Source organism: Rhizobium sp. 22-785-1 (assembly GCF_053521965.1).
In genome coordinates, this window is record NZ_JBNWDI010000001.1 from 914,056 (window position 1) to 1,007,702 (window position 93,647).

99 protein-coding genes, 1 tRNA gene, 1 other RNA gene and 1 pseudogene (1 of these 102 running past the window's edge) are annotated in these 93,647 nt (G+C 58.6%); 42 read left to right on the forward strand and 60 right to left on the reverse strand.

Annotation, left to right across the window (positions count from 1 at the left end):
• From ACQZ5M_RS04295 to ACQZ5M_RS04305, 3 genes are all read left to right on the forward strand, one after another.
• Positions 1–64 carry the end of a hybrid sensor histidine kinase/response regulator gene (locus ACQZ5M_RS04295; protein ID WP_449079145.1) on the forward strand. Its footprint begins 3,332 nt before the window's first position, so the window shows 64 of its 3,396 coding nt (coding positions 3,333–3,396); its start codon lies beyond the left edge, outside the window; its stop codon occupies positions 62–64.
• On the forward strand, positions 61–972 hold the full coding sequence (locus ACQZ5M_RS04300) for a response regulator (RefSeq protein ID WP_296020129.1): 912 nt from the start codon (positions 61–63) through the stop codon (positions 970–972). Before ACQZ5M_RS04295 ends, ACQZ5M_RS04300 begins: the two co-directional genes overlap by 4 nt.
• Positions 973–1,126: 154 nt before the next feature.
• Positions 1,127–1,651, forward strand: a complete 525-nt coding sequence (locus ACQZ5M_RS04305; RefSeq protein WP_449079146.1) for an AAA family ATPase — start codon at positions 1,127–1,129, stop codon at positions 1,649–1,651.
• Between the two features lie 180 nt (positions 1,652–1,831).
• On the opposite strand, the gene ACQZ5M_RS04310 is transcribed toward ACQZ5M_RS04305, so the two are convergent.
• The 7 genes from ACQZ5M_RS04310 to ACQZ5M_RS04340 all read right to left on the reverse strand — a co-directional run bounded on the left by ACQZ5M_RS04310 (position 1,832) and on the right by ACQZ5M_RS04340 (position 8,069).
• Positions 1,832–2,068 (reverse strand): hypothetical protein, encoded by a 237-nt coding sequence (locus ACQZ5M_RS04310; RefSeq protein ID WP_449079147.1) that lies wholly within the window; start codon positions 2,066–2,068, stop codon positions 1,832–1,834.
• 263 nt (positions 2,069–2,331) lie between these two features.
• Positions 2,332–3,453 (reverse strand): branched-chain amino acid ABC transporter substrate-binding protein, encoded by a 1,122-nt coding sequence (locus ACQZ5M_RS04315; protein WP_449079148.1) that lies wholly within the window; start codon positions 3,451–3,453, stop codon positions 2,332–2,334.
• A gap of 116 nt (positions 3,454–3,569) precedes the next feature.
• Positions 3,570–3,923 carry a DUF6867 family protein gene (locus ACQZ5M_RS04320; RefSeq protein ID WP_296096765.1) on the reverse strand — a complete coding sequence of 118 codons (354 nt, stop codon included), beginning with the start codon at positions 3,921–3,923 and terminating at the stop codon, positions 3,570–3,572.
• A gap of 253 nt (positions 3,924–4,176) precedes the next feature.
• Positions 4,177–4,902, reverse strand: a complete 726-nt coding sequence (locus ACQZ5M_RS04325; protein ID WP_296020142.1) for an ABC transporter ATP-binding protein — start codon at positions 4,900–4,902, stop codon at positions 4,177–4,179.
• Positions 4,902–5,768: an ABC transporter ATP-binding protein gene (locus ACQZ5M_RS04330; RefSeq protein ID WP_449079149.1), complete on the reverse strand. Its 867-nt coding sequence runs from the start codon at positions 5,766–5,768 to the stop codon at positions 4,902–4,904. Before ACQZ5M_RS04330 ends, ACQZ5M_RS04325 begins: the two co-directional genes overlap by 1 nt.
• Positions 5,768–7,120, reverse strand: coding sequence for a high-affinity branched-chain amino acid ABC transporter permease LivM (gene livM / locus ACQZ5M_RS04335; RefSeq protein WP_449079190.1), 1,353 nt, complete (start codon positions 7,118–7,120; stop codon positions 5,768–5,770). Before livM ends, ACQZ5M_RS04330 begins: the two co-directional genes overlap by 1 nt.
• Before the next feature lie 46 nt (positions 7,121–7,166).
• Positions 7,167–8,069, reverse strand: a complete 903-nt coding sequence (locus ACQZ5M_RS04340; protein ID WP_296020151.1) for a branched-chain amino acid ABC transporter permease — start codon at positions 8,067–8,069, stop codon at positions 7,167–7,169.
• 397 nt (positions 8,070–8,466) lie between these two features.
• On the opposite strand from ACQZ5M_RS04340, the gene cysQ reads away from it, so the two are divergent.
• Both cysQ and sciP read left to right on the forward strand, forming a co-directional pair.
• Complete coding sequence (gene cysQ / locus ACQZ5M_RS04345) at positions 8,467–9,243, forward strand: 3'(2'),5'-bisphosphate nucleotidase CysQ (RefSeq protein WP_296036349.1); 777 nt, start codon at positions 8,467–8,469, stop codon at positions 9,241–9,243.
• 239 nt (positions 9,244–9,482) lie between these two features.
• Positions 9,483–9,758, forward strand: a complete 276-nt coding sequence (gene sciP / locus ACQZ5M_RS04350; protein ID WP_062426213.1) for a CtrA inhibitor SciP — start codon at positions 9,483–9,485, stop codon at positions 9,756–9,758.
• A 453-nt stretch (positions 9,759–10,211) separates the two neighbouring features.
• On the opposite strand, the gene ACQZ5M_RS04355 is transcribed toward sciP, so the two are convergent.
• Positions 10,212–10,562: a flagellar export protein FliJ gene (locus ACQZ5M_RS04355; RefSeq protein ID WP_296020159.1), complete on the reverse strand. Its 351-nt coding sequence runs from the start codon at positions 10,560–10,562 to the stop codon at positions 10,212–10,214.
• Between the two features lie 447 nt (positions 10,563–11,009).
• Here ACQZ5M_RS04355 and ctrA point away from each other — a divergent pair, with 447 nt between their 5' ends.
• Together ctrA and ACQZ5M_RS04365 are read left to right on the forward strand one after the other, a co-directional pair.
• Entirely contained in the window at positions 11,010–11,714 is a 705-nt protein-coding gene (gene ctrA, locus ACQZ5M_RS04360) for a response regulator transcription factor CtrA (protein ID WP_113267004.1), read from the forward strand.
• A 214-nt stretch (positions 11,715–11,928) separates the two neighbouring features.
• Positions 11,929–12,435 (forward strand): N-acetyltransferase family protein, encoded by a 507-nt coding sequence (locus ACQZ5M_RS04365; RefSeq protein WP_449079150.1) that lies wholly within the window; start codon positions 11,929–11,931, stop codon positions 12,433–12,435.
• A 116-nt stretch (positions 12,436–12,551) separates the two neighbouring features.
• On the opposite strand, the gene chpT is transcribed toward ACQZ5M_RS04365, so the two are convergent.
• Complete coding sequence (chpT, locus tag ACQZ5M_RS04370; protein ID WP_296020165.1) at positions 12,552–13,211, reverse strand: histidine phosphotransferase ChpT; 660 nt, start codon at positions 13,209–13,211, stop codon at positions 12,552–12,554.
• A gap of 147 nt (positions 13,212–13,358) precedes the next feature.
• On the opposite strand from chpT, the gene ACQZ5M_RS04375 reads away from it, so the two are divergent.
• The 3 genes from ACQZ5M_RS04375 (at position 13,359) to ACQZ5M_RS04385 (ending at position 15,662) form a co-directional block, all read left to right on the forward strand.
• Positions 13,359–13,955, forward strand: a complete 597-nt coding sequence (locus ACQZ5M_RS04375) for a DUF1134 domain-containing protein (RefSeq protein ID WP_296036379.1) — start codon at positions 13,359–13,361, stop codon at positions 13,953–13,955.
• Between the two features lie 163 nt (positions 13,956–14,118).
• On the forward strand, positions 14,119–15,231 hold the full coding sequence (locus ACQZ5M_RS04380; protein WP_296020168.1) for a coiled-coil domain-containing protein: 1,113 nt from the start codon (positions 14,119–14,121) through the stop codon (positions 15,229–15,231).
• A 191-nt stretch (positions 15,232–15,422) separates the two neighbouring features.
• The gene (locus ACQZ5M_RS04385; protein ID WP_296077120.1) at positions 15,423–15,662 is read left to right on the forward strand and encodes a hypothetical protein; all 240 of its coding nucleotides are present in this window, start codon (positions 15,423–15,425) and stop codon (positions 15,660–15,662) included.
• Between the two features lie 54 nt (positions 15,663–15,716).
• Here ACQZ5M_RS04385 and ACQZ5M_RS04390 read toward each other — a convergent pair whose 3' ends face one another.
• Positions 15,717–16,604: a DMT family transporter gene (locus ACQZ5M_RS04390; RefSeq protein ID WP_296077128.1), complete on the reverse strand. Its 888-nt coding sequence runs from the start codon at positions 16,602–16,604 to the stop codon at positions 15,717–15,719.
• A 219-nt stretch (positions 16,605–16,823) separates the two neighbouring features.
• On the opposite strand from ACQZ5M_RS04390, the gene ACQZ5M_RS04395 reads away from it, so the two are divergent.
• Both ACQZ5M_RS04395 and ACQZ5M_RS04400 read left to right on the forward strand, forming a co-directional pair.
• On the forward strand, positions 16,824–18,122 hold the full coding sequence (locus tag ACQZ5M_RS04395; RefSeq protein ID WP_296020174.1) for an adenylosuccinate synthase: 1,299 nt from the start codon (positions 16,824–16,826) through the stop codon (positions 18,120–18,122).
• Between the two features lie 70 nt (positions 18,123–18,192).
• The gene (locus ACQZ5M_RS04400; RefSeq protein ID WP_449079151.1) at positions 18,193–20,649 is read left to right on the forward strand and encodes a hypothetical protein; all 2,457 of its coding nucleotides are present in this window, start codon (positions 18,193–18,195) and stop codon (positions 20,647–20,649) included.
• A 92-nt stretch (positions 20,650–20,741) separates the two neighbouring features.
• Here ACQZ5M_RS04400 and rpoH read toward each other — a convergent pair whose 3' ends face one another.
• Positions 20,742–21,644 (reverse strand): RNA polymerase sigma factor RpoH, encoded by a 903-nt coding sequence (gene rpoH / locus ACQZ5M_RS04405; protein WP_296020180.1) that lies wholly within the window; start codon positions 21,642–21,644, stop codon positions 20,742–20,744.
• A gap of 253 nt (positions 21,645–21,897) precedes the next feature.
• Positions 21,898–22,920: an RluA family pseudouridine synthase gene (locus ACQZ5M_RS04410; protein WP_449079152.1), complete on the reverse strand. Its 1,023-nt coding sequence runs from the start codon at positions 22,918–22,920 to the stop codon at positions 21,898–21,900.
• Between the two features lie 38 nt (positions 22,921–22,958).
• Between ACQZ5M_RS04410 and ACQZ5M_RS04415 the strand changes: the two genes are divergently transcribed.
• From ACQZ5M_RS04415 to ACQZ5M_RS04425, 3 genes are all read left to right on the forward strand, one after another.
• Positions 22,959–23,345, forward strand: a complete 387-nt coding sequence (locus ACQZ5M_RS04415; RefSeq protein ID WP_296020185.1) for a hypothetical protein — start codon at positions 22,959–22,961, stop codon at positions 23,343–23,345.
• Positions 23,335–24,189, forward strand: a complete 855-nt coding sequence (locus tag ACQZ5M_RS04420; RefSeq protein ID WP_449079153.1) for a TrmH family RNA methyltransferase — start codon at positions 23,335–23,337, stop codon at positions 24,187–24,189. The genes ACQZ5M_RS04415 and ACQZ5M_RS04420 overlap by 11 nt, the downstream gene beginning before the upstream one ends.
• A 104-nt stretch (positions 24,190–24,293) precedes the next feature.
• Positions 24,294–24,875: a transglycosylase SLT domain-containing protein gene (locus ACQZ5M_RS04425; RefSeq protein ID WP_296020191.1), complete on the forward strand. Its 582-nt coding sequence runs from the start codon at positions 24,294–24,296 to the stop codon at positions 24,873–24,875.
• Between the two features lie 41 nt (positions 24,876–24,916).
• On the opposite strand, the gene ACQZ5M_RS04430 is transcribed toward ACQZ5M_RS04425, so the two are convergent.
• From ACQZ5M_RS04430 to ACQZ5M_RS04445, 4 genes are all read right to left on the reverse strand, one after another.
• The gene (locus tag ACQZ5M_RS04430; RefSeq protein WP_296096780.1) at positions 24,917–25,528 is read right to left on the reverse strand and encodes an alpha/beta hydrolase; all 612 of its coding nucleotides are present in this window, start codon (positions 25,526–25,528) and stop codon (positions 24,917–24,919) included.
• Positions 25,529–25,596: 68 nt separating this feature from the next.
• A complete protein-coding gene (locus ACQZ5M_RS04435; protein WP_449079154.1) occupies positions 25,597–26,541 on the reverse strand; it encodes a VOC family protein in 945 nt (314 codons plus the stop codon).
• A gap of 144 nt (positions 26,542–26,685) precedes the next feature.
• Entirely contained in the window at positions 26,686–27,378 is a 693-nt protein-coding gene (ung, locus tag ACQZ5M_RS04440) for a uracil-DNA glycosylase (protein ID WP_449079155.1), read from the reverse strand.
• Positions 27,379–27,402: 24 nt separating this feature from the next.
• Positions 27,403–27,798 (reverse strand): VOC family protein, encoded by a 396-nt coding sequence (locus ACQZ5M_RS04445; protein ID WP_296020200.1) that lies wholly within the window; start codon positions 27,796–27,798, stop codon positions 27,403–27,405.
• Between the two features lie 252 nt (positions 27,799–28,050).
• On the opposite strand from ACQZ5M_RS04445, the gene ACQZ5M_RS04450 reads away from it, so the two are divergent.
• A complete protein-coding gene (locus tag ACQZ5M_RS04450; RefSeq protein ID WP_449079156.1) occupies positions 28,051–28,416 on the forward strand; it encodes a YbaN family protein in 366 nt (121 codons plus the stop codon).
• A 9-nt stretch (positions 28,417–28,425) separates the two neighbouring features.
• Here ACQZ5M_RS04450 and ACQZ5M_RS04455 read toward each other — a convergent pair whose 3' ends face one another.
• From ACQZ5M_RS04455 to ACQZ5M_RS04465, 3 genes are read right to left on the reverse strand one after another with little or no spacing between them, the layout of a single operon-like run.
• Positions 28,426–29,208 carry a heme ABC transporter ATP-binding protein gene (locus ACQZ5M_RS04455; RefSeq protein WP_296078324.1) on the reverse strand — a complete coding sequence of 261 codons (783 nt, stop codon included), beginning with the start codon at positions 29,206–29,208 and terminating at the stop codon, positions 28,426–28,428.
• Entirely contained in the window at positions 29,205–30,293 is a 1,089-nt protein-coding gene (locus ACQZ5M_RS04460) for a FecCD family ABC transporter permease (RefSeq protein ID WP_449079157.1), read from the reverse strand. Before ACQZ5M_RS04460 ends, ACQZ5M_RS04455 begins: the two co-directional genes overlap by 4 nt.
• Positions 30,290–31,177, reverse strand: coding sequence for a heme/hemin ABC transporter substrate-binding protein (locus tag ACQZ5M_RS04465; RefSeq protein ID WP_449079158.1), 888 nt, complete (start codon positions 31,175–31,177; stop codon positions 30,290–30,292). The genes ACQZ5M_RS04460 and ACQZ5M_RS04465 overlap by 4 nt, the downstream gene beginning before the upstream one ends.
• 184 nt (positions 31,178–31,361) lie before the next feature.
• Between ACQZ5M_RS04465 and ACQZ5M_RS04470 the strand changes: the two genes are divergently transcribed.
• From ACQZ5M_RS04470 to ACQZ5M_RS04485, 4 genes are all read left to right on the forward strand, one after another.
• Positions 31,362–31,709: an antibiotic biosynthesis monooxygenase family protein gene (locus ACQZ5M_RS04470; protein ID WP_296036309.1), complete on the forward strand. Its 348-nt coding sequence runs from the start codon at positions 31,362–31,364 to the stop codon at positions 31,707–31,709.
• A gap of 14 nt (positions 31,710–31,723) precedes the next feature.
• Positions 31,724–32,239, forward strand: a complete 516-nt coding sequence (gene hutX, locus ACQZ5M_RS04475) for a heme utilization cystosolic carrier protein HutX (protein ID WP_449079159.1) — start codon at positions 31,724–31,726, stop codon at positions 32,237–32,239.
• Positions 32,240–32,484: 245 nt separating this feature from the next.
• A complete protein-coding gene (gene purU, locus ACQZ5M_RS04480; protein ID WP_296020221.1) occupies positions 32,485–33,369 on the forward strand; it encodes a formyltetrahydrofolate deformylase in 885 nt (294 codons plus the stop codon).
• A gap of 99 nt (positions 33,370–33,468) precedes the next feature.
• Positions 33,469–33,828, forward strand: coding sequence for a hypothetical protein (locus ACQZ5M_RS04485; protein WP_296020224.1), 360 nt, complete (start codon positions 33,469–33,471; stop codon positions 33,826–33,828).
• A 57-nt stretch (positions 33,829–33,885) separates the two neighbouring features.
• Here the strand turns inward: ACQZ5M_RS04485 and ACQZ5M_RS04490 are convergent, their stop codons facing one another.
• Complete coding sequence (locus ACQZ5M_RS04490) at positions 33,886–35,259, reverse strand: sensor histidine kinase (protein ID WP_449079160.1); 1,374 nt, start codon at positions 35,257–35,259, stop codon at positions 33,886–33,888.
• On the reverse strand, positions 35,256–35,936 hold the full coding sequence (locus tag ACQZ5M_RS04495) for a response regulator (RefSeq protein ID WP_112358502.1): 681 nt from the start codon (positions 35,934–35,936) through the stop codon (positions 35,256–35,258). Before ACQZ5M_RS04495 ends, ACQZ5M_RS04490 begins: the two co-directional genes overlap by 4 nt.
• A 128-nt stretch (positions 35,937–36,064) precedes the next feature.
• Here ACQZ5M_RS04495 and ACQZ5M_RS04500 point away from each other — a divergent pair, with 128 nt between their 5' ends.
• The 7 genes from ACQZ5M_RS04500 to ACQZ5M_RS04530 all read left to right on the forward strand — a co-directional run bounded on the left by ACQZ5M_RS04500 (position 36,065) and on the right by ACQZ5M_RS04530 (position 42,296).
• A complete protein-coding gene (locus tag ACQZ5M_RS04500) occupies positions 36,065–37,132 on the forward strand; it encodes an ABC transporter substrate-binding protein (protein WP_296016684.1) in 1,068 nt (355 codons plus the stop codon).
• Between the two features lie 322 nt (positions 37,133–37,454).
• Positions 37,455–38,399 carry a Bug family tripartite tricarboxylate transporter substrate binding protein gene (locus ACQZ5M_RS04505; protein ID WP_296016682.1) on the forward strand — a complete coding sequence of 315 codons (945 nt, stop codon included), beginning with the start codon at positions 37,455–37,457 and terminating at the stop codon, positions 38,397–38,399.
• Positions 38,396–38,890 (forward strand): tripartite tricarboxylate transporter TctB family protein, encoded by a 495-nt coding sequence (locus ACQZ5M_RS04510; RefSeq protein WP_296016680.1) that lies wholly within the window; start codon positions 38,396–38,398, stop codon positions 38,888–38,890. The genes ACQZ5M_RS04505 and ACQZ5M_RS04510 overlap by 4 nt, the downstream gene beginning before the upstream one ends.
• 95 nt (positions 38,891–38,985) lie before the next feature.
• Positions 38,986–40,503, forward strand: a complete 1,518-nt coding sequence (locus ACQZ5M_RS04515) for a tripartite tricarboxylate transporter permease (RefSeq protein ID WP_296016679.1) — start codon at positions 38,986–38,988, stop codon at positions 40,501–40,503.
• 170 nt (positions 40,504–40,673) lie between these two features.
• Positions 40,674–40,934 (forward strand): hypothetical protein, encoded by a 261-nt coding sequence (locus tag ACQZ5M_RS04520; RefSeq protein WP_296016677.1) that lies wholly within the window; start codon positions 40,674–40,676, stop codon positions 40,932–40,934.
• A gap of 122 nt (positions 40,935–41,056) precedes the next feature.
• The gene (gene dps, locus ACQZ5M_RS04525; RefSeq protein ID WP_296016686.1) at positions 41,057–41,551 is read left to right on the forward strand and encodes a DNA starvation/stationary phase protection protein Dps; all 495 of its coding nucleotides are present in this window, start codon (positions 41,057–41,059) and stop codon (positions 41,549–41,551) included.
• A 541-nt stretch (positions 41,552–42,092) separates the two neighbouring features.
• Positions 42,093–42,296, forward strand: coding sequence for a CsbD family protein (locus tag ACQZ5M_RS04530; RefSeq protein ID WP_296016676.1), 204 nt, complete (start codon positions 42,093–42,095; stop codon positions 42,294–42,296).
• A 72-nt stretch (positions 42,297–42,368) separates the two neighbouring features.
• Here ACQZ5M_RS04530 and ACQZ5M_RS04535 read toward each other — a convergent pair whose 3' ends face one another.
• Together ACQZ5M_RS04535 and ACQZ5M_RS04540 are read right to left on the reverse strand one after the other, a co-directional pair.
• Positions 42,369–42,758, reverse strand: a complete 390-nt coding sequence (locus tag ACQZ5M_RS04535; RefSeq protein WP_296016675.1) for a PAS domain-containing protein — start codon at positions 42,756–42,758, stop codon at positions 42,369–42,371.
• A 401-nt stretch (positions 42,759–43,159) separates the two neighbouring features.
• Entirely contained in the window at positions 43,160–43,549 is a 390-nt protein-coding gene (locus ACQZ5M_RS04540) for a hypothetical protein (protein ID WP_296016672.1), read from the reverse strand.
• A 207-nt stretch (positions 43,550–43,756) separates the two neighbouring features.
• On the opposite strand from ACQZ5M_RS04540, the gene ACQZ5M_RS04545 reads away from it, so the two are divergent.
• Together ACQZ5M_RS04545 and ACQZ5M_RS04550 are read left to right on the forward strand one after the other, a co-directional pair.
• Positions 43,757–43,990, forward strand: coding sequence for a hypothetical protein (locus ACQZ5M_RS04545; RefSeq protein WP_296016670.1), 234 nt, complete (start codon positions 43,757–43,759; stop codon positions 43,988–43,990).
• A gap of 138 nt (positions 43,991–44,128) precedes the next feature.
• Positions 44,129–44,458 (forward strand): GCG_CRPN prefix-to-repeats domain-containing protein, encoded by a 330-nt coding sequence (locus ACQZ5M_RS04550; RefSeq protein WP_449079161.1) that lies wholly within the window; start codon positions 44,129–44,131, stop codon positions 44,456–44,458.
• A 324-nt stretch (positions 44,459–44,782) separates the two neighbouring features.
• On the opposite strand, the gene ACQZ5M_RS04555 is transcribed toward ACQZ5M_RS04550, so the two are convergent.
• The 7 genes from ACQZ5M_RS04555 to ACQZ5M_RS04585 all read right to left on the reverse strand — a co-directional run bounded on the left by ACQZ5M_RS04555 (position 44,783) and on the right by ACQZ5M_RS04585 (position 53,069).
• Positions 44,783–44,859: transfer RNA gene (locus ACQZ5M_RS04555), tRNA-Met, on the reverse strand.
• Positions 44,860–44,993: 134 nt separating this feature from the next.
• Positions 44,994–46,190 (reverse strand): tRNA 2-thiouridine(34) synthase MnmA, encoded by a 1,197-nt coding sequence (mnmA, locus tag ACQZ5M_RS04560; RefSeq protein ID WP_449079162.1) that lies wholly within the window; start codon positions 46,188–46,190, stop codon positions 44,994–44,996.
• Positions 46,191–46,379: 189 nt separating this feature from the next.
• Positions 46,380–47,567: an OpgC family protein gene (locus ACQZ5M_RS04565; RefSeq protein ID WP_296020556.1), complete on the reverse strand. Its 1,188-nt coding sequence runs from the start codon at positions 47,565–47,567 to the stop codon at positions 46,380–46,382.
• Positions 47,568–47,930: 363 nt separating this feature from the next.
• Positions 47,931–49,004, reverse strand: a complete 1,074-nt coding sequence (locus ACQZ5M_RS04570; RefSeq protein WP_449079163.1) for a Tim44 domain-containing protein — start codon at positions 49,002–49,004, stop codon at positions 47,931–47,933.
• A gap of 206 nt (positions 49,005–49,210) precedes the next feature.
• Complete coding sequence (serA, locus tag ACQZ5M_RS04575; protein WP_296020559.1) at positions 49,211–50,806, reverse strand: phosphoglycerate dehydrogenase; 1,596 nt, start codon at positions 50,804–50,806, stop codon at positions 49,211–49,213.
• Positions 50,807–50,887: 81 nt separating this feature from the next.
• Positions 50,888–52,066 carry a phosphoserine transaminase gene (locus ACQZ5M_RS04580; RefSeq protein ID WP_449079164.1) on the reverse strand — a complete coding sequence of 393 codons (1,179 nt, stop codon included), beginning with the start codon at positions 52,064–52,066 and terminating at the stop codon, positions 50,888–50,890.
• 208 nt (positions 52,067–52,274) lie between these two features.
• Entirely contained in the window at positions 52,275–53,069 is a 795-nt protein-coding gene (locus tag ACQZ5M_RS04585) for an outer membrane protein (RefSeq protein ID WP_296036278.1), read from the reverse strand.
• A gap of 433 nt (positions 53,070–53,502) precedes the next feature.
• Between ACQZ5M_RS04585 and ACQZ5M_RS04590 the strand changes: the two genes are divergently transcribed.
• The gene (locus tag ACQZ5M_RS04590) at positions 53,503–55,449 is read left to right on the forward strand and encodes a putative bifunctional diguanylate cyclase/phosphodiesterase (protein WP_449079165.1); all 1,947 of its coding nucleotides are present in this window, start codon (positions 53,503–53,505) and stop codon (positions 55,447–55,449) included.
• Between the two features lie 142 nt (positions 55,450–55,591).
• Here the strand turns inward: ACQZ5M_RS04590 and glmM are convergent, their stop codons facing one another.
• The 20 genes from glmM to ruvC all read right to left on the reverse strand — a co-directional run bounded on the left by glmM (position 55,592) and on the right by ruvC (position 73,240).
• On the reverse strand, positions 55,592–56,944 hold the full coding sequence (gene glmM, locus ACQZ5M_RS04595; protein WP_296020568.1) for a phosphoglucosamine mutase: 1,353 nt from the start codon (positions 56,942–56,944) through the stop codon (positions 55,592–55,594).
• Positions 56,945–57,393: 449 nt separating this feature from the next.
• The gene (gene ftsH, locus ACQZ5M_RS04600; RefSeq protein WP_449079166.1) at positions 57,394–59,340 is read right to left on the reverse strand and encodes an ATP-dependent zinc metalloprotease FtsH; all 1,947 of its coding nucleotides are present in this window, start codon (positions 59,338–59,340) and stop codon (positions 57,394–57,396) included.
• A 160-nt stretch (positions 59,341–59,500) separates the two neighbouring features.
• On the reverse strand, positions 59,501–60,853 hold the full coding sequence (gene tilS, locus ACQZ5M_RS04605; RefSeq protein ID WP_449079167.1) for a tRNA lysidine(34) synthetase TilS: 1,353 nt from the start codon (positions 60,851–60,853) through the stop codon (positions 59,501–59,503).
• 20 nt (positions 60,854–60,873) lie between these two features.
• Positions 60,874–61,893, reverse strand: a complete 1,020-nt coding sequence (gene ybgF, locus ACQZ5M_RS04610) for a tol-pal system protein YbgF (RefSeq protein WP_296020575.1) — start codon at positions 61,891–61,893, stop codon at positions 60,874–60,876.
• 157 nt (positions 61,894–62,050) lie between these two features.
• Positions 62,051–62,587, reverse strand: a complete 537-nt coding sequence (pal, locus tag ACQZ5M_RS04615) for a peptidoglycan-associated lipoprotein Pal (RefSeq protein ID WP_296020577.1) — start codon at positions 62,585–62,587, stop codon at positions 62,051–62,053.
• A gap of 307 nt (positions 62,588–62,894) precedes the next feature.
• Positions 62,895–64,208, reverse strand: coding sequence for a Tol-Pal system beta propeller repeat protein TolB (gene tolB, locus ACQZ5M_RS04620; protein ID WP_296020579.1), 1,314 nt, complete (start codon positions 64,206–64,208; stop codon positions 62,895–62,897).
• Between the two features lie 74 nt (positions 64,209–64,282).
• Positions 64,283–65,467, reverse strand: a complete 1,185-nt coding sequence (locus ACQZ5M_RS04625) for a hypothetical protein (RefSeq protein WP_296020611.1) — start codon at positions 65,465–65,467, stop codon at positions 64,283–64,285.
• A gap of 8 nt (positions 65,468–65,475) precedes the next feature.
• Positions 65,476–65,937 (reverse strand): protein TolR, encoded by a 462-nt coding sequence (gene tolR / locus ACQZ5M_RS04630; RefSeq protein WP_062427953.1) that lies wholly within the window; start codon positions 65,935–65,937, stop codon positions 65,476–65,478.
• A gap of 35 nt (positions 65,938–65,972) precedes the next feature.
• Entirely contained in the window at positions 65,973–66,692 is a 720-nt protein-coding gene (tolQ, locus tag ACQZ5M_RS04635) for a protein TolQ (RefSeq protein WP_296020583.1), read from the reverse strand.
• 264 nt (positions 66,693–66,956) lie between these two features.
• Positions 66,957–67,397, reverse strand: a complete 441-nt coding sequence (ybgC, locus tag ACQZ5M_RS04640) for a tol-pal system-associated acyl-CoA thioesterase (protein WP_296083019.1) — start codon at positions 67,395–67,397, stop codon at positions 66,957–66,959.
• Positions 67,394–67,918 (reverse strand): NUDIX hydrolase, encoded by a 525-nt coding sequence (locus tag ACQZ5M_RS04645; RefSeq protein ID WP_296020587.1) that lies wholly within the window; start codon positions 67,916–67,918, stop codon positions 67,394–67,396. The genes ybgC and ACQZ5M_RS04645 overlap by 4 nt, the downstream gene beginning before the upstream one ends.
• Positions 67,915–68,427, reverse strand: coding sequence for an NUDIX hydrolase (locus ACQZ5M_RS04650; RefSeq protein WP_296078583.1), 513 nt, complete (start codon positions 68,425–68,427; stop codon positions 67,915–67,917). Before ACQZ5M_RS04650 ends, ACQZ5M_RS04645 begins: the two co-directional genes overlap by 4 nt.
• Positions 68,428–68,442: 15 nt before the next feature.
• The gene (locus ACQZ5M_RS04655; RefSeq protein ID WP_296078584.1) at positions 68,443–69,009 is read right to left on the reverse strand and encodes a DinB family protein; all 567 of its coding nucleotides are present in this window, start codon (positions 69,007–69,009) and stop codon (positions 68,443–68,445) included.
• An 86-nt stretch (positions 69,010–69,095) separates the two neighbouring features.
• Positions 69,096–69,314 carry a hypervirulence associated TUDOR domain-containing protein gene (locus tag ACQZ5M_RS04660; RefSeq protein WP_296020594.1) on the reverse strand — a complete coding sequence of 73 codons (219 nt, stop codon included), beginning with the start codon at positions 69,312–69,314 and terminating at the stop codon, positions 69,096–69,098.
• 54 nt (positions 69,315–69,368) lie between these two features.
• Positions 69,369–70,262 carry a metallophosphoesterase gene (locus ACQZ5M_RS04665; protein ID WP_449079168.1) on the reverse strand — a complete coding sequence of 298 codons (894 nt, stop codon included), beginning with the start codon at positions 70,260–70,262 and terminating at the stop codon, positions 69,369–69,371.
• 2 nt (positions 70,263–70,264) lie between these two features.
• Positions 70,265–71,305: a Holliday junction branch migration DNA helicase RuvB gene (ruvB, locus tag ACQZ5M_RS04670; protein ID WP_296078586.1), complete on the reverse strand. Its 1,041-nt coding sequence runs from the start codon at positions 71,303–71,305 to the stop codon at positions 70,265–70,267.
• Entirely contained in the window at positions 71,302–71,706 is a 405-nt protein-coding gene (locus ACQZ5M_RS04675) for a PIN domain-containing protein (protein WP_296078587.1), read from the reverse strand. The genes ruvB and ACQZ5M_RS04675 overlap by 4 nt, the downstream gene beginning before the upstream one ends.
• Entirely contained in the window at positions 71,703–71,984 is a 282-nt protein-coding gene (locus ACQZ5M_RS04680) for an AbrB/MazE/SpoVT family DNA-binding domain-containing protein (RefSeq protein ID WP_296078588.1), read from the reverse strand. Before ACQZ5M_RS04680 ends, ACQZ5M_RS04675 begins: the two co-directional genes overlap by 4 nt.
• Before the next feature lie 75 nt (positions 71,985–72,059).
• Complete coding sequence (gene ruvA, locus ACQZ5M_RS04685; protein ID WP_111849624.1) at positions 72,060–72,677, reverse strand: Holliday junction branch migration protein RuvA; 618 nt, start codon at positions 72,675–72,677, stop codon at positions 72,060–72,062.
• 50 nt (positions 72,678–72,727) lie between these two features.
• On the reverse strand, positions 72,728–73,240 hold the full coding sequence (ruvC, locus tag ACQZ5M_RS04690) for a crossover junction endodeoxyribonuclease RuvC (protein ID WP_296020606.1): 513 nt from the start codon (positions 73,238–73,240) through the stop codon (positions 72,728–72,730).
• A gap of 212 nt (positions 73,241–73,452) precedes the next feature.
• Between ruvC and ACQZ5M_RS04695 the strand changes: the two genes are divergently transcribed.
• Complete coding sequence (locus ACQZ5M_RS04695; RefSeq protein ID WP_449079169.1) at positions 73,453–74,454, forward strand: LLM class flavin-dependent oxidoreductase; 1,002 nt, start codon at positions 73,453–73,455, stop codon at positions 74,452–74,454.
• Positions 74,455–74,586: 132 nt separating this feature from the next.
• On the opposite strand, the gene ACQZ5M_RS04700 is transcribed toward ACQZ5M_RS04695, so the two are convergent.
• Positions 74,587–75,333: a YebC/PmpR family DNA-binding transcriptional regulator gene (locus ACQZ5M_RS04700; RefSeq protein ID WP_296020613.1), complete on the reverse strand. Its 747-nt coding sequence runs from the start codon at positions 75,331–75,333 to the stop codon at positions 74,587–74,589.
• Positions 75,334–75,537: 204 nt separating this feature from the next.
• Between ACQZ5M_RS04700 and ACQZ5M_RS04705 the strand changes: the two genes are divergently transcribed.
• Positions 75,538–76,041 (forward strand): pyridoxamine 5'-phosphate oxidase family protein, encoded by a 504-nt coding sequence (locus ACQZ5M_RS04705; RefSeq protein ID WP_296016580.1) that lies wholly within the window; start codon positions 75,538–75,540, stop codon positions 76,039–76,041.
• A 102-nt stretch (positions 76,042–76,143) separates the two neighbouring features.
• On the opposite strand, the gene ACQZ5M_RS04710 is transcribed toward ACQZ5M_RS04705, so the two are convergent.
• The 7 genes from ACQZ5M_RS04710 to ACQZ5M_RS04740 form a co-directional block, all read right to left on the reverse strand.
• Positions 76,144–76,983, reverse strand: a complete 840-nt coding sequence (locus ACQZ5M_RS04710; protein ID WP_449079170.1) for an MBL fold metallo-hydrolase — start codon at positions 76,981–76,983, stop codon at positions 76,144–76,146.
• A gap of 117 nt (positions 76,984–77,100) precedes the next feature.
• A complete protein-coding gene (locus ACQZ5M_RS04715; protein WP_296016576.1) occupies positions 77,101–77,925 on the reverse strand; it encodes a TIGR00282 family metallophosphoesterase in 825 nt (274 codons plus the stop codon).
• Entirely contained in the window at positions 77,922–78,518 is a 597-nt protein-coding gene (locus ACQZ5M_RS04720) for a 5-formyltetrahydrofolate cyclo-ligase (protein WP_449079171.1), read from the reverse strand. The genes ACQZ5M_RS04715 and ACQZ5M_RS04720 overlap by 4 nt, the downstream gene beginning before the upstream one ends.
• Entirely contained in the window at positions 78,518–79,780 is a 1,263-nt protein-coding gene (locus tag ACQZ5M_RS04725) for a hemolysin family protein (protein ID WP_363315090.1), read from the reverse strand. The genes ACQZ5M_RS04720 and ACQZ5M_RS04725 overlap by 1 nt, the downstream gene beginning before the upstream one ends.
• A gap of 278 nt (positions 79,781–80,058) precedes the next feature.
• Positions 80,059–80,216: non-coding RNA, 6S RNA (gene ssrS / locus ACQZ5M_RS04730), on the reverse strand.
• A gap of 82 nt (positions 80,217–80,298) precedes the next feature.
• Positions 80,299–80,676, reverse strand: coding sequence for a cell division protein ZapA (locus ACQZ5M_RS04735; RefSeq protein ID WP_062427933.1), 378 nt, complete (start codon positions 80,674–80,676; stop codon positions 80,299–80,301).
• A 13-nt stretch (positions 80,677–80,689) separates the two neighbouring features.
• Complete coding sequence (locus tag ACQZ5M_RS04740) at positions 80,690–80,962, reverse strand: DUF4164 domain-containing protein (RefSeq protein WP_296016568.1); 273 nt, start codon at positions 80,960–80,962, stop codon at positions 80,690–80,692.
• A 365-nt stretch (positions 80,963–81,327) separates the two neighbouring features.
• On the opposite strand from ACQZ5M_RS04740, the gene tkt reads away from it, so the two are divergent.
• The 7 genes and pseudogenes from tkt (at position 81,328) to ACQZ5M_RS04775 (ending at position 89,908) form a co-directional block, all read left to right on the forward strand.
• Positions 81,328–83,310, forward strand: a complete 1,983-nt coding sequence (tkt, locus tag ACQZ5M_RS04745; RefSeq protein WP_296038409.1) for a transketolase — start codon at positions 81,328–81,330, stop codon at positions 83,308–83,310.
• Between the two features lie 139 nt (positions 83,311–83,449).
• Positions 83,450–84,460, forward strand: a complete 1,011-nt coding sequence (gene gap, locus ACQZ5M_RS04750) for a type I glyceraldehyde-3-phosphate dehydrogenase (protein ID WP_296016563.1) — start codon at positions 83,450–83,452, stop codon at positions 84,458–84,460.
• Between the two features lie 194 nt (positions 84,461–84,654).
• Positions 84,655–86,472 carry a potassium/proton antiporter gene (locus tag ACQZ5M_RS04755; protein ID WP_296096844.1) on the forward strand — a complete coding sequence of 606 codons (1,818 nt, stop codon included), beginning with the start codon at positions 84,655–84,657 and terminating at the stop codon, positions 86,470–86,472.
• Positions 86,473–86,573: 101 nt separating this feature from the next.
• The gene (locus ACQZ5M_RS04760) at positions 86,574–87,776 is read left to right on the forward strand and encodes a phosphoglycerate kinase (protein WP_296016560.1); all 1,203 of its coding nucleotides are present in this window, start codon (positions 86,574–86,576) and stop codon (positions 87,774–87,776) included.
• Positions 87,777–88,196: 420 nt separating this feature from the next.
• The gene (locus ACQZ5M_RS04765) at positions 88,197–89,222 is read left to right on the forward strand and encodes a class I fructose-bisphosphate aldolase (RefSeq protein ID WP_449079172.1); all 1,026 of its coding nucleotides are present in this window, start codon (positions 88,197–88,199) and stop codon (positions 89,220–89,222) included.
• Between the two features lie 213 nt (positions 89,223–89,435).
• On the forward strand, positions 89,436–89,564 hold the full coding sequence (locus ACQZ5M_RS04770) for a helix-turn-helix domain-containing protein (RefSeq protein WP_296016552.1): 129 nt from the start codon (positions 89,436–89,438) through the stop codon (positions 89,562–89,564).
• A 155-nt stretch (positions 89,565–89,719) separates the two neighbouring features.
• A pseudogene (locus ACQZ5M_RS04775) lies at positions 89,720–89,908 on the forward strand (2TM domain-containing protein).
• Between the two features lie 111 nt (positions 89,909–90,019).
• Here ACQZ5M_RS04775 and ACQZ5M_RS04780 read toward each other — a convergent pair.
• The gene (locus tag ACQZ5M_RS04780) at positions 90,020–90,175 is read right to left on the reverse strand and encodes a hypothetical protein (protein ID WP_165457088.1); all 156 of its coding nucleotides are present in this window, start codon (positions 90,173–90,175) and stop codon (positions 90,020–90,022) included.
• A gap of 250 nt (positions 90,176–90,425) precedes the next feature.
• Here ACQZ5M_RS04780 and ACQZ5M_RS04785 point away from each other — a divergent pair, with 250 nt between their 5' ends.
• From ACQZ5M_RS04785 to rcdA, 3 genes are all read left to right on the forward strand, one after another.
• The gene (locus tag ACQZ5M_RS04785; protein ID WP_296016549.1) at positions 90,426–91,709 is read left to right on the forward strand and encodes an MFS transporter; all 1,284 of its coding nucleotides are present in this window, start codon (positions 90,426–90,428) and stop codon (positions 91,707–91,709) included.
• Positions 91,706–91,903, forward strand: a complete 198-nt coding sequence (locus tag ACQZ5M_RS04790) for a DUF1192 domain-containing protein (RefSeq protein WP_296038401.1) — start codon at positions 91,706–91,708, stop codon at positions 91,901–91,903. The genes ACQZ5M_RS04785 and ACQZ5M_RS04790 overlap by 4 nt, the downstream gene beginning before the upstream one ends.
• A 352-nt stretch (positions 91,904–92,255) precedes the next feature.
• Entirely contained in the window at positions 92,256–92,768 is a 513-nt protein-coding gene (rcdA, locus tag ACQZ5M_RS04795; protein WP_296016545.1) for a protease adaptor protein RcdA, read from the forward strand.
• A 511-nt stretch (positions 92,769–93,279) separates the two neighbouring features.
• Here rcdA and ACQZ5M_RS04800 read toward each other — a convergent pair.
• On the reverse strand, positions 93,280–93,423 hold the full coding sequence (locus ACQZ5M_RS04800) for a hypothetical protein (RefSeq protein ID WP_296082986.1): 144 nt from the start codon (positions 93,421–93,423) through the stop codon (positions 93,280–93,282).
• Positions 93,424–93,647 lie beyond the last annotated feature (224 nt).

Genomic DNA, 93,647 nt, shown 5'->3' on the forward strand with positions numbered 1-93,647 from the left:
CTTCGATCTCGCCGGCTATGCCGATTATCTAAACAGTTTTAACGCAAGCAAGGGGCACGGATGAATAGACCATTGCAGCCCCGCGATATCGTCCTTCTGGTCGATGACAGCCCGGAAGCGCTGGGCTTCCTTACCGAGGCTCTGGAACAGTCCGGTTTCTCGGTGCTGATCGCAACCTCCGGTCAGGCGGCTCTGAACATTGTCGAGCGCGTCACGCCCGATCTCATCCTTCTCGATGCCGTCATGCCGGGGCTCGATGGTTTTGAGACCTGCCTGCGCCTGAAGGCCAACGCTGCCGTGGCGCAGGTGCCGGTCATCTTCATGACGGGCCTTACCGAAACCGAACATGTGGTGCGCGCGCTCGAATGCGGCGGTGTGGATTACCTCAGCAAGCCGATCAACATCGACGAGCTTCGCGCCAGACTGCGGGTCCACCTCTCCAACGCGAGATCTGCCCAAAGCGCCCGCGTGGCGCTGGACGCCGCCGGTCGCCACCTGCTGGCGGTGCGCGCCGATGGGACGATCCTCTGGTCGACACCGCAGGCCACCCGCCTCATCAATGCCGCAACCGGCAGCAATGATGGCCTCGACATCGTGTCGCGCACTATCGGCGACTGGATGGCCCAGACGAGCGCCCGCGACACGCCACTCGTCATCACCCATGCCGAGCGCCCCTCACTGCAATTCACCTTTTTGGGCGCAGTCGGCGCCGACGAGTATCTCTTCCGCCTGACCACCACCAACGAGAAATCCGGCGACGCTCTTCTGCGCGACCGCTTCTCGCTGACCACACGAGAGTCGGAGGTGCTGGTCTGGATCGCCAAGGGCAAATCCAACCGCGATATCGGCGAGATTCTTGGCCTCTCGGCCCGCACGGTCAACAAGCATCTGGAACAGATCTACGTCAAACTCGGCGTCGAAAATCGCGCTTCGGCAGCCGTCAAGGCGGCCCATGTGCTGCACGATAGTTGAGACTGGCCCCGGTCGGCATCTCGACTTTCTCTCGGAGTGACAGCAACTCATCTGCAAGCCTGACCGCTTCATCACAGCGTCATGCACGGCTGCGAAGCGCCGCCTATGTGGGCGTGCTTGCGTGGGGCGACACCGATTCTAAAGGAGGACTAACATGGAGAAGCTCATCATTCTCTCGGGCTGCTCTGGAGGCGGCAAATCCACACTGCTCTCACAACTTTCAAACCGTGGTTTTGCCACAGTGGAAGAGCCGGGCCGACGGGTTGTCGAAAAACAGTTGAAAGCGGGAAGCACCGCCCTCCCCTGGCTCGATCTCAAAGCGTTCCTTGAGCAGGCGATCGCGTTGGCTAAACAGGACTACGACGCAGCGTGTGAACGTTCCGGCGTCTCGATATTCGACCGCAGCCTCATCGACGCCGCTTCCGCGCTACGAACTCTCTCAGACTGGCACTGGTACGAGAGGCTACGGACCGAGTTTCGCTATCACACACAGGTGTTCCTGACGCCTCCCTGGCCCGAAATATACGTGACCGATAACGAACGTCGCCACAGGTTCGAGGAGGCACTGGAAGAGTATCAGCGGCTGTGTCGCGACTACAAGGATCTGGGATACGACGTCGTCATCTTACCCAAGACGAATATTGAGGAACGGGTAGATTTCATGCTGAGTGGGCTTTGAGATACTGCGACAAGCTGAAAGAAATTCTTCCCTGGGGAAGGAAGGCGCTCACATGCTGCTGCGTTGAGCCGAAGCATGAAATTAAAGAAGGCGGAACGATCGCCGCCTACCCTAGTATTTTTCTTAAAACGCGCCTGTTTCCCCTCCGACACGCATCGGAAGGGAGAACAGACAAAGCCATTAACGGCAGACGCGGGTCTTGCGAACGATGATCTCACCGTGGCGGCGGATGCGTTCCTTCTTGACGAAGCAATCGCGCGGCACATGGCGGTAATGGCGCGGGCGGTACTCTTCGCGGACAGGCTCGCGCATGACGCGCTGCGTCGTCGTCACGGTGACGGTTTCGGCAAAGGATGGCGCCGTAACCGAAAAGAACGTCGCAGCGGCGAGGACTGCGGAAACAAGAAGCTTTTTCATTCATGAACTCCTGAATTGAGGCTGCTGAAAACGTCGTGCGTCGCGGCCAGTTCCGCCCACTTTCACTTTTTTCTAATTTATTGTGATCGAAGATAGAGAAAGCGGGCTTTCGCTTCGCATTGTCCGTTTTCTGTCCAGAACCGACCGTCGGGACGTCCCGAGAAAGCTGGGCTTTCGGGCGGGAACCGACCTTCCGACTAGCAAGAACGTAAAAAGCCCGGCATCGCTGCCGGGCTTCATTAATCTGAAATCTGCAGAACGGCTTACATGCCCTGCTGGAAGTAGCTGTACTTGCCGTCTGGGCCCTTCTTCCATTCGTACATGACGTAACCTGGAAGCTTCGGGTCGCCCTTCTCATCAAAGGAGATGTCGCCAAGAACAGTCTTGAAAGAACCCTTCTTCAGTGCTGCAGCAATGGCTTCAGCGTCGGTGGTGGAGGCAGCAGCCTTCGCGCCTTCAGCAATCACCTGAACGGCGGCGTAGGAGTAAAGCGTGTAAGCTTCAGGATTGAAGCCAGCAGCCTTGAACTTCTCGACCAGTTCCTTGTTTTCAGGGCGCAGGGTCGGGTCAGGACCGAAGGTGTTCAGCGTGCCTTCAACAGCGTCGCCCGCAATAGAAGCCAGTTCGTTGGAGACGATACCGTCACCGGAAACGAGCTTGGCCTTGAGGCCCTGGTCCTTTGCCTGACGGATGATCAGGCCGGCTTCGGTGTGGAGGCCACCCCAATAGATGACGGAAACGCCGGCTTCCTTCATCTTGGCGATGAGGGCGGAGAAATCCTTGTCGCCAACATTGACGCCTTCATAGATGACTTCCTTCACGCCAGCGGCGTTGGCAGCCTTCTTGGTTTCATCGGCAAGGCCCTGACCGTAGGGGGTCTTGTCGTGGATGATGGCGACCTTGGCATCCTTGAAGTGGTCTGCGAGGTACTTGCCGGCAATGCCGCCCTGCTGGTCGTCACGGCCGCAGGTGCGGAAGGTGTTCCACAGGCCGCGCTCGGTGAAAACCGGGTTGGTGGCAGCAGGCGTCACTTCGAGAATGCCGTTTTCGGCATAGACTTCAGATGCCGGAATGGAAACGCCGGAGTTGAAGTGACCGACGACGAACTTCACGCCATCGGCTGCGAACTTGTTGGCAACAGAGATGCCCTGCTTGGGGTCGGACACATCGTCACCGAGAACGATCTTGATCTTCTCGCCATTGATACCGCCGGCCGCGTTGATGTCCGCTGCGGCCTGTTCTGCACCCTTCTGGAGCTGAGCGCCGAAAGCAGCGTTCGGGCCAGTCAACGGACCACCGACGCCGATGAGGACATCGGCCCATGCCGAACCGCTGAACGCGACCATTGCGGTCAGCGCAACTGCGGAAAGAAGAGACTTCTTCATTATGTTACTCCCAGTTCCTTTGATTGGGTTGATTTTCTTGACCTGTCCAGCACCCAAATTAACTGTCCAGGCTGTTCCACTCAGGAGGGAATTCTGATTTCAGAAAAACCCGTCTGTCAATGTTTCTTCTTATAGGAAAATGCCGAGGTCCGGTCATAAAGCCAGTAGTAGTTATCGACCATCTGGCGCGTGCGACGGATGCGGAAACCAGCCGTCGCGAAGGCGAGCAGAACCACGACATCGATTAGATAGTAGAAGCCGTTCAGCAAGGGACCGGCAAAGAGCGCGTAGTGCAGAAAGCGCATGACGCAGCCCAGAAGCAGTGCGTAAATCACCACCTGCCAGTAGTTGCCCCAGCCTTCCGCCACGGACTTGCCGGTGCGCCAGGCTGTCCAGAAGCCGAGAAGAACGACAAGCGCACGCAAGACATAGCGAACGCCATTATCGGTTTCGAAAAAAAGGCCCTGCATATTTTCCCCAATCAGCGCCGCCGACGAAATCGCGAACGACCCTGTTTTCCGTTTTCGCTCGACCGTTTTCCGGCAAGCTTTATTGTTTGTTTTTGCTCCGCCAAACCAGCTAGGCAGTCTGACAGGCTTTTAGCAGATTTGCGCCCAACGCCTTCGAAAGCAAGCACTTTTTCATGGGCAACGGCACAAAATCATAAAATTTTTGCGCTTTGTCAAAGCACGGGGACCGGAGATCCCCGCACAGTTTTCACCGTCAGTGACGACCGCCTTCGAGATAGGCTGCGCGCACTTCGGGGTTGGCAAGAAGCTCCTTGCCGGAACCGCTCATCGTCACCTTGCCATTGACCATGACGTAAGCGCGGTCCGAAAGCTTGAGGGCGGCAAAAGCATTCTGCTCGACGAGGAAGACGGTCAGCCCCTCTTCCTGGTTGAGCTTCTTGATCGCCTCGAAGATACCCTTGACGATCAGAGGAGCCAGACCGAGCGATGGCTCGTCCAGTAGCAGAAGCTTTGGACGCGACATCAGCGCGCGGCCGATGGACAGCATCTGCTGCTCGCCGCCCGAAAGCGTTCCGCCGCGCTGGCTTTGTCGCTCCTTGAGACGAGGGAACATCGTGAAGACCTTCTCGACGTCTTCCTTGAAGTATTTCAGGTTGTCGAGATTGGCGCCCATCTGCAGATTTTCCAGCACCGACATGCGCGGGAAAATCCGGCGTCCTTCGGGAGACTGGGCGATGCGCTTGCGCGCAATCATATGCGTCGGCACACGGGTAATGTCCTCGCCGTCGAAGATGATTTCACCATGGCGGGCCTGTGGCGCGCCGCAGATCGTCATCATCAGCGTCGACTTGCCAGCACCATTGGCGCCGATGAGAGAGACGATCTCGCCCTTCTTCACCTCGACGTCCACGCCAGCAAGAGCGCGGATATTGCCGTAATAAGTTTCAACGCCTTGAATTTTCAGGAGAGTGTCAGACATCAGACGGCTCCCCCGTTGAGTTCTTCTGCAATCACGTCTTCCACTTCATCATCCTCGACACCCAGATAGGCGGCGATGACCTTTGGATCGTTCTTCACATGATCCGGCGTACCGTCGGAAATCTTCTGCCCATATTCGAGCACCACGACGTGGTCGGAGATTTCCATGACGACCGACATGTCATGTTCGATCAGGAGCAACGAAGTTCCCTCGTCACGAATGCTGCGCAACAGGGTGTTGAGCGCCAACGATTCCTTAGGGTTGAGACCGGCGGCGGGTTCGTCGAGGCAAAGAAGTTCAGGCTCGGTACACATGGCGCGGGCAATTTCCAGACGCCGCTGCGCGCCATAGGAAAGATCGCCCGCCGGATCGTCGGCACGATCGATGAGATCGGCCTTCTCCAACCAGTATTTGGCCTTGTCGATCGATGCTTCTGCCGCATGCGTATAGGCGGGAAGACCGAGCAGGCCGAGGATGGTGTAGCCCGACGCCTTCATGAGCTTGTTGTGCTGGGCCACCAGCAGGTTTTCCAAAACCGTCAGGCCTGAAAACAGCCGGATGTTCTGGAAGGTACGAGCGACCTTGGCCTTCTTGGTGACTTCGAAGTCCGGCAACCGCTCGAGCAGGTGCTCCTCGCCATTGCTGCGCACCATGGTGATCATCCCCATCGTCGGTTTGTAGAAACCGGTGATGCAGTTGAACACGGTGGTCTTGCCAGCGCCGTTCGGGCCGATCAGCGCGGTGATATCGCCGCGCTTCACGTCGAAGGAGAGGTCGTTGATCGCCATCAGACCGCCGAAGCGCATCGACAGATGTTCGACCTTCAGGATGGTATTCTTGTTCATCGCAGTGTTTCCGGACGCCATCAGCCGTGACCTTCCTTGGTGAAGCTGCCGGAGACAGACTTGCGTTTTTTCAGGAAGGCCGTGGGTTCGCGCGAGCCGACGAAGCCGCGCGGTTTGAACAGCATGACGATGACCATCGCTAGGCCGAAGAGCAGCATGCGGTAGAGTTCAGGCGTGAAATCCGGGCCGAAGACATGCTTCAGGAATTCCATTTCACGCAGAAGCTCGGTACCGCCGACCATGACGACTGCAGCAATAGCAATACCGGTCAGCGAGCCCATGCCGCCGAGAACGACGATCGCCAGAATAACCGCCGATTCCAGGAAGACGAAGCTTTCCGGAGACACGAAGCCCTGGCGCGCAGCAAAGAAGGAGCCTGCAAAGCCGCCGAACATCGCACCCGTTGCGAATGCGGTAAGCTTGGTCTTGACCGTATCGATACCGAGCGAGCGGCAGGCGATTTCGTCCTCGCGCAGCGCTTCCCAGGCACGACCGATCGGCATGCGACGCAGCTTGATGGTGACGTAGGCCGTCAGCATGCACAGAAGCAGGATCACGTAGAAGAGGAAGATCTTGTAGTAACCCGACGACATCGGCAGGCCGAAAGCCTTGGTGAAGTTGTTCGGCGCCCCGACATCGAAAGACCAGATGCCGAACACCGATGCCTTGGCAATGCCGGAGATCCCGAAGGTGCCTCGCGTCACGTCCGTCCAGTTCAGAAGCACAAGACGGATGATTTCGCCGAAAGCAAGTGTGACGATGGCGAGATAGTCACCGCGCAGGCGCAGCACCGGAAAGCCGAGAATGACGCCCCAGAAGGCGGCAAGGATACCCGCAAGCGGCAGAAGCACCCAGAAGGACAGACCAAAATAGCTGGAGAGCAGCGCGTAGGAATAGGCACCGACTGCATAGAAGGCGACATAGCCGAGATCGAGCAGACCGGCCAGACCGACGACGATGTTCAGACCCCAGGCCAGCATCACATAGATGAGAATCTGGATGCCGAAATTGTCGACGAAGATCAGCGAGCCCTGAGCGCCTTTGAAGTAGACGGCAACGAGGGGATAGGCCAGCAGAAAAACCAGCGCGATCTTCAGGAAATGCTTGTGGAAAAAATTCTTTTCCTCGGAGATTTCCAGAATGCCAGCCTTGGACTTGGCGAGCTTGCGGCGGTCGAGATGCGGCTCGATGACACCGACCACGATGAAGCGACCGACGGCGGCAATTGCGACGAAGATCGCCAGAAGCCCCCAGCGCGTGCCCCAGACCAACTGATTGTTGATATCCTGATAGGTGACGATGCCGACATAAAGAAGGAACATGCCAAGCGAGACGAAGCCGGCAATGATGGCCTCCTTCACCGCTCTGGCCATGACGTTCTTCTCGGCGGCGTTGTCGGAAGGAATATTTGCCATATGCTTAAACCTTCTCGACTTCCGGACGGCCCAGAATGCCAGTCGGCTTGAATATCAGCACGAAGGCCAGGATGCCGAAGGCGGCAACGTCCTTGTAGGCGATGGAGAAATACGCCGACCAGAGCGACTCGATCAGACCGATCAGCAGACCGCCGAGAACGGCACCCGGAAGCGAACCGATGCCGCCCAGAACCGCGGCCGTGAAGGCCTTGACGCCGGGGATGAAGCCGTCATTGAACGAGGCGACGCCGTAATACATCAGGTACATCGTACCGGCGACGGCAGCGAGCGCGGCGCCCATAACGAAGGTGACGGAGATCGTCCGGTCGACGTCGACGCCGAGCAATGCCGCCATCTTGCGGTCCTGCTCCGTGGCGCGCTGCGCACGGCCAAGCGGTGTCTTGTTGACGATGTACCAGAAGGCGAACAGCAGAACCGATGTGATCGCCACGATCAACAACTGCTTCAGCGAAATGGTGATCGCGCCAAAATGATAGGTATCGGTCACCATAGGCGGGATCGGCTTGTTGCGCGGACCCTGCGTGACCTGGATGAAGTTGGACAGCACGATCGACATGCCGATCGCCGTGATCAGCGGCGCGAGGCGGAAAGAGCCACGCAGCGGACGATAGGCCACGCGCTCGATCGCCCAGTTCCACAGGCCCGTCACCAGCATCGCAACGACCATCATCACCAACAGAAGGAGGGCGACTGGAAGGCCTGCAATGAAGGAGGTGAGAATGAGAAAGACGATCAGCGCGGCAAAGCCGCCAAGCATGAAGATATCGCCGTGGGCGAAGTTGATCATGCCGATGATGCCGTAGACCATCGTGTAGCCAATAGCGATGAGGCCGTAGATCGATCCAAGAGTCAGCCCGTTGATGAGCTGCTGGATAAAATACTCCATATTTTTCCCCTGGACACGTTCTCGAATAGGAACGCGTCTCGTTTATGTTGCTTCATGAGGGCTCTCATTGCCGTTTTTTGTCCCTCTTGACGCAAACCCTTATCGCGTTCGTTAAAAATGTGAAGCCAAAAAGGTGGAAATATGCACAAAAAATGATGTTCACTCGTGGATTGCCACAATCGGCATCAAAAAGTTCATGAAAGCGGCAGACAGGCCCGAAAATTTAAGCGCGCAGAACGTCCTGCTTGCCCCCAAATAGATATATTTGACCATAACCGTCTTCCGGCGTAACCAACGCTTTGCAGATAATGCGTAGAGTAACGACGCTCTCGAATATCTAAGCGCAAACCAATTGCGGCCACTATAGTCTGACGGGATCGGGCTCGAAGGATTGAAGATGCTGGAAAGTCTGATCGCAGCGGCGTTAAGCGCCGGCAGGGAAATCATGGCGGTTCATGCCGCAGGTCCGCACGTTACCTATAAGAATGATTGCTCGCCCGTGACCGAGGCGGATCAGCGCGCCGAAGACATCATTCTCTCGGCTCTTGCGCGCGACTATCGCGATATCCCCGTGGTCGCGGAAGAAGCCGCAACGACCGGCCATGTGCCTGAAGTCGATAGCGATTTCTTTCTCGTCGATCCGCTGGACGGCACCAAGGAATTCATTTCCGGCAAACAAGATTTCACTGTCAACATCGCACTTATTCGAAGCGGCAAACCGGTAATCGGCGTGGTCTATGCGCCAGCGCTCGGTGTCGCCTGGACGGGTGAAGGCGAAAGAGCGCGCAAGCTGTTCATCTCGGGCGACTTCGAACCGGCATCGAACCACTCCATTCGCTGCCGCGCCAAACCTGCCCTGCCCGTTGCGGTGATCAGCCGTTCGCACTGCACCCCGAAGACGGAGGCTTTCGTCGCGGACAACGGTCTGATCGACAGCATCTCGATCGGTTCCTCGCTGAAGTTCTGCATGTTGGCGGAAGGCGCTGCCGATGTTTATCCGCGCTTCAGCCGCACCATGATGTGGGACACAGCGGCCGGTGATGCGGTGCTGCGCGCGGCAGGCGGCATCACTCTCGATATGGCGGGCCTTCCGCTGCGCTACGAGATCGACCGCAGCAATGACGATATGCTCGCCAATCCCGACTTCATCGCCTGGGGCGCCCCTCCCCGATAAGGGGATGGACGTCTCACTACGATCGGCAAGAGCAATAAAAACGCGCCCCGCGCAAAATAATTTTGGGCGTCCGGACAGCGCCAAAGCGCCCATTTTTGGGCTGATGTTTCGCAAAACACGAACAAACCCGGCGAAATCATTCAAATTGTTAAAAAATTCTCTCCAACTGCTTAGGTAATTTTTAAAGGTACCTCCCTAAAGTGCGCAGCATATGGTCTTGAGTTTGTGTAGAGTGTCCAATGACCGAAATGATACGCCCACGAGTTAAATATGTCATCGGCCCCGATGGCAGCCCCCTGACGATTGCCGATCTGCCGCCCGCCGACACACGTCGATGGGTCATCCGCCGAAAGGCCGAAGTCGTCGCCGCCGTGCGCGGGGGTCTTCTGAGCCTTGAGGAGGCCTGTGAACGTTATACGCTGACAGTGGAGGAATTCCTGTCCTGGCAGTCTTCGATTGCCGATCATGGCCTTGCTGGCCTGCGCACCACGCGGATTCAGCAGTACCGCCACTAGACGTTTCGGCACGGGCGCACTTCTTTGCGTCCTGCCAATCCGGATCAGGCGTCATCCCATCCCGTGAACACGGGACGGTGTGACGCCGTTTTCGTTTTTGGGAGTGCCGTTTACCCGCCATGCGAAAAGGTCTGCGAGCTTCACAGGCGCTTTGCCACGCCGGCGTCAGGTAACACCTCCCCCTCCCGCGCTTCCTATGCAGTCGTAACCGTCTAACGTCGCACATATGCGCTCATGAGCACCTCTTCGGGCCAAGGAGGCGCAATCAAATCATCCGCACCGGCGCAGCAATGACGACGGCATAGTTCAGGCCATAAAAAAATCCGCCAGGCATCGGCCGGCGGATCGCAATCATTAAGATTAAGAGCACAAGCGTCATTGAAAGCAGCCTCCTGATCAGCTGGCCGCCGTCAATGACGTCAGGTTAACGCGCCTTTGTTAACGCAAAGAGCGTCAGGCGCGGGCGCGAACAGCCGTATCGCGGTTTTCGAGAGCAGCAGCCTTTTCATATTCGGCCTGCACCTCTTCCAGAGAGGCTTCGGCGGCTTCCTGCTGCATCTTCAACTCGCGGATCGAAACCTGCAGGTTATCGGCACGCTGGCGTGCGGCCTTGGCAAAAGTCGGATAGGCAAAATGACTGGGGTCCGTGATCCCGGACTTGCTTTCTTCGAGAGAGATCTGATGGACCAATTCCTTGGCCATCCGTTCGAATTCGGACATCATCGACTGCAGCTGTTGCAACTGACGACGTTTTTCGTTGACCTGAAATTCCTTCAGGCGAACTAGGCTGTCACGCGACTTCATACTCAATACTCCATGGATAGCGAGACCCCGGTTCAAACAGGAACCAACCCGCCACTCCGGCATGTGCCGGAATGATTCTCAAAAGTTACCCGACATTAATAAAAAAACTGCGCTGTTAACTTTTCATTTACGGGCATCGTTAATGATAAGGCGGATCATTTAAGGGTCGGTAAATGCCAAGCCCAAAAAAACACTGGGCACGACAATGGTAGAGTCGATTGAATCACTTACGGGGTTTTCCTCATTCGTTGGTTCATGTTTGGCGATGAGGGATTCACGTTGAAAAACAGCAGAGTGCCCGAACTATTTAATGAATTCTCCACACCTTGCCAAAGGAGAGAAGAATTTGTTAACCATTTGGTGGCAGCCTGCAAATCAGGCAACGTCTGGATCCGCATCGCGCAAAAGGGATTCATTTACTGACCGCGGGCGGCAAAGGGGATAATTATGCGGGTTCTACTTATTGAAGACGACAGCGCAACGGCTCAGAGCATCGAGCTGATGTTGAAGTCGGAAAGTTTCAACGTCTACACGACCGACCTCGGCGAGGAAGGCGTAGATCTTGGAAAGCTCTACGATTACGATATTATCCTTCTCGATCTTAACCTGCCGGACATGTCCGGTTACGAGGTCTTGAGAACGCTGCGCCTGTCCAAGGTCAAGACACCGATCCTCATCCTGTCGGGCATGGCCGGTATCGAAGACAAGGTGCGCGGCCTCGGCTTCGGCGCAGACGACTACATGACCAAGCCCTTCCACAAGGACGAGCTTGTCGCCCGCATCCACGCCATCGTGCGCCGCTCCAAGGGTCACGCCCAGTCGGTCATCGCCACCGGCGAGCTGATCGTCAACCTGGATGCCAAGACGGTTGAAGTCGGCGGCCAGCGCGTTCACCTGACGGGCAAGGAATACCAGATGCTGGAGCTGCTGTCGCTCCGCAAGGGCACCACGCTCACCAAGGAAATGTTCCTCAACCACCTCTACGGCGGCATGGATGAGCCTGAACTGAAGATCATCGACGTGTTCATCTGCAAACTGCGCAAGAAGCTTGCAAACGCAGCAGGCGGCGCGAACTACATCGAAACCGTCTGGGGCCGCGGCTACGTGCTTCGCGAGCCGGATGGCAACGCCGAATTTCTTGAGACTGCCTGATTATCCCCTCAACATGCCTCCCAAGCATGATTGTCATGACAAACCCGCCGTGCAAACGGCGGGTTTTGTTTTTGTCCGCGCATAGCGCGACCATAGAGTGCCGTGCATTGCGTTGGACGCGCCATGGATGCCAGAGCTTTCTCGATAGACGTATAGCGCTTTGCCAAATTCGACGTCGATTTTTCAGGCCGATGCCGCAGGAGAAGAGGATGTGATGATGATTCGCACGGCGTCCAAAGACGACGCCTCGAGCCTTGCCGCACTGTCCATCGAGGTCTGGATCGGCACCTATCTTAAAAACGGTGTATCGAAATTCTTCGCCGATTACGCGCTGTCGGCCTTCACCACGGAAAAATTCGAAACGCTCATCGATGATAAGAACGAGATCATCCTGATATCCGAAAACAGCGAAGGCATGGACGGCTTCGTACGCGTCACGCTTCGCATCCCCGCTCCTGCCGATAACGGTCCTGAAACGGAGATCGCAACGCTCTACGTTCAGCCGAGGCATAAGGGAAAAGGCATCGGCAAGCGGCTTCTTGCTGAAGCTTTCAAGCTCTGCGGTGAGCAAGGATGCAAGGGCGTGTGGCTCGCCGTGAATAGCGAGAATAGGGACGCCATCGTCTTCTATGAGCGCCTCGGATTCACGCGGGACGGTCAGACCGCGTTTCGGATTGGCGAACAGTCTTATGCCAACGAGGTGATGGTGAAGTGGTTTTGACGAGCCCAGCAAGCGCGTCGCGATGCCAGTGAAAGGGCAATCGCTTTAAAGCCAACGCCGCTTTTACACTGCAAAGGAAATGGGCCAACTTAACGGTGGCCCACCCATTTATCCAATCAGGCCGCTTCGGCAGCCTGAGCCATGGAGGCCGTGAAGACCACGCGGTCCTCATGCACCTTATATTCGATTACCATTCCGGCCTCTTCGGCAAGCAGAAGCGTGTAGTAGGGCTGAACGGAATGCGCGTCGATCGGTTCTTCTTCCGTGCCTGCGGCAATGGAAGCGAATTTGGCAGGCACGCGCATCATCCGGCCTTTGACGGTGATTTCGAAGCGGGCATCGCCTTCCGGGTTTTCGAGAACGATATCCGCATTGCCGCCGCGCGGGATCGCGCCATAGGCAACCAGAAAGAGGTTGAGTAGCAGCTTGACGCGGTTCTTGGCGACGATGGCGCGCGGACCGGACCAAGTCACTTCAACCTTCTTTTCCGCAGCAGCGAAGTCTTTCGCGGCCTTTTCGGCCTCTCCGGTATCGATAGACGCGCCCGCAGAGCCGGATGCGCCGAAAGCAAGACGGGCGAACTTCAGGCGCACGGACGCATTCAGAGCCGAGGTACGGATCAGATCCAGCGCATCGGCATCGGTGCCACCCTCATCGAGAAGCTCCAGCCCGTTATTAATGGCGCCAACCGGCGAAATCACGTCATGGCAAACGCGGCTGCACAGAAGCGCCGCCAGATCGGGGCCGGAGAGCGAAAGATTGAGTTTGGTCGTCATAAATTTTCTCCTGCGCGAATGCGGCGCGGACCCTATCGAAATTGTTAAGCCATAATGACACCATATTTGGTAAACCGATTGTTAATATGATGGTCTCAAAATGCCAAATGTCTTAACAGGACAGTGGTAACAAACAGACGGACGGAACTGACGATGCGAATTAACCAACTCCGCACCATCGCACGCCTCGGACTGGTCAAGATTTTCGTGATCCTTGCGGGCCTTTCTATGTCGGCGGCGCAGGCATCTGCGCAAAGCAGCGATCAATACACCATTCAGGAAATCGTCGATGCCGGTCACGGCTTCTTCGGCGAGACCACGGGCGGACTTGCGAAGGTAGTGGAACGCGCATTCCAACAGTACGGTCTGCCGAATGGTTATATTCTCGGTCAGGAAGGCTCCGGCGCCTTCGTCGCGGGCCTGACCTATGGCGAAGGCACGCTCTATACGAAGAATGCCGGGCAACATCCGGTCTTCTGGCAGGGCCCCTCGCTCGGGCTTGATTACGGCGGCCAGGGCACCCGCGCCATGATGCTCGTCTATAATCTTCCCTCCGTCAATTCGCTCTATCGCCGCTATGGTGGTGTCAGTGGCTCTGCCTTCATCGTCGCAGGCGTGGGCATGACGGTTCTAAAAAACAGCGACGTCACCATTGCCCCCATCCGCACCGGCATCGGTGCGCGACTCGGCATCAATGTCGGCTATCTGAAGCTTACGCCCCAGCCCACCTGGAATCCGTTCTGATTCGTCAGACGCGCCCTTTTGCGATAAACTGCTTGAACACGACCAGCGTGTAAGGCGATGACCGCCTGGCGCAAGATTGACGTGACAGTCTGCGCCGCGACGATGAAATGAGCTGCCATAGAGGGTTTTCGAACCGTGGCGCTTCTTGTGGAGACGACCACGCGTGATTGAGTACGCCCTGATTTTCGGCCTTGGTTTTCTCTGCGCAATTCTTCTGGTTTCATTGATCGCACCTGCGATCAACCGGCGCATCGTTTCCTATACGGAAAAGCGATTGCGGGCGACCATGCCGATGAGCCCGCAGGAAGTGCGTGCGCAGAAGGATATGGCCCGCGCGCTCTATGCTGCGGAAAACGCACGCACGCGCCAGGAACTGGATGCCGAGCGCGAAAAAGCGCTTGCCCTGAAGTTCAAGAACGAGGCCGCTCAAGCCGAAACCGGTCGCCTTCTGGCCGAAACCCGCGACTTGAAACAGCAACTGGAAAACATGGCGCTGGAAGCGGGCGACCTGCGCGCAAAGGCTCGCCGCCATGAAGATGCCGTGGCGCGCTTGACTACGAAGCTGAACGATGCCGAAGAAACGGCCATTGCCCGAACCCAAGAAATCTCCAACCTGACAAAGCGCGTCGGCGCCGTGTCGCGGGAACTGGATGATCTCAAGATTGCGCTCTCGGCCCGAGATCTGGAAATCGAGCAGGCAAAGCAAAAGGCGACCTCTTGGCGCAAGGAACGCGAAGAGATGACACGTCGGTTGGAGGAAGCGGACGTCAAAGCCCGTGAAACCGCCCAGCATATGAACCGGGAAAGCCGCAAGATCGCGCGACTGGAAGATCAACTTGCCAAGGAAATGGCGCGCAATGCCGACAACGAAATGCTGCTGGAGCGTCGCGTCCAGGAAATAGCCAGACTGAAGGAAAAATCCTCCGGACTTAGCAAAATAAGCGACGCGCAGTTGCCCGCCCCGACCAACGTTCCGATCATCGAACTTGGCGGTGCATCCGAAAGCCCCGAACGACTGGCCCGAGAAATCGAGGACATCCGCAATCAGGGCACGGCGCTGACCGAACGGCTTCTGACCGTGAAAGACAGGAAGAATGATGAGGCGATCCGCAAGGAGATAGGGCAGATCGCCGCTCGCATGATCGCATTGACGGCAGCACAGGAAGGCGACGCCTCTCCCCTTCCAGCACTCATTGCCGATGCGCAGAGTGTCAGCGATCGCCAGAGCTTAGCAAGTCGCGCCAGCGACCTGATGAACCGGCAGAAAAATGCGTGAGGCGGCGAAGAACATCGATCGACCGCATTAAAAATAAAGACCGATAAAATTGTACCGATCGATTTAAACGCAGCGCAAAATTTGAGCCCTAATGTCGTCTCCAACAGGCGCCGGGCCAAGTTGAAAATCCCGGCGCGATAACCGAAGCGCAAGAAAGCCGGTGCAAAGCCGGACACGAACCGGGGTATCACATGTTGAAGAAGCTTTTCGCCGCAGCACTGTGTGGCATCGTCATCGCGTCCATCGCAGATCATGCCGACGCAGCAGGTCCCGGCGGCTTTGCCAGAGGTTTTGCATCCCTCGAAGAGAGTGTAGTCTCGGCCCCACCAGCAATCCAGCGGGGCGAGCGCGTGGATATCGAGCGGCGGAAGGCTTTGTCGGCACTCGACGATTATTTCCAGCGCTTCGACCAGACCGCGACAAAGCACTGATCATCGTTTCCAAAGCATCATGACCGACTGCCGCCCGTCGTCAGGCCTTGCGCCTCAAACGACAGGCGGCTTTTTTCGTTCGGCAACGGCAATGCCGCCAAGTGCCAGGAGCAGCGCGATGATCTGATAGAGGTGGAGCGTTTCACCGATGATCAGCACCGAGAGAAATGTTCCAAAAACGGGAATGAGGTTGATGAACAGCCCTGCCCGGTTTGGCCCGATCGCTTCCACACCCTTGATGAAAAAGATCTGCGCCACCAGCGAGGGAAAGATTGCCGTGTAAAGGACGATCGCCCAGCCTTTCGCTTCCGGCCAGATTGCCTGATCGCTCATCACTTCCCATCCCATCAGCGGCACGGAAGTGATGAGCGCAGCGGTGGCCGGAATGGCCATCAGGGTGCGCCAGTCCACGGCCGGTTTCCACCGCAGAATGACGGTATAGATCGCGTAAGCCAGCACCGCGAGCAGCATGATGGCATCCCCCGGATTGAATTGCAGCCGGATGAGCGACATCAGATCGCCACGCGATGCCAGAAGCGCAACACCGAAGATCGTCAAAACGAAGCCGATGATCTGGACGGCAAGAACCCTTGTCCGGAACAAGGCGAAGTTGAAGAGAAAGATCACCGCCGGAATGACGGCCTGGATAACCGCGGCATTGATGGCGGAGGTATATTTCAGCGCCGAGTAGAGCGCTGCGTTGAAACAGGTATAGCCCACCGTGCCGAGGATGAAGAAGTAAGGCAGACGCTTCCTGACCACCGGCCAGTCCTTTGCAAGTTGCGGCAGGGAAATGGCAACGATGATGGTAACCGCCACCACCCAACGCAAAAAGGTCAGCACCATAGGGCTGATATGGCCGACGGCAAGCTTGCCGGCGACAGCGTTTCCGCCCCAGCACAAAGCGGCGATGGTGAGAACGAGATAGGCTCTGGAGGGCAAGGCGAGAGACTTTCTTTCGGAGAGTGGGCCGATTTTCTGCACGCGCCCTTATGGCTTCGCAAGGGCAATTGCACGATTTTCAGCCATAGGATGGGCACAATTATCCTACAAAAGCAAAATTCCGCTGCATAAACAGGGTCGCTTTCCGTAAAACAACGCAGTATAGATTTGCGGGTTTGAGGTAGGGGCGCCCCGGCGCCATGAGCAGGAAAGCAAGAAATGACGAATGTAGTCGTGGTCGGCTCGCAGTGGGGCGACGAAGGCAAGGGTAAGATTGTTGACTGGCTCTCCGAGCGCGCCGACGTGGTCGTGCGCTATCAGGGTGGGCATAATGCCGGTCATACGCTTGTCATTGATGGCGTCAGCTACAAGCTGTCCTTGCTCCCTTCCGGCGTCGTTCGCCCCGGCAAGCTTGCTGTCATCGGCAATGGCGTGGTGGTCGATCCGCATGCGCTGATTGCTGAAATCGGTCGTCTGGAAGCGCAGGGCGTCAAGGTCACGCCTGAAAACCTGCGCATTGCAGACAATGCCACCCTCATCCTCTCCTTGCACCGCGAACTGGACGGCATGCGCGAAGACGCGGCCTCCAACAGCGGCACCAAGATCGGCACCACGCGCCGTGGTATCGGCCCTGCTTACGAAGACAAGGTCGGCCGTCGTGCCATCCGCGTCATGGATCTGGAAGATCGCGAGGCGCTTTCGGCCAAGGTCGATCGCATTCTGACGCACCACAACGCGCTGCGTCGCGGCTTCGGCGCTGCCGAAGTTGCGCATGAAACCATCATGGAAGAGCTGACGTCGATTGCCGATCGCATTCTTCCCTTCAGCGAAACCATTTGGCTGCTGCTCGACAAGAAGCGCCGCGCAGGAGCCCGCATTCTGTTCGAAGGCGCGCAAGGTTCGCTTCTCGATATCGACCACGGCACCTACCCTTATGTAACGTCTTCCAACACGGTTGCCGGTCAGGCTGCCGCCGGTTCAGGCATGGGCCCGGGCTCGCTCGGTTACATTCTCGGCATTACCAAGGCCTATACGACACGTGTTGGCGAAGGCCCATTCCCGACCGAACTGCATGATGAAATCGGCCAGTTCCTGGGCGAAAAGGGCCATGAATTCGGCACGGTGACGGGCCGCAAGCGCCGCTGCGGATGGTTCGATGCGGCACTGGTGCGCCAGTCGGTGGCAACCAACGGCATTACCGGTATCGCACTTACCAAGCTGGACGTTCTGGACGGCCTGGAAGAGTTGAAGATCTGCGTCGGCTACAAGCTCGACGGACAGGAAATCGATCACCTTCCGGCAAGCCAGGGCGCACAGGCTCGGGTCGAGCCGATCTACATCACGCTTGAGGGATGGAAGGAATCGACTGTCGGCGCGCGCAAGTGGGCGGATTTGCCTGCGCAGGCAATTAAATATGTGCGTCAGGTCGAGGAGTTGATCGGTGCGCCCGTGGCACTCCTGTCCACCAGCCCGGAGCGCGACGACACCATACTTGTGACTGACCCATTTGAGGACTAATGTCCTCAGCAATCAGACTTCATAACCCATTTCGGGTCGGCATACGGCCGGTCCCGACGAGAAAGTGCTTATGGCGGATTTTGTAGCAGTCATTCGCAAGGCCGTGGATGGCTTGGCGAACAATACTCCCGAAAACCGGGCCAAGGTGTACGACAAGGCACGCAGCGCTGTCGTGCGCCAGCTTGAGAACATGAAGCCGCGCCCGCCGGAAGAAATGCTCCAGCGGCAGATCATGAAGCTCGATACGGCAATTGCCGAGGTCGAGGGAGAATATTCCGAAGCACTTCCCGCTATCGAAGAAGACCACGCAGGTACGGACTATGCCGCCCCTGCCCAGGAAGATGTGTCGTCTCCCTATTATGAAGAAAGCGTGGCGCACGAGCAGCGCTATGCTGCGCAAGACCAGATTGCGGAGCCCGCGCATCGGCAAGACTATGATGACGATGTTCATCCCGACGCCCGTGCCACGCATGAAGAAACAGACCATTACGAGCGTGACGAGCCACAAGTCGCTGAAGAACCGGCGTACCAGGCAACGGAACGCGCTCACGATGCTGATGTCTACGCTCAGCACTCTTCCTACGAGGCACAGGAAAGCCATCACGACGCTGAGGCCGAGCGCAGGCTGGAAGCCTATCAGCATGAGAGCGAGCCAGAGGCACCGGCCTATGCGCCTGAGCCGGCAGACGACTTCCACCATCATGAGGCTCGCCATGAGCCCGACGTCGATCAGGAGCAGGACCACGCCCATCGCGACTGGATCGGCCAAGACAGCCACGTGGAACCCGCTCCCTGGGAGCGCGCAGACGAAAACGGAGAACATTACTCGCCCATTAGCGCGTCGCAGGACGACCATTTTCACGCGGAGCAACGCCCGGCTGACGCCATCTTCGCGAATGGGCATCACGATGACACGCTCCACTACGATGAAGCCTATACCCGCGACGAAAAGCAAGACGCAGAGCCGTTTACAACCGCACATCGGCACACGGAAACCGTGCTGCATGAAAACACGCCACTGCCCTACACGGCAGGTTTCGACGGGCAGGCCAATTACTACGGTCAGGTCAACGTAGAGCCAGAACACAGGCATTTGTCGGACGACGCGCAGCATGAGATTGCCGAGGAGCAGGATTCGCATCTGGATCGTGCGGCTGCAGTCGAAACGGGTCAGCAGGGCAAATCCACCGCCGCCACCGACGATTTCTCCTCCTATTTCCAGGATGCAGCACTCGATCTGCCAGCAAAGGCCTCACCAGCGCTGCCGCGCGCAGACGAAGACCCGTTTGCGACGAATGACGCCAAGAAGGACGACAAGGATCGCACGCCCTGGGACGACCTGGAAGAGCTGATCGGTTACGATGGCGGCGCGGCGAATAACCGTTCCGACAAGAGGGCCAACAGCAATTTCGATAGTGGCTTCACCAATGCAGGCATTCCTGCCGCTGCTTATGCCACAAAGAAGAAGCCCAAGCGCAATTACGCGGGCGTGGTTCTCGGGATCGGTATTCTGGCCGTCCTGGCAGGCGGCGGTTACGCTGTCTGGGCCAACCGCGAAACGCTGAACGATATGGTCGGCGGTCTTGTCAACCCTGCCAAGACAAGTACCTCGACCGGGTCGTCCTCCAGCGAAACCTCGCAGACCGCATCGGCGCCCGCCAATGGCGCAGCGACACCGCCAACGAACCAGCCGGCGGTCAATGGACAGGCTCAAAACCAGGCTGCGACGCCCGGCGCGGCGCGTCCCGATGACGGCTCTGTCACTGGCACCAAATTCACCCAGCGCCTTCTGGCCAATGGCACCGAGAAGGACGAAGGTCCGGGACCGAACCCGAATGGTCAGCCTGTGACAGCGGAAGGCCAGTCGGTCTACCAGCAGAACGAAGCGCCCGCGCCTCAAAATACAGCGACGGCAGCAACGCCCGCCACCCCGGCAGCGGCGCAGCAGACCGCAGCACCGGCAGCCGCAACCGGCGACCGCATGTTCCTCTATGAGGAAGTGCTCGGCCAGACTGTTCCGACTGCAATCGAAGGCACCGTGTCCTGGTCGCTGCAGAACGAGAAGGATGATGCCGGCAAACCTTCGCCGGAAGTTCAGGGCCAGATCACCATTCCCGGCCGTGGCCTGAGCGCGCTCATCACCTTCAAGCGCAACACCGATCCCTCGCTTCCTGCAAGCCATCTGGTCGAGATCGTCTTCTCGGTTTCTCCCGGCTTCGAAGGCGGCGCGATCGACAGTGTCCAGCGTATTGCGATGAAGTCTACCGAGCAGGATCGCGGCAATGCGCTGATCGCAGTTCCGGCAAAGATCACCGACGATTTCCATATGATCGCGCTGAACGACTTCCCCGAAGCACGCAAGACCAATCTGGAGCTGCTGAGAACCCGCGACTGGATCGATATCCCCGTGTCCTATCGCAATGGCAGACGTGCGCTTTTGACCCTGCAAAAGGGCGCAGACGGCAAGTCCGCTTTCGACACGGCATTGCGCGAGTGGATGGCGGCATCGCCAGCCACCGGCCAATAAGCCGGTCTGATATCGAGACTAAACGAAAAGCCCCGGTGAAGATCTTCACCGGGGCTTTTGCTTGATAGAATTCGTTATGGAGAAGTCGCCGCTTACGCGTCAACGACGCGCAGTGCCTTGGCAGCCTCTTCGGCTTCCTTCTGCACCGCATCCTGCACCTTTTCAAAGGCACGGACTTCGATCTGGCGAACACGCTCGCGGCTGATGTCGAACTCCGTCGAAAGCTCCTCCAGCGTGACCGGATCTTCCGCCAGACGGCGTGCTTCGAAGATGCGACGCTCGCGGTCGTTCAACACGCCAAGCGCCTTGGAGAGCATACGGCGGCGGGTTTCGAGTTCATCCTGCTCGATCAGCACCGCTTCCTGGCTTTCATGGTCGTCCACCAGCCAATCCTGCCACTGGCCGGATTCGCCTTCCGACGCCTTGATCGGCGCATTCAGCGACGCGTCACCAGACAGGCGACGGTTCATCGAAATGACCTCTTCCTCAGAGACCTGTAGCTTCGTCGCGATTTCCTTGACGTGCTCAGCCTTCAGATCGCCATCGTCGATTGCCTGCAGCCGTCCCTTGAGGCGGCGCAGGTTGAAGAACAGACGCTTCTGATTGGCGGTCGTACCCATTTTGACGAGCGACCAAGAGCGCAGGATATACTCCTGGATAGACGCCTTGATCCACCACATGGCATAGGTCGCGAGGCGAAAGCCGCGATCGGGGTCGAACTTCTTCACCGCCTGCATGAGGCCGACATTGCCTTCAGACACGACTTCGCCGATCGGCAGACCGTAACCACGGTAGCCCATGGCGATCTTGGCAACGAGACGAAGGTGGCTGGTAACCAGCTTGTGGGCGGCATCTCTGTCGCCATGCTCGGCGTAACGCTTGCCGAGCATATATTCTTCCTGCGGTTCCAGCATTGGGAACTTGCGAATTTCGTCGAGATATCGGTTCAGACCGGCTTCACCGGCCGTAATTGATGGCAAACTGTTGCGGGCCATAGAGCACCCCCTTTATATTTTATCAGGCACGGTTCCCTATAACGCAGGCGAACCTCTCGCGGTTCATTTCCGACCCCGCTTCAAGCCATGTCATAAATATGTATGCGCAAGTCACGTTTCAAGGAAACGCGCCACGCTCATACCAGCCAATGTTTACCTTATCACGGGACACCGGAAAAACCGCTTTCACCTGAAATCGTTCCGAAAAAATCGAGAGCGCTCGAGCGCAAATTTGTCGCAGGTACTTGCTGTCTTAAGCTCGCAGCGCATCCGCCAGTTCGGCGATGTCGTCGGGCATATCAGTTTCGAACTCCATGACCTCGCCTGTACGCGGATGCTCAAACACCAGCAAATAGGCGTGGAGTGCCTGGCGCGGGAACCGGTTGACTACCGTCTTGGCCGGTTCCGGCAGAAGGTTGGCCTTCGTACGGAAAGCCGCACCATATTCGGGATCTCCGATCAGCGGGTGGCCGATATGGGCCATATGGACGCGGATCTGGTGCGTGCGGCCGGTCTCGAGCTGGCATTCCACCATGGAGGCGAGCGACGTTGCATCCGGTTTTTCATGATAGCGCTCGACCACTTCGTAGTGGGTGATGGCTTCGCGCGCATCATCGGCATCCTCGCGCTTGACGGCGCGTTTCGTACGGTCGGTGCTGCGACCGAGCGCGGCGTCGATAGTGCCGCGCAGGCTCTTGGGTCGTCCCCAGACGATTGCCTTATAGGCGCGTTCCAGCGGGCCTGTGCGACCGTGATCGGCAAATTGTGCGGCCAGATGCCGGTGGGCATTGTCGTTCTTGGCCACCACCATCACGCCGCTGGTTTCCTTGTCCAGCCGGTGAACGATGCCTGGGCGCTTGACGCCACCAATGCCGGAAAGACTATCGCCGCAGTGCTGTATAAGCGCGTTGACAAGCGTTCCCGTCCAGTTGCCGGCGCCTGGATGCACCACCAGACCGGCGGGCTTGATCAGCACGATCAGATCGTCATCCTCATATTCTACCTCGAGCGGGATATCCTCACCCTTGGGTTCGGGATCTTCCGGCTCCGGCATGGTGATCTCGACCCGGTCGCCGGCGCGGATCTTCTTCTTCGGCTCGGTGACGGCGGCACCGTTGACGAAAACGGCTCCCTGCTCAATCAGCGCCTTGAGACGGCTGCGGGAAAGATCGCCCCCCACTTCGGCTGCAAGCCAGGAATCGAGCCGCCCTTCGGCGTCCTCACCAGCAATCAGGACTTTCCTTGCGTCTTCGCCTTGTTTAAAGGGGTCGTTCATTCTTATTTCCGATCAATCCGATACTTCCAAGGACCCAGATGACGCAGATCGAGCAAGACGAACAGGACGACAAGCCGCTAGACCCGGCCATGGAAAAAGTTCGCCGCAAGATGATCCGTTTGCAGATCGTGTCGGGCCTGGTGATGTTTATCAGCCTTATGGCCGTCTTCGGCGCGGTTGTCTACAAGGCGATGGGACCATCGAAAACCGCGACAACCGCAGCAGGTCAGTCCACGCAGGTCCCGTCCGACCAGCCGATTTCGGCAACGGCTAGCCTACCGCAAGGCTTTACCATCGAGAACGTATCCTTCGCCAATGGCGACATGCTGTTTTATGGGCGCCTGGCCAACGGCACGCGCAAGGCGCTTGTCTTTAATGTCCAGACGCGCCGCTTCATCGCGGACATCACCATCGATGCGCAATGATCTGCCTGCCCTGCCGAACGGCTCGGCTCCGATTGCGATAGAGCGAGCCGACGATCCACGGATCGCTCCTTTTCGCGATATCAAGGAGCGGGACCTGACGGGCAGGCACGGCAAGTTCATCGTCGAAGGCACGGTCGTGCTGCGCATGCTGGCGGCAGCACACAAGGCAGGCGGCGATTTCCGCGCCGAAAGCATCCTGATCCTCAAGAACCGCCTTGCCGGTGTCCTCGATATCCTTTCCGATTTTCCGGCAGACGTGCCGGTCTATGTTGCAGAGGCCGAGGTGCTGGACACCATCGTCGGCTTTCACCTGCATCGGGGCATATTGGCTCTGGGCGTGCGGGTGGGAAGCCGCGACGGAGCGCAGACGATCGCCAGCCTGCCGGAAGCCTCGCTGGTCGTCGCGGGCTGCGGACTTTCCAACCACGACAATATGGGCGCGATGTTTCGCAATGCCGCGGCTTTCATGGCCGATGCGGTGTTTCTGGATACGACCTCTTGCGACCCGCTTTATCGCAAGGCGCTGCGCGTCTCTGTCGGCTCGGTCCTCTCCGTGCCGTACCATCGCGGCGGTGACGCGCTTTCGATGCTGGAAGCACTGGCAAGCCAAGGTTTCGAAATCTGGAGCCTGTCACCCGCAGGCGAGACCGAGATCCGACAGATCCCGCCCTCCCCGCGCATGGCTCTCGTTATCGGCACCGAGGGCGATGGCCTGCCTCCCGAGCTTCTGTCGCGGTTCCATTCCGCCCGGATCGCTCAGTCGCCGCAGCTCGACAGCCTGAACGCGGGCACGGCGTCCGGTCTTGCGCTCTATCAGATGGCCTCGGTAATGGGCCGCATTTAACGGGTTAACGAGACCTTAACAGGATCGCATTTGCATTAACCTTGTCTCAAAACCGAGCATTAAGATTTACGAATTACTAATGTGCGGAACGAAAGGTTTCCGCGATGCGTAGCGTTTTTGTCGCCCTTTTTCTTTTGATCGTTCTGGCAGGCTGTGCGACAGCCCCGTCGCAGATTACCAATGCCTGCGCCATTTTCGAACAGCGCAACGGCATGTTCAACAACTGGCGCAAGGATGCCGAAGCGGCGCAACGCGAGTTCGGCGTGCCTGTTCCGGTCATGATGGCGACGATCTATACAGAATCGAGCTTCCAGCCCTATGCCCGCCCGCCACGCACCAAGCTGCTCGGCTTTATTCCCTGGAAGCGCCAGTCCACGGCCTATGGCTACGCTCAGGCGCTGGACGGCACATGGGACCGCTATCGTCGTGAAACAGGCCGCTGGAATGCCAGCCGCACCGATTTCACCGACGCCATCCATTTCGTTGGCTGGTATCACTCCACCAGCAACCGCCAAAACGGCATCGCACTCAACGATCCTTACAATCTCTATCTCGCCTATTATTCCGGCCATGGCGGCTACGCCAATGGCGTTTGGCGCAATAACACGGCCATCCAGAAGGCGGCGCGCCGCTCCGCCAATATGGCGATCCGCTATGAGGCGCAGCTTCGCCAGTGTGGATATTGAGGAGGCGCGGCTGAGCCGGAAGCCGCCGCGTCGTCCATACGTCACATAAAGGGGGTCAAAAAAGTCCGCACGGCTTCGATCTCGTTCGAGCGGATCTCATGCCCACCCGGATGCCACTCCTCTGTCACCTCTCCACCTTGGGCCCTCAGATAGGCGGCAAACGCCTTGGTCACTGGCACCGGGCAAATCGGGTCACGTTCACCGGCTGTGACCAGAACCCGACGCGTTTGCGGCGCGGGCGCCGCTTTGGGCTCGAACGGAATGAGCGGATGCATCAGCGCCGCCGCATCGAAGAGATCGGGAAACTCGATCAACACATTGGCAAGAATGTTGGCACCGTTGGAAAATCCGAGCCCGATGACCTTGCCTGCCTGATACCCATCGCGATGCGCCGCAACAAAGTCGGCCATACGGCGTGTCCCCCGGTCCAGATCGTCGAGATCGTAAACGCCTTCAGCCTTGCGGCGGAAGAAACGAGCCGCGCCGTGTTCCGAAACATCGCCGCGCGGCGAAACCACCGTCGCATTGGGCAAAAGCCGCGAGGCGAAATCGAAGAACTGGTTCTCATCGCCGCCGGTGCCGTGAAAAACGAAGAAGATAGGCTGACCAGCCGCGCCTTCGCGTACTTTATGAATATAACTTTCCTTGCTCATGACATGCTCCTGAAGCCTGCTTTGCTCAAGGCTGGCAGCCATCACTGCCAGCCGCTCTTCGCATCGGTTCAAGCCTTGGCAGGGCCATCCAGGGGCTCTAGATGCTGCTCGAGGAAGGGCCGCAGATGCTTGTGCTGCTCAGGCAATTGCAGCGCTTCACCCAGATGCGCGGTGTCCTCATCACGGTCGAAGCCCGGCTCGTTGGTGGCGATTTCGAACAGCACACCGCCCGGCGTGCGGAAATAGATCGCCCAGAAGTAATCGCGGTCGATGACCGGCGTGACCTGATAGCCCGTATCCATCAGCGCTTTTCTGACTTCCAACTGCTTGGCGCGGTTTTCCACGGCAAAGGCAATGTGATGGACCGAGCCGGCACCCAGACGCGCGCCGGAAATATTTGGCATGGTCTCGATATCGATCACATCGGCACCATTGCCACCGGGAATGCCAAGACGGATAACGCCATCCTGCCGGTCGATTTCCTGATAGCCCATGAACTTCAGCAGTTCGGCGGTCGCACCTTCATCGCGCAGCCTAAGCGACGCACCCTGGAAGCCATGGATCGCCTGGTCCTGACCGACACCGTTGCCCGTGAACTGGGCACGGCCGTCATCCTTGACTTCCACGAGTGCGAAGCCATCACCATCGGGACCTGAAAAATGCAGGCGCTTGTTGCCGAAGGCTTCATCGGTTTTCAGACCTTCGACATTTGCTTTGACAAGACGGTCCTGCCAGTAACCGAGCGAACCCTCCGGCACCGAGAACAACGTGGTGCCGACCTCGCCAGTACCCGGACGTCCGCGAGCGATATGCGGAAACGGGAAGTAGGTCATGACCGAACCTGGAGAGCCGACCTCATCGCCGTAATAGAGGTGATAGACATCCGGCGCATCGAAATTGACCGTCTGTTTCACGCGGCGCAGGCCGAGTGTATCGGTGAAAAAGCGGTTATTGCCGGATGCACTCCCGGCCATGGAGGTGACGTGGTGCAGGCCCTTGATCTGGTTCAACATGATAAAACCCTTATCCTTCGGCGGTTGCTTCATTCTGGAAGCATGTGCCTTGTTCGATGGGCTGAAGATGGTGCAGATCGGTCTCGTCGCATAGTGTGAACAATCAGAACGGATCGTTCTTTTTCTGGGAACGATCCAACTGTCTCACACGTCGTCCGGCAACTGCCAGTCGATCGGGTCTCGTCCATGCGAGACGAGGAAGGCATTGGCCTTTGAGAAATGGTGGTTGCCGAAGAAGCCGTTATGGGCGGAAAGCGGCGATGGGTGGACCGATTTCAGCGCCAGATGTTTGCGCTGATCGACGAAAGACGCTTTCTTCTGGGCGTAAGCGCCCCAGAGCAGAAACACCACATGGTCACATTGCTCGTTCACCGTGCGGATGACGGCATCGGTGAACTTCTCCCAGCCCTGGCCTTGATGCGAAGCGGCGCGTGCCTGCTCCACGGTGAGCACGCTGTTGAGGAGCAGAACGCCTTGCTTCGCCCAGTTCTCCAGAAAACCGTGCTTGACGGGATGGACCCCGAGATCGCTCTGCAGTTCCTTGTAAATATTCACGAGCGAGGGCGGGATGCGCACGCCGGGCTGCACCGAAAAGCACAAGCCATGCGCCTGGCCCGGACCATGATACGGGTCCTGACCGAGGATCACGACCTTGACCTCATCGAGCGGTGTCAGGTCCAATGCACGAAAATATTCGGGTCCCTTGGGAAAGATCTGCTTTCCGGCCTCTTTCTCGGCCAGCAGAAAGCCCTTGAGCTTCTGCATATAGGGGCTGTCAAATTCTGCCGACAGCGCCTGTTTCCAGCTCTCTTCCAGCTTTACGCCAGCCTCTGCCATGGTGAGCCATCTTTCATAAGGGGCTTATTTGAAGCGGTTGCCTCGCTGCAGCACTTCGATCTTGTAGCCATCCGGATCGCAGATGAAGAAATACTTGGCGAAGGATGCCCCTTTGTAATCTGCCTCGATAATCTTGCCAACAGACAGACCAAGCTCGGACAGGCGCTGATGCTCGGCATCCACGTCTTCGACGCTGACGGCCAGATGACCGTAACCGTCGCCCAGCGCGTAAGGCACTTCACGGCCCTTGTTCACCGTCAATTCCAACTCGAAATCGCCTGCGGCGTTGCTGAGGTAGATCAGCGTGAAGGTATCGAACTCAAAGCGGTCAGCGATGTCGAGATCGAAAGCCTGCTTGTAAAAATCCACCGAACGTTTTTCGTCCAGCACCCGAACCATCGAGTGGACCAACTTCGCCATGGTGTTTTCCTTCTTCCTGTCAAAGCGCCTCGCGATCTGTGCGATCCGCTTCTCACGCTTTACGTTTTCGTTGTCGCATACCGTCATTCCAAAACCGCTATAGGTTTGGCACGCCATGCTCCGTCCGGTTATATCCCGGCATTTTGGCAGCCAAATAAAGCCGGAACGCAGATATTTCAACCCCTTGGCGAGGCACCCGGCGCTGACACGCTTTTCCTTTGTCAGTCTGGCACGCGCGTGTTACCGGCAGATATGCGCATATTTTATCTCTGTCTCGGCTGTCTGATGGTCGCCACGGGCGTGGTCGGAGCCTTTCTGCCTCTACTTCCCACGACACCTTTTCTTCTGCTTGCGCTCTGGTGTTTTTCCAAATCGTCGCCCCGGCTGGAAGCCTGGCTGCTGAACCACCCGCGCTTCGGCAAATCCTTAAGCAACTGGCGCGAGCACGGCGCTATCCCGCGTCGGGCCAAAATCGCCGCTGTCTCTTTGATGACAATGAGTTACCTGATTTACGTCTTCATCATCGCGCCACCAGCGCTTTACGCAGTGATCGTCGCGGTCGTGATGATCGGCGCCGGAACCTTCGTCGTCACGCGCCCCTCGCCGCCCAAAGGCTGACGTGGCGGCCTAACGATGACGCGCCTGCGGCAGCACATAGGCAATGTGATCGGCTGGCAGACGCCCCACTGCGCCACCCACGCCATAGACACGCGCAATCGTTTCGTCGTTGATGGTTTCGAGCGCTGATCCGCAAGCCGTCACAGCCCCTCGATGCATGACGATAAGTTGATCGGCAAACTCCGCTGCGAGATTGAGATCATGCAGGATCGCCAGCACCGTGCCGCCAGCGGCAACGAAGTCTTTGGCTGTTTCCAGGACCGAAATCTGATGGCCAAGGTCGAGGCTTGAAGTCGGTTCATCCAGCAGCAGCACGCGGCTTTCGCCATTCTCCAGCGGATACGGGACCTGCGCAAGTGCGCGGGCAAACTGCACCCGCTGCTGCTCTCCGCCCGACAGCATATTATAGGCTCGCCCCTCAAAACCGCTTAAACCCACTTTCGCAAGCGCCCGTCGTGCCTGTTCATCGGGAATGCGAGAACCTTGGGCGACGGCTCCCATCCGCACGATTTCCAGTGCGGTGAAGGGAAAGGCGAGCACCGTGCTCTGCGGCAAAACGGCGCGAAGACGGGCAAGCTGCACAGGAGAGAAGACGGAGAGGTCGACATTGCCATAAGCCACCTCTCCCGCATCCGGCGCCAGCTCGCCGCACAACACCTTCATCAGCGTCGATTTGCCAGCACCATTCGGGCCGATAATGACGCTGAATGTGCCGGGCGAAAGGCTGATCGAGACGTTATCGATGAGGTGCCGTTGTCCACGCGTGACAGTGACATTGCGCGCCGAAATCATGTCGTGCTCCTCAACCCGAGGCCGTTCTTGCCAAGCAGCAGGAAGAGGAAGACCGGCGCGCCGATCAGCGCCATCACCACGCCGATCGGAAGTTCGGCAGGCGCAGCAACGGTGCGCGCAAAACTGTCGGCCAGCAGCAGCAGTGCTGCTCCCCCGATTGCCGATGACGGCAACAGGAAGCGATGCGACGAGCCTATGACGAGGCGCAACAGATGCGGCACGACGATGCCAACGAAGCCGATGGAGCCGGCGGCTGCGACACTCGCGCCACAAGCGGCCGCCACCACAACGATGACGATGCGCTTCAGCCGCTGCACAGGAATGCCCATGTGGAAGGCTGCCGCGTCGCCAAGGATCAGCGCATCGAGCCCCTTGGAAACGAAGGGAATGCTGGCAAGGATCGCCAGCACGAAGGGCAGCGTCGCCAGCACCTTGGTCGACGTTGCACCACCCAGAGACCCGAGGCTCCAGAAAGTGATGTCGCGCAGCGCCCGGTCATCGGCCATGAAGATCATCAGGCCGGTCAGCGCGCCGCTCAAAGCAGCCACCGCAATACCAGCAAGGATCAGCACCGTGGTCGACGTCGCCCCATTGCGGGTGGCGATCAGATAAAGCAGGAAGGTGTTGATCAGCCCACCGGCAAAGGCCACCACCGGCAGAAAGTGAACGCCGAGAAACAGCGAAAGGGGTGCCAGAACCCCGCCGCCCAGCGCCAGAGCAGCCACCGCGAAAAGAGCAGCGCCGGAGGTGACGCCGACGAGCCCCGGATCGGCCAGTGGATTGCGAAACAGCCCCTGCATCATCGCACCGGAAACGGCAAGTGCCGCGCCGATCATCAGGCCGAGCCCGGTGCGGGGTAAACGCACAGCCTCAAGAATAACGCGGTCGCGCGCATCCATGTCCGCCGCACCGCCGGTAAAATAGAGCCAGAGTTCATGTAAGCCCACACCGGTTGGGCCGCTTGCCAGCGACACGAGGCAGGCGAGAAGCAGGATGAGGCAGAGCGCGACTAGGGTAAGTAGACCCTTGCGGGACCGATCCCCCGGCACTCTTCCCACTGTTGCATTCACTGCAACAGCGCTCACGGCTTGACGATCTCCGGATAGAGCTTCGACGCCAGCTCGCGTCCGGCAGCGGGCGTGCGTGGACCAAAGCCGATCAGGTAAAGTCCGTCCATGCTGATCAAGGCTTTTGCAGCAGCGGCAGGTGTGGACTGGAAGGCGGGCAGCACAAAGACATCGTCTGGCTTTGCCGCGTGATCGCCACGCTGCATGGTAAGAATGACATCGGGGGCTGCGGCAATCACCGCCTCATCCGTCAGCGGCTTGTAGCCGGTGATCTCAGGTGCGGCATTGACGCCGCCTGCAAGCTCGATGATCGCTGCCGCCTCGGTATCCTTGCCCGCGGCCATGATGCGCCCACCCGCCATGGACAACACGAAGAGCACACGCTTTTTCTCGGTCCCGACGGCGGTCACATCCTTGGAGAGAGTAGCCAAGTCGGCATCGACCTTATCGGCCAGAACCCTGGCCTTGTCCGCAAGGCCGACAGCCGCACCGACATCCTCGATCTTCTTGCCGATCGCCTTGGCATCCGGGGGCGTATCCACCGTCACCATCGGCACTTCGCTGGCTTTCAGAATGCCGATCACATCCGGCGGGCCCGCACCATCTTCAGACAGGATCAGGTCCGGCTTCTGCGCCAGAACGCCTTCGGAAGAGAGCGCCCGCATATAGCCGACATCCGGCTTGGCGGTGACCTCTGCGGGATAGGTGCTGGTCGAATCGCGGGCAATCACCCGGTCGCCCGCACCAAGCGCGTAGAGAATTTCCGTGATTGTGCCGCCGACCGAGACGATCCGCTTGGCGTCCGGATTGCCCTTCTCAGATGCCCCCGCCGGGAGCGGCACGGCAGTGACCAGCGCTGGCAAAAGAACACCAAGGAAAGCGGAACGAACGGAAATCGGCATGTGAGAACCCTGCTATCGAACAGCGCGGCAAGACCGCCGCACATAAGTTGAGTTATTTACACATCTTTAAAACACACACAATCCATTAAAGTGGAGTATTTCACCTACCTTTTAGATTTTGCTCTTTTCATTTGGCGAAGCGCTCAATATCCTGACTGTCAAACACCACTTAATGGAGACAAAAATGTTTATTGCAATGAACCGCTTCCGCGTCGTCCCGGGCTATGAGGAAGCCTTCGAGACCATCTGGCGCGAGCGCAAGCGCCACCTCAGCGAAATGCCGGGCTACCTCGAATTCCACATGCTGAAGGGCGCGACGGCAGAAGACCATACGCTTTATGCCTCCCACACCGTCTGGGCCACCAAGGAAGACTTCACCGCTTGGACGCGCTCCGAGCAGTTCCGTGCAGCACACGCTAATGCCGGCAACAATCGCGGCAAGGTCGAGTATCTCTCCGGCCCGCATTTCGAAGGCTTCGACGTCATCATCCATGAGGACAAGAACGGCGAAACACTTTCGGTCGCCGCATGACGATGAGTGCGCTGATGACAGACGAAGCCGATGAGCGACGCCGCCGCGCTGAAGCAGCACTGGCCGAAAAGCCGGATGGCGTGGTCGAAGCCATTGCCGGCAAGGCAAACGTGACGCCTGCCGAGATCCTGGCGATCCTGCCGCGCGGTGCCGCAATCCAGGCTCCTGCCGAAAGCTTCAACGCCATCTGGGAAGAGCTGCGCAGCTGGGGCGAAATCCTGATTATAGTCCAGACGCCGGATATCGTCTTCGAAGTGGCGGGCACGCTGCCGGAAGGCAGCGAAGGCCATGGCTGGTTCAACATCCATGGTGACAGCCCGATTGGGGGCCATATCAAGAAGGAGGCGTGCGTCTCCATTGCCTTCGTCGACCGCACCTTCCACGGACGCCGTTCGCTTTCGGTCTGGTTCATGAATGCGGCGGGCAATGCCATGTTCAAGATCTTCGTGCGCCGCGATGCCGAGAAGCAACTGCTTGCTCACCAGGTGGTCTGCTTCGAGACCCTGCGCGACAGTTTTGCGCCTGATTGAAGCGCTTCAAGCCTGCCGCGCGCCACAGCGCGGCGGCTTTCCGCGAGCCGAATGCGCTTGCCCACGCCGCGTCAATGCACTCCTGCTTTGAACATCGGATGTCGCTCCCGGCATGTTCAGCGCGCCTTGCGTGCCTTATGAATTCAACACATTGATCTGAAGCGTGAAAGGGATGCAGCGGAAGACTTGCGCTGACGCCTGCTTGCGCTATTAGGCACCAGGAAGACCGCGAGGGGACAGACCAGATGACGACCTATGTATTGACCGTAGCCTGCCAATCGACACGCGGAATTGTCGCCGCCATCTCAGGCTATCTCGCGGAAAAGGGTTGCAATATCGTCGATAGCTCGCAGTTCGACGATCTCGAAACCGGCAAGTTCTTCATGCGCGTCTCCTTCATTTCAGAAGAGGGCGTGTCGCTTGCAGAGATCAAGCAAGGCTTCGCGCCGGTTGCCGAGCGTTTCAAGATGGAAGCCGAAATATTCCATGATGGCGAGCGTACCAAGACGCTGCTGATGGTGTCGCGTTTTGGCCATTGTCTCAACGATCTGCTCTACCGTTGGAAGATAGGCGCGCTGCCCATCGATATCGTTGGCGTCGTGTCCAACCACTTCGATTACCAGAAGGTCGTCGTCAACCATGACATCCCCTTCCACCACATCAAGGTGACGAAGGAAAACAAGCCGAAGGCAGAAGCGCAGCTGAACGACCTGATCGAAAGCACCGGCACCGAACTCGTGGTGCTGGCGCGCTACATGCAGGTTCTGTCTGATGACATGTGCCGCAAGATGTCCGGCAAGATCATCAACATTCACCACTCCTTCCTGCCAAGCTTCAAGGGTGCCAACCCCTACAAGCAGGCCTATGAGCGCGGCGTGAAGCTGATTGGCGCCACCGCCCATTACGTCACCGCCGATCTCGACGAAGGCCCAATCATCGAGCAGGACACGGTGCGCATCACCCACGCACAGTCGGCAGAGGATTATGTTTCGCTCGGCCGCGATGTTGAAAGCCAGGTGCTCGCCCGCGCCATCCACGCCCACATCCACCACCGCACCTTCATCAACGGCAACCGCACCGTGGTCTTCCCGCCAAGCCCGGGATCCTATGCGTCGGAGCGGATGGGCTGATAGCCAAGCCTCGGGGAAGCCGAAATTAATTTTGGGCAATAAGCAACTGACGGCGCGCCGCGCCGTTTCTCTTGCGCAGTACAACGAAGAGGCTTCCTCATGAAAAAGCTGATTATCGCAGGCGCCGCACTCTTCCTCGCGGCCGGAACCGCTTTCGCGCAGCAGCCACCTCCGCCGCCCCCGCCAGCACCGCCGGCCGATGGCATGGCCAAGCCTGATGCACCTCCGCCCCCGCCACCGCCAGGTCCTCGCGGCCCGATGGAACGCGGCCCCGGCCCAGATGGCCCAGGCCCTGACGGTCCACGCGGTCACATGCCTCCTCCGCCGCCGCCTGCCAAGGGCGCGCATTTCCGCATCGAAAACGGCGACAGCAAGATCGACGTAAAGTGTGCGGACGACGAGCCCATGAAGGCTTGCGCCGACATCATGATGCAGATCATCGACAAGGTGAACGAATAAACCTTCTGGAACGGGCGGGATGGCGATCAGCTCCCCTGCCCCTTCCATCTTGACCGATCAGAAGCGGATCGACGCTTTCAAGCCCCGCCCATCGGTCCCATCCTCGAGAACAAGCTGCGCCTTGAAGAGCGTCGCAATCTCCTCGACGATCGCCAATCCCAGACCGGCTCCCGGCGCCACATTCCCCTCGCCGCGCGCAAAACGCTGACGCACGACAGCGCGTTTTTCAGGCGGGATGCCGATGCCGTTATCCTCCACTTCCAGACAGGCTCTGCCTTCGATCTTGCGCACCCGCACGGTGATTTCCGAGCCGCGCCCAGCGTAAGCAATCGCGTTGCTGATAAGGTTGCCGAGAAGCTCTCGAAGCAGCAGCGGTTCGGCCTCGACCATTGCGGACTCGACCTCCTCGAAGCCGAGATCGATATCGGCCTCTGCCGCGCTCGGCACGAAATCGGCCGTCACGGACTGCGCGAGCGCCACGAGATCGACCGCGACGAGGCTCTGCTTTTCGCCCGAGCCTGCGGCATCGATATTGGCCATGCGCAAAAGCTGCGCCAGAATATGCTCTGCATGGGCAACGGAAGCATCGCCCTTCTTCGCCGCCGCCTTGGCTTCTTCCAGCGTCTGGGCGCGCGCAGCGAGCGCGAGCTGCGTGCGGATAATGGCAAGCGGCGTGCGCAACTGATGGCTGGCATTGCCGGTAAAGTGACGCAGCGCATCAAGCGCCGATTGCAGCCGCACCATGAAGGAGTTGACCGTCTCCACCAGATTTTCAACCTCAACCGGCACGGATTGCCGGATAGGATGCAGATCGTCCGGGCTGCGCTCGCCAATCGCCTCGCTCAAGCGATAGAGCGGGCGAAGCGAAATCGTCACCGCCACCCAGACGATGGCCGCAGCACCGAGAATCATCAAGAGCAGGCGTAGCGCCGAGCGCAGGATGATGGCGCGGGCAAGCCGGCTGCGGGCAATGGTGGTTTCCGCAACGGTGACGGTAAAGGGCACGGAATTGATGCCGGTGGAGGCAAAGCGGCGCAGCGCCGCAACGCGGATCGGCTCGCCGCGAAACACCGCATCCTGAAAGCGTGGGCTGTCGCCTTGCAGACCGTTCACCGAAGGGAGGTTCTGATAGCCGGTCAAAAACTGGCCGTTCGGGCCATCCACCCGATAAAAGACGCGATCCTGCGCCGCCGACGTCAGCATTTCCAGCGCGACATAGGGGATGTCGACCTCAAGCGTGCCATTTTCCGCCACCACCACCCGTTCCGCTATTGCTAGCGCTGAGCCAGACAGCACCCGGTCGGACACGATGTTGGCGGTGTTGATTGCCTCGCGATAGGTATCGGCAAGCGCCACGCAGCCGATGATCGCGGTAGACACCAGCAGCCAGCCGAGAAGCCTGCGCCGCAGCGAATAGGCCACTTTCCTCATTCGGCAGCCTCAGCCAGCCTTTCGAGATAGTAACCGATGCCGCGCGCGGTCTTCACCGTCAGCCCGTGGGGTGCAAGCCGCTTGCGCAGACGGCTAACATATTGCTCGATGGCATTGCCGGAAAGCTCGTCATCGAAACCGGTCAGCGACTGAACGATGGCTTCCTTCGCCACGACCTTGCCCGCCCGCATGAACAGAACCTCGAGCAATGCCACTTCGCGCGCCGGCAGATCGAGCGGATGACCGCCAGCGGAAAAGGTGCGTGAGGTGAGATCGAAAGAGACATTGCCGAAGCTGACGAGAGAGGAGCGTAGGCCCGCATTGCGCCGCAAAAGCACGCGCACCCGCGCCTCGAACTCGGCAATATCGAAGGGCTTGATCATGTAGTCGTCAGCGCCGAGATCGAGTCCCTTGACCTTCTCTTCCGGCGTGCCGCGGGCCGTCAAGATCAGAACGGCCGCCTTGTCCTGGCGCGCGCGCATGGAGCGCAGCACGTCGATGCCATCCTTTTCCGGCAGGTTGAGATCGAGAATGACGAGGTCGAAATTCTCCGCCGCAATTGCCGCATCCGCCGAATTGCCATCCGACACCACATCCACGGCATAGCCGCTGCCGCGCAACAGCGCAGACAGTCCCTCCGACAGAACCTGATTGTCCTCCACCAGCAGAATGCGCAAGCGTAAAACCCCTCTCTCATCCAGACGTTAGCGAAGTCGATATCGCTTGTGAATGGTCTGCGCGAGAAAGCAGACGCTTATGCAGGCCCGACTTGTGAAGAGCACCGCCCTGCGGCATGATCGCACCCATGCGTATCGCCCTTGCTCTTTGTGTCCTTCTTCTAGGCAGTGCCGCGTCTCAGGCGCAGCCAGTGCTTTTTCCGGCATTGTCCGGCAAGGCGGACGTCCAGACGCTGGTGGTCTACTCCTCGCTGGATGAGCCGCTGGCGACCCCGATGATCGAAGGATTCCAGCGCGCCAACCCGGACGTCGCCGTATCCTATGAGGACATGCTGACCGGCGAGATTTACGACCGCATCGTGGAGGAGACCGATAGCGGCAGAAGGACGGCGGACTTCGCCTTCTCCTCCGCCATGGACTTGCAGGTAAAGCTCAGCAATGACGGCTACGCGCAGCGCTCCGATCTGCCCGGCAGCGCGCTTTGGCCCGCCTGGGCCAATTGGCGCAATACCGCCTACGCGCTGACTTTCGAGCCCGCCGTTTTCGTCTATCACAAGCCAAGCTTCGTCAACGAGAAGCCACCCGCGAGCCGGGCTGAATTCGTCGAGTATCTGCAACGCCACGCCAAAGATGTGCATGGCCGCATTGCCACCTATGACATCGAGCGCTCCGGCGTCGGCTTCCTTTTCATGTCGCGCGACCAGGAGCAGTTCGGAGATATCTGGAATGTCATCAAAGCCATGGGGGCCGCAGGTGTAAAAGTCTATTCCACCAGTTCCGCCATTCTGGAACGCATCTCCGATGGCCGCTTCGTGCTGGGCTACAACATCCTCGGGTCCTACGCCGCAGACTGGGCCGCCCGCCACCCGGATGTCGGTATCATGCTGCCCAGCGACTATACCGTGGTCATGTCGCGCATCGGCCTCGTGCCGCAAGCCGCCGCCAATCCGGAACTCGGACGCCGCTACCTGCAGTTTTTCATGTCGAAGGAAGGCCAGACCATCATGGCACGGCAGCTGCAGATTCCGGCCGTCAGCCCGGAAGTGGCCGGCGAAAACACCGCCAACACAATGCAGGCCATCCATGGCGCACAATTGCGCCCTGTCCCGGTCAGCCCCGGCCTGATGGTCTATCTCGATCAGGTGAAGCGTGCGCGCATCATCGAGCGCTGGAACGAGGCGTTGCGGTCGCAGTAGACGGCTAACCTTTCCCATTATTCCTGCGACACGCACAGGAATGAGAAAACTTCACGCAAACCGCACGTCACAGCCCTCGCCGCAAAAATTAACAGCCGGTAAACGCCGCAACATTCCATCAGCGTCAGTTAAATGACAGCTTTGTGTGGTGCTCTGCAATTCTTCTTCATGCCGTGGAGGCGGGTGAGGAAGCGGGAGGCAAGTCTCATCGCAGTGTACCGTTCAACAGGCAGCGTCTTCGCGCCATGTCGGCAAATCTGCGTGCTCCTTCCGTTGTCAATGATCGCAACGATGCCCAAACGGCATTCAAGGAGGATTCACTTTGAAGCATTTTTTCCTCGCCTCGCTTCTGGCTGGCGCCATCGCTCTTCCCGCAGCAGCTGCTGATTACACCATCATCGCGCCTGCCAATCCGGGCGGCGGCTGGGACCAGACGGCCCGCTCGCTGCAGACGGTTCTGCAGGAAGAAGGCATTTCCAAGAGCGTGCAGGTTCAAAACGTTCCAGGCGCCGGCGGCACCATCGGTCTGGCCCAGTTCGCAAGCCAGCAGAAGGGCAACGCCAACGCGCTGATCGTTGGTGGCTATGTCATGGTTGGCGCTATCCTCACCAACAAGGCACCTGTGACCCTCAAGGACGTCACCCCGATCGCGCGTCTGACCGGTGAATATGAGGCGGTCGTTGTTCCGGCCTCCTCGCCGATCCAGACGATGGCTGAACTTATCGAGCAGCTGAAGAAGGATCCGGGCAGCGTGTCCTGGGGCGGCGGTTCGGCTGGCGGCACCGACCACATCACGGCGGGCCTGATTGCCAAGGCAGCAGGCGTCGATCCGACCAAGATCAACTACATCGCCTATTCCGGCGGCGGCGAAGCGCTTGCTTCCATCCTCGGCGCGCAGGTCACTGCCGGTATTTCCGGCTATGGCGAATTCGAAAGCCAGGTGAAGGCTGGAACGCTTCGCCTTCTCGCTGTCACCAGCGCAGAGAAGCTTCCGGGCGTTGACGCACCGACCCTGAAGGACAGCGGCCTCGACGTGGTCGTGCAGAACTGGCGCATGGTTGCCGCTCCTCCCGGCCTAACGCCCGATCAGGAAAAGGCCGTCAATGCCGATATCGAGAAGCTGGTCAAATCCGCCAAGTGGCAGGAAACGCTGAAGACGAAGGGTTGGACGGATACCTATCTCGCCGGTGAAGCCTTCAAGGCCGAACTTGCCAAGGATACGGCTGCAACCGAGACCATTCTCAAAGACATCGGACTTGTAAAATGAGCCAGGGTATCAACCCCTCACAGACACAAAAACGCCGCCCTGATTGGGCGGCGCTCCTCATCGCGGTGGCGCTCGTCGCCATCGCTGCCGTCATCTTCTGGGATTCCGGCCGTCTGGCCAGCGTTACCGGCTATTCGCCGGTCGGCCCCGCCACCGTGCCTTATGCCATCGCCTTCTGTCTTGTGGGTCTGGCGATCTGGACCGCCATCGAAGCCTGGCGCGGAGAGTTTCCTGAGCGTGACAAACAGGAGGTCGCACCCGTTGTCTGGGTTGTTGCCGGTCTTGCTGCACAGATGCTCCTGTTGAACATTGCAGGCTTTTCGATCGCCACCGGCCTGCTGTTTGCCTTTACCGCACGCGCCTTCGGAAAGAAGAAGCTGCACTACTCGATCCCGCTCGGCATCGTGATCAGCTTCGTCGTCTGGTTCATCTTCGCGCGTCTGCTGCAACTGTCGCTTCCGGCTGGTCCGTTCGAACAGCTTTTCATCTGAGTGCGACCACAATTTAGAACAACAAAGATCAGAGGCTTGACCGCAGCGGGATGCGAACTCCGCGGCAGCCTCGCCCGACAGGGGGACATCTGTCTATGAGCACATTCGAATTTCTATTGCACGGTCTTGAGGTTGCAGCCCAACCCATGAACCTGCTCTACGCGCTGATCGGCGTGACGCTCGGCACCGCCGTGGGCGTTCTGCCCGGTATCGGCCCGGCGCTGACCGTCGCCCTTCTCCTGCCCGTCACCTACCGGCTTGATCCCGCAGGTTCGCTGATCATGTTCGCCGGTATCTATTATGGCGGCATGTATGGTGGCTCGACCACCTCGATCCTGCTGAATACGCCAGGCGAAAGCGCCTCGATCGTGACCGCGCTGGAAGGCAACAAGATGGCTCGCAAGGGTCGTGGCGGTCCAGCGCTTGCCACCGCGGCCATCGGCTCCTTCGTCGCCGGTCTGATCGCAACGATCGCGCTCGCCTTCGTCGCGCCCTATATCGTCAAGCTGGCGCTGGTCTTCGGCCCGCGCGAATATTTTGCGCTGATGGTTCTGGCCTTCGTTACCGTTTCGTCCGCTTTCGGCGATTCCGCGCTGCGCGGCCTTACCTCGCTCTTCATCGGCTTTGCCCTTGCGATTGTCGGCATCGACCAGCTGACGGGTCAGACGCGCATGAGCTTCGGGGTGCCGGATCTTCTCGATGGCATCGAGGTCACCACATTGGCGGTCGCCATGTTCGCCATCGGCGAGACACTCTTCATCGTGGCTCAAGGCCAGACAGGCGAAGACAAGGTCGAAGCCGTCAAAGGTTCGGTCTGGATGAGCGCGCAGGATTGGGCACGCTCCTGGAAGCCATGGCTGCGCGGCACGTTAATCGGCTTCCCCATTGGCGCCATGCCTGCGGGCGGCGCGGAAATCGGCACCTTCCTGTCCTACGCGACCGAGAAGAAGCTGACCAAATATCCGGAAGAATTCGGCGAAGGCGCCATCGAAGGTGTGGCCGGTCCGGAAGCGGCCAACAATGCCTCGGCTGCCGGTACGCTCGTTCCGCTTCTGACGCTCGGCCTGCCCACCACGGCAACGGCTGCCATCATGCTGGCCGGTTTCCAGCAATACGGCCTGCAACCCGGCCCGCTGCTGTTTGCCACCAACCCTCAGCTCGTCTGGGGCCTGATTGCCAGCCTCTTCATCGCCAACCTCATGCTCCTGGTGTTGAACCTGCCGCTGATCGGCCTGTGGGTGAAGCTGCTGACCATTCCAAAGCCATGGCTCTATGCTGGCATTCTGCTGTTTGCGACGCTCGGCACCATTGGCGCCAACCCCTCGGTCTTCGAACTCGGCATGCTGCTGGCCTTCGGTATCCTCGGCTACATCATGCGCATCTTCGGCTATCCGATTGCGCCAGCCGTCGTTGGCCTTATCCTCGGCCCGCTGGCCGAACAGCAGTTGCGCCGTGCGCTGGCCATCGGTCAGGGTGATCCTTCGGTGCTCTTTACCTCGCCGATTGCCGTCGGCCTCTTCCTCGTCGCTGCCGCCGCCTTCATCATTCCGCTGATCATGCGTATCCGTGGACGTGGACAGGTTCTGACGCAGCTTGCGGCCAACGAAGACTGATACCGAACGACGAAACTTCCCGAGACTGAACCCCGCATCGTTCCCCGATGCGGGGTTTTTTCATGGCTCGATGCGCCGATAAGATCGCCATGCACCGCAATCCGGAACACACGCCACCGAACCTGAGTTAAACTCATTAGTATTCACTCTGTGAGAGCCATGGGACCATCATGCGAAAGCTCAGCCTTCTTCTCGTTCTGGCGCTTGCCTCCTGTACTTCGACGGCCTCAAGTGTCGAGCCAATCCCCGGCAGCATCACCTATGGCGGTCAACCGCATAGCAGGCTGACCAAAGCCCCTGCCGGTTCCACAATGAGCCACAGTTTCAGAACCGGTGACGGTCGTCTCGCTCTGGAAACCTACCGTATAGAGCCGGACCGCTCACTGACGCTGCTGCGTCGCGAAATCATCAGCGACTATCCGGAAAACTGAACCTTCGCCATAGCGGGGCGGAATTTTCGACGCGCCTCTGAAACGCGGCGGAACATCATACGGCCCTGTCCGTTGCTCTCGTGAAAATGAAGATGCGGAGCGTTTCCGCACCCGTTCAGGAGATGACAATGAAGACTCACAAGACCAAAAACGACCTGCCCTCCAACGCCAAGGCAACGGTAATCGGGCTTTTGAACGAAGCGCTCGCCTCGATGATCGACCTGGCGCTTCTGACCAAGCAGGCCCACTGGAACCTCAAGGGCCCTCAGTTCATCGCAGTCCACGAGTTGCTCGACAGCTTCCGCAAGCTGATCGACAACCACACAGACATTGTCGCCGAACGCGCCGTTCAGCTGGGCGGCACCGCACTTGGAAGCCTCCAAAGCGTGTCCTCCACGACCAAGCTGAAGGCCTACCCCACTGACATCTACAAGATCCATGACCACCTGGCAGAGCTGATCGAGCGCTATGGCGACGTCGCCAATCTGGTGCGCAAGTCGATCGATGAGGCGGATGAGGCGGGCGACGCCAATACGGCCGATATCTTCACCGCGGCCTCTCGCGATCTCGATAAATCGCTCTGGTTCCTGGAAGCCCACGTACAGGAAAAAGCCTGACACGAAAAAGCGCCCGGAATTGACCGGGCGCTTCTCTCTAACTGAAACTAAAACCGAAGCGGATTGAAGCTATTCAGACCTGCTCCGGCGTTTTGGGCCATCCATAACAGATCGGCGTCACATCCGTAGCGCCCGATTTACGTCAGTGGCGCCTCAGAACCGCTTTTCCGATATCTCGAAGCAGATCGTGATCGAGTATGCCGCGCTGAGCGCTGCGGATCAGTATGGCAGCGCACTCATTGGCAACCGGGCTGCTGCGATCTTCAAGGCACTCGAAACAAACACCGTCAAAGATCGTCTGCAGATCCGTAATTTGCTGGGGCGACAATTGTGCGCCAACTCGTTGAAATGCCGCGTACGACAAGGCTCATCCTCCCGTAACATGCTGACAAACGATGTAAATTTCCGTGAACGATTAAGTTCTACACCCGATCGAATCAGAAGTCGAATCAGATTTTAACCAATTATCAATCACTCAATAATTGGAACCGGCTCTTCTTTCAGCCGTTACTTTGACAGACTACAATAGAGGAGACACATCATGGATTGGAACCGCGTAGAAGGTAACTGGAAGCAGGTCAAGGGCAAGATCAAGGAACAGTGGGGCAAGCTCACAGATGACGACCTTGATCAGATTGCAGGCAAGCGCGACCAGCTGGAAGGCAAGATCCAGGAGCGCTACGGCGTCGAAAAAGACCGCGTCAAAGACGATGTCGACAGCTGGTATGGACGCCAGAGCTGGTAAGAGGCGCAGCGAAAGCGCCAAAACTCCACGAGCCGCGCCACCTGCGGCTCGTGTGGCATATGGCGTGTGATTTTACTGGCGCAGCCCCACACCGCCAAGCAGTTTTTCTACAGTTATGTCTATCATCCAGCCAACACCTTTGATCGGCATCCTGTCTCGATCGTAAATGATCCGGCCCCCAACTCTGATCCACCGATAACGCTCAGGATCGATTTCGATCTCATAATCCTCCTGGTACAGGTTGCCATTGAGGAGATTGTCGTGGATGGCCTTCGCTACTCTTTCCCGGCTGGATGGTGCGACCCTCATCAGAAACGCCTCGATCGTCATTCCCTCCGCCCCTTCCGCCTCCGAAAACCCGCAGATCGCGGCACTCACCCGGTCTAGCGAAAGCCAGTTCTCGGTGACGTCCCAGGAATAATACCCTACCTCGTTGATGTCCTTGCCTAAAAGGCAATCCATATCCCTCTCCAAACGGGCGCAACCCTACCGTGCGCCCACATTTTGCTCCATAGTGCGAAGCCGCGATCACGCTATGTGACAAACATAAGACAACACTAACATTTATAAGACCGTAGGGTGAAGCAGAGTTCCAGCCGTGTGGTATTTTATCAACGACATTCGTGAACTGGCCTACACCAAGGCTAAGCTCTGCGACGGTTTTCCGATGTCCACACGCGAGAAATCGCCACACCCTTTCGGCTGCGAGCAGTTTTTACCTCAGCCTCTATGATGTCGAAGCTTTCGCCCTCTTCGGCGCTGAGATTCCATGTGGATGCCTTAGGGAGCTTGTGTTAAGTTGCAATACAGGAAAGGGAGTCTGGCAAGCCAGCGCTCCCTTCTGTCATGTTTATGCCTGCACGTTAATTGGCCGGGCAATTTGTCTGAGATGAGTTGCCGGCTGTTGTGCCCTGATTTCCATTTGCACCGGGCGCGCAGTCGGTGTTGTTGGTATCAGAATTTGGCGTGGGAGATGCGGCACCGGAGCCATTCGTGCCAGGCGCCGTTGTGCCAGGTGCGGTCGTCGTGCCTGAGCCGGTCGTGCCAGCGCCGGATGAACCGGTTCCGGATGCGCCGGTACCAGATGCACCGCCAGCGCCTGCACCGGTACCGGTACCATCAGAACTTGAGCTGGAACCCGCACCGGCAGCGCCAGAGCCACCAGCGCCTCCAGAACCACTACCCGCACCCTGAGCCATCGCCAAAGACGCAAAACTCAACGCAAAAACCGTTCCAACGAGAATCTTCTTCATCTGCTTTCCTCCAAGCGTTGTTGTCGTTACGCTAATCCAACAAGTCGGAGGGCACTCTGTTCCTATTTATATATTTCCGCTGTGGCGGAACAAACCGGCGGCGACTCAAGAACCCCCCACAAACGTCAGAACAAGCTCGGATGCTTCCCGGTCGCGAGGAACCGAGAACGTAAGAGACAGTTGTTCTCACTCACCTGGAGAAAAGATATGAAATTTCTGAGCGCAGCAATTTGCCTTTTATCGATCGGCTTTTTGAGCAGTTGCGTCGATGACCGTTACAACGGCGCCGGATACGGCAGCATGGGCGCACGCGGTCAATCCTGTGGTTACGGACAGAACGACGTCTCCCATCCCTATGCGGGGCGATGTGACTGGCGCCGCGAAAACGGCAGGGACTGGGCCGATAGCGGAGCGAACAACTCCATCTACCGGCGACGTTAAAAGAAATACATGGCACGAAGTGGCCGGATTGCTTCCAGGCATCCAGGCACCTTTTTGCCATGAAATGATCAAAATCCATTCAGAAGCCGTTCACGCGACCGAGAGCTAAATGAGGTCACTCACAGAGGAGTGATGAAAATGCGCAAGATCGTTCTAAGCGTTGCGTTACTGGTCAGCGGTTTGATGGGAACAGGCGCGAGTGCAATGCCTCTCGCCCGGCCTGCAGCACCCACGATGACCGATATCCAGACGGTCGATTATGCCTGCGGGCGCGGATACCACCTCTCGCCGCGCGGTTTCTGCCGTCCAAACGGACCCCCGCGTTACGAGCGTGCCTGGGATCGCAGAGATCCGTGGGAAGCCCGGAGAGAGTGGCGCGAGCGCCAGGCGAGACGAGAATGGCACGAGCGCCGAGCGTGGGAGCGCGAGCGTGAGTGGCGTAGAGGCGGATATGACTACCGCTGGTAAAATCATGGAGCCCGCCATTCAGGCGGGCTCCATTCCCAACTGCGTGAACGGTTAAACTGGAATGATCTCATGCTTCATTGAATCGCTCTTGGGCAGCCTGTTCGGCGGCGCCAACACACCAAAAACCGAAGCGGAACGCAAAGTGCGTCGCGTCATGGTGCCATTGGTCATAATCTTCTTGGTCGGGCTGGTTGTCGTGAGTGCGTTGTGATGCAGCGCATTTGATAGGACGGCGGTTTAACCTGATAAACAACGGGCAAGGCGCACGCGTTCAGCACTATCCAAGATCTTGATCTGCTGAAGCTAAAACAACTAGTGAGAGAATGGTAGCGGGAGAGGGACTTGAACCCCCGACACGCGGATTATGATTCCGCTGCTCTAACCACCTGAGCTACCCCGCCACGAGGGAAACAAAGCTGCGATCTGCGGCCCGTTTCATCAGGATGAGCGGCTTATAAGGTGCCGCTCCCCAAGGTGTCAAGCGCAACCTGCGCAAAAAGTCAGTCTTTCTACAGCCCCAGCCCACGGCCCGATTTCAGGCTGCGACCGGGTTGGCGAGCAGCGCTTTGAGCGATGCTTCCGCTTCCGCGGAGCGCTCCGAACGCTCGATGAAACCGCCGCCATAGACACGCGCGTCTGGTCCGGGTGCGGAGTAGAGAACACAGGCTTGGCCGGGTGCGATGCCGGCCTCGCCGATGGTGAGATCCACATAGATGCCCTTCTCGTCTGTATGAAGAACGGCTTCTGCCGGAGGGCGGGTGGAGCGGACCTTGGCGAAACAGGCGAAGCCACCGGCGGCGTCGTCTTCAAGCGCGCCGTCGCCCAGCCAGTTCATGTCACGCAGATAGACGCGGTGGGTTTCCAGCGCCTCGCGCGGGCCCACGATCACGCGGCGGCCACGGGCGTCGAGATGCACAACATAGAGTGGCTCGCCGGTTGCGACACCTATGCCGCGGCGCTGGCCGATCGTGTAATGCACGATACCGTCATGGCGGCCAAGCACGCGGCCGTCCAGATGCACGATATCACCCACAAGCGCTGCATTCGGCTTCAGCTTGTTGATGATGTCGGTATACTTGCCCTGCGGCACGAAACAGATGTCCTGGCTGTCCGCCTTCTTGGCAACGACAAGCCCCATCTCTTCCGCCAGCGCACGTGTTTCCGCCTTGGACAGCCCGCCAAGCGGAAAGCGTAAATAGTCGATCTGCTCCTGCGTGGTGGCAAACAGGAACCAGCTCTGGTCACGGTCGCTATCGATCGGGCGATAGAGCGCGCGGCGGTTGGGATTGCCCGGCACGGGGTTACGACGCGAGCGGATATAGTGACCTGTCGCCAGTGCATCTGCACCCAGTTCCTGGGCGGTGGCGAGCAGATCGGCAAACTTGACCGTCTGGTTGCAGGCAACGCAGGGCACAGGCGTTTCGCCCATGGCATAAGCTTCTGCAAACGGGTTGATCACGGTTTCGCGAAAGCGCGCTTCATAATCCAGCACATAATGGGGAATGCCGAGCGTTTCGCAGACGCGACGCGCATCGTCGATATCTTGGCCCGCACAACAGGAGCCGGCGCGATGAACGGCGGCGCCGTGGTCGTAAAGCTGGAGGGTAATGCCGAGGACGTCATAGCCCTCACGCTTGAGAATGCCGGCCACTACGGAGGAATCGACGCCACCGGACATGGCAACGACAATCCGGGTGTCTTCCGGCTTCTTGTCAAAGTCGAGCGTATTCAAGGTTTTTCCAATCGTCAGTCATAACGGGGGTAAAGGCCCCGCCGCCTGTCGTCAAATCCATGAAGCTCAGCCTCAAGCGAGACATGGAAGCTTGGATTTTCAAGCGCTGCATATAGAAAGAAAAGCCCTGAAACGCAAGTACGGGGCGGCACGTGCCACCCCGTAGAGGATTGTCGCTGTGTTGCCGTATCAGGCGCCAGCAGTCTTCTGGCTGTCGCCGATCCACTTGTCGCGTTCGCGCCAGAGGGCTGGGATTGCCAGCATCGCAATGCCGACGACGGCAATCGCGGTCTTCTGGATTTGCGTCAGTTCCGCAGTGCGGCCATCCAGGTAGTAGATGCCGTAGACGATGGCGACATGCCAGACATAGACCTGAAGCGAGTGGCGGCCGAGAAGCTGCAGAAACTTCAAAGACAGCACCCAGATCACGCCAGCGGCGATCTTTTGTACGATCGGGTTGTGATGCTTCGGACCGGCAATGATCAGCCATGTCAGGCCAACGCCAACCGCCAGGAAGTTGATCAGGTAGACCGGGCCGAAATCGGCGCGGATTTCCATGGTCGAGAACTTGCCGAGCATGAATTCCGGCATCAGATTCCAGGCCGTCGCAATACGCAGCGGAACGAAAAAGACGCAGACAATCAGCGCGGCCTTTGCAATCCAGCTGCGCTCCGGCGAGAAGATCTTGGTCCACGGAATGCGGTTCTGCGCCGTCATCGCACCCAGGACCAAGGCGGTATAGAACACGAGCTGCCAGCCGAACAGGTTGAAGCTGACGCGAATGCCCTGCTCGTCTACACCCTTCACCACCTCGTTCATCGGCGTGGTGAAAAGCTGCTGCAGACCGAGCTGACCCGCCATCCACACCAAGAGCGAACCGGCCATGACGTAGGCCCATTTGCCGTCGAGGCAGAGCTTCACCAGGAACGGCGCGAAAACCATGTAGACGATATATTGCGGCAGAATGTCCATGAAGGTCGGCTGGAACAGGAAGGTGGCAATCGCTGCCAACCGCAGCGGATCGTCAAACGATGTCATGCCGAGCCAGTTGTACCAGATATAAGGCGCATGCGGGATGACCATGCGCGCGAAGAGGACTGCAATCACCAGCCCCATTGCGTATTTGTACAGTTCAAGGGCGCGGTTCCAAATCATGTCGCGCCCGGCCTCGTAGCCGTATTTCACCATCTTGCGGGCATACACCATCCCGATCAGCAGGCCGGACAGGAACACGAAGCCCTGCGCGTCCTCAACGAAGGCAAACTGACGGTGGTTGATTTCCACCAGCCAGAAACCGCCTGCGAAGACCAGATGGTTGATCAGCATAAAGACGAGGAAATAGCCGCGCATCCCGTCGATCAGGTCGAAGCGTTTCATCGTTAAAGCTCTCCATTTCGCGGACCGCGCTTATGATCGGTCGCCGTGTTCCTCTACTCGGGTTTGTCCGTGGGTCGGCCCGAAGTTCGGATTGTCAACGCGAATAGAAGGCGGCGGTTCCGCCTATGCGCGCATTTGCTAAAACGCGAGCGGTTCACGTTGACGTGTGCCTTTCTGGGTTAAAAGGCTGCGACTGAATGCGGGATGAACAAAAAAAGGCAATAAATGGACAAGGATGCGGCGCTCCTTTTTCCGGCATTCAGGGCATCTGCCGAAAGCGACTGCTGACCAGTGCAAAGCGGTAAAACAAAAAGGCGCCGGAATACAAATCCCGACGCCTTTATTATTTAAGAAAGTGAGAGCTTACGCCGCAGCCTGGATGGCTGCGACCTGCCACTCGGAACCATCCTTGCGAACGAAGGTCCACATCTCGGTCGATTCCTCCGGCTCGTGCTCGTTGCCTTCAATCACCTTTCCGGTGGTGCGATCACGCATGATGTCGATTGCCGAGTAGCGCATAGCGACAGTGGCGTAGTCCTGACCGTTTTCATGCCATGCTTCCGCAACGTCGCCCTGGAGTAGCGTCACATCGCGCACGTCGTTCTTCACGCCGCTCGTTGCGTGATCGCTGAGCTCTTCGGCCAGATAGGACATGGCTTCCGGTGTGGTGAGCTTGCGAAGCGTACCGTAGTCCTCGGCAGCATAGGCAGACTGTACCTGCTGCAACATGTGCTGAAAGGTTTCGAGGTCACCATGCGTCACGCCGATTTCATCGCCTTCGGACATGGCGTTTTCATGCGGCGCGGGCTTCGGCGCAGCTGGCGCGGCAGCCGCCGTTGCCGCAGCAGCGCCACCAAAGGCGCCGGCTCTGGAACCCATCTGCGGGATCTTGAAGCCACCCTGCCCTTTTCCGTCATTGCCGAAATAGTCGTTACGCGCATTGTTTGAGCTGGAAGCTCCGCCATAGGCCGGCTGGCCCTGGCGACGCGATGCGAAAAAGCGCATGGCAAGCATCACAAGACCGCCGACCAGCAGCACCTGTAGCAGCATGCCGAAGAAGCCTGCCATACCACCGAAACCGCCGCCCATCAGCATGCCGAACAGGCCGCCCATCAACAGGCCACCCATGAGACCGCCCATCATGCCACCGAACATGCCTCGGTTCTGCTGCGGTGCCTGCGCTGTTGGGCGCGCCGGCTGGGCCGCATTCGGCTGAGACGTCGGGTTGGTGTTGGGCGTCATACTACGGTTGATCGGCGCGGCCTGGCCCGGCGCTGTATTGGTCGCGGGCGGTGCCGAAAAGGTCCGCGTTCCACGGCTGCCGAAGCCGCCGCTGGCACGGCGTGCTTCTGCCATATCGACAGCCACGAATGAAACCGCGATCCCCAAGGCGGCAACTGCGAACAAACCCTTAAAGCGCCGTATGGCAGCAAACATCGTTATCTCCTGTTGGGTCGCCCTCCCATTGAGCGACAAAGAACGAAGGGCATATAGCAACTATCGGTCTTCATTTTGAGAGCTCAAACCATAAATATTTCGTGATGCACAACCCTTGGTAGTTACCCGCCTTACGAGCCAAAAAAAAAGCCCGGTGCGGACTATCCGCACCGGGCTCAAGGATCAGAGAAAAAGTCCTGGGCCGATCAGTCGATATTGAAGGTCAGCGGCTTGACCTGGCGGATTGCCGGGTTGGCGCGCAGCTTGTTCAACACCTCTTCCGAGACCGGACCATCGACATAGAGAAGCGCAATCGCATCGCCGCCATTGGCTTCACGGCCCAACTGGAAGTTGGCGATGTTGACGCCCGCTTCACCGAGCGTCGTGCCCATGAAGCCGATCATGCCGGGGGTGTCGGTATTGGTGATGTAGATCATGTGCTGACCGACATCGGCGTCCATGTTGATGTTCTTGATCTGGATGAAGCGTGCCTTGCCATCCGAGAACACCGTACCAGCCACCGAGCGAACCTGGTTTTCCGTCTTGACGGTCAGCTTGATGAAGCCGTCATAGACGCCGGTCTTGTCGCGCTTGACCTCGGAGAGGATGATGCCCTTTTCCTTGATCATGATCGGCGCGGAAACCATGTTGACGTCTGCCACCTGCGGACGGATGAGACCGGCCAGAAGCGCGCTAGTCAGCGCCTTGGTGTTCATGTTGGCGGTTGCGCCATCATAAAGAATTTCGATTTCCTTCGTGGCGCTTTCCTGCACCTGGCCAACGAAAGAGCCGAGAACGTCGGCAAGCTTGATGAAGGGCTTGAGGCGTGGCGCTTCGTCAGCGGTGATGGACGGCATGTTGATGGCGTTGGAAACCGCACCCTTGACGAGGTAATCCGACATCTGTTCGGCAACCTGCAAAGCGACGTTTTCCTGCGCTTCCGTCGTCGACGCACCAAGATGGGGCGTGCAGACCACGTTCGGCAGGCCGAAGAGCGGGCTTTCTGTGGCGGGCTCGACTTCGAAGACGTCGAAACCGGCACCGGCGACATGGCCAGACTTGATGGCATCGGCGAGCGCTGCCTCGTCCACCAGACCGCCACGGGCACAGTTGACGATGCGAACGCCAGGCTTGGTCTTGGCAAGGTTTTCCGCGCCCAGGATGCCGCGCGTCTTATCGGTCATCGGCACGTGAAGCGTGATGAAGTCGGCGTGTGCCAGCAGCTCATCAAGCTCGACCTTGGTCACACCCATTTCCTGGGCCCGTTCCGGCGACAGGAAAGGGTCGTAGGCCAAGACGTTCATTTTCAGGCCAAGAGCACGCGAGCAGACGATGGAGCCGATATTGCCGGCACCGATGACGCCGAGCGTCTTGCCGGTTATTTCGACACCCATGAACTTCGACTTTTCCCACTTGCCGGCCTGGGTGGAGGCGTCAGCCGCCGGAAGCTGGCGGGCAACGGCAAACATCAGGGCGATTGCGTGTTCGGCGGTGGTGATCGAATTGCCGAAAGGCGTGTTCATGACGATGATACCGCGACGCGATGCTGCCGGAATATCGACATTGTCGACGCCGATACCGGCGCGGCCGATGACCTTCAGATTGGTCGCGGCTTCGATCAGCTTTTCCGTCGCCTTGGTGGCGGAGCGGATGGCAAGACCATCATAATTGCCGATGATTTCGGCGAGCTTGTCCTTGTCCTTGCCGAGCTTCGGCTGGAAATCCACTTCGACGCCACGGTCGCGGAAGATTTGAACGGCGGTTTCCGACAGTTCGTCAGATACGAGTACGCGAGGTGCCATTGTATGGGCTCCTTGAAAAGAGGTTCAGTCTTTAACAGCGGGAAGAATGCGCGGCCCTGCACTTCGCAGGGCCGGAATGGATCAGGCCGCAACCTTGGCAAGCGTTGCCTTCTGGGTCTCGAACGCCCATTTCAGCCATGGCATCACGGCCTTCATGTCGGCCGTTTCGATGGTCGCACCAGCCCAGATACGAAGGCCGGACGGCGCATCGCGATAGGCGCCGATGTCGAGCGCCACATTTTCCTTTTCGAGAAGGGCAACCATGCCCTTGGCGAAATCGGCCTGGGCGCCAGCATCAAGCGCTGCAACATCCTTGCAGACGATCTTGAGGCAGACGGAGGTGTTGGAGCGCGTTTCATCCGCAACCGCCAGATTGGCGATCCAGTGGTTCTCCGTCACGAAGTCGAAGATCACCTTGGCATTAGCGTCAGCGCGTGCAATCAGCGCCTTCAACCCGCCGAGGTTCTTCGCCCAGAGAAGCGCATCGATATAGTCTTCAACGCAAAGCATCGAGGGCGTATTGATGGTTTCGCCGGTGAAGATGCCTTCGATCAGCTTGCCGCCAGACGTCATGCGGAAGATCTTCGGCAGCGGCCAGGCCGGAACATAGGTCGTGAGGCGCTCGACGGCGCGTGGCGACAGAATGATGACGCCATGACCGCCCTCACCGCCCAGAACCTTCTGCCAGGAGAAGGTCGTGACATCGAGCTTGGCAAAATCGAGATCCTGCGCAAAAGCCGCAGAGGTTGCGTCGCAAATGGTCAGACCCTTGCGATCGGCAGGAATAAAATCGGCATTGGGGACGCGGACGCCAGATGTGGTGCCGTTCCAGGTGAAGACAACATCGCGGTCGAAATCGACCTCTGCAAGGTTCGGCAGCAGGCCGTAATCGGCTTCGAACTTGCGAACATCCTTGAGCTTCAACTGCTTGACGACATCGGTGACCCAGCCGGCACCGAAGCTTTCCCAAGCCAGCATGTCGACGCCACGTTCGCCAAGCAGCGACCACATGGCCATTTCAACGGCACCTGTGTCGGATGCGGGAACGATACCGATGCGGTAATCGGCAGGAACATTCAGAATTTCGCGGGTGAGATCAATGGCCTGCTTCAGCTTGGCTTTGCCAACCTTGGCGCGATGCGAGCGACCGAGCGGTGCATCGGAGAGAGCATCTAGCGACCAACCGGGGCGCTTCGAGCAGGGACCTGAAGAAAAATGCGTATTGCCCGGACGAACGTCCGGCTTCACTATATCTGTCATTTGACTATCCTTCCAGATAGGCGCTCCACGTTAGGGTGGAGTGTCCTGACACCGTTGCTATTCCTCTCGCCCGTTTCCGTCAAGCGGAATATGTCGCAAGCTTCAAGAATTTTGTCCGATCTGCGTCAGCTGCCGGTCACTGCGCAAACGAAAGCCGCCCGTATCGCGAAGATACGAGCGGCTTAATTCTACGTTCGATCTGTGACGTTTACTTGTAAACGGCAGGCTGAACCGGAATATCGGCAGGCGGCATATACTGTGCGGTATCGCAACCATTGAAGACGTAACGGCCACCGAGACGAATCTCATGCGATGTCAGGCCCTTGTCGCGACCAGGACCAGCAGCGCCGTTGAGACCGAACATCTCCCCCTGGCCGATCTGGCGGAAGCGGTAACCGATATCGGCCTTGAAGTCGCAGGTGACATCAACCGTGGCACCAGCCATAAGAGCGTAAGCGAAGCGCCAGCTGCCCTTGCCGTCGAATTCGCAGCAACCGGAATCCGTCTTGAACGTGTCCCACTTCACATGCGCCCCGCCGATACCTGCGCCGACATAAGGGGTGACACGGCCATAGGTGCCGAGATCGACATAGGCGTTCGCCATCAGGCCGAAGGCCTGGAGCGAGGTATGCGACTCTAGGCTGGGAGCAGTGCCCCGGAATTTCGACTTCGAGAGATAGTCAACCGTCAGGTCGGTGCGCAGATAATTGTTGATCTGATAGCCCACGCCTGCGCCGAAGAGGACGCTGTCCTTCTGGGACGCGCTGGTGAAGCTCACATCCTCCATCGCAGATGCAGACACAGCGCGGTTAAAGCTGCCGCCACGGAACTTGTTGAAGGAATAGCCGACATCGCCGCGCAGGTACCAGCCGCTCGCCTCTTTCACCTGAATTTCCGGTGCGCTTTCGATGTAGGCAGGAGGGGCTGTCTGATAGACATCCGCAGCAAGTGCGTGTTGACCTGCCATCAGAACGGCAACGATACCGATCAGGCTCTTCTTCATAACGGGCGGCTCCATAAGCGGTGTACGCCAGGCGGGCATACACCAGTGATTTCTTCATTTATGGAATCTGAATGAAATTGGTTAAGTGACGATTAACGTGCAGCCCAATCAATATTAATTCGCTAATAAATGCGGTGAATATTGTGTTAACGACAGTAATATTTCCCTTGGCAGATGATGCTCTTGGCCAAACCAGTCATTTTCGAGCATCCAAGGATTGCAGGCCCAAAGACGCCCGCAACTGCACGACGTCCGCAATATTCCCTCGACTTATTTGTATTTCGAAAGAATGATATTAACCGGCATCCAGTATAGAATGGAACAACTGCCTACAGGATGGAAACTATTATCCGCCGCGCAGGTTAGGACGCAATGATAAGAAGCCGTCGAACCAGACGGTCAACACATGTTCCAGAGTGGGCCCTGCTTGAAAATGAACCTGAGAAGCATCTTCGCCATCACATCCCCACCTGATGACAATCCCGAACTCCTGCGGGCACAGTTTCTCGCCTTTAGTCGGCAAATGCCGATGATGTATTTTATCCTGCTGTCGAGCACTTGGGCGCTGGCGTTGACATACGTATCGACAGCACCTGTGTGGCTGTCGCTCGGCACACCCCTGCTCTTCACGCTGATGTGCGGAGCACGTATCACCTTCTGGCTGCGCAAACGGCACATAGTCCCTGAAATTGCGGAGATTTCGGCTAACCTGAGACGGGTGAACATCCTCGGCACGGTCAGTGCTGTCGCGTTCACCGCCTGGTCCTGCACGCTCTATCCCTATGGCGACGCCTTCCAGAAGTCACACGTCGCCTTCTACATGGCCATCACGGTCATCTCCTGCATATTCTGCATGATGCATGTGCGCTCTGCCGCGCTCATGGTGACGGCGATCGTCAACGGCACATTCGTGGTCTTTTTCGCAACGAGCGGCCATCTGACGTTGGTCGCAACGGCGATCAACATTCTGCTCGTCTGCTTCGGCATGCTGGTGGTTCTGAAAATCAATTACGACAACTTCGAACAGATGGTGCTGGCTCAGCAGAAAACGGAAGCGCTGAGCAACGAGAATCTGAGACTTGCCAATATCGACAGCCTGACCGGCCTGCCGAACAGGCGCGCATTCTTCCATCACCTCGAAACATCCTTCAAGCTGGCGCAGCAGAATGACGACAGACTCGCCGTCGGCGTCATCGATCTGGACGGCTTCAAGCCGGTGAACGACCTTTATGGACACTCCGCCGGCGATCGGCTCTTGCGGGAGGTGGCCGAAAGGCTGGGCGAGTTGTGCGATCAACGCAACATGTTTCTCGCTCGCCTGGGCGGCGACGAGTTCGCCTTCATCACATCCGGTCAGATCAACGATAATGAGATTCTCAACGACGGCAACAAGATGGGCTGTCTTTTGCGTATTCCATTCGAAACGCCGGACGCAACGATCATGATCTCGGCCTCGATCGGCATCGCCGTCTATCCCAACGTCGCATCGACCCCGGATGAACTTTTCGACCGAGCCGATTACGCTCTCTACCAAAGCAAGCGCGAACACCGCGGCAACAGCACGCTCTTTACAGCAAGGCACATCGTCGAGATTCACCGGGATGCACGCATCGAACAGGCTTTGCGCAAAGCCGACCTCGATACAGAGCTATCCGTTGTCTACCAGCCAATCCAAGACGTGACGTCAGGGGAAACAGTGGGCTTTGAGGCTCTGGCGCGCTGGGACAGCAAGCTCTTGGGAGCGGTGACGCCCAGCCAGTTTATTCCGATTGCCGAACGCGCAGGCATCGTCGGCACGCTGACGAAACCTCTGCTAAAAAAGGCTCTAGGCGCGGCGAAAACCTGGCCCGGCACTATCAGGCTGTCTTTCAATCTCTCCGCCCAGGACATCAACAGTGCCGAAGCCACGCTCGCCGTTATCGCCATCATCGTCAATAGCGGCTTCGATCCACGACGGCTTGATCTCGAAATCACGGAAACGGCCATCATCCACGACACGCGACAGGCGCGCAAATCTGTCGAAGCGCTGCGCAAGATCGGCTGCGGTATCTCATTGGACGATTTCGGCACCGGCTATTCGAGCCTGACATCCCTGCACTCGCTGCCGCTGACCAAGCTCAAGATCGACCGCAGCTTCGTCAGAAACATCCAGGACGATACCGCCAGCTACAATATCGTACGCTCTCTGCTGACGCTAAGCCGGGAAATGGGCCTGGACACAATCGTGGAAGGCGTGGAAACCGAAGCCGAGTTGGCCGTCATCAAAACGCTGGGCTGTACGCTGATTCAGGGCTACTTGTTCTCAAAACCAATGTCCGACGAAAGCCTTCATGCGTTTCTCAAGCCAGCATCTACCAGCGTTGACCAGCTGTCGGTGTAAGCAATCTCCAAAGCAGGGCTTGCGCGAAACCGCACTACGGTTATGCGATGCAGCAGAAACCTCCCGCGTCCTCCGGATGGAAGGCTGGTTTCAGGAAAAGAAGCCTCCCGCTAAAGCGGCACATGCCCGATGGGAATGCCGGTCAGGCAGCCGACTTCGCGTTGGCAATGATGCCGACGAGATCGTTGACGATGCGTTCGACCTGCGCACTGTCGTCGCCTTCCGCCATCACCCGGATCAAGGGTTCGGTACCGGATGGGCGAATGACAAGACGTCCCTTGTTAGCAAGCGCGCTTTCCGCATCTGCAATAGCCTGCTTGACGACGGGGTTTTCCAAGGGTTTTCCGCCGGAGATGCGGACATTCTTGAGGAGTTGCGGGACGGGCTCGAACTTGCGGCACACCTCGCTGACCGTCCGGCCCGACCGTTTCACCCGCGCCAGCACCTGAAGTGCTGCGACAAGACCGTCACCGGTGGTGCCGTAATCGGACAGGACGATATGGCCCGACTGTTCGCCGCCGACGTTGAAATCGTGATTGCGCATATGTTCGACAACGTAGCGGTCACCGACCTTGGTGCGCGCAAGTGTCAGACCCTTGTCGCCAAGGAAGCGCTCGAGCCCGAGATTGGACATGACGGTTGCGACAATGCCGCCGCCGCGTAAGATATTGTCCTCCGCCCAGCTGTGGGCAATCGTCGCCATCAGCTGGTCGCCGTCAACGATCTGCCCACGCTCATCAACGATGATCACGCGGTCGGCATCGCCATCGAGCGCAATGCCGATATCGGCGCGCACCTCATGCACCTTCTTCTGTAGCGCGTCGGGATGGGTCGAGCCGCACTCGAAATTGATGTTCGTACCGTTCGGCTCGTTGCCTATGGTGACAACTTCCGCGCCGAGTTCCCACAGCGCCGTTGGAGCCACCTTGTAGGCTGCGCCATTGGCGCAATCGATGGCGATCCTCAAACCGCTCAGCGTCACGTCGCGCGGGAGCGTCCGCTTGACGAATTCGATATAGCGATAGATATCGCCATCAACGCGCTTGGCGCGACCGATTTCATGCGGCTTGGCAAGCTGCGCATAGATATCCTTGTCGAGCAGATCCTCAATTTCGAGCTCAAGCTCGTCGGAAAGCTTGTAGCCATCCGGGCCGAAAAGCTTGATGCCGTTATCGGCAAAAGGATTGTGCGAGGCCGAGATCATCACGCCGATATCGGCACGAAGCGAGCGTGTCAGCATGGCGACGGCAGGCGTCGGGATCGGACCAAGCAGGAAAACATCGAGACCAGCAGCGGTGAACCCGGCAACCAGCGCATTTTCCAGCATATAGCCGGAAAGGCGGGTATCCTTGCCGATGACCACGCGATGACGGTGATGACCACGCCGGAAGATCGTGCCAACGGCAATGCCGACCCGCATCGCCAGATCCGGGGTCATCGGGAAAACGTTCGACTGCCCGCGAATGCCATCAGTTCCGAAATAGCGACGTGTCATGTGAGCTCCAAATATATGACGGCGCCACACATCGACAGGCGGCAACCTTTTCCGCTAGATGCCACAAAGCGAGTCTGGCGGCACGTAAATTACCGCAAAAACCAAATATATGTCGTGAGTGGCGGCCTTTCTCCCCAGGAAAGCGTGAGTGGGTAGCCAAGGTTCTGCCTGGCAAGACACGTGACACGACGCAGCAATCTGACAACCGCGTATGTCATCCTCTAAGATGTGAGGCGTTCCCTGCAAACCCTTTTCCATGACGCAAAGCTCCACTGCCCCTCTCATCCTCAAGCTCGATGCGATGATAGATAGATCTCAATCGCTTGCCGCTGAAGCCTTCGGATCCACGGATCGAGGCTGACGATGACGGAACACGTGGACGCGCTCACCGCCAGACAAAAAGGCCGCCCTTTTGGAGCGGCCTTTTGTCATCGACTTTTGTGCGAGATTTAGTGCGGCTGGGGTTCCATGCCGCCTTCCGCCTCGCCGTCACCCTTGGCCTCATTCGAGCCGTCCTTCTTGACGCCGGCTTTGGGGACTGCGGAACCGCGGCTGCTCGACGAATCATCGCCCATGTCGCGCGCAGGCTTTTCGCCACGCAACAGTGCCTTGATTTCTTCGCCGGACAGCGTCTCATATTCCAGCAGGCCTTCGGCAAGAGCTACGAACTCGTCGTGCTTCTCGGTCAGGATGCGGCGCGCTTCGGTGTAGGCTTCGTCGATCAGACGGCGAACTTCGCTATCGATCGTGCGCGCCGTCGCCTCGGAAACGTTCTTCGACTGCGAAACGGAATGACCAAGGAAGACTTCCTGCTGGTTCTCGCCATAGGCGACTTGACCGAGCTCGTCGGAGAAGCCCCATTGCGTCACCATGGCACGCGCAAGCTTGGTTGCCTGCTCGATATCCGAAGATGCACCTGAGGTGATGTTTTCCTTGCCGAAGGTCAGCTCTTCGGCAACGCGGCCGCCCATCATGATAACGAGGCGCGATACCATCCACTTGTAGCTCATGGAGTAGCGGTCGCCTTCGGGCAACTGCATGACCATGCCGAGTGCGCGGCCACGTGGAATGATCGTCGCCTTGTGCAGCGGATCGGCCACCGGCACGTTGAGCGCGGTGATAGCGTGGCCCGCCTCATGGTAGGCGGTCAGCTTCTTCTCGGCCTCGGTCATGGCGGTCGTGCGGCGTTCCGCGCCCATCATGATCTTGTCCTTGGCGTCTTCGAATTCCTGCATGGTGACGACGCGCTTGTTGCGACGCGCGGCCATCAGGGCTGCTTCGTTGACGAGGTTCATCAGGTCAGCACCGGAGAAGCCCGGCGTACCGCGTGCCAGAACCTTGAGATCGACATTCGGCGCCAGCGGCACGTTACGGGCGTGAACCTTCAGAATGCGCTCGCGGCCGACGATATCCGGGTTTGGCACCACGACCTGGCGGTCGAAACGGCCTGGGCGCAGAAGTGCCGGGTCGAGAACGTCCGGACGGTTGGTCGCGGCGATCAGGATGATGCCTTCATTGGCCTCGAAGCCGTCCATCTCGACCAGAAGCTGGTTCAGCGTCTGTTCGCGCTCATCGTTACCGCCGCCAAGACCGGCACCGCGATGGCGCCCGACGGCGTCGATTTCGTCGATGAAGATGATGCAGGGCGCGTTTTTCTTCGCCTGTTCGAACATGTCGCGGACACGGGACGCACCCACACCAACGAACATTTCGACGAAGTCGGAACCGGAAATAGTGAAGAACGGCACATTGGCTTCACCGGCAACCGAGCGCGCCAGAAGCGTCTTACCCGTACCGGGAGGACCCACCAGCAGCACGCCACGCGGGATCTTACCACCCAGACGCTGAAACTTCTGCGGATCGCGCAGGAATTCAACGATTTCTTCAAGATCCTGCTTGGCTTCATCCACGCCGGCGACGTCGTCAAAAGTGACGCGGCCATGCGCTTCGGTCAGAAGCTTCGCCTTGGATTTGCCAAAGCCCATCGCGCCACGCGACCCACCCTGCATCTGCCGCATGAAAAACAGCCAGACGCCAAGGATCAGGAACATCGGCAACAGCGTGCCCAGATAGCTGAGGAAACCGGACGAGCCATCGCTTTCAGGCCGTGCGACGATGGTGACGTTCTTCTGTTGAAGACGATCCATCAGCGAGTCGTCGATCACTGGAGAATAGGTCTGGAATGTCGTGCCGTTCTCGGCATAGGTGCCCAGGACGCGGTTGCCGGTTACCGTCACCTCACGAACACGGCCAGTGTCGACGTCACGAATAAATTGCGAATATGGAATTTCGCGTGAGCTGGATTGAGACGGGGACGTCTGAAACATGCTGAAAAGTGCGATCAGCAGAAGAGCAATCACCGCCCACAAGGCGAAATTTCTAAAATTTGGGTTCATTGAACTCCCCGAACTCCAACGGACGTATGACCGCCCGCCATTATGTTGCCCCTAACATAAGGAGGACAGTTGCGGTTGCCAAGGCGAAGCGGAGAAGGAGATGTGTTTTGCGGTAAAAACTCTGCGAAATTTCGACGCAATTTTCCAAAGCGCCCGCCTGTTACAGGCCAAGGCAGGTGATCGGGAGCTGCGGATAAGCCTCGCGCCCCAGACGAACGGCGATCGCATTGGCCAGATCGAGATCGAAACGCGTCAGGAACAGGTCATAGGGCGCAAGCAATGGATGGATGGAAATCGCTTCCATCAAAACCCGAGCCTCTCCTCCCTCTTCAGCCTTGTCTGGCCTGAGATAAGGCTGCGCCAACCGCGCACGTTTGAAGACGCCTGAAGGAACTGTGTTGGGACAGTCGCCCTGTCCTTCTCGCGCCGTATCGGCGCAACCTTCGCCGCTCACGATCATGGCGACGTCCGAGCGATTGGTGATCTCGAACCGTCCATCCCAGACGATCGTTGCACCGGGAGAAATCGTTGTTCTCGGCACATCGCGGTTTTCCCGCATCAGATAGAGTCCGTCCTTGCGTCGGTCGAAGACGACGCGCCCCGCCGTGAGCCTGCCAGGCATTCCTCCGGCCAGAAATTCCATCACCCTGTTCAGGCTGTCGGCGGCGAGCGGATAAGGCCTGCCACCGGCAACGCAGGCCAGCGCGGAGATCGCATAGCGAAGAATGCCGGCATTCTCTCCAAGATGCTCTGCGTGCAGCCGGATCAGGCCCGCAGGAAAGACATCGACGGCGCGGGAAACGAATGCGGCAGCACGCGACGCAAGCTCTGCCCTCTCGAGCGATGGAGCGGCCGGGGCCAGATCGACTGGCTCCGGCATTTTGCGGACCCGCACCCGTTCATATTTCACATCCTCGTTAGACGGATCGTCGAACCAGCCCTGGTTCTTGGTCACGAGATAATCGCGTATATCCTGGCGCCTTACATTCAGAAACGGGCGCAGCACCCAGTGCCGGGAATTGTAAAGAACCGCATCGGCCATGCCGGAAAGGCCGGGCCTGTCCTGCGCCGCATTGCGATGGCTGCGCATGGTAATCGTTTCACGCTGGTCGTCGCGCGTATGGCCAACGACGACAGCAGTCGCGCCGATCTTGTCGGCGACCTCGCCGATCAGCCGGTAGCGCGCCAGTCGCGCCGCAGCGGAAACGCCGGTGTTGGGCTTCTCGTCAGTCCAGCGAAGGCTGTGATGGGGGATGGCAAGCGCATGGCAGAACTGCGCGACCGCGACCGCTTCATCGGCAGCCTCGGGCCGCAAAGCGTGGTCTATGGTGACAACCTCAAGTTTGACATCGACCTCAGCAAAGAGGCGAAGACTGTCGTTGAGCGCAAGAAGTAGGCCGGTGGAATCACTGCCGCCTGAGACGGCAACAAGAAGAATGGCGGGCTTTTGAAGTCTGTCGAGAAAGATCCGCGCTGCCTGAAGTGGCGCAAGCGGAGAAGACGGCGTTGCCATGGCAGGGGCTGCGAGCAGGCTCAGCAGCCGATACGCTTCTGTTCGCTGGTGACCTTGCCCAAAACGGTCTTGGAGGCGCTCGGATAGCGCTTGGGCACTTCCCGCAAGGTCGCGCAGGCGGTGTCTTTATTGTCGAGAGCGGCAAGCGACATGCCGAGCTTCAAAAGCATTTCAGGCGCCTTGGGAGACTTTCCGTAATTCTTGTGGCCGTCGAGAAAGGTCTTTGCGGCAGCGGTAAACTTGCCCTGCGAATATTGCGCTTCGCCAAGCCAGAAGCTGGCATCAGCCGCCTTGGAGCCATTGGGATAGCCCTGAATATACTTTTCGAAGCCCTGCTCCGCTTGCTTGTAGTCGCCAGCCAGAACATGGCTGTAGGCTGCCTGATAGATATCGTTCTCGCTGGTCAGCGCAGCGGTATTGACCGGATCGGTACCACTCGGACGGCTGCCGGTGGCGACACCGGGAAGAGCGCCCGCAGAATTATTGGCATTGGAATTCAGCGTACCGCCAACCGGCAGGCCGCGAGAATCGAGTTCGATGGAGCCGAGCGTCGTTTCCCCAGGTGCGGCATTGGAGCGTGGCCCGGTCGAAGCGGCACCGCCTGCCACCGAAGCGCCGTCGGAAGACGGCTCCCCGATGATGGTGGCGACATCGTCAGATGGCGCACCGGATGTGCCGGCAGGCGGAAGATCCGCCTCCGCCTTCTTCTTCGGCGTCGCTGCCGGTGCGGAAGACTTGCCACCGCCACCTTCCAACTGCTGGAAGCGGAATTCATTATCTTCCTGCGCCTTGCGAATAGTTTCCTGCATCTGGAGAAGCTGGAAGCTCATCTCTTCGATGCGACCGTTCAACTGGCGGATCTGCTCTTCAAGCTGCTGTACGCGATAGGTCTCATTGGCCTGGACATTGACCACCGGAGCCTTCGAGTTGGTCGTGCTAGCGCTCCCACTCCAACCGAACAACGGCTGCGACATCGCTGTGCCGCTCAAGCCGGTGCAGGCTGCAAGCCCCAGCATTCCCGCCACGACAAGTTTCTTCATAGTGCTTCCTGTCTCATTGATTTGCGCCCCAGCGGCGCAACTCCAGATTTTTTCCATCTGCGATGAAAAAGCAACTTAACTTCGGCCAAACTATGAAAAAAACGAAAGGCGGCCCGGGGGCCGCCTTTGCAAAATTCATCACGATTGCGCGAGGCAATTACATGCCAGCGCCGCCAAGAACGGTAACCGCACGGCGGTTCTGCGACCAGCAGGAGATGTCGTCGCAAACGGCGACCGGACGTTCCTTGCCGTAGGAGATCGTCTTCATGCGGTTGGCAGGGACGCCCTGAGAAGCGAGGAATTCCTTCGTGGCGGCTGCACGGCGTGCGCCGAGTGCCAGGTTGTATTCGCGCGTGCCGCGTTCGTCGGCATGGCCTTCAACCGTGATGGCGTAGTTCGGGTAGCGAGCAAGCCACTGAGCCTGGCGCTGCAGGGTCTGCTGCGCATCGGCACGGATCGAGGTCGAGTCGGTATCGAAGAAGATGCGGTCGCCGACATTGACGGTGAAGTCCTGCTGCGAACCGGGTGTCGCAGAACCTGCACCACCATTGAGGCCGAGATCGCCTGCGCTGTTGGGCATGTTCTTCTTGTTCGCGCAGCCGGCAAGTGCCAGAGCGAGCGTCAGAGCGATGACAGCCGGATTGCGGGCGATTTTCTGCATTGGGCTAAGCGCCGAAGTGTGTGTACGGCTCATCGCCGGTCTCTCCTTAGGATTTCGATAACGTTGCCAGACGCTAACCGATTGAGGTTAACGGCCCCCGAACGCGTATGGTTAACAAAACGGAAATGTCCCAGTTTTTTGCTCCCTCACAGCTATTTGCGGCAAGAAAGAGGCGCATTTCCGGCATTCTCCACAAAACCGCCACAAGAGCCGCGACTACGGACTAATGTGACGGGTATTGATCGAATATGTCATGCAAGCCTGTGCGACGGTCTGGTGCGACATGCACCGTCACACACGGCTACTGCCCTACAGCGAATCGCACAGATCGCGACACGCTTCAGTCCAGCAGCGGCGACCACGCCGGGTCGGAAGCATAGGTCGGTGTCTTCACCTGCTGCTCGTTATAGCCAGTCAGATCGATGGAAAAGAGCTGCGGGCCACCGGCGCCTGCGTTCTGGCGGAAGAACATCAGGACGCGACCATTTGGCGCCCATGTCGGACCCTCATTGTGGAAGCCCGACGTCAGAATGCGCTCGCCGGAGCCATCTGGCTTCATCACACCGATGGAGAACTTGCCGCCCGACTGCTTGGTAAAGGCAATCAGATCGCCACGCGGAGACCAGACCGGCGTGGAATAAGCGCCATCGCCGAAGGAAATACGCGTCTGGCCGGAGCCGTCGGCATTCATCACATAGATCTGCTGGCGTCCGCCACGGTCGCTTTCGAACGCGATGCGCTGGCCATCCGGCGAGTAGGACGGAGCCGTATCGATCGCGCCGGTATTGGTCAGACGCGTCGTTGTACGCGAGCGCAGATCCATCGTGTAGATATTGGCGTTGCCTTCCTGCTGAAGGCTCATGATCACCTTCTGACCATCGGGCGAGAAGCGCGGGGAGAAGGTCATGCCGGGGAAGTTGCCGACGACTTCGCGCTGTCCGGTTTCCAGTTGCAGCAGGTAAACGCGCGGCTGGTTGCCCTCAAACGACATGTAAGTGACTTCCTGGCGGTTCGGCGAGAAGCGCGGCGTCAGAACAAGGTCGTTGCCATTGGTCAGGTTGCGAACATTGAAACCATCCTGGTCCATGATGGAAAGCTGGCGCTTGCGCTGCTGCTTCGGACCGCTTTCGGAAACGAAAACGACGCGGGTATCGAAGTAGCCCTTTTCACCAGTGACGCGCTCATAAATCGCATCGGCGATGATATGGGCGACGCGACGCCAGTTTTCCGGCTGGGTAAAGAACTGCTGACCCATCATCTGCTGGCCGGCGAAGGTATCCCACAGACGGAACTCGGCGCGAAGACGGCCATCGGCCTCCTTCGTCACGCGGCCGGTAACCAGTGCCTGCGCGTTGATGACCTTCCAGTCTTCGAAGCGCGGCGACTGGTCGGGATTGCTGATCTTCTCGATGAAGGCACTCTTGTTGATCGGCGCAAACAGCCCCGAGCGTTGCAGATCGGCTGCGACCACGGCGGAGACCTGCGCGCCGATACCGTCACCCGACATGAAATCGGTGATCGCGATCGGCAGCGGTTGGACATTGCCTTTCGTGATGTTGAGCCGAACTTCCGCGTTGGCCGGCGTGACCGCAACGAACGACAGGATGAGGCCGGAGGCCACCATCATCGCGCGAAGGAAAGAGAACTTGATCATCGAAACAAGCCTTTCAGCTTTTTATGAATTGCACTTTGATCGGAATAGGGATGTGACAGTTTCAACGTCCTGCCTCACACACCGAAATCGTCCGGCGTGAATGTCAGCAACAACGTGTTCCATCCTTTTTCACCATCGTATTTATCCGCTGGGAGATTGGTAAATGGCGCGGATCTCATGACAGCGCGGACCGCACTGCCCTCCACCGCACGGCGCGTGCCTTCCGGCCCGCCGGTTGCGGAAACCTCAGGCCGCCCGACAATCGCGCCCGACCGATCGAGCTGGACACGCACTTCGACGACCACCTGCGCGACATCCGTCAGACCGGCGACCATCGACCAGTTCTTGGAAATCTGCCCGCGAAGGGCATCCATCTCGCTGGCACTCAAACCCGTGCCGATCGTCTTCTTGCCGCCAAGCGCCGCCGTCTGGGTTGAGCGCTTCGCGCCGCCGCCGGATGGCGCCTGCTTGTTGAGAAGCGCTGAAATCTCGTCGGCGTTGAATTCGCTCTGCTGAGTTGCGGCAGCTTTGGCGGTTTCCTGCTTGCGATCAGCCACCTTCTTGTCAGAAGGCTTTTCATTGGCCTTGGCCTGATCGCTCTTCTTCTCGGTGGGTTTTTCCGCAGGCTTCTGCTCAGCCGGTTTCTGGGCCTCGGGCTTTGGCGGCTCGGGCTTCTGTTCCGGCGGCTGCGGGCGCGCATTCGGGCGCGGCACATTCTGCGGCACGGCAATTTCCGCCGGTTCCTGGCTCTGCGGTGGCGGCTCTTCAGCCTTTTGTTCGGCTGGCTTTGGCTCGGCAGGCTTCGGCGGTGGCGTGATTTCCGGTTTTGGCATGGGAAGTGCCGCCATCTCCTGCGGCTTCGGCGCGGTCTCTTCCTTTACGATGTCCTTGACGTCGTTCGGGTTGGTATCGACGACCGGCGCCGGTTGCTCCTGCTTGGGCGGAGCGGCGGCAGCGACATTGTTGTTCGGCTTTTCAGTCGGCGTGGGCGGCGCATCGAGATCGGCGCTGTTGTTGCCGATATTTTGCGCGTTAGGTACGGTGTCAGGACGCGTGGTCGGCACCGGCGCGGATTTCTCCGCCTTCGGCGCCTTCTTGTCACCCTGTTGAATCTGCGTCATTTCCTCGACGGACACGAGTTCTACAGGCATCGACTCGGCCTGAGACACCTCGAGCGGTGCCGGCGAGCCCAGGGACACAAGGGCAAAGGCCAGCAGCGAGGCGTGCACAATCGCAGATGTGGTGATGCTGCCCTTCATCGCGGTCGTCAATTATCCTGTTTCTGTTGCGTTACGAGGCCGATATTCTTGAAGCCGGCACCCTGGATACGTGCCATCACATCCGCGACAACGCCGTAGGCGGCGACAGAATCGGCACGCACGAAGACGCGCTCATTGTATCCGGTGGTGGCAATCGCCTTCAGCTTGTCGGCCACTTCCGCCGCTTCGATCGGCGTTTCCTGCAAATGGATCTGGCCATTGGCATTGACCGAAATGGTGATCGGCTGCGTTTCCGAATTGAGAGCAGACGCAGAGGTCTGCGGCAGATCGACCGGAACGCCGACCGTCATCATCGGTGCTGCCACCATGAAGATGATCAGCAGCACGAGCATGACGTCCACGAGCGGTGTCACGTTGATTTCGCTGATCGCACCGCCGCCACGGCGACCGCGTCCACGGCCGCGACGACCGCCCGAACCACCACCGCTTCCGCCTGCTGACATACCCATCGCGTTTTTACTCCACTGGCTTTCGGCGTTGCGTCTTACTGCGCGGCCTGACGCGTCTGCAGCTTCTCGTCGATCTGGCGAGACAGGATCGCGGAAAACTCGTCGGCAAAACCTTCCATCCGTGCGGAAAGCTTGTGCGCATCGCCCATGAACTTGTTGTAGGCCATGACGGCCGGAATAGCGGCCACGAGGCCGATCGCCGTTGCCAGAAGCGCTTCGGCAATACCGGGCGCGACGACCGCAAGGTTGGTAGATTTCGAACCGGCAATTGCCTGGAACGAGGTCATGATACCGACAACCGTGCCGAATAGGCCGATAAACGGACCCGCAGAACCGATCGTTGCCAGCGAGCCGAGACGCGCCTCGAACTGCTCAGCTTCGCGTGCCATCGTCACATCCATGGCCCTATCGATACGCATCTGTAGACCGATCGGCGAACGCGCGCCGCGCTCGAAGGACTTCTTCCATTCGCGCATGGCGGCCACGAAAATTGCCGCAAGACCGCCATTCTGGCGCTCGGCCAGCGTGCGATACAGCTCTTCAAGCGACTGGCCGGACCAGAACACCTGTTCGAACTGGTCGAACTGACGTCGTGCCTTGGTGAAGCTCATATATTTGTCGATGACGATGGCCCACGTCCAAACCGAGGCGGCCAGGAGGCCGATCATCACCAGCTTGACGATGAGTCCAGCCTGCATGAACAGCGCCCAAAGACTCACATCATGCGTTGCCGCTGCCAAACCTGCCTGTTCCATAAATATTCCAATCCCCGAATCCAAACGCCCGGTGCATGACCGGGCGATTCAAACACGCATCAATGCGTTAAGCGTCGCGGTTAAGATCCGCCAGCCCGTCGCCTTTGCCCCGATAACTGCCAGTACGCCTTACTCGCCGCTAAATTTGGTAAAAGGAAGGCGTATAACCCACAAATACCGGGCGTTTCAGTAAGACTACATTATGGTTAAGGGAGTGTTACGAAACATGGGGCCAAGAGCGGGTTTTCTGTCCCGCGCTCCGGTTTACTTCAAAAACTTCTCCGCAATGGTGTCCGGAAGGCGTCTTGGTCTTCCTTTGCCATTGATGACGGCGATGATCACTTTTGCCGCGATCAGCAGGGTCTCGCCACGGCGGATTTCCTGGTTCAGTATCATTTTCGCCCCACCCGCCTTTTCGGTGATGGTACTGATGGTCAGCACATCATCCATCCGTGCCGGGCTTTTGAAGTCTATCTCCATGCGATGAACCACGAAGACCAGGCCTTCCTCATCCGCCGTCAAAAGCGCACTCTGCTCGCAACCGAGGCAGCGCAGATAATCGGTGCGTCCGCGCTCGAGGAAATGCAGATAGCGGGCGTGATAGACGAGACCGGAGAAATCCGTGTCCTCGTAATAGACCCGCTGCACCAGCCGATGGCCGTGCTCGATCAATTCTCCTGATAGGGAAACGGTAATGTCAGTCATTCTTGAGTCCTGGGTTGATTGCCTTCACGCACGATCACATGCTGATGTCGCGTGGGCAGAGTCTCGATGCTGTCGGCAATGAAGACGGGTCGCAGATCGTTCTGCCTCAGGGCCTTGGCCGTTGCCGGCAACCAGCAGAATTCCACCTCGGCCTCGCCATCGGCGACGCGGTGAATGATATCGCTCTCACGAAATGGGAAGGATTCATCGAGACGGATCTGATAATAAAAGGCCATTTCATGCGCCTGATAATCGCCGTAGGCGAAGAAGTTCTCCGCCGACCAGACGAGGCGTTCGATACTCGCCTTCACGTGAAGCTCTTCTTCAATCTCGCGCAGGATCGTTTCTTCCGTGCTTTCGCCGATTTCGGCCCGCCCACCCGGTAGCGCCCAGTAACGGTCGGTCACACTGCGATTCACCAGAAGATAGCCTTGGTGGAAGATCAGCGCAGCCACGCGAAAACTGAAGAGCTGCGGCTTGTGGTCAAGCCGGATCATATGGCGCGGTTGGGAAGTGCTCATTTGTCGTCCAGATTGCCGTCGTCCCACACCACATGGCGGGTGGATGGGGGCAAGTTTTCGATCTCTCCGGCAATGAAATAGGGCGGGATGTCGAGTGCCGTCAACGCCTCTGTCGTAGCCTTCGCCCAGCGAAACTCCAGCGCATTCTTGCCGTCCTGGACGCGGTGGATGATCTTCTCCTCATCGAAGGGAAAGCTTTCAGGCAGGTCCATCAAATAATAGAAGCCAAGCTCGTGCCAGTCCCGACCCTCGTAATGGAAGAAGTTCTCCACCACCCAGAGAAGCCGCCCCACTGAAACCTCGGCACCCAGTTCTTCCACCATCTCGCGCGCCAGCGTCTCTCCCGATCGCTCGCCCATTTCCGCCCTTCCGCCCGGAAAGGTCCAGAATTTTTCGTGGGTGGCGCGGTGGACCAGCACATGGCCGTTGCGAAAGGCGATACCGGCAACGCGCATCTGAAAGAGGCGCTTCGGCTTGAATTTTATACGAATACGGGTGTCTTCAACCATCAGGCATCCAATAAATTAAACAGGAAACATCAAATCAGTTTCCCTCCATCCTAATGCCTGCAATTCGGTTTTGCGAACAGGAGCATCGTCTCCAACGAGAAATTCATCGAGCTGTGGGGGCTTAAGCCGAGTGCCGGACAGCATCCCATGAACCTGGCCGCGATGATGCGTCTGGTGCTGGAAGAGATGGGAGAGAATATCGTCGCAACGATCCTGCTGCACCCGCGCACCGCGATGAACGTGAACCGTTGCGGAGAGCATCTCTCCGTCCAGACCATCGACGAAGGATATCAAATCCATATCGAGGGCAGCTTGCACCTGCGCCAATGTCTCCATATCGGTGTAGGGCTCGCTGACGTCGAAGACCTTGGGACCCAACGAGCCGCCCTTCATCGCATCGAGATAGAACATGTCCACCAGATAGATGTGATTGAGGGTCTCACGGATCGTCGGAAAGAAGCTGGTGCGTGGAGCGACCAGTTCCTCTGCCGTCAGTTCCAGGCACGCTTGGTGCAGGCGAAGATTGGCAAGCCTGTTGTTGCGCGCCAGCTTTTTGAAAACTCGTGTCGGATCATACGTCATCTCGTCACTCCTCTCGCATATAAGTCATGAAGCCCGACGCGATCAGCGCATCAGCCTCCATTTGACGAGCGACGGCGATCTGCGACTCAACTTGCCTTATCAAGCTCCGAATGGCTCTTCAGTACTTTGCCGCCGTCGTCCTGCTCGATCAGATAGGCCGGCTCGTCCTTGCTGGCCTTGCGCTTGATCGTCGAGCCGTCGATCTTGCGCTCGACATCCTCGGTGAAGCTCTCGGCCACCTTGCCCTCACCCTTGCCATTGCCCCACTTCCAGCTGACCTTGGTGCCTTTGCGATACGTCGTCATGCAGCTTCTCCCATTGAAAGAACGGGAAAGGGCGGTGGTGGCGGTCTGGTTCCGTCAGCCGACGAGATCGATCACCACGATTTCCGGTGGTGACAGGAAGCGGATCGGCGCGCCCGAACAACCAAGACCGCCAGACACGACCAGATGACGACTGTTTTCCACCTTGTGACCATAGGCATAACGTTCTCCGTAAATGGAGGGAACGACGGGCCGCCAACCGAACAGATTGACCTGCCCGCCATGGGTATGGCCGGACAATGTCAGAGACACACGCTCCGGCACTGTCGGGAAAATATCCGGCTCATGCGCCATCATAATGATCGGCGCATTATCGGTAACCTGCGCCAGCGTCCCGGGAAGATCGTCAAGGCCCGCGACCTCGCCGCGTTCGCGATAGGCCCACTGATCCTCAAGTCCGGCAATCCAGAAGGGATGCTCCTCGGTTCCGGTGCGGATAGCGGTGTTGGAATGGACGGTTATGCCGACGGCCCGCAACGCCCGGTGCGAAACCGTTTCCTTCAGCCGAAGCCTCTGCGCCTCAGGGTCCTGCGCCCAGTCGTGATTGCCGCACACGGCGTGTACGCCATAGGTTGCCCGCAAGGCAGACAGCGCGTTGGCCCATTGCGCTGGCGGGACGATATCTGTGATGAAGCGCTGCATGCCGGTGACATAGTCCCCCAGCAGTAGGATGATATCGCCGCCAAGCGTATTGGCATGGTCGCAAATGCGAGAGATCCGCTCTGGCGACATCCATGGTTCGCAGGCATGCAGATCGGCGATCACGACAATACGCAGGCTTTGCCCCGTCGGCCAATTCGGCGGCGTGATGCGGTAGCGTGTGGTCGCAAGCCGCAACAGTGGCTCCACACCACCTGCGTAAGCTCCAAGCGAAAAGAAGCCAGCGCTGGCAGTCGCGGCCATTTTAAGAAGCGCACGGCGCGTGATCAAATTTACTCGTCCTCGAGAGAAAGGCGAAACTGCGCCGCTTCGAGATCCTTAGGCGGCTGCATACCGAGATGCTTCCACGCCGTCGCGGTCAAAATACGGCCACGCGGCGTTCTCTGAATAAATCCCTGCTGGATCATATAGGGCTCGATGATGTCCTCGATCGCATCGCGCGGCTCCGAAAGCCCAGCAGCAATCGTCTCGATGCCCACCGGCCCGCCGCCGAAATTCACCGCGATCATCGTCAGATAGCGCATGTCCAGCTGATCGAGACCCATATTATCCACCAGAAGCCGCGTCAGAGCCTGATCGGCAATCTCCCGTGTCACAGCCTCGGCGCGGGCCACTTCGGCAAAGTCGCGCACGCGGCGCAACAAGCGCCCGGCAATACGCGGCGTTCCACGCGCGCGCCGCGCAACTTCGCGCGCACCCTCATCCGTCATCGGCAGCCCCATCAACCGCGCACCGCGTCGCACGATCAGTTCAAGCTCATCCACCGTGTAAAAAGACAGGCGCACCGGAATGCCGAAACGGTCGCGAAGCGGGGTGGTCAAAAGACCAAGGCGTGTGGTGGCGGCAACGAGGGTAAACTTGGAAAGATCGATCTTCACCGAGCGCGCCGCCGGACCCTCTCCGATGATCAGGTCCAGCTGAAAGTCTTCCATGGCGGGATAGAGGATTTCCTCCACCGCCGGGCTCAGCCGATGGATTTCGTCGATGAACAGAACGTCACGCTCTTCAAGGTTCGTCAGCAGCGCGGCGAGATCGCCAGCTTTCGCGATGACAGGGCCGGAGGTGGACTTGAAGTTGACGCCAAGTTCCTTCGCCATGATCTGCGCCAGCGTCGTCTTGCCAAGACCGGGCGGGCCGACGAAGAGCACATGGTCCAGCGCCTCGCCACGGTTCTTCGCCGCTTCGATGAAGATCTTCAGATTGGCGCGCGCCTCCGCCTGGCCGGTAAAATCATCCAGCGTCTGCGGGCGCAGCGTCGTGTCGATATCCTCGCCGCGCTTCTCAGCAGAAATCAGCCGTGCAGCCTCACTCATGTCAAAAGTTCCATTCCGGGTATTTTCCGCGCTGCCTTGATGTCGAAGGTATAAATCGTTTTGCAGCCTTCGCCGAGCGACTGACACGCGATAAGCGCGTCCGTGAAGTCGGCATTATGGCGCTCAACCAGACGGACGGCTTTGACGACCTTATCGTGTCCTTCAACGACCAAACCCCTTGTGTGCAGCAACTTGCGAATGGCCAAGCTGATCTGTCGTCGATCGAAACCGTATTGTGACTTCAAAGCCCAACTGAGCTCGATCAGAGTGAGAAGCGTTACGAAGACAGTGTAGTCGCGGCCAATCCCTGCTCCGAAACGCAGTGCTGCTTCCCGTTGGTCTGGTTCATCATCAACGAAAAGACGAAGAACGACGTTCGTATCCACGCCATACACTATCATGCAGCGGCATCCGCCTGATCATCATCGGTATCGACGACGCTATGGCCTGCAGCCTTGCTGACGGTCTCGTCTATTTCTTCCAAGGTGGCACGGCCCTTGGGAGGCTTACCTAAAAGGCCAGCGAGATCATTGAAATCAATATTCTTTGGCGTCAGCACCACTTCGCCATCGATGATGGAGTAGACGACCTGATCACCGGGGCGAAGGTTGAGCGCTTCACGCATGTCTTTAGGCAACGTTACCTGCCCCTTTGACGAAACAACGACTTCCCATCCCATGATACGCACCCGTAAGAAAAAACATCATATGGCGGAAATATTATCATTCATCCGCCAAAAATACAAATATCAGATCTACCGTGAAAGCTCCTTCAAGCCCAGTCGGATCAGCTTGGCGCTGTCTCCACCCTCCCCGCCATTCTTCAAGGCGGCCGCCACGGCGTTGGCAGCCTGATCGCGCGAATAGCCGAGATTGGTCAAAGCCGAGACGGCATCGGCGACCGGCGCAGGCGCCGCCCCTTCGCCGATCTCCTGCTTGAGCCCGATGGCACCTGCCGCCTCTCCGGCAAAAGCAGGGGCCTTGTTGCGCAATTCGGTGACGATGCGGATCGCGACCTTCGGACCGACGCCCGGCGCGCGGGAGACAACAGCCTTGTCCTGCAGTGCGATGGCGTTTGCGAGTTCGGACGGCGAGAGGGTGGAGAGAACCGCAAGCGCCACCTTGGAGCCCACACCCTGCACGCTCTGCAGCAGGTTGAACCACTCGCGTTCCAGAGCACTCATGAAGCCGAACAGCTTCAACTGGTCCTCACGCACATAGGTCTCGATGAACAGCACGACCGCCTCGCCGGCAGAGCCAAGCCGCGACAGCGTGCGTGCCGAGCAATGCGCCACATAGCAGACGCCATGAACGTCAACGAGAACGTAGTCGTCGCCGATTTCTTCTATGGTGCCTTTGAGTTTGCCGATCATCGTCGCGTCCGTGATGTTTGAGAGAGAGCCAAAAGCCGAAAAGAGTCTGCCTAGCCGGCGGCGAGAATGCGGCGCATCCGGTCGCCACCGCGGTTATGTGCATGACAGATGGCGATCGCCAGCGCATCGGCGGCATCGTTGCCCTTGAACTCGGCCTTCGGCATCAGGATTTTCAGCATCATGTGGATCTGCTGCTTTTCCCCGTGGCCGACCCCGATCACCGCCTTCTTGACCGCATTCGGTGCATATTCGGAAACATGAAGACCTGCGCGCGCGGGAACGAGCATGGCGATGCCACGCGCCTGTCCGAGCTTCAGCGTCGCCACAGCATCCTTGTTGACAAAGGTCTGTTCAACAGCTGCTTCATCTGGCTGATAGGAATGCACGACCTCCGCCAGCCCGTCATGCAACTGGCAAAGGCGCGACGCGAGGTCCATCTCGGCATCGGACGTCACAGTGCCGGAGGCAACGAAACGCAGGCTGTTGCCAATCGTTTCGATGACGCCCCAGCCGGTACGCCTTAGGCCCGGATCAATGCCGATAATTCGAATCGCGTTTTGCATGTGTCAAACCCTATCCTGTGGGCTTGAAACCTGCCAGCCATAAGTGAACAAAACAAAAACATTCAAAGAGAAAAGCCGGACTGGAGCCACGCCCTACGCGTCATCAGCCCGTCAGTTTTTTTGAACCATGGATCAATTCGCTGCAACGACTATGGCAAATGCGACACCTCGCATTACATTTCCTTACAAAGAAATGCCGCAAGGAGCATGCCATGATTCCCTTTTCCATTCTCGATCTCTCGCCGATTGGCGACGGAGAGAACGCAAGCAAGGCGCTCGATAATTCCCGCCGCATGGCCATCAAGGCGGAAGAGAACGGTTACGAGCGTTTCTGGCTTGCCGAACATCACGGCATGCCAGGCATCGCCAGCGCCGCCACGTCCATTGTCATTGCCCATGTGGGTGCCGCGACCTCTCGGATCCGCGTCGGCTCGGGTGGCGTCATGCTGCCGAACCATTCGCCGCTGGTGATTGCCGAACAGTTCGGCACGCTTGCAGCATTGCTGCCGGGGCGTGTCGATCTCGGCCTCGGTCGCGCACCGGGAACGGATATGCGCACGGCCCGTGCGCTTCGCCGCAATCTCGACGCTGGAGCGGAAAACTTCCCGCATGACATCGTTGAGCTTCAACGCTATCTCGGCTCCCCCGAGCCGGACCAGGCAATCCTTGCCGTGCCGGGCGTCAATTCCAACGTGCCGATCTGGCTTCTGGGCTCAAGCATCTACAGCGCCCATCTCGCCGCAGCGCTGGGCCTGCCCTATTCCTTCGCCTCGCATTTCGCCCCGGACATGCTGATGGATGCGATTGCCATCTACCGCGAACGCTTCCAGCCATCCGCGACGTTATCGGAGCCTTACATGATGGTCGGCATCATGGGGGTCGGTGCCGATACGGACGAGGAGGCGCGACATCTCTTCACCTCCGCGCAACAGCAATTCGTCAATCTGCGCAAGAATGTCCGCACGCCCTTCCCGCGGCCGGTGGACAGCATCGACGGTTACTGGAACGATATGGAGCGGATCACGGTGGAACACACGCTGCGCTACGCCGCCGTCGGTTCTCACGCGACCATCGATCGCAAGCTTCAGCAGTTCCTGGGCGAGACCGGCGCAGACGAATTGATCGTCTCCATGCCGATCCACGACATCAACAAGCGGCTGCGGTCGGTTGAAGTTTTCGCCGAGGTGCGCGAAGGCGTGAAGAAGGCGGCTTGAGCCGACTGTGCGCTGACACGCCTCTACCACTGTCACCATTGAAAATGAAAAAGGCCGGAGCAAATCCGGCCTTTGTGCTTTTGATCTGTCGCTTTCGATTGCCGTCCTCACATCGGACGGAGCCAGAGAGTGTCAAGCGGACAGCTTCGCCATGACTTCTTCGGACACTTCGAAGTTCGAATAGACGTTCTGCACGTCGTCATCGTCTTCAAGGTTGTCGATAAGCTTCATCAACGACTGGGCCTTTTCCTCATCCACCGGAACGGTGTTCTGCGGACGCCAGACAGCCTTGACGCTGTCAGCTTCGCCAAGCGTCGCTTCGAGCGCCTTGGAAACTTCATTGATGTCTTCGAAGCCGCAGATGATCGTGTGGCCTTCTTCGCCGCTTTCGACATCTTCGGCACCGGCTTCGATTGCCGCTTCCATCACCTTGTCAGCATCGCCAACGGATGCCTTGTAGGTAATTTCGCCGACGCGGTCGAAGGAGAAGGACACCGAACCGGTTTCGCCAAGTGCGCCACCAGCTTTGGTGAAAATCGAGCGGATGTTGGAAGCCGTGCGGTTGCGATTGTCCGTCAGCGCTTCGACGATGACTGCCGTGCCACCAGGACCGTAGCCTTCATAGCGCACAGAATCGTAGTTTTCCGCATCCGCGCCCGAAGCCTTCTTGATGGCGCGGTCGATATTGTCCTTCGGCATTGACTGCGCCTTGGCGTTCTGCACAGCCAGGCGAAGAGCAGCGTTCATGGTCGGGTCCGGAAGACCGGACTTGGCTGCAACGGTGATTTCACGGGCAAGCTTGGAGAACATCTTCGAACGGATCGAATCCTGTTTCCCCTTGCGATGCATGATGTTCTTGAACTGTGAATGGCCAGCCATGGCACCCCTGATCGGATCGTTTGTTTGGATTGGGGGCCTTATAAGGGCGATATGGCGGCTGTTCAAGCCCGTAAGCCCTTCTTCTCGCCTCTCAATAGCAGCACGACAAGGAACAGAAATCCTCGCCCGCCGTTCTGATGACAGGTGGCGCGGTCACGACAGGATCGTAGCCGACACGAACAGGAACCGGAAGGAGATCAGTGAATGGTAAGCCTGACTGAAGCACGCGAACAACCCGCCCGTCAGCTTTGGGACGAGATCAATTCCGTCCATGCGGGCATGCTGGGCCTGGAAGGTCTCCACAGCCACATGCAGCCCATGGCGCCGCATGCGGACCCGAAGACCAACACCATCTGGTTCTTCTCCAAGCGGGATACCGATCTCGTCCAGTCGCTGAAGTCCGGTTCGCGCGCGCATTTTTGCGTTATCGGCAAGGATCACGACTACCACGCCTGCCTGTCGGGCAAGCTGGAAGTCCGTGACGATAAGACCAAGCTAGAGGAATACTGGAACTCCGTTACCGCCGCCTGGTACGAACACGGCAAGAGCGACCCGCAACTGGTGATGCTGGCGCTGCATGTCGATGACGCCGACATCTGGGCCTCCACCGACAGCACGCTGAAATTCGGCTGGGAAATCGCGAAAGCCAATATGTCGGACGAAAAAATGCCGGATGTCGGCGTTCGACAGCACCTGACCTTCGCCTGACCCGATCGTCGACTGACGACCGCAAGCGCCGTGCATCTTTGGGATGCGCGGCGCTTTTGCATAGGCGTGGCCGTCGCACCGATCGGTTGTGGCTGACGTTTGCTACATGCCTTGCGGCACGAGTATATGCGGCTGGCGGGGAAGGTTTCGCATCGATACCCGGATTATCGGGTCACTGGCATAGGCGATCTTGAACTGAGGTCCGAAGGCCACGAGAAACCGCTCCAGAGCGCTCGGCTGGTGCATCGGCAAAATGAGCGCGGAGCGCAACCGCTTGACGATGCGGCTCATGCTGTCCGCCCCCATCGTCAGCCCGCCGTCGACCGGCACCATCAGCACATCCAGCCGGCCGATTTCCGCATATTGCGTTTCCGTCAGCTCGTAATGCAGATGCCCGAGGTGGCCGATGCAGAGCCCGGCCACTTCAAAGATGAAGATCGAATTGCCGTCCTTGGTCAGCAGACCATCGCCACCCCAGCGGTTGCGAATATCCGAGGTCACATTGCGGATATAGACATCGCCCACTTCCAGCTTGTGAACGGCCTTTTCACCCGGCACATCGCTCCAGCCATGCAGCACATGCTTGATCTCAGGCTCCGGTGCGAGCGTGTAATGGGTGGTGTGCGCATTGTTCATGGTCGCTACCGTCGGCATGACCGGCGGGCGGTAGACGCCGTTATAGTCGGTGGCCATCACCACGCCTTCGGGTGACTCGATCGTATAGGTGGAATGGCCGATATACTGGATCTTCACCTCTTCCCGGTCGCTGAACTCAGCCTTCTTGATATCGGATGGCTCGAAGCTGGCGAAAGTGACCTTGGGAAGCGCCTGCGCAATCGCCTGGCACTGGCTGACGGGAGGGCGATCGGGAGGTTCCTGCGCGGCAACCGAGGCGGCGCTGAACAATATGGCGATCAATGCAGGCATGGATATGCGACGCATGGCACCACTCCCCTGAAAGGCGAATGCAGGGAAGGATGCGGCAAGGATGGGGGTTCGTCTAGCTGTTAGCGGTAGGTTGCGCTCACATTGTTGTCATTGCGGGGTGGACGCAAACACTCAAGCCCAAAACGCCGGAACAGTCTCCGCCAGCCTTGGCCCAATTCGCAAGGGCGCGATCTTCTCCGCCAAGCCGGTGCTATCGGAAATCTCCACCCCAACGCCGCACAGCGTCGCAGGACCGCTTGCCGCCTCGAAACGGCCCTTCGGCATTTTCGAGATAAACCGGTTGATCGGCTCTTCCTTCTCCATGCCGAGCGAGGAATCGTAATCGCCGCACATGCCGGCGTCCGACATATAGGCGGTTCCGCCGTTCAGGATTTGAGCATCCGCCGTCGGCACATGGGTGTGCGTGCCAACCACGAAGCTGGCGCGGCCATCGACGAAATGGCCGAAACATTGTTTTTCGCTCGTGGCCTCGGCGTGAAAATCGAAGATGATCGCATCCGCCTGTTCCTTCAGCGGGCAGGCTGCGAGAATGCTTTCGGCGGAGCTGAAGGGATCGTCCAACTCAGGATGCATGAAGACGCGGCCCATGATATTGGCGACCAGCACGCGCGCTCCATTGCGGGCATAGAACAGGCCGGAACCCTTGCCGGGGGTACCCTTCGGGTAATTGGCTGGCCTCAGGAACTGGTCGTGCCGCTCACAGAAGGAAACGGCCTCTTTCTGGTCCCAGACATGGTTGCCGGTGGTCACCACATCAGCCCCGGCATTGATGGTTTCCAGATAAATGTCTTCGGTAATGCCGAAACCGCCAGCGGCATTCTCGCCATTGACGATGACGAAATCCAGTTTCAGGTCGGAGATCAGTCCCGGCAGTTTCTCCCAGACGGTCGTGCGTCCAGTCTTGCCCACCATATCCCCGAGAAAAAGTAGTCTCATGCCCCTGCCCTGCCAGTGAAATGCCGCATGCCGCTTTCGGTCAAAATCGCGTCCAGCGCAACGTCATGCGCTTCTGCCGGCACTGATGGCACTTCCTGGCAGTCGAATGCAATGCCTATCAGCAAGGGTTCCAGGCCTTTTGCATGTAGGCGCGCAATCGCGCGGTCGTAATGCCCGGCCCCATAGCCGATACGCTGGCCGCGACCATCGAAGACCGAGAGCGGCACGAGCAGGATATCCGGGTCCAGGACCGACGCATTCTCATCCGGCCCCTTGGTGCCAAAGCCGGTCTTTACCAGTTCTGCATCTCGAAAGAATTCACGAAAGACGATGGTCTCGCGGTCAAGCATCACCGGCAGGCAAAGTGTAGCGCGCTTGTCGCGCAAAGCTTCCATCAACGGCCGGGTGTCTGCTTCGGAACGGATGGGCATGAAGCCTGAGATCACAGTCCCGGCAGAAAACGACAATGCCGCCACAGCCTTTTCAGCCATGGCGGCGCTTTTTTCACTCCGCTCTTCAACAGAAAGAGCGTCCCGCAGGGCGAGACGCTCAAGACGCAATTGCGCTTTTGTAAGCGAAGCAGCGTTGCTCATTACGCGGCCCGGCTGACAAGGACCTTGTCGATACGGTGACCATCAAGATCGATGACCTCGAAGCGCCAGCCGTTGCGCGTGATGTGCTCGCCAAGTTCCGGTAAGCGGCGGAATTCGTCCAGCACCAAACCGGCAACGGTTTCGAACTCGGCATCCTCATCGATCTGAAAGCCCATGCGATCGGCAAATTCGTCCGCCGCCATCCAGCCGGCCACGAGGAAGCTGCCGTCTTCACGCTGCACCATCGCAGGCTCTTCATCGTCCTCCTCCTGGAAGGCGCCGGTGATGGCCTCCAGAATGTCGCCGGAGCTGATGATGCCTTCGAAATGACCATACTCGTCGTAAACAAGAACCATATGCACCGTGGAACGGCGCAGCGACTGGATCACATCGACAGCGCTTGTGAGGTCGGACACGACCGGAACTTCGCGCAGCAACTCGCGGATGTTGAGCTCCTTGCCGGAAGCCAGCGCATCGAAAGCATCCTTGGCGAAAAGCACGCCGAGAATTTCGTCGGAAGCGCCATTGCGCACCGGAAGGCGCGACCGCTGCGTGCCGCGAAGCTGCTCGCGTATCTCCTCCGCCGTGTCCTCGATATCGACGACTTCCACATCGCGACGCGGGGTCATCAGGCCTCTGGCGTTACGGTCGGCTAGACGCATAACGCCGGTGATCATCGCCGACTCCTCGGTCTCGATCACGCCGGCGCTGTGCGCTTCCGCCAGAACCGTGCGGATTTCGTCATCGGTAACAGAAGCGTTTGATTCACCGCTGTGCCCGAGAATAGCCAGCACGATCTTGCCCGACTTATCGAGAAGCCAGACGACCGGCGCACCAATCTTGGACAGGAACACCATGGCGGGAGCGACGCGGGCGGCGACCTTTTCAGCGTCGCGTAGCGCGATCTGCTTTGGCACCAGCTCGCCGACGATCAGCGACAGATAGGTAATGGCAACGACCACGACGCCGACGCCAAGCGCATCGGCGGCACGGTCCGGCACGCCCTGCTCGATGAGCCAGGCTGTGAAGCGAGTACCGAGTGTAGCGCCAGAGAAGGCACCGGAAAGAATGCCGACCAGCGTAATGCCGATCTGCACGGTGGACAAAAACCGTCCGGGATTTTCAGAAAGATTGAGCGCCATTGTGGCGCCCTTGCTGCCTTGAGCGGCCAGCACTTTAAGTCTCGCCGGTCTGGAAGAGACGACAGCAAGTTCGGACATGGCGAGCACCCCGTTCAGTACGGTGAGCAGGACCACGATCATAATTTCAGTAAACAAGTTTAGCTCTTTGGGCTGTTGAACGGCACGTCGCGGTTGCAACCGCATTCGCCTTTAGGACAGGCTGAACGGACATACCAATCCGAATAATAAAGAATTGTTCCATCAATGCAATGACAACATCGTGCCACTGCAAAGCTTTCATCATGAAACCAATAAAATAATCATGGGCGTCGCCCTTCACGCAAAAGGGCGCGATTTAAAACCGATGGTTTGTTGCAACGCCGTCAAACGGGCGAAGCCGCATAGGCTAAAATGATAAAGTGCGTCCGCGACGACCGATGGATGTTTACGATCCTGGGTGCCTACAAACGTAGGTGGGCACCGTGTGTCCAGCCCCACGAGGCTGGCCAGGGACAGCTCCCTTTGGATCGAGTATGGCCCCAGGGATTGTGGTTCCTGTCGAGAAGCGCAGAACGCACGCTCTATATATGATGGATCGTTACGTTTCGAAAGAGGCTACCGAAGACAATCTTGATCGCAGCCGATACGCAGCAACAGGTTTAATTCACCGAAGGCTTCGGTCTCTCCACCAGCTTTTCGGTGATGCCGTTCAGCCGCATGGCAAGATCGGAAATGGCAAGCACGATCTGCTCATCCGCCTTCGCCTTGCTCTCGGCCATGCCGTCGCGGTTCTGCTGCAGGGAGGCCACCTGGTTTTCCAGGGCTTCGATCTTGCGCGACAGTTCTGACATTTCGTCGGTGATCATGATGCCTGCCATGACGGTCAGTCTCAGATCGCCGATTTCGCCGAACTGGCTTTTGAGATGGCCGACATAGCGGTCGAAACGCGCGGCGAGATCGGTCAGATGGTCTTCCTGCCCGGCTTCGCATGCCATGCGGTAGGCTTTTCCGTCGATCATCACGGTGACTTGAGCCATGGGCCGTCTCCTCTTATCTGTCCAGCACGGCGCGGATGGTTTCCATGGCAGTGACCAGACGGCGCGAAACCTCGCGGTTCACCTCTTCCAGCCGGTTGGCGCGAAACTGCGACTGGTCAAGCTCTTGCGCAAGGCGGGCGCGATCAACATGGACGCGCTTGACTTCACTCTCCACCTCTGCGCTTTCGCGCTGGCGCTCGAGACGCACATCCAGGGCGTTTTCAAGGCTGGTGATTGCGGAGCTGAGCTCCGACAGCGCAACATGTATGGTCTTTTCCGCCGTCATCGTTTCTTCCAAACCGCATAAGCGGCAAGCCCGAATCGTTGCCGCCCGATGTCACTCAAGGCCAGCACACGATATTACCCGTTTTGAGCCCGCGTCAATCAAACCAATACATTCAAGCACTTTGCGCTGTGGATGAATGCGGCTTGGCAACGATCTCGTGACGCCACCCTGCCTGATTATGGCCACAGCTTGAGAGGAAGATCGGCCGAACGCACATGAGGCGGATGCGAAACGATTTTTGTTGCCGATCGAACCGCAACAAAGGCTGGATTTGTTGACAGAGCCGCCCCACCTGATATGGATCAACCCGCTTTTTGGATAGTCAGACCGACTATCTCCTTTCACCCGGAACAGACGGAAAAGCCATGATTTCTCGCGACAAACACGACCGGATGGCCAATGCAATCCGATTTCTTGCCATGGATGCTGTGGAGAAGGCCAATTCCGGCCACCCCGGCCTGCCGATGGGTGCAGCGGATGTCGCCACGGTTCTCTTTACTCGTTACCTGAAATTCGATCCCAAGGCGCCACACTGGCCAGACCGCGACCGCTTCGTGCTGTCTGCCGGTCACGGCTCCATGCTGCTCTACTCGTGCCTGTATCTGACGGGCTACGAGGACATGACGATCGATGAGATCAAGCGCTTCCGCCAGCTCGGCTCCAAGACCGCCGGCCACCCGGAATATGGTCACGCCACCGGCATCGAAACGACCACCGGCCCTCTCGGCCAGGGTATTGCCAATGCTGTGGGCATGGCGATTGCCGAGCGTAAGCTCGAAGAAGAATTCGGCTCCGATCTGCAGAGCCATTATACCTATGTGCTGTGCGGCGACGGCTGCCTGATGGAAGGCATCAGCCATGAGGCGATCGCGCTTGCCGGCCATCTGCGTCTGAACAAGCTGGTGCTCTTCTGGGACAACAACAACATCACCATTGACGGTGAAGTCGGCCTGTCCGACTCCACCAACCAGATCGAACGCTTCAAGGCAGTTCACTGGCATACGATCGAAATCGACGGCCACGATCCGGAAGCGATTGCCGCGGCCATCGAAGAAGCCCATAAGTCCGACCGTCCGACCTTCATCGCTGCCAAGACCACCATCGGCTTTGGCGCGCCGAACAAGGCTGGTACCCACAAGGTTCACGGTTCGCCGCTCGGCGCGGAAGAGATTGCCGCAACCCGTAAGCACCTGAACTGGGAATCGGAAGCCTTCGTCATTCCGCAAGACGTGCTGGACGCATGGCGTCTGTCCGGTCTGCGCTCGACCAAGACGCGTCAGGAGTGGGAAGCGCGCCTGGAAGCGGCTGACGCTGAGAAGAAGGCCGAGTTCAAGCGCCGTTTTGCTGGCGACCTGCCCGGCAACTTCGATAGCGCCATCGATGCCTTCAAGAAAAAGGTTGCCGCAAACAACCCGACGGTCGCCACCCGCAAGGCATCCGAAGACACGCTCGAAGTCATCAACGGCGTTGTGCCGGAAACGCTGGGCGGCTCCGCCGACCTGACGCCGTCCAACAACACCAAGACCAGCCAGATGGTGTCGATCACGCCGACGGACTTCTCCGGACGTTACATGCATTACGGCATCCGCGAACACGGAATGGCCGCTGCCATGAATGGTATCGCGCTGCATGGCGGTCTGATCCCTTATTCCGGCGGCTTCATGATCTTCTCGGACTATTGCCGTCCGTCGATCCGCCTTGCCGCTCTGATGGGCATCCGCGTGGTTCACGTTCTGACCCATGACTCGATCGGCGTTGGCGAAGATGGCCCGACCCACCAGCCGGTGGAACAGGTCGCAGCGCTGCGCGCCATTCCGAACCTTCTGGTATTCCGCCCTGCGGACGAGACAGAAACCGCAGAAGCCTGGCAGCTTGCCTTGCATGAGAAGCATCGCCCCTCCGCACTGGCGCTGACCCGTCAGAACCTGACGCCAGCCCGCAAGGACTATGAAGAGAAGAATCTCGTGGCTTACGGCGCCTACGAACTGGTTTCGGCAAGCGATGCCAAGGTTGCGATCTTTGCCTCCGGTTCGGAAGTCGAGCTGGCTCTGAAGGCCGCTGCCACGCTGAAGGACAAGGGTATTTCCACTCGCGTCGTTTCCGTTCCCTGCTTCGAACTTTTCAAGGAGCAGCCGGAGACCTATCGCCAGGCCATCATCGGCAACGCGCCAGTCAAGATCGCCGTCGAAGCAGCAGTTCGCCAGGGCTGGGATTACTTCATCGGCAATGACGGCGCTTTCGTCGGCATGCAGTCGTTCGGTGCCTCCGCGCCGGCCAAGGACCTGTTCCAGCATTTCGGCATCACTGCGGAAGCGGTTGTCGCCGCAGCCGAAGAGAAGCTCGGCTAATCCCTCTGGCCGGAGGACGAGGCGTGCTGCGCGCCTGACCTTCGGCCCGACTGCCGCCAGCGGTGGGAAGTCCCAAGTTTTGCCATCGCCTCCACATGCCATTCCATCCAGACGTAAATTATTGATCGGGAGACTGTAAATGACTGTAAAAGTAGCCATTAACGGCTTCGGCCGTATCGGCCGTAACGTCCTTCGCGCCATCGTTGAGTCCGGCCGCACCGATATCGAAGTCGTTGCCATCAACGACCTCGGCCCAGTCGAGACCAACGCGCATCTCTTGCGTTACGACTCCATCCACGGCAAGTTCCCGGCGGATGTGAAGGTCGAAGGCGACTCGATCATCGTTGGTGGCGGCAAGCCGATCAAGGTGACCGCCGTTCGCGATCCAGCAACCCTGCCGCATGGCGAACTCGGCGTCGATATCGCGCTGGAATGCACCGGCATCTTCACCGCCCGCGACAAGGCTGCTGCCCACCTGACCGCTGGCGCAAAGCGCGTCATCGTTTCGGCGCCTGCTGACGGTGCCGATCTGACGGTCGTTTTCGGCGTCAACCACGACCAGCTGACGAAGGATCACCTCGTCATCTCTAACGCATCCTGCACCACCAACTGCCTGGTACCGGTCGTCAAGGTTCTCGATGACCTCGTTGGCATCGACCATGGCTTCATGACCACGATCCACTCCTACACGGGCGACCAGCCGACACTGGACACCATGCACAAGGATCTGTACCGCGCCCGCGCCGCAGCCCTTTCCATGATCCCGACCTCGACCGGTGCTGCCAAGGCCGTCGGCCTCGTCATGCCGCATCTCAAGGGCAAGCTGGACGGCACGTCCATCCGCGTTCCGACCCCGAACGTTTCGGTCGTCGACTTCAAGTTCGTCGCCAAGAGAGAAACCTCCGTCGCTGAAATCAACGACGCCATCAAGGCTGCGTCGAACGGCGCACTGAAGGGCGTTCTCGGCTACACCGACGAGCCACTGGTCAGCCGTGATTTCAACCACGACAGCCACTCCTCGATCTTCGCTACCGACCAGACCAAGGTCATGGAAGGCAACTTCGTGCGCGTTCTGTCCTGGTACGACAACGAGTGGGGCTTCTCCAACCGCATGTCCGACACGGCAGTGGCTTTCGCCAAGACCATCTAAGCTGGCATCAAGCCAACGGATCACAGAACCGGCGGGAGCAATCCTGCCGGTTTTTTCATGGGCACGAAGCCAGCGCTCGTGCTTCGCCTTGCTCTGGTCCATTTTGGCACTGAACAATCGCTGACAAGATTCGGCATCGGCAGATGTGGCACTGCGCGCCGGATCCACGCGTGCGGGTGTAAGAGGTTAGGGCATTGGAATCATTTTATCTCTTGCTGCTGGTTGCCACCGTCCTCGTTCTTGCGGCCGCTTTCTCCAGCCTGATTGCTTATCGCTTCGGCGCGCCACTGCTGTTGCTCTTCCTGATGATCGGCCTTGTCGCAGGAAAGGATGGCATCGGCATAGAGTTCACCAACAGCGCGGTGGCCTATATGCTGGGCTCTCTGGTGCTGGCAGTCATTCTCTTCGATTCCGGGTTCAGTACGCCTTTACAGACATTCCGGCTCTCATCACGACCGGCCGTGACACTCGCGACGCTTGGCGTGGTGCTGACCGCCGTGTTCTTTGCCGGTGCAGCCGCCCTGCTCCTCGGCCTTTCCTGGCTCGAAGGCCTGCTGCTTGGCTCCATCGTGGCATCCACAGATGCCGCAGCCGTTTTCTTCCTGCTGCGCATCGGCGGCATTCATATCCGCGATCAGGTGCGCTCGACGCTTGAGGTTGAATCCGGCACCAACGACCCCATGGCGATCTTTCTCACCATCGCTTTGGTAGAGGTGGTGAGCCGTGGCAAGGGGCTCGCCGGCTTCGACAGCGGTTTCATCCTGATGTTCTTCAAGGAAATGGGCCTTGGCCTGATCTTTGGCATTCTTGGCGGCCTGATGATCGTCAACGTCGTCAACCGCTTCACCATGGATCGCGGGCTCGCACCCATCCTTGTCCTGGCGCTGGCGCTTCTCGTCTTCTCCTTTACCGGCGCGCTGCATGGAAGTGGCTTTCTCGCCGTTTATGTCGCGGGCATCGTTGCGGGCAACCGCAAGATTTTCGCCAAGGGCGCGATCCGTCGCTTCCATGAGGGGATGACATGGCTGGCGCAGATCATCATGTTCCTGATGCTCGGTCTGCTGGCCACACCCTCGCAGTTTCCGGCCATCATCCTGCCCGCCGTCCTGCTCGCCCTCTTCCTCATCTTTATCGCCAGACCCCTTGCAGTGTGGCTGAGCCTGATGCCGTTCAACTACACCCAGCAGGAAACAAGCTTCGTCGCCTGGGTCGGTCTTCGTGGTGCGGTTTCCATTCTGCTGGCGCTGCTGCCGACGCTCGGCGGGCTGAACAATGCCGAGATCTACTTCAACGCCGCCTTCATCATCGTGCTCGTCTCACTTCTGCTACAGGGGTGGACCATCAAGCCCGTCGCAACCCGCCTTGGCCTCGTCGTGCCGCCCCGCATGGGCGAGGTGGACAAGCTGGAAGTGGATCTACCGGGCACGGCCACCCACGAGCTTATCTCCTACCGCGTGGCCAAGGGCAGCGCCATTCTGCAGGGCGAGCGCATTCCCCGCTGGGCGATGCCGTCTCTGGTGGTGCGCGATGGCAAGTCCATCCGTTATCAATATGCAGGAAGGCTCCGGGAAAACGATCTGGTCTATATTTTCGTCATGCCAAGCTATGCACGGCTCCTGGACCGGCTCTTTGCCAGCGCGAAGCCAGTGACCAAAGACGACGAGGATCTTTTCGGCACCTTCTCCATTGCGCCGCAACGTCCGGCCAAAGAGCTGGACGCCTCCTATGGACCCGGCCTGATTACCGCGCAGGAACAGTCCCTCACCGTGGGCGAGCTCATCGAAGCCCGCCTTGGCGGAAAGGCCGAATATGCCGACCGTATCCGCCTTGGCTCGCTGATCCTGATCGTTCGGGATCTTGATGAAACACACGCCATTTCCAGTATCGGCATCTCGCTCGAGCCAGTCGCGCCCGCCACCACACTGCCGATCTTCATCAGCCTCAAAGACATCATCCACCGCGCCCGCGAACACCGTAGGGAAAAGCGCAAAGCCCGCCTGAACACGAAGTGAAAGCGCGTCATTGCATCGTGACGAAAACGCCTTGCACAGCCGGTCAGGCATAGTATGGTCGCGCCCGAAATATTGTTTGAACACCAGGACAGGATCGATCTATGCCCGCCTTCAAGACCCTTGACGACCTCACCGACATCTCCGGAAAGCGTGTTCTCGTTCGCGTCGATCTCAACGTGCCGGTCGCGGACGGCAAGGTAACGGACACGACCCGCCTCGAGCGCGTTGCTCCGACCATTCTCGAACTGTCCGAAAAGGGTGCCAAGGTCATTCTGCTTGCTCATTTCGGCCGTCCGAAAGGTGAGCCTGTCGCGGACATGTCCCTGTCTCTGATCGCACCGGCATTGGAAGAGGTTCTCGACCATAGCGTGCTGTTTGCCAGCGATTCCATCGGTGAAGCCTCAGCAGATGCGATTGCCAAGATGAATGATGGCGATATCCTGCTTCTGGAAAACACCCGCTTCCACAAGGGCGAGGAAAAGAACGATCCGGCCTTTACCGCAGAACTCGCCAAGAACGGCGATATCTACGTCAATGACGCCTTCTCCGCTGCCCACCGCGCCCATGCCTCCACTGAGGGTCTTGCCCGCCATCTGCCGGCCTATGCTGGCCGCACCATGCAGGCCGAACTGGAAGCGTTGGAAAAGGGCCTCGGCGCCCCTGCCCGCCCGGTCGTTGCCATCGTCGGCGGCGCCAAGGTGTCCACCAAGATCGATCTGCTTATGAACCTCGTCAAGAAGGTCGATGCGCTGGTGATCGGCGGCGGCATGGCCAACACGTTCCTCGCTGCCCGCGGTACCCAGGTCGGCAAGTCGCTTTGCGAGCATGATCTCGCCGAAACCGCAAAGCAGATCATGATCGAAGCCGCGACCGCTGGCTGCGCCATCGTGCTGCCGGACGACGGCGTGGTTGCCCGCGAGTTCAAGGCCAATGCCGCCAACGAAGTCGTCGATATCAACGCCATCCCCGAAGACGCCATGATGCTGGATGTCGGCCCGAAGTCGGTCGAAGCCATCAACGGCTGGATTTCGCGCGCTGAAACGCTTGTCTGGAACGGCCCGCTCGGCGCCTTCGAAATCGAACCGTTCGACACGGCAACGGTTGCCGCAGCACGTCACGCTGCCGAATGCACCAAGTCCGGCAAGCTCGTCTCCGTCGCAGGCGGCGGTGATACGGTCGCAGCACTCAACCACGCAGGTGTGGCGGAAGACTTCACCTACATCTCGACGGCTGGCGGCGCCTTCCTTGAATGGATGGAAGGCAAGGTGCTTCCAGGCGTCGCCATTCTGCAAGAGCAGAAGTAAACGGCGCTTCGCCCCCCCCTAGACACTCCTTGCCAACGCCGCATCCGGCGTTGGCTCTTGGCTTAGGGCAGGACGGTACCTCCCCTACCACGCCTACGACCGGCTCGATCCGAGAGTGCAGCCACGGCACATCTTCTTCTACGGACGCCGATACATCGGCATGACGCCCAGCAAGACGCCAAGAGCCTGTAGAACATGCAGAGCGCCTTCCTTGGACCGCTGCACCTCTTCCTCTCCCGCAGATGACGGTGGAACCAAAAGCCTCAAAAAACGTCTTCTCAGTCTGCGATTTCACAGCTCAACCACGCCCGTAAAACATTCAAACGATTGAATATTCTTCGGTCGGTTCCGTAGGCGAAGACCGCCATCTTTCTGCCTCCGTCTGGTACTCGGGTATGGTCATACACAGGGAGAATGGAAATGACTGAACGTCTGGAAGACATTGCCTTGAAGATGATGTCGAGCGGCAAGGGACTGCTGGCGGCGGATGAGTCCACCGGCACCATCAAGAAGCGTTTCGATACCATCGGCCTGGAATCCACCGAAACCAGCCGCCGTGACTATCGCGAGATGCTGTTTCGCACAGACGCTGCGATGACGAACTGCATCTCCGGCGTCATCCTCTACGAAGAGACGCTGTTCCAGAAGGCAGCCGATGGGACACCCTTAGTCGATATCATCAAGGCGGCAGGCGCCATTCCCGGCATCAAGGTGGATAAGGGCGCAAAACCGCAGGCCCTTTTCCCCGGCGAGACTGTGACCGAAGGCCTGGATGGCCTGGCGGACCGCCTGAAGACCTATTACGACGCCGGTGCGCGCTTTGCCAAATGGCGCGGCGTCATCAATATCGGCGATGGGCTTCCGACCTGGGGATCGATCAAAGCGGATTCGCAGGCGCTGGCCCACTATGCAGCACTTAGCCAGCAGGCCGGTATCGTGCCGATCGTCGAGCCGGAAGTGCTGATGGATGGCAAACCGGGCACGCACAGTATCGATCGCTGCGCCGAGGTAACGGAATGGGTGCTGCGCACCGTCTTCACCGATCTCTATGACGCCCGCGTCAATCTGGAAGGCATGATCCTGAAACCCAATATGGTGATCGACGGCAAGAACGCCCGCAAGGCAAGCGTCGAAGAGGTCGCGGAAAAGACCGTGAAGGTGCTGAAGGCCACCGTGCCGTCCGCAGTCCCCGGCATCGCCTTCCTCTCCGGCGGCCAGACCTCGGAGGAAGCCACCGCCCACCTCTCGGCGATCAATGCCGGGTATGATCTGCCATGGTCCGTCACCTTCTCCTATGGCCGCGCGCTACAGGAAACCGCACTTCACGCCTGGGGTGGCAAGGCTGAAAACGTTGCCGCCGGCCAACGGGCCTTCCGCCATCGCGCCGAGATGAATTCTCTGGCCGCCCTTGGAAACTGGACGCAGGAGCTGGAAAAAGCGGCCTGACGTCCGAGCACAATCCTCAATGGAGGCCGCCCCACCGGGCGGCTTTTTTGCGACACCCTTTTCCCACTCTCTTCAAATTTCGCACCGCCCGTCGCACTATGCGCCATAACAACCCCGTCACCGCCCCGACAGCAACCCGACAGTCGGGCGGATTACGTGGTGTCCGGCGGCGGTTTGCGTGAGTGTCGGCCTCGTCGAACCTTGGAGAGAATGATGCTGGTACAGAAACTCAGGCTGCAGCGCGGCTGGTCGCAAGAGCAATTGGCAACCGTCAGTGGGCTCAGCGTGCGTACCATCCAGCGCATCGAACGCGGCCAATCGGCGAGCCTTGAAACGCTCTAACATCCGTCTTCAAGATCGACGTGTCGCAACTGACCTTGGAAAAGGAAACGGACATGCAAAGCATTGCTGTCAACGCATGAGAAGCCGAGGAAGCCATCGCATTCGAACGCGTGCGAAAGATCAAGGAATTCTATCTGCACGTCGCACAATATGTCGTGGTCATCGCCATGCTGGTCGTGATCAATCTCGTCACCAGCCCTCATTAGTTCCGGGCCATCTGGCCAGCACTCGGCTGGGGTGTTGCCCTCGTTCTAAAAGGGCTGACTACTTTCGACCTCGTACCTTTCCTCAAGGCCACATGGGAAAGGAAGAAGGTCGAGGAACATCTCGGCCGCAAGCTCTGATCCGCCTCACAGCCTGTTCAAAAAGTTGCCGTTGGCGCCAGCAAATGGCGATGACTGGATGGACTGCCACGCCCCTGTCAGCCGGCAGGGGTGCGCGCAGCCGGCATGAATTTACGGCCGCAAAAGTAGCACCAGCGTCCACAGCACAAAGGCGACAACGGCGATTTTCCAGAAATCGGCACGTCGTCTAAAACCCGGGAAACCGAGCGGGCGGATAAGCTGGATGCCCATGGCAAGAAGTAGCAAAAGGCCGATCGCCTTCGTCATCGCGCAACCTTTTGGCTCAATCCGGCAAGCACCGCGCCGCCGTTTCTGCCATGTTCTGCGGGAACAGCCGGCAAGCGCTGACAGTTCACTCGCAAATGTCTGTTTAAGGGCTTGCAGCATCCGCAAGCCAAATGTCAAACTCATTTCGACGTCGTCACAGAGCGGACATTTTTATGCTCACCATAACGGCCTCCAAAGCGAATCCACTGGCACGTGATACCCGCAATAGCATCGGCATGAGAGTGACTTTATGAGCAGAAATATTCTTCCCGTATTCGCTCTCCTGACCAGCACCCTCTTCCTTTTTCTCGGAAACGGCCTTCAAGGCCTGCTTCTGCCGGTGCGCGGTTCTGCGGAGGGTTACTCCAACGAGGTTCTCGGTTTTCTCGGCACGTCCTGGGCAACGGGCTTCGTCATCGGCTGCTTCGTGGCACCCGCGATCGTTCGCCGCGCGGGGCACATCCGCGCCTTCGGCAGCTTCGTGGCGCTGATTTGCCTTACCGTGCTGTTAACCGGGCTTTTCATCGATGACGTCGCCTGGGTGGGCCTGCGCGCACTCACCGGCTTTTGTACCGCCGGCACGTCCATGATCATCGAAAGCTGGCTGAACGAGCGCGCCACCAATGAAAGCCGCGGCGCGATCTTCTCGCTCTATATCGCCATCACACTCTTCGGCGTGGTCGCGGGTCAGCTGGTCATTCCCTTCGGCCATGTCGGCAACACCTCGCTCTTCATGGTCTGCGCCATCATCTATTGCGTTGCCATTCTGCCTGCCATGCTCTCCAAGGCGGAGAGCCCGCAGCCTTTGAAGAAGGTGAAACTCGATCTGCCGGCGCTCTATCGCAACTCGCCCGTCTCCTTCGTCGGCATCCTGCTGATCGGTATCGCCAACGGCGCCTATGGTACACTGTCGGCGGTCTTCGGCGCGCGCGCCGGTCTTGACCCCACCACCATCGCCATCATGGTCAGCTCCACCATATTCATCGGTGCGCTCGCCCAGTTTCCGGCTGGCAAGCTTTCCGACCGTATCGACCGCCGCTTCGTGCTGGCGGGGCTGGCGGCGCTTTGCGCTGTCGCAGGCCTCGCGATCGCCACCGTCCAGCCGTCGCATGTCTATGTGCTGATCGGCATGATTGCGGTCTATGGTGCGGCGGCCAATGCGCTCTACCCAATCGCGGTCGCGCACGCCAATGACTTTGCGTCCTCCGAAGATTTCGTCAAGGTCTCGGGCGGCCTGCTGCTGCTCTACGGTATCGGCACCATTATCGGCCCGACCCTTGGCGGTCCGATCATGACCTATTTCGGACCTTATGCGCTGTTCCTGGTAACGGCGACTTCACATCTGATGATAACCGCCTATTCTATCTTCCGCTCACGCAAGCGCGCTGCACTGACGACCGAGGAGAAAGACAACTTCTCCACAATGCCGACAGCACCTGCACCGCTGTTGACACCCGAAAGTGCCTCGCTTGATCCGAGAGCCCCGCAATATCCTGAAGAGGAAGCAGATTTGCAAAAGGGAGCAGGAATATGAGTATTTTCGATGAGGATCTTCCGCAGAAGCAAGGCGCGACCCACATTGTCGGCAGTGATCTGACGCTGCTTTCCGTGGACGAACTGACCGCCCGCATCAACATTCTGACCGGCGAGATCGAACGGCTGGAACAGGAGCGAGAGAAGAAGTCCGCTGGTCGCAAGGCGGCTGAAAGCCTGTTTAGCGCCAGATGAAAACCAATGCGGCCGACAAACGTTACGGCGCGCGACAGTTTTTCATTTACCATTAACCAAATATTAAGCTTTCTGAGAGATTACTATACATGTTCAGTTCTGCTGAACCTCAGGCAGTTTCTCCTATCGGCGAATTGGTCTGATTTTTCTCCCTGTTTTACCTTGAGAGCCGCTTTTGCGGCTCTTTTTTTATCTTGTTGGAAAACCTGCAAAACTGTGGGTATTAACCTTTCTTTAATAATCAGCTTGCGCATTTCAGCTATTGGTATCATCCTGAAAATACAAAGGCCGGAACAATTTACCCGCTAACTCCGTTGCCTCACCGTATCATGCGTAAGCAGGGATTAAAGAAATGTCGGAACAGGTTTTGAATACCATCAGCTTCGCCGGCCGCGCCGCAGCCTCGAACCAGTTCAAGACTCTCTATGCCGAGGGGATGGGCTTGGTGGAAGAAACGGCAAGCTACCTCGACGGCTCCGGTCGCGCAGCATCCAAGGTTCTCCCGCGCATGGCTTCGGTTCTCTACGCCGCAGAATCTATGCGCCTCACCACCCGCTTGATGCAGATGGCATCGTGGCTGCTGCTGCAGCGCGCTGTCAACAATGGCGAAATGACCCGCGATCAGGTTCTGAACGAAAAGAACAAGGTGCGCCTCGATAACTTTAACGTCGATCGCAACGCGCCGGGCTGGAACGATCTGCCGGAATCCTTCCGCGATCTGGTCGAGCGTTCGTTGCGCCTCCAGAACCGCGTTGCCCTTCTCGACCGCGAAATTTACCGCCCCACCGAGGCGAAGGTTCCCGACAACGAGAACAGCGTTCAGGCCCAGCTCAACCTGCTTCGCACCGCCTTCAACAGTAACTGATCGCGCAATTCCTATCGCATGATTTTGAAGAAGCAGGCTCCGGCCTGCTTTTTTATTTGGCCGCAGTTTAAAGCTCGTTCGCAGTTACCCGCCGTTCTGAGCCGGAGGCCGCGCGCCAACCTCTCATTGGTCGGCTTCGTAAAGTACCGGGTAACATCCTGGATCTGTTGTTTTGTGTTGAATCAAAACGTTCTGGACACGCGCGATGCGATAGCCAACAGGTTGGTTGCCGCAACGTCCGACGAAGCGATCACCCGGCGCATCTTAAGTTTCCGAGATAGGCCAGATTTCGAGCCGAAGCCGCATTAAGGAGTTGTCAACGATAGCGGAGCGTCTTTCGGCAAGCTGACTTCATTGATTAAAATCTTAACTCGAAAATATACTGAAATTTGTGGGGGTGCGGCCTAGCTATCGGTCCAATATTAACTTGGTGTGCCGCAGTGTTAGAAGCATTACTTCCTCCGTCTCCCGCATCTTCTACGAAAAGCTCCACTTCTGGATCGTCAGGCTCTCAGTCCGCCACCGGCACATCCGGGCCGGCGAAGAGCGAAGCTCCGCCATCATCCACCCCCACCAGCCAGAGTTCCTCTGCCCAGCCAACGGCGAGCACCCCTGCTCCCGCCGAACACAATGACACCGATACCGACGATGGCACGTATTCTCCTACGCCGTCTCAGCCAGCAGCAGAGGAACCATCCCCTGCTCAGGGCCAGGCAGGCGATGAGGATGCACCATCGGCTGTAGAGAACAATAATTCCGGCTCCCAGCCGGCCCCGTCAAATGCTCCTGTTCAAAACAGCGAGGCCGCACCGACCGGCGCACAACAACAGCCAGAGAGCGACAATTCCCAGCCAGATGCAACTCAAACGCCAGTCAGCG

What these genes read in the sequence shown, in the direction of transcription:
- ACQZ5M_RS04655 (WP_296078584.1), bottom strand. Translation starts at nt 69,009, where the DNA reads ATGACGTATGATCCGACACGAGTTTTCAAAAAGCTGGCGCGCAACAAC.
- ACQZ5M_RS04415 (WP_296020185.1), top strand. Translation starts at nt 22,959, where the DNA reads ATGACGCAGATCGAGCAAGACGAACAGGACGACAAGCCGCTAGACCCG.
- ACQZ5M_RS04410 (WP_449079152.1), bottom strand. Translation starts at nt 22,920, where the DNA reads ATGAACGACCCCTTTAAACAAGGCGAAGACGCAAGGAAAGTCCTGATT.
- ACQZ5M_RS04400 (WP_449079151.1), top strand. Translation starts at nt 18,193, where the DNA reads ATGGCGGATTTTGTAGCAGTCATTCGCAAGGCCGTGGATGGCTTGGCG.
- ACQZ5M_RS04565 (WP_296020556.1), bottom strand. Translation starts at nt 47,567, where the DNA reads ATGAAACGCTTCGACCTGATCGACGGGATGCGCGGCTATTTCCTCGTC.
- ACQZ5M_RS04725 (WP_363315090.1), bottom strand. Translation starts at nt 79,780, where the DNA reads ATGATCGTGGTCCTGCTCACCGTACTGAACGGGGTGCTCGCCATGTCC.
- purU (WP_296020221.1), top strand. Translation starts at nt 32,485, where the DNA reads ATGACGACCTATGTATTGACCGTAGCCTGCCAATCGACACGCGGAATT.
- ACQZ5M_RS04340 (WP_296020151.1), bottom strand. Translation starts at nt 8,069, where the DNA reads ATGGAGTATTTTATCCAGCAGCTCATCAACGGGCTGACTCTTGGATCG.
- ACQZ5M_RS04675 (WP_296078587.1), bottom strand. Translation starts at nt 71,706, where the DNA reads ATGATAGTGTATGGCGTGGATACGAACGTCGTTCTTCGTCTTTTCGTT.
- tolB (WP_296020579.1), bottom strand. Translation starts at nt 64,208, where the DNA reads ATGATCAAGTTCTCTTTCCTTCGCGCGATGATGGTGGCCTCCGGCCTC.
- ACQZ5M_RS04425 (WP_296020191.1), top strand. Translation starts at nt 24,294, where the DNA reads ATGCGTAGCGTTTTTGTCGCCCTTTTTCTTTTGATCGTTCTGGCAGGC.
- tolR (WP_062427953.1), bottom strand. Translation starts at nt 65,937, where the DNA reads ATGGGTATGTCAGCAGGCGGAAGCGGTGGTGGTTCGGGCGGTCGTCGC.
- ACQZ5M_RS04330 (WP_449079149.1), bottom strand. Translation starts at nt 5,768, where the DNA reads ATGGCGTCCGGAAACACTGCGATGAACAAGAATACCATCCTGAAGGTC.
- ACQZ5M_RS04465 (WP_449079158.1), bottom strand. Translation starts at nt 31,177, where the DNA reads ATGCCGATTTCCGTTCGTTCCGCTTTCCTTGGTGTTCTTTTGCCAGCG.
- ACQZ5M_RS04720 (WP_449079171.1), bottom strand. Translation starts at nt 78,518, where the DNA reads ATGAGCAACGCTGCTTCGCTTACAAAAGCGCAATTGCGTCTTGAGCGT.
- ACQZ5M_RS04300 (WP_296020129.1), top strand. Translation starts at nt 61, where the DNA reads ATGAATAGACCATTGCAGCCCCGCGATATCGTCCTTCTGGTCGATGAC.
- tkt (WP_296038409.1), top strand. Translation starts at nt 81,328, where the DNA reads ATGATTTCTCGCGACAAACACGACCGGATGGCCAATGCAATCCGATTT.
- ACQZ5M_RS04650 (WP_296078583.1), bottom strand. Translation starts at nt 68,427, where the DNA reads ATGGTTGAAGACACCCGTATTCGTATAAAATTCAAGCCGAAGCGCCTC.
- ACQZ5M_RS04715 (WP_296016576.1), bottom strand. Translation starts at nt 77,925, where the DNA reads ATGAGACTACTTTTTCTCGGGGATATGGTGGGCAAGACTGGACGCACG.
- ACQZ5M_RS04660 (WP_296020594.1), bottom strand. Translation starts at nt 69,314, where the DNA reads ATGACGACGTATCGCAAAGGCACCAAGGTCAGCTGGAAGTGGGGCAAT.
- ACQZ5M_RS04530 (WP_296016676.1), top strand. Translation starts at nt 42,093, where the DNA reads ATGGATTGGAACCGCGTAGAAGGTAACTGGAAGCAGGTCAAGGGCAAG.
- ACQZ5M_RS04490 (WP_449079160.1), bottom strand. Translation starts at nt 35,259, where the DNA reads ATGAGGAAAGTGGCCTATTCGCTGCGGCGCAGGCTTCTCGGCTGGCTG.
- ACQZ5M_RS04765 (WP_449079172.1), top strand. Translation starts at nt 88,197, where the DNA reads ATGACTGAACGTCTGGAAGACATTGCCTTGAAGATGATGTCGAGCGGC.
- ACQZ5M_RS04790 (WP_296038401.1), top strand. Translation starts at nt 91,706, where the DNA reads ATGAGTATTTTCGATGAGGATCTTCCGCAGAAGCAAGGCGCGACCCAC.
- hutX (WP_449079159.1), top strand. Translation starts at nt 31,724, where the DNA reads ATGACAGACGAAGCCGATGAGCGACGCCGCCGCGCTGAAGCAGCACTG.
- ruvB (WP_296078586.1), bottom strand. Translation starts at nt 71,305, where the DNA reads ATGAGTGAGGCTGCACGGCTGATTTCTGCTGAGAAGCGCGGCGAGGAT.
- serA (WP_296020559.1), bottom strand. Translation starts at nt 50,806, where the DNA reads ATGGCACCTCGCGTACTCGTATCTGACGAACTGTCGGAAACCGCCGTT.
- rpoH (WP_296020180.1), bottom strand. Translation starts at nt 21,644, where the DNA reads ATGGCCCGCAACAGTTTGCCATCAATTACGGCCGGTGAAGCCGGTCTG.
- ACQZ5M_RS04770 (WP_296016552.1), top strand. Translation starts at nt 89,436, where the DNA reads ATGCTGGTACAGAAACTCAGGCTGCAGCGCGGCTGGTCGCAAGAGCAA.
- ACQZ5M_RS04710 (WP_449079170.1), bottom strand. Translation starts at nt 76,983, where the DNA reads ATGCGTCGCATATCCATGCCTGCATTGATCGCCATATTGTTCAGCGCC.
- ACQZ5M_RS04510 (WP_296016680.1), top strand. Translation starts at nt 38,396, where the DNA reads ATGAGCCAGGGTATCAACCCCTCACAGACACAAAAACGCCGCCCTGAT.
- ACQZ5M_RS04735 (WP_062427933.1), bottom strand. Translation starts at nt 80,676, where the DNA reads ATGGCTCAAGTCACCGTGATGATCGACGGAAAAGCCTACCGCATGGCA.
- ACQZ5M_RS04590 (WP_449079165.1), top strand. Translation starts at nt 53,503, where the DNA reads ATGAACCTGAGAAGCATCTTCGCCATCACATCCCCACCTGATGACAAT.
- ACQZ5M_RS04700 (WP_296020613.1), bottom strand. Translation starts at nt 75,333, where the DNA reads ATGGCTGGCCATTCACAGTTCAAGAACATCATGCATCGCAAGGGGAAA.
- ftsH (WP_449079166.1), bottom strand. Translation starts at nt 59,340, where the DNA reads ATGAACCCAAATTTTAGAAATTTCGCCTTGTGGGCGGTGATTGCTCTT.
- ACQZ5M_RS04395 (WP_296020174.1), top strand. Translation starts at nt 16,824, where the DNA reads ATGACGAATGTAGTCGTGGTCGGCTCGCAGTGGGGCGACGAAGGCAAG.
- ACQZ5M_RS04520 (WP_296016677.1), top strand. Translation starts at nt 40,674, where the DNA reads ATGCGAAAGCTCAGCCTTCTTCTCGTTCTGGCGCTTGCCTCCTGTACT.
- ACQZ5M_RS04515 (WP_296016679.1), top strand. Translation starts at nt 38,986, where the DNA reads ATGAGCACATTCGAATTTCTATTGCACGGTCTTGAGGTTGCAGCCCAA.
- ACQZ5M_RS04645 (WP_296020587.1), bottom strand. Translation starts at nt 67,918, where the DNA reads ATGAGCACTTCCCAACCGCGCCATATGATCCGGCTTGACCACAAGCCG.
- ACQZ5M_RS04450 (WP_449079156.1), top strand. Translation starts at nt 28,051, where the DNA reads ATGCGCATATTTTATCTCTGTCTCGGCTGTCTGATGGTCGCCACGGGC.
- ACQZ5M_RS04355 (WP_296020159.1), bottom strand. Translation starts at nt 10,562, where the DNA reads ATGAAGTCGCGTGACAGCCTAGTTCGCCTGAAGGAATTTCAGGTCAAC.
- ruvC (WP_296020606.1), bottom strand. Translation starts at nt 73,240, where the DNA reads ATGCAAAACGCGATTCGAATTATCGGCATTGATCCGGGCCTAAGGCGT.
- glmM (WP_296020568.1), bottom strand. Translation starts at nt 56,944, where the DNA reads ATGACACGTCGCTATTTCGGAACTGATGGCATTCGCGGGCAGTCGAAC.
- ACQZ5M_RS04550 (WP_449079161.1), top strand. Translation starts at nt 44,129, where the DNA reads ATGCGCAAGATCGTTCTAAGCGTTGCGTTACTGGTCAGCGGTTTGATG.
- ruvA (WP_111849624.1), bottom strand. Translation starts at nt 72,677, where the DNA reads ATGATCGGCAAACTCAAAGGCACCATAGAAGAAATCGGCGACGACTAC.
- ACQZ5M_RS04430 (WP_296096780.1), bottom strand. Translation starts at nt 25,528, where the DNA reads ATGAGCAAGGAAAGTTATATTCATAAAGTACGCGAAGGCGCGGCTGGT.
- ACQZ5M_RS04320 (WP_296096765.1), bottom strand. Translation starts at nt 3,923, where the DNA reads ATGCAGGGCCTTTTTTTCGAAACCGATAATGGCGTTCGCTATGTCTTG.
- livM (WP_449079190.1), bottom strand. Translation starts at nt 7,120, where the DNA reads ATGGCCAGAGCGGTGAAGGAGGCCATCATTGCCGGCTTCGTCTCGCTT.
- sciP (WP_062426213.1), top strand. Translation starts at nt 9,483, where the DNA reads ATGACCGAAATGATACGCCCACGAGTTAAATATGTCATCGGCCCCGAT.
- gap (WP_296016563.1), top strand. Translation starts at nt 83,450, where the DNA reads ATGACTGTAAAAGTAGCCATTAACGGCTTCGGCCGTATCGGCCGTAAC.
- ACQZ5M_RS04580 (WP_449079164.1), bottom strand. Translation starts at nt 52,066, where the DNA reads ATGACAGATATAGTGAAGCCGGACGTTCGTCCGGGCAATACGCATTTT.
- ACQZ5M_RS04420 (WP_449079153.1), top strand. Translation starts at nt 23,335, where the DNA reads ATGCGCAATGATCTGCCTGCCCTGCCGAACGGCTCGGCTCCGATTGCG.
- ACQZ5M_RS04680 (WP_296078588.1), bottom strand. Translation starts at nt 71,984, where the DNA reads ATGGGATGGGAAGTCGTTGTTTCGTCAAAGGGGCAGGTAACGTTGCCT.
- ACQZ5M_RS04435 (WP_449079154.1), bottom strand. Translation starts at nt 26,541, where the DNA reads ATGTTGAACCAGATCAAGGGCCTGCACCACGTCACCTCCATGGCCGGG.
- ACQZ5M_RS04445 (WP_296020200.1), bottom strand. Translation starts at nt 27,798, where the DNA reads ATGGCGAAGTTGGTCCACTCGATGGTTCGGGTGCTGGACGAAAAACGT.
- ctrA (WP_113267004.1), top strand. Translation starts at nt 11,010, where the DNA reads ATGCGGGTTCTACTTATTGAAGACGACAGCGCAACGGCTCAGAGCATC.
- ACQZ5M_RS04780 (WP_165457088.1), bottom strand. Translation starts at nt 90,175, where the DNA reads ATGACGAAGGCGATCGGCCTTTTGCTACTTCTTGCCATGGGCATCCAG.
- ACQZ5M_RS04310 (WP_449079147.1), bottom strand. Translation starts at nt 2,068, where the DNA reads ATGAAAAAGCTTCTTGTTTCCGCAGTCCTCGCCGCTGCGACGTTCTTT.
- ACQZ5M_RS04695 (WP_449079169.1), top strand. Translation starts at nt 73,453, where the DNA reads ATGATTCCCTTTTCCATTCTCGATCTCTCGCCGATTGGCGACGGAGAG.
- ung (WP_449079155.1), bottom strand. Translation starts at nt 27,378, where the DNA reads ATGGCAGAGGCTGGCGTAAAGCTGGAAGAGAGCTGGAAACAGGCGCTG.
- ACQZ5M_RS04305 (WP_449079146.1), top strand. Translation starts at nt 1,127, where the DNA reads ATGGAGAAGCTCATCATTCTCTCGGGCTGCTCTGGAGGCGGCAAATCC.
- ACQZ5M_RS04470 (WP_296036309.1), top strand. Translation starts at nt 31,362, where the DNA reads ATGTTTATTGCAATGAACCGCTTCCGCGTCGTCCCGGGCTATGAGGAA.
- ACQZ5M_RS04455 (WP_296078324.1), bottom strand. Translation starts at nt 29,208, where the DNA reads ATGATTTCGGCGCGCAATGTCACTGTCACGCGTGGACAACGGCACCTC.
- ACQZ5M_RS04570 (WP_449079163.1), bottom strand. Translation starts at nt 49,004, where the DNA reads ATGTTTGCTGCCATACGGCGCTTTAAGGGTTTGTTCGCAGTTGCCGCC.
- ACQZ5M_RS04585 (WP_296036278.1), bottom strand. Translation starts at nt 53,069, where the DNA reads ATGAAGAAGAGCCTGATCGGTATCGTTGCCGTTCTGATGGCAGGTCAA.
- ACQZ5M_RS04705 (WP_296016580.1), top strand. Translation starts at nt 75,538, where the DNA reads ATGGTAAGCCTGACTGAAGCACGCGAACAACCCGCCCGTCAGCTTTGG.
- ybgC (WP_296083019.1), bottom strand. Translation starts at nt 67,397, where the DNA reads ATGACTGACATTACCGTTTCCCTATCAGGAGAATTGATCGAGCACGGC.
- ACQZ5M_RS04535 (WP_296016675.1), bottom strand. Translation starts at nt 42,758, where the DNA reads ATGGATTGCCTTTTAGGCAAGGACATCAACGAGGTAGGGTATTATTCC.
- ACQZ5M_RS04315 (WP_449079148.1), bottom strand. Translation starts at nt 3,453, where the DNA reads ATGAAGAAGTCTCTTCTTTCCGCAGTTGCGCTGACCGCAATGGTCGCG.
- ACQZ5M_RS04625 (WP_296020611.1), bottom strand. Translation starts at nt 65,467, where the DNA reads ATGAAGGGCAGCATCACCACATCTGCGATTGTGCACGCCTCGCTGCTG.
- cysQ (WP_296036349.1), top strand. Translation starts at nt 8,467, where the DNA reads ATGCTGGAAAGTCTGATCGCAGCGGCGTTAAGCGCCGGCAGGGAAATC.
- chpT (WP_296020165.1), bottom strand. Translation starts at nt 13,211, where the DNA reads ATGACGACCAAACTCAATCTTTCGCTCTCCGGCCCCGATCTGGCGGCG.
- tilS (WP_449079167.1), bottom strand. Translation starts at nt 60,853, where the DNA reads ATGGCAACGCCGTCTTCTCCGCTTGCGCCACTTCAGGCAGCGCGGATC.
- ACQZ5M_RS04740 (WP_296016568.1), bottom strand. Translation starts at nt 80,962, where the DNA reads ATGACGGCGGAAAAGACCATACATGTTGCGCTGTCGGAGCTCAGCTCC.
- ybgF (WP_296020575.1), bottom strand. Translation starts at nt 61,893, where the DNA reads ATGAAGAAACTTGTCGTGGCGGGAATGCTGGGGCTTGCAGCCTGCACC.
- ACQZ5M_RS04785 (WP_296016549.1), top strand. Translation starts at nt 90,426, where the DNA reads ATGAGCAGAAATATTCTTCCCGTATTCGCTCTCCTGACCAGCACCCTC.
- ACQZ5M_RS04385 (WP_296077120.1), top strand. Translation starts at nt 15,423, where the DNA reads ATGTTGAAGAAGCTTTTCGCCGCAGCACTGTGTGGCATCGTCATCGCG.
- ACQZ5M_RS04500 (WP_296016684.1), top strand. Translation starts at nt 36,065, where the DNA reads ATGCGTATCGCCCTTGCTCTTTGTGTCCTTCTTCTAGGCAGTGCCGCG.
- tolQ (WP_296020583.1), bottom strand. Translation starts at nt 66,692, where the DNA reads ATGGAACAGGCAGGTTTGGCAGCGGCAACGCATGATGTGAGTCTTTGG.
- ACQZ5M_RS04545 (WP_296016670.1), top strand. Translation starts at nt 43,757, where the DNA reads ATGAAATTTCTGAGCGCAGCAATTTGCCTTTTATCGATCGGCTTTTTG.
- rcdA (WP_296016545.1), top strand. Translation starts at nt 92,256, where the DNA reads ATGTCGGAACAGGTTTTGAATACCATCAGCTTCGCCGGCCGCGCCGCA.
- ACQZ5M_RS04325 (WP_296020142.1), bottom strand. Translation starts at nt 4,902, where the DNA reads ATGTCTGACACTCTCCTGAAAATTCAAGGCGTTGAAACTTATTACGGC.
- ACQZ5M_RS04365 (WP_449079150.1), top strand. Translation starts at nt 11,929, where the DNA reads ATGATGATTCGCACGGCGTCCAAAGACGACGCCTCGAGCCTTGCCGCA.
- pal (WP_296020577.1), bottom strand. Translation starts at nt 62,587, where the DNA reads ATGAGCCGTACACACACTTCGGCGCTTAGCCCAATGCAGAAAATCGCC.
- ACQZ5M_RS04485 (WP_296020224.1), top strand. Translation starts at nt 33,469, where the DNA reads ATGAAAAAGCTGATTATCGCAGGCGCCGCACTCTTCCTCGCGGCCGGA.
- dps (WP_296016686.1), top strand. Translation starts at nt 41,057, where the DNA reads ATGACAATGAAGACTCACAAGACCAAAAACGACCTGCCCTCCAACGCC.
- ACQZ5M_RS04760 (WP_296016560.1), top strand. Translation starts at nt 86,574, where the DNA reads ATGCCCGCCTTCAAGACCCTTGACGACCTCACCGACATCTCCGGAAAG.
- ACQZ5M_RS04540 (WP_296016672.1), bottom strand. Translation starts at nt 43,549, where the DNA reads ATGAAGAAGATTCTCGTTGGAACGGTTTTTGCGTTGAGTTTTGCGTCT.